The sequence below is a fragment of the Bradyrhizobium mercantei genome, assembly GCF_001982635.1.
GTDB classification, from domain to species: Bacteria; Pseudomonadota; Alphaproteobacteria; order Rhizobiales; family Xanthobacteraceae; genus Bradyrhizobium; species Bradyrhizobium mercantei.
In genome coordinates this window covers 1-113,557 of sequence record NZ_MKFI01000005.1, presented here as the reverse complement: position 1 = coordinate 113,557, position 113,557 = coordinate 1, and the positions used below count along the sequence as shown (strand labels likewise).

The window sequence follows — 113,557 nt, the reverse complement described above, 5'->3', positions numbered from 1 at the left end:
CAGCATCGTTGCCGTCAACATCTTCCATCGCGCGATCGCATCGCAGGCGCGGACGCGGCTGATCTGGATTGCGATCGCGGGCGCTGCGATCGGCTACGGGATCTGGGCAACGCATTTCATCGCCATGCTCGCCTACGAGCCGGGCGTGCCGACCGGCTACGGCATCGTCCTCACCGCGCTGTCGCTCGCCGTCGCGATGATGTTGACATCCGGCGGCCTCGGCCTTGCCGCCAGCGACTCCAGCCCCTGGCGCGCGCCGGTCGGCGGCGCCGTGATCGGCGCCGGCATCGCCAGCATGCATTATCTCGGAATGTGGGCGCTGGAAGTGCCGGGCCATGTGGCGTGGTCGCTCGACCTCGTGGCGGCCTCCATCGTGTTCGGCATGCTGTTCGGCTACGCCGCGCTCTCGGTCGCGGTCCGCCATCAGGATCGCTGGATGTCGCTGGTCGCGGCGCTGTTGCTGACGCTTGCGATCGTGTCGCATCATTTCACCGCGATGGGCGCGGTGGAGATCGTTCCGGATCCGTTACAGGCGCCGGCAGCGCTGTCGCTGTCTCCCGCCTTCCTTGCCATCGTAATCGCGGGGGTGGCGCTCTCGGTGCTCGGGATGAGCCTGGTCGGCGTGCTCGCGGACCGCCGGCTGGCGTTGCGCACCCGCCGCTTCGAGGAGATCATCAGCCAGCTTTCGCTGGCGCGGCAGCAGGTCGAGGCGTCGCAGAAGGAATTGGAGGAACAGAGGTTCCGGCTGGACACGGCGATCAACCACATGGGCGAGGGGCTCTGCATGTTCGATGCGGAGAAACGCCTCGTCGTCTGCAACGAGCGTTACGCCAAGATGTACCGGCTCCCGCCCGAATTGCTCCTGCCCGGCACCGCCCATCGCGAGATCATCACGCACCGGATCGCCAACGGCATTCTCAAGGGCGAGACCAGCGACAGCGCCGCGACGCAGGTGCTGGCGACATTGAACGCGCTGCCGGCCGACGAGATCAGCAGCCGGGTCGACGAGCTCGCCGACGGCCGCTTGATCTGCGTGACCCGGCAGCCGATGCCCGGCGGCGGCTGGGTGGCGACGCATCGCGACGTCACCGAGCAGCGGCGCTCCGAGGCCAAGATCACCTATATGGCGCAGCATGACGCGCTGACCGACCTGCCGAACCGCGTCCTGCTCAGGGAATGGATGGAGCAGGCGCTCTCCGGCGCGAGGTGCGGCGGACCGAGCCTTGCGGTGCTGATGCTCGATCTCGATCGCTTCAAGGAGGTCAACGACACGCTCGGACATCCGGCAGGCGACGCGCTCTTGAAGTCGGTGGCCGCGCGGTTGCGCCGCTGCGTCGGCGACACCACGCTGGTGGCGCGGCTCGGCGGCGATGAGTTCGCTGTCATCGACTACGTCACCGATCCGGTCACGGAAGCTGGTCTGCTCGCCGAGAAGATCAGAAAGGCGCTCAGCGAGCCGATCGATCTCGGCCATCACCGGGTGACCACCACCACCAGCATCGGCATTGCGATCGCGCCGCGTGACGGCACCGATTCGGACGAGGTGCTGCGCAGCGCCGATCTTGCGCTCTACTCGGCCAAGAGCGGCGGGCGCGGCTCGTTCCGCTTCTTCGAACCGGAGCTCGACCGGCTGCTGCAGGCCCGGCGCAGCCTCGAGCGCGACATGCGCAACGCGCTCGCCAATGGCGAGTTCGAGCTGCATTATCAGCCGTTCATCCATGTCGCGAGCGGGGAGACCTGCGGCTTCGAGGCGCTATTGCGGTGGCATCATCCGCAGCGCGGCATGGTGTCGCCGGCGCAGTTCATTCCGCTGGCGGAAGAGACCGGCCTGATCGTGCCGCTCGGGGAGTGGGTGCTGCGCACCGCCTGTGCGGAAGCCGCCAAATGGCCCGATGATCTCAAGATCGCGATCAACCTGTCGCCGGTGCAGTTCAGGAGCGCGGAGCTGGTCCCGGTGATCGTGCACGCGCTGGCGAGCGCGGGGATTGCTCCTGACCGGCTCGAGCTGGAAGTCACCGAAACGGCCATCATCCAGGACAGCGAAGCGGTGTTCGCGGCGCTCAGCCAGCTGCACGATCTCGGGGTGCGGATTGCGCTCGACGATTTCGGCACCGGCTATTCGTCGCTGAGCTTCCTGCAGAAGTTTCCGTTCGACAAGGTCAAGATCGACCGCAGCTTCGTGTCCGAGCTCTCGGGCGGATCGGACGAGTCGCGGCGGATCGCGCGTGCGGTCGTTCGCTTCGCCGTCAGCCTCGGCAAGACGACGACGGCCGAAGGCGTCGAGACCAGGGAGCAGCTCGACATCCTGCGCGCCGATGCCTGCGTGGAAGTTCAGGGCTTCCACTTCAGCCCGCCGGTCAATAGCGAGAAGGCCGCGCAAATGATCGGTGATCGGACCGCGGCCGTGGCCGAGCGCCCTGCGGCTCGTCTCGCGATGGCGGGTGCCGCGTCCTGACCGGCGGCCCGCGCTCAGCAGATCGAACGCATGAGGCGTAAGGCCGCAGCAGGAGGTCAAAACCAAATTGCGCGTGGAGCGCAAAGCGGTTTTCACCACCGTTAGAATCCCTCTAAAGCACGCCGCAGCCGCGCTTCCTTGACTTGGCAATCACCTCAGCATTGTTCACGCATGTGCCCTGCGCGAACGGCGTTGTGGGCATGATCGTCAACGGAGGGGATATGCGCGTGAGAATGATTTTGAGCGCTGCGCTTGCAGCGAGCGTAGCTGGATGCGTTGTTGGGCTGACCGGATCGGCGGCGCTCGCCGACGGCTACAAGAATTGCACCAAGCTCGACAAGGCGTCGTGGAAGCCGGCAACCGATGCCGAAGCCAAGGCCAAGGCCGCCGGCTACGAGGTGCGCCGGTCGAAGGTGGAGGGCTCCTGCTACGAAGTGTACGGCGTCAAGGAAGGCAAGCTCTACGAGCTGTTCTACAGCCCGGAAGACCTCAGCCTGAAGCACACGATCGCCAAGTGAATCACTAAGTGAACCACCAAGTGAATCGCGAAGTGAAGCAGGCGCGATGACGAAGGCGGCGCCCGGCGCCCGCGGCGCGACCAGCGTGCAGGTCTGGGACCTGCCGCTGCGGCTCTGGCACTGGGCGCTCGCCATCCTCGTCCTGGTCGCCTGGGTGACGCCCAACGTCCATGACCGGCTGCATCGGTTGGCCGGCTATGCGGTGATCGCCCTGCTGGCGTTCCGGCTGATCTGGGGCTTCGCCGGCACGCGCTACGCGCGTTTCGGCAGGCTCGGCGTCCGCCTGCGCGCCGCGCCGCGCTACCTCTGGAATCTCCGCCGCGGCATCACCGGGCGCTATATCGGGCTCAATCCCGCGGGCACCGTGATGCTGGTGGCGCTGCTGCTGCTGCTCGCAGTCTCGGCGATCACGGGTGCCATGGAGGTCACCGTGACCTTCTTCGGCGTCTGGTGGGTCGAGGACACCCACGTCTACGCGTCCAATGCGGTGCTCATCCTGGTCGCCCTGCACGTGCTCGGCGTCATCGTGGTAAGTTTGCTGCAGCGGCAAAACCTGGTGCGCGCGATGCTCACCGGCCGCAAGCAGCTTCGCAATCGTTGATATGAAAAGCTGAGAAGTCTATTGCACCGGCGGATCGCCGCTGGTGCGCTTCTTGGCGAGGTCCATCTCGGTGACCGCAATCAGGATCTCGGCGCGGGTCTTCAGGTCGGGCGCCTCGAGCATCGCCTGCTTCTCGGCCGGGCCGTAGGGCGACATCATCGCCAGCGCATTGACCAGCGCCTCGTTGGGCGCGGATTCGATGCCTTCCCAGTCGACCTTCAGATTGTTGGCTTCGAGGAAATCAGCCAGCACCTCGAGCAGCGCCTTGCGGTCGACCGCCTCCTCGCCTTTGCGCGCGGTGAAGTCGCCGGTGAAGGAGAAGAAGTCGACCTTGCACTGCCGGTACGGCGTCTGCACGGTCAATTCCTCGACCACCTTGAAGCGCGCGACGCCGGTCAGTTCGAGGATGTAGCGGCCGTCGCCGGATTCGGCGAGCTGGGTGATGCGGCCGACGCAGCCGATGCGGAACAGCACCGGCTTCGCCTCCTTGTGCGAATGCGCCACGTCGGGCTGGATCATGCCGATCAGGCGGTGACCGTCGCGCAGCGCGTCGTCGATCATCGCGAGATAGCGCGGCTCGAAGATGTTGAGCGGCATCTGGCCGCGCGGCAGCAATAGCGCACCCGGGAGCGGGAACACCGGGATGATCTCGGGGAGCTCGCCGGGCCCGCGATATTCGGCATTGATCGGCATCTGCGGTCCCGCTGCTGTGACGGGCGTAATTTACGAGAACAGGATGGTCGACAACCGCTTGCGCCCCTCGACGGTTGCCTCATCGGTGCCGCCCCACGCCTCGAAGAACTGCACCAGCTGCTTGCGCGCGCCGTCGTCGTTCCACTTGCGGTCACGCCTGACGATCGCGAGCAGCTGCTCGGTCGCCTCGAGGCGCTTGTTCATCGCATTGAGCGCGGTCGCGAGATCGAATCGCGCCTGATGATCGAGCGGGTTTGCGGCGACTTTCTGTTCCAGCTCCGCGATCGGACCGACCGACTGCGCCTGCTCGGCGAGATCGATCGCCGCCTGCACCGCCTTCACCGCGGCGTCGTTGCGTTTCGATTCCGGCACCATCGCCAGCGTCTGCTTGGCCTGCTCGACCGCACCCGACGTGACGTAGCATTTGGCGAGGCCGGCGAGCGCGGCGATGTTGGTGGCGTCGTGCGCCAGCACCTCGGCGTAAATCTGCGCGGCCTGGGCGGCGTCGCCCTCGGCCAGCACGGCGTCGGCCTCGGCCAGGATCTCTGCGAGATTGGGCTCGCCGGCAGCCGGCACGCCCTTGGTGATCTTCTCGATGAAGGCGTTGAGCTGGCTCTCCGGCACCGCGCCCATGAAGCCATCGGCCGGCTGGCCGTTGACGAAGGCGATCACGGCCGGGATCGACTGGATGCCCATCTGGCCCGGGATCTGCGGATGCTCGTCGATGTTCATCTTGACCAGCTTGACCCGGCCCTTGGCGTTATTGACCGCCTTCTCCAGCATCGGCGTGAGCTGGCGGCACGGGCCGCACCAGGGCGCCCAGAAGTCGATCAGCACCGGCTGACGGCGCGATTCCTCGATGACGTCCTTGACGAAGGTCTGGGTCGTCGTCTCCTTGATCAGATCGGGCGCTGCCTGGGGCGTGGGGCCGCCCTGCTCCATTATCGTCACGTTGTCCTCGCCTGCTTCTGAGGTCGGAAATCCGGTGGGCGTTCTAGCACGCTCCGCACGGCTCGTTCAGCCGTTCTGTGGCCTAAATGGCGGTCGCCCAAGCAAAATTCAATCGCTTGCCCGCCCATCCCGTTCCATCGGAGATCGGGTGGTCGCGTGCCGCGGAACGGCCGATCGTGGGCGATCCTTCATGGCAGCAGGGGATCCCCATGGCAAAGGCCTATTACAGCACCGTGTTCGAGCAACCGGCCGGTGAGGTCTGGAAAATCATCCGCGATTTCAACAATTACCCGGTCTGGGTCCATGGCGCGGGGACCAGCGAGATCGAGGACGGCAAGTCCGGCGACACCGTCGGTGCCGTGCGTAACGTGCTGTACCGGGAGCGCCGGATCCGGCAGCGGCTGCTTGCGCAGTCCGATGTGGATCGTTTCCAGACCTACGAATTCGCCGGCACCCCGACCCTGCCGGTGACGGATTTCAGCGCCACCCTGCGGGTGACCCCGGTGGTCGACGGCGACCGGGCCTTTATCGAATGGTCGGCGGTGTTCGATTGCGACGCCGCCTGCCGCGTCGAACTGGCGCAGACCCTGGCCGGCTGGTTCGAGACCTGGCTCGAATCGCTCCGGGACGAGATGGCTTTGAGGCCAGTTCCGGCGGAAAGCTAAAAAGAAATCGGCGGGAGGGTCGATTCCGGTCGATTCGAGGTCGATTTTTAAGGAAACCGCGCGATTTCGTGAGGCTCGCACCACGGTCTTGTGTTGCATTCACAGACAGCTTTTGGCATAGGTCTGCCGTTGCCGGCGAGCGATCGCCGCCATTTCGGATGCGGGTGTAGCTCAGTGGTAGAGCACGACCTTGCCAAGGTCGGGGTCGAGGGTTCGAGCCCCTTCGCCCGCTCCAGAATCTCTCGCTGACCGAATATCTCGCCGACAGAGCTGACAGTCTGATGAAGGCCCGCCCAATGGTGCGGGCTTTTTTGTTGTTCGGCTGGGCGGCGACCCCCGGGGGTCAAGATGCCGCGGCCGACGACGATGGTCTCCGGTTTTGTTGACCGTCGGACGGTGCATTCTCAAAACTGATAGAAATCTGTGGTTGTGTCGGGGCTGAAATGGCTGCCGCTCGCCTTTCGACGCGGCAAGCAAGTGAATGATGTCGATCAGCTGGAAGCCAGATCCCGGGTTGAACCGTCGCTTGGCGCGCACATGCGTTGCCGCGACGGTCGTGCTCGCCGGCGTCTGGACATGTTCGCCGGCGTCAGCGCAGCTCTTGCAGAGCGACTCGGCCTATGCCCCGGCGCCGAGTTTCTCTCCCATGCCCGGCTTCGAGGTGCCCGGCTTCGAGCCCGCGGAGCGGCCGCGAGCCCGGGTCTACATCACGACCCGTTCGCACTCCGGCGGCCGGCAGAACTACTGCGTCAGGACCTGTGACGGCCGCTTCTTCCCGCTGCCGCGCGTGAGCGAGGCGGCGGATATCAAGGCATGCGAGGCGGCCTGTCCCGCTGCCGAGGTGAAACTATATTCCGGCTCCGATATCGACAGCGCCAGAACCGAGGAGGGCGAGACCTACAAGACGCTCGCCAATGCCTTCCGCTTCCAGCGTGAGATGGTGCCGCAATGCTCGTGCAGCGCCGCCGCCTCCACCGGCCTGTCGCCGATTGCGATCGAGGACGACATGACGCTGCGGACCGGCGACATCATCGCCGCCGACGACGGCTTCAAGATCGCGGCGATCTCGAGCGGGCAGCGGCGCAGCGTGTTGTTCAGGCCGCTGTCGAAGGCCAAGGCGCAGGCGCTCGGTCTCGCGCGCCTCTCGTCGCGCTGACGCGCGATGGGATTCGGTCGAATCAAAAATGCACTTCAGCGTCTTGTTTGAGCATCTGCGCGCAAGCGCTTCGCGTTTGTCGCGAGCAAAAACCGCTTCGCACTTTTCCGGATCATGCTCCGGCGGCGATCGCGGGCGTTAGCTCCATTCGAATATCACGCTGCGATGCAGAATGCCTTGTTATCAGGCAGCTCATGCAGGAAAATTTCGTCTCAAATATCGTCTCAACTTGTTTTGACGCAGCGCACACCGCTGCACGCGCTTTTCAGCGTCGATGGATGTGCTACCATTTTGCCGTCTGGCCTACCTCACAGACCGCCACCATCATCTCTCAGGGCGTTCAAAATCAATAACAGGCAAGCTGCAACGGCTTGCATAGGGGAGTGACTCGATGAAATCAGCTTTCAATCGATCAATACTTGCGTTCGCGGCGATCGCGCTGCTGGCGGGGACCACCTTCGCCAATGCGCAGCAACAAACGGACAAGAACCGTGCGCTGAAGAAGTACGAATCCGGCACCAAGGAATTCTGGACCCATCCGCCGGATGACTGGTTCCTCGGCGACGAGACCGAAGCGCAGAAGGGCCTTGCCCCGCCGTCCGGTCCGCCGACCGGCGCGTCCGACGCCGAACTCGCCACCATGATGAAGAAGATCAAGCTGCCGCCGGGCTTCAAGATCGAGGTCTATGCCTCGAACGTGCTCGCGGCGCGGCAGATGGCCTGGGGCGACAAGGGCACGCTGTTCGTCGGCTCGTTCGGCCTCGGCAACGTCTACGCGATCAAGGACAACAACGGCAAGAAAGAGGTCAAGACCATCCTCAAGGGCCTCAATATGCCGACCGGCCTCGCCTTCAAGGACGGCGCGCTCTACGTCATCGCGGTCGACAAGCTGATCCGGTACGACAACGCCGAAGCCAATCTCGACAATCTCGGCCAAGGCAAGGTTGTGTATGACGACATGCCGTCCTACGCGGCGCATGGCTGGAAATACATCGCCGTCGACAAGGAGGGCTGGTTCTTCATTCCGTTCGGCCCGCCCTTCAACATCGGCATCCCGCCGACCTCGGTGTCGCAGATCCGCCGCGTCGATCCCAAGACCGGCAATGCGGAGATCTGGGCGCTCGGCGTGCGCAACTCGGTCGGCGGCGACGTCGATCCGCGCACCGGCAAGTATTGGTTCACCGAAAACGCCCGCGACTGGATCAGCGACGATCTGCCGAGCGACAAGCTCAACATGATCTCGAAGATCGGCGAGCATTTCGGCTATCCCTATTGCCACCAGGGCAACCTGCCGGACACCAAGTTCGCGATGGGTCACAAGTGCTCGGAGTTCACCCCGCCGGTGTACAATCTCGGTGCGCACGTGGCTCCGCTCGGCATGAAGTTCTACACCGGAAGCCAATTCCCGGCCGAGTACAAGAACGCGATCCTGATCGCCGAGCACGGCTCCTGGAACCGGCACAAGTACCAGGGCGGCCGCATCGTGAAGATCACCGCGAGCCCCGACGGCAAGAACGCCAAGCAGGAAATCTTCGCCGACGGCTGGATCCAGGGTGACCAGGGCTATCTCGGCCGTCCCGCCGACATCCTGCTCGACAAGGATGGCTCGATCCTCGTCGCCGACGACTGGGCCGGTGCGATCTATCGCATCAGCTACAGCAAGAAGTAACGGTTGAAGCATCGGGGGCTGCGGTGGCCGTGAGGCAGCCGCAGCCCCTGTTGCGATCAGGTAACGGAACCGCCTCGTCATGCCCGGACTTGCCGCCTACGCCAAGGCTTCGGCGTGCCCGAGACCACTAGCCGCGTCGAAGCCGTTGGCGTAGACGGGATCCGGGCATCCATCCAAACAAGAACCTTTTAGCAAGCACGATGGATCGCCGGGTCGAGCCCGGCGATGACAGCCGGAGAAAACTGACATGCGACTTGCGTCCCTTGGAGTTCTGGCGACGGCAATTCTTCTCGTTTCGTCCGCCCAGGCTGCGGATAACGCCGCAGTCAAGGAGAAGGCCGAGATGTGTGCCGGTTGCCACGGCGACAACGGCATCTCGCAGACCGAGAACATTCCCTCGCTCGCGGGTCAGCTCGACCAGTACATTCAATGGCAGCTGGTGTTCTTCCGCGCCGGCGCGCGCAAGAACGAACAGATGCAGCCGATCGTCGAGCAGCTCAGCAACGAGGACATCCGTAATCTCGGCGCCTATTTCGCCTCGCTGACGCCGTTCAAGGGCGGCAAGGACGACAATCCTGATTTGTCCGAGAAGGGCAAGCAGGCCGCCGCCGGCCGCCGCTGCGCCTCATGCCATGGCGATACCTTTGCCGGCACCAAGGCCGTCGCCCGCATCGCCGGCCAGCGCGAGGAATATCTCGTCAAGGCGCTGCACGACTACAAGTCCGGGCAGCGCTCGGGTGGCGCGCAGGCTGCGATGGCCGATGTGGCCTATCCGCTGAGCGACGAGGAGATCACCGCGCTCGCGCATTATCTGGCACATTTGTAGCCGCAAGGATGGTGTCGTCCCTGCGAAAGCAGGGACCCATACGCCGCGGCCTCTCGATTTGAGGCAGATGTGGTTGCTATCTCTTCAACACAATTGAGTCCGGTGGTGATGGGTCCCCTGCTTTCGCAGGGACGACACCAATTGTGTGTCAGGCGCTCCGCTGCTTCTCATATGCCTTGAGATGGGTGTACGCCGTACGCAGCTTCGGCACCGGGATCTTGGCCGCATCCGCGCGGACGATCAGGTCGCCGATCACGTGGTCGGCTTCGACCGGCAGCCCCGCCTTGATGTCGCGGAACATCGACGCGGTCATCGGCGAGCCCTCGGTGGTGAGCAGCCCGCGCGTGCGCTGGAAGAACGGGCCGCCCGGGGCATGACCGGCGTCGGCTGCGATGGCGCTGCATTCGTCGAGGATGCCGAGCAGGAAGTCCTTGCCGCCGGGCGCGGCCAGGATGTTGCCGACCGAGGTCCGCATCAGGCTGGTGGAGGCGGCGAGCGATGCCAGGAACACCCATTTCTCCCACATGTCCTGCATCACATGCTCGCTGGCGGCCGCACCATTGATCGCGGAGAAGGTCTCCGCGATCGCGCGCACCCGGTCGGATGTGCCGCCGGCGCGTTCGCCGAAGCCGAGCGACTGCATCGGCTGCAACTGCACCACCTCGCGCTTCTCGTTGAGCGTCGCCGCGATCGCGCAGAGACCGCCGAGCACGTGCTGGGCGCCGAACTTCTTGTCGAGCGCATCGAGATGCAGCATGCCGTTGAGCAGCGGGATGATCGCGGTGTTGTCGCCGACACCGGGCGCGAAGGACTTGATCGCGTCCTCGAGATCGAACGCCTTGCAGCTCAACAGCACGACGTCGAACTTGTCTGTGAGCTTGTCGGCCTGCACGGTCGGCGGATTGCTCAGCGTGACATCGCCGTTCGGGCTCTTGATCACGAGCCCGGCGGAAGCGAGCTCGGCGGCGCGGCGGGGCCGCACCAGGAAGGTGACGTCGCGGCCGGCCTGAAGCATCCGTCCGCCGAAATAACCGCCGATCGCACCGGCGCCGACCACGAGAACGCGCATGGGAATTTGTCCTTCTTTGTTATTGCCCCGGGGGGAGGGGCGAGCAATGAACCGGAGTAGCCAATAGATAGGGATGTCAGTGCGACATTCGCTACTCGAACTTCACCGCTGGCTCATCTCACTTTCCCGACACCATTTCCTCGACTTCGCGCAGCTGCTCCTTGCCGAAGAAGATCTCCTTGCCGACGAAGAAGGTCGGCGAGCCGAACGCGCCGCGCTCGACGGCCGACTGGGTGTATTCGATCAGCTTGCCCTTGACGTCGGCGTCCTGCGCGCGGGCGAACAGCTTTGCGGCATCGAGGCCGGAGGAGGCGATGGCTTTGCCGGCGACCTCGGGATCGTCCATCTTCTTCGGCTCGACCCACATGTGGTGGAAGGCGGCCTCGATATACTTCTCGAACACGCCCTCGAACTGGGCAGCGACCGCGGCGCGCATCAGGTGCAGCGTGTTGACGGGGAAGAATGGGTTCCAGGTATAGGGCCTGACGTTGAAGCGCTTGAGGAAGCGCTCGGTCTCGATCTTCTGGAACTCCGGCTTGTTCTTGACGCCAGCCAGCGTCTCGGCCGGCGACTTGTTGTTGGTGGCCTTGAAGATGCCGCCGAGCAGGATCGGGACATATTCGAATTTGACGCCGGTGCGTTGTTCGATCGCCGGGATCGCCTCGTGGCTGAGGAACGCGTTGGGGCTGCCGAAATCGAACAGGAATTGCGGATTTGGGCTCACGGCGGTCTCTCCCCTGGCACGTCTAGTTTGGGTTCGTAGCATGGGCCTGCTGTCGCAGGCGCCATCCGTAGAATATGATAATCATCATGTGAGCAGCAATGCGCGATGTCAAATCAGCCGCTCGATGGTCTGCTTGCGCCATACCAGGGCGTAATAGGCCATCTGCAACAGGAACATGGTTGCGAAGGTGACCGGGTAGGCGATCCAGATGCCGCTGATGCCGATGGCCCGGCTGAGCAGGGTCGCGACCGGCACCTCGACCAGCACGATCGCGAGGGTCGAGATGAACAGCGGCATCCACACCGTGCCGCCGGCGCGCATCGCGCCGGAAAACACCGTCGCCATGCCGAACAGCACCATGCTCCACAGTACGATGTACAGAAGCTGCTGCGCGAGCGCGAGCACCGCGGGGTCGACGATGAAGAAGCCCATCAGCGGGCGTGCAAAGAGATAACCGAGCACGACCAGCCCGCCGGTCAGCGCGAGATTCATCTCGATGCCGGTCCTGACGATGGCGCCGACCCGGCTGGAATCGCCGCGGCCGATCGCCTGCGCGCCGAAGATCGATACCGATATCGCGATCGAGATCGCCGGAAACTGCACATAGCTGATCACCTGGTTGACCGCGCCATAGGCGGCGGTGGCGTCCGAGCCGAACCCGTTGACGAGGCCGAGCAGCACCAGTTCGGCGAGCGAGACCACCACCATGCCGATCGCGGTCGGAATGCCGAGCCGCAGCACGATGCGCAGGAGGGCGCCATTCGGCCGCATCGCGCGCAGGAATGCTGTGTCGAAGGCGAGCGGATGCTTGTGTCTGAGCATGTGGACATGCAGCCAGAGCAGCGTCACCACGCCGGAGACCGCGGAGGCGACGGCGGCGCTGGCGACGCCCAGCATCGGCAGGCCGAGCCAGCCGCGGATCAACGCCGGCGTCACCACGAGGCCGGTGACGGTCGAGACCGTCAGCGCCACCAGCGGCGTCACGGTGTCGCCGACGCCGCGCATCATCGCCGCGAGCAGCAGGAATGCGAAGGTCACCGGCATCGTGATCATCATGATCCGCGCATAGGACACCGCGGCGTCGAGGACATCAGGCGGCGTGGCGAGCGCGATCAAAAGCGGCCGGGCGAACAGGCCGCCGAGGATTGCGATCGCCAGCGCGAGCAGCAGCGTCACGGTCATGGTCGTGCCGGCCACCGCCTTCACCCGGTCGGGCTCGCCGGCGCCCCAGGCCTGGCCGATCATGACCGAGGCGCCGGCGCTGAGCCCGATCACGAAGGAGATGAAGAAGAACATCACCGGAAAGAACACCGACGCCGCCGCGAGCGCGTCGACCCCGATCATCTGGCCGAGATAGACGCCGTTGATGGTGCCGAACAACGATTGCAGCACGTTGCTCAGCAGCATCGGCGCGAGGAAGAGCAGGAAAGATTTGCGGAGCGAGGGAGGCTTGGACACGTTGAGATTCCAGAGAATTGGGCGTTCAGGCGGTCGTGTGTCTCAGGTCAGGCAGCACACACCGCTGTCGTCCCTGCCTGGTGCGCAATCGCGCACGGGAGCAGGGACCCATACTCCGCGGCCTTTGCAAAGGGCACGCGGCAGGTTCGACGCGCTACAATGCGCTTCGGTGGTTATGGGTCCCTGCTTTCGCAGGGACGACAACCGAGGTTGCCCGTCCAGACTATTCAAAACGCATCAGTCCGCTTGATCGCCATAGGCAAGCTTGATCGCGTGGTCGCGGATGTCGTCCGGCCAGTCCGCGATCAGGGTCGCAAAGCGGCGCCGGTCGTGGGCGAACAGCGCTCGGATCGCATCCTCGTAATGCGGCCGGTTGCCGGCCATCACGGTCATGAAGCGATAGGCGGCATCCTGCGCGCTGCGCGTGCGGTCCTTGTCGCCGCTGGTACGCCGCGCCTCGTCGATCAGCTTGCGGATCGCAACCGATGCGCCGCCCTTCTGTTGCGCCAGCCAGTCCCAATGCCGCGGCAGCAGCGTGATCTCACGCGCGACGACGCCAAGTTTCGGACGCCCCGGGCCGCGCGGCGCAGCGGGCGCTGCCGGCTCTTCGTCGCGCGGGGGCGCAAGCTTCGGCAGCCGCGCCAGCACGTCCTCGACCGACCCGCGGAAGTCGATATCGACCAGCGCCGAGGTTTGGCCGTTGAACACCAGGATCGCGGCGTCCTTGCGCCGGTCGAGCAGCTGCTTGGCGGCGCGGGCAACCTCAGTGATCTCGCCGGCCGCGATGCGGTGCTCATTTTCGAAGGCGACATAGGCTGGGTTCATCGCTGATCTCTTCGGTTGCGCGGCATATTGCCCGGGTAATTCGGGGTAATCCAGCCGCGTGCATCTCGACTTTCTTGCGCCGGGCTGGCACCAAACGCCGCTCGACTGCGCTGACACCCGAGAGGACGCCCATGCTGACGGTTCACCATCTCAACAATTCCCGCTCGCAGCGCGTGCTGTGGCTGCTCGAGGAATTGGGCGTGCCCTACGAGATCGTGCGCTACCAGCGGCAGCCCGACATGCGGGCGCCGAAGGAGTTGCGCGCGATCCATCCGCTCGGCAAGTCGCCCGTCGTCATCGACAATGGCAACACCATCGCGGAATCCGGCGCGATCCTCGAATACATCATCGCCACCTACGGCAATGGCCGCCTGATCCCGCAGGCCGACACGCCGGAGCGGCTGCGCTACACCTATTGGCTGCACTATGCCGAGGGCTCGGCGATGACGCCGCTGCTGCTGAAGCTGCTGTTCTCGCTGATGCCGAAGCGCGCGCCGGCGCTGCTGCGGCCCTTGGTGCGCAAGGTGTCCAACACGGCGCTGTCGACGCTGGTCAATCCGCAGATCAAGCAGCACATGGCCTATTGGGAAGGCGAGCTCGGCAAGAGCGAATGGTTCGCAGGCCACGAATTTTCCGGCGCCGACATCCAGATGAGCTTTCCGCTGGAGGCGGCCGCCGCGCGCGGCGGGCTCGAGGACGGTCATCCCAGATGCGTTGCGTTCCTCGAGCGCATCCACGCGCGCCCGGCCTATGCGCGGGCGCTGGAGAAGGGCGGGCCGTACGAGGTCGGCCGGTAATTGCGGGCTCATCGCGGCAACTCGACCAGCGGCAGCAGGCGCGAGTCCGCCAGCGCCGCGGTGCGGTGTCCGACGCCGGCGAGGTAGGCCTCCGCCACCGCAAAGGCGAGAAACGCGCCGCGGCTCTTCTGCCGGATCAGCATCGCGCGATCCCAGCGCTCGCCCTCGGGCCCGATCAGGAACGGGCCGCCCTCGGCCATGAAAAGGATATCGCCGCCGCTCCTCCGAAGGTGCGGGAGCGTGTGCGCGACATAACGGTCGTAGGCCGCGGCCCCGGTGATGGGCTGCGGCGGGGCCAGCTCAGGGCTCTCCGAATAATCGGCGACCTCGCGGAAGCGCAGCAGATTGAGCATCACCAGCTCGCCCGCGATCTCGCGCTGGGCAAAGTCGCGCCCGGCATTCCAGGTCGGCTCCAGATAGCAGGCGGTGTCCATGTCGGTCGTCCCATCCGGGTTCAGATGGTCATTTTTACCCGGACGTAATTGCCTTGTCAATAATATCCGGGTATAAATACTCCGCCGGAACGACAGGATCCGCCATGAAGACCGAGGACCGCAAGCAGGCCATCGCCGACTACAAGAAGCGCCCGAGCGCAGCCGGCGTGTTCGCGATCCGCTGCAGCGCGACCGGTGAGGTCTGGGTCGGGCAGGCACTCGATCTCGACAAGATCCAGAACCGCATCTGGTTCACGCTCCGGATGGGCAGTCATCGCAGTGTCGAGCTGCAGCGCGCCTGGGCGGCGCATGGCGCGGAGCATCTGTCGCTCGAAACGCTGGAGCGGATCGAGGATGAGGAGCTCGCCTATGTGCGCGATGCGCTGCTGAAGGAGCGCGTGCACCACTGGCGCACGCGGCTGAATGCGTTCGCGATATAGCCTGAAGCAAGTCCGCGGCCGAACCGCTGCTATTCGATCGCATCGCGCTTAGCGCGCCGGCAGTGCCTGCACGGTGACGCCGGGCGGCGGCACGTCGTCGTCGGGCACGAAGAAATCCGACATCAGCGGCACCGAGCGATCGACGCGGTAGTGCTCGAAGTCGCGCACGCCGTTGGCATAGAGCACCTTGTCGTCGATGCAGAAATGCCCGGTGAATTCGCGCGACGGCCGCGTGATGATCGCATAGGCCGCATCGCCCATGATCTCCGGCGTGCGGCTCGCGCGCATCATGGCATCGCCGCCGAGCAGGTTGCCGACCGCGGCGGTCGCGATCGTGGTGCGCGGCCACAGCGCGTTGACCGCGATGCCGGCCGGCTTCAACTCGCCGGCCAGCCCGAGCACGCACATGCTCATGCCGAACTTCGCCATCGTGTAGGCGGTCGAGTGCTCGAACCATTTTGCCTTCATGTCGAGCGGCGGCGACAGCATCAGGATGTGCGGATTCGCAGCCTTCTTCAGATGCGGGATGCAGTATTTCGACACCATGAAGGTGCCGCGGGTGTTGATCCCCATCATCAGGTCGTAGCGCTTCATGTCGGTCGCCTGCGAATCGGTCAGGCTGATCGCGCTGGCATTGTTGACGCAGACGTCGATGCCGCCGAATTGGGCGACGGTCTGCTCGATCGCCGCCATCACCTGCGCTTCGTCCCTGATGTCGCAGATCACAGGCAGCGCCTTGCCGCCGGCGGCGCGGACCTCGTCGGCGGCGGTGTAGATCGTGCCCTTGAGCTTCGGATGCGGCTCGGCGGTCTTCGCCGCAATCGCGACATTGGCGCCATCACGCGCGGCGCGCAGCGCGATCGCGAGCCCAATGCCGCGGCTCGCACCCGAGATGAACAGCGTCTTGCCTTTGAGCGATGTCATCTGCTGCCTCCTCCTCAGTTAGGGACGCACGATGTTAGGGCTCCCTCCCCCCTTGCGGGGGAGGGTTGGGGAGAGGGGTAAGCCACATACACCGCCTTCGCGGCCACCCCTCTCCCTAGCCCTCCCCCGCAAGGGGGGAGGGAACGACGGTGCAAGCGTCGCGGCCGTCGCGCCACTGCGACCACACTACCCATCCGCATGCAGCACGCGCCCGCGCGTTTCCGGCAGCGCGTAGGCGGCGATGAAGAATACGCCATAGGCCGCCACCGCAAAGATCGCGATCGCGTTGGCGAGCGTGGTCGTGGTCGAGAGCGCGCCGACCAGGAACGGAAACAGCGCACCGATGCCGCGGCCGAAATTGTAGCAAAAGCCCTGGCCGGAGCCGCGCAGCCGGGTCGGATACAACTCGGTCAGGAACGCGCCCATGCCGGAGAAATAGCCCGAGGCGAAGAAGCCGAGCGGGAAGCCCAGCACCCACAGCACCTCGTTGGACAGCGGCAGCTGGGTATAGAGCAGCACGACCGCGATGGCGCCGATCGAGAAGATCAGGAACAGATTGCGCCGGCCGATCCGGTCGGCGAGCCAGGCGCCCACGAGATAGCCGATGAACGAGCCGATGATCAGCGTCGCGAGATAGCCGGTCGAGCCGACCACCGAGAGCTTGCGCTCGGTCGTGAGGAAGCGCGGCACCCAGAAGGTGATGGCGTAGTAGCCGCCCTGCATGCCGGTGCCGACCAGCGAAGCCAGCAGCGTGGTCTTCAGGATCGGTCCGTGGAAGATCTCCCACAATGCGGCAGGGCCGCTGCCGGAGGCCTGCGCCTGCGCCATGGTCGCCGCCGAAATCTCCGGCTCGGTGACGTAGCGGCGCAGGTAGAACACCAGCAATGCCGGCAGCGCGCCGATCACGAACATCCAGCGCCACGCATTCTCCGCGGGCAGGATCGAGAACAGGATCGCCTGCGCCAGCACCGCCAGGCCCCAGCCGATCGCCCAGCCCGACTGCACCGAGCCGACGGCGCGGCCGCGATATTGCGGCCGGATCGCCTCGCCGATCAGCACCGCGCCGGCGGCCCATTCGCCGCCGAAGCCGAGGCCCAGCAGTGCGCGGGCGATCAGGAGCTGGTCGAAATTCTGCACCACGGCGCAGACCAGCGAGAAGAACGAGAACCAGATGATGGTGAGCTGCAGCGTCTTCACCCGCCCGATCCGGTCGGAGAGATAGCCGCCGAGCCAGCCGCCGACGGCGGAGGCCAAAAGCGTCACGGTGCCCGCGAGCCCGGCGGTGCCGGGATCGACCTTCCACAGCGTGATGATGGTGCCGATCACGAGCGGATAGATCATGAAATCCATGCCGTCGAGCGTCCAGCCCGACGCGCAGGCCCAGAACGTGCGCCGCTCCTGCAGGTTCATGTCGCGATAGAAGGCGAGGAGGCTGGTGTCCTCGATCTCTGCAACTTCCATCGATTTGGATTCGGCCGTGCTCATGCGCGTTCCCCGGAGAATTGATTCACCGGCTCTTTGCGATCCGCGGCCGGAGTTGCGCGGACCGTCAATCTATCGCGATGTCGCAGGCGGGGCAAAGCCGCCTTTAGTACCCCGCGGCCTCCGAGCCACGCGTGCGCGGATCGGGTGCGCCGAGCAGACCGTTGGTCGTGACGAGGATCGAGTTCGCGGAGGAGTAGCCGAGCGGCTCGACCAGTTTGTGGCCCTTGGCCTTCAGCTCGGTCAGCACCTCGTCGGGAAGGCCGCGCTCGATCCGGACCTCGTCGGGCAGCCATTGATGGTGCATGCGGGGCGCGGCGACCGCGGCCGCGATGTCCATCCTGTAGTCGATGACATCGACGATGATCTGCGTCACCGCTGAGATGATGCGGCTGCCGCCGGGCGATCCGGTCACCAGCACCGGCTTGCCGTCCTTCAGCACGATGGTCGGCGACATCGATGACAGCGGGCGCTTGCCGGGTCCCGGCAGATTGGCCTCGAAGCCGACCAGGCCGAAGGCGTTGGAGGCGCCGGGCGCCGCCGTGAAATCGTCGAGCTCGTTGTTGAGCAGCACGCCGGTACCCTCCGCAACGAGGCCGACGCCGTAGGGGAAGTTCAGCGTGTAGGTGTTGCTGACGGCGTTACCCTCCGCATCGACCACCGAATAATGCGTGGTGTTGTCGCCCTCGTGCGGCTGCTTGGCGTTGCGCACATCGGTCCAGGGCGTGGCGCGGGCGAGATCGATGGTCGCGCGCTGCTTGGCGGCATAGTCCTTGTCGACCAGCAGCTGCGTCGGCGCATCGACAAAGGCCGGGTCGCCGAGGTAACGGGCGCGATCCGCATAGGCCCGTTTCATCGCCTCGATCATCACATGCAGCGAGGCGGCCGAGCCCTGCTTCATGTCCGACATCTGAAAGCCCTCGAGAATATTGAGGATCTCGATCAGCACGACGCCGCCGGAGGAGGGCTGCGGCATCGAGACGATGTCGTAGCCGCGATAGGTGCCGCGGATCGGGGTGCGGATCACCGGCTGGTAGGACTTCAGATCCTCTGGTGTGAAGATGCCACCGGCATTCTTGATTCCGCTGACCAGCTTTTCCGCGACCGCACCTTCGTAGAAGCCGCGCGGCCCCTGCTCGGCAATCGCGGTCAGGACGCCGGCGAGATCGCCCTGGATCAGGCGGTCGCCCTCATGCAGCGGCGTGCCGTCGGCGTGCGAGAAGGTTTTGGCCGAGTTCGGCCAGCGCGACATCCGGCGATACATGTCCGCCAGCGTGTCCGCTGTATCGTCGGTGACGACGAAGCCGTCGCGCGCCAGATCGATCGCGGGCTTGAGGATCTGCGCCAGCGTGAATTTGCCGGAGCCGTGTTTCTCCAGCGCCAGCGCGAGGCCCGCGACCGTGCCGGGCACGCCGATCGCAAGCGCGGAGTTGCGCGACTTGTCGGGATCGGGCTTGCCGTCGGCATTGAGGAACATGTCGCGGGTTGCGGTCTGCGGCGCGGTCTCGCGGTAGTCGATCGCGACATCTTCATTGCGTGCGGCAAGATGGATCACCATGAAACCGCCGCCGCCGATATTGCCGGCGCGCGGATAGGTCACCGCCATCGCAAAGCCGGTGGCGACCGCGGCATCGACCGCATTGCCGCCCTGCCGCAGGATGTCGGCGCCGACCTGCGCCGCGAGCTTCTCCTGCGCCACCACCATGCCGTGTTCGGCGCGGATGCTGCTGGTCGTAGCAGTGGATGACGGCTCGTAGGCGCGACGCTGGACCTGGCCGAGGGCCGGTGTCGCGATGCCAATCACAAGGAGAGCGGCAAACAGCCGTCGCGACATCGTTGCCGTCTGCGCCATCGAAATTTCCTGCCCTGTTCATCGCCGTATCAGCAGACCGGCTCATGCTATATGGGAGCGGATTGAGGTGGCAAAAGCCTGCCTGTGGTTCGATCCGGGGAATATGTTTCACGATGACGGCAACAATGCAGACCAGCGCCGGTGAAGCGCGGGCCACCACCAAGGCCTATCCCGGCCGCGCAGCCGTCGTCAGCTGGATCTTCTTCGACTGGGCCGCGCAGCCTTATTTCACGCTGATCACGACCTTCGTGTTCGCGCCCTATTTCGCGAGCTTCGTCGCATCGGATGCCGCGAGCGGGCAGGCGCTGTGGGGCTTTGCCACCGCAGCCGCCGGACTTGCGATCGCGCTGCTGTCGCCGGTGCTCGGTGCAATCGCCGATGCCAGCGGCCGGCGCAAGCCGTGGATCGCGGGCTTCGGCGCGCTGCTCGTGCTCGGCTCGAGCGCGATGTGGATCGGCAAGCCCGGCAATCCCGACATCATCCCGATGCTGTTGCTCGCCTATGCGATCGCCAGCGTCGGCGTCGAGTTCGCGACCGTGTTCAACAATGCGATGATGCCGACGCTGGTGCCGCCGGACCGGATCGGGCGGCTCTCCGGCACCGGCTGGGCCACCGGCTATGTCGGCGGCATCCTCAGTCTCGTGCTGGTGCTCGGCTTCCTCGCCGCCAATGCCGAAACCGGGAAGACGCTGTTCGGCTTCACGCCGCTGTTCGGCCTCGATCCGGCGATGCACGAAGGCGACCGCATCACCGGGCCGCTGACCGGGCTGTGGTTCATCATCTTCGTGACGCCGATGTTCCTGTTCACGCCGGACTATCCGGCGAAGCGGCCGATGCGCGCGGCGCTCGGCGAAGGCCTGCGCGAGCTCAGGGAGTCATTGCTGAGCCTGCCGAAGCAGAGATCGCTGGCGTGGTTCCTGCTGGCGAACATGATCTACACCGACGGGCTGGTCTCGCTGTTCGCATTCGGCGGCATCTACGCCGCCGGCACGTTCGGCTGGGACACGATCCGGATCGGTACCTTCGGCATCATCCTCGCGGTGGCCGGGACGTTCGGCGGCTGGATCGGCGGCAAGCTCGACGATGCGTTCGGGCCGAAGCGCGTGATCACCGGCAGCCTGTTCATCCTGCTGTTTGCGATCGTGGTGATTCTCACCGTGAACAAGGATTCGATCCTGTTCATCCCGGTCGCGCCGCCGGTGCCCGGCGGTCCATTGTTCGCGGGAGCCGCCGAGCGCGCCTACATCGTGCTCGGTTGCCTGATCGGCGCCACCGGCGCGCCGTTGCAGGCGGCCTCGCGCTCGCTGCTGATCCGCCTCGCGCCGCAGGATCGCATCGCGCAGTATTTCGGCTTGTTCGCACTCACGGGGAAGGTGACGTCGTTCATCGGCCCGCTGTTGATCGGCGCGATCACCGCGGCAACCGCAAGCCAGAAGGCCGGCATGGCCGTGCTGGTGGGGTTCTTCGTGGTGGGGCTGGCGCTGTTGGCGCGGGTGCGGCAACAATAACCACTGTCGTCCCGGCCAAGCGAAGCGCGAGCCGGGATCCATAACCACCGGCCGTGCTTGGTGAGGGACAACTAGCCCCAGCGCGCCTTCGATAGATCACGCGGTATGGGTCCCGGCCTTCGCCGGGACGACGCTTGGATAGGCTAGTGCCGGAAATGCCGCACGCCGGTGAACACCATGGCGATGCCGTGCTCGTCGGCGGCCTTGATCACCTCGTCGTCGCGCATCGAGCCGCCGGGCTGGATCACGGCGGTGGCGCCGGCCTCGATGCAGGCGAGCATGCCGTCGGCGAACGGGAAGAACGCATCCGATGCGACCACCGAGCCCTTGGTCAGGGGCTCGGCGAGCTTCAGCTCGGCTGCCGCATCGAGCGCCTTGCGCGCGGCGATGCGCGCCGAATCGACCCGGCTCATCTGGCCGGCGCCGATGCCGACGGTGGCGAGATCCTTGGCGTAGATGATGGTGTTCGACTTCACGTGCTTGGCGACGCGGAAGGCGAATTTGAGATCGCGCAGCTCGGCATCGGTCGGCGCGCGCTTGGTCGCGACCTTCAGGTTCATGTCCTCAATCACCGCATTGTCGCGGCTCTGCACCAGCAGGCCGCCGGCGACGGTCTTGGCGGTGAGGCCTGTCGCGCGCGCGTTCGGCAGGCCGCCGGCGAGCAAGAGGCGCAGATTGCGCCGGCCGGCGATGATCGCGATCGCTTCCTCAGTGGCATCGGGCGCGATGATCACCTCGGTGAAGATGCCGATGATGGCGCGGGCTGCGTCCGCATCGAGCGTGCGGTTGACCGCGATGATGCCGCCATAGGCCGAGGTGGAGTCGCAGGCCAGCGCGCGGGCGTAGGCGGTGGCGAGATCGGGACCCTCGGCGACGCCGCAGGGATTGGCGTGCTTGACGATGACGCAGGCCGCGGTGCGCTGCGGATCGAACTCGCCGACGCATTCATAGGCCGCGTCGGTGTCGTTGATGTTGTTGTAGGACAGCTCCTTGCCCTGCAACTGGCGCGCGGTGGCGACGCCCGGCCGCTTCTCCGGCGTGGCGTAGAACGCCGCGGTCTGGTGCGGGTTCTCGCCATAGCGCAGCGGCTGGACCAATTTGCCGCCGAAGGCGCGGAAGTCCGGCGCCTTGGTGTCGAGCTGCACGGCGAACCAGTTCGAGATCGCGGCGTCATAGGCCGCGGTGCGGGCATAGGCCTTGGCGGCGAGCCGCCGGCGCAGGCCGAGCGAGGTCGCGCCCTTGTGCGCGGCGAGCTCGTCGAGCACAGACTGATAGTCGTTCGCCTCGACCACCACGGCGACGTCGTCATGGTTCTTGGCCGCGGCGCGGATCATCGCGGGACCGCCGATGTCGATGTTCTCGATGCACTCCTCGAACCCGGCGCCTTTGTCGACGGTGGCCTCGAACGGATAGAGGTTGACGACCAGCAGGTCGATCGGCGCGATGCCGTGCGCGGCCATCGCGGAGGCATGTTCCTTGTTGTCGCGGATCGCGAGCAGGCCGCCATGCACCTTCGGATGCAGCGTCTTGACCCGGCCGTCCATCATCTCGGGGAAGCCGGTGATTTCGGAGACGTCCTTGACCTTGAGCCCGGCCGCGGCGATCGCCTTGGCGGTGCCGCCGGTCGAGACCAGCTCGACGCCCTGGTCGGCCAGCGCCCTGGCGAAATCGATCAGTCCGGTCTTGTCGGAAACGGACAACAGAGCGCGGGTCACGCGGCGAAGCTGCTCGGTCATATCGGAAAATCCCTGGCTGTTAAGGCAGCCGGGTAGCATGGTTTTGTGCGGTACGAAACCGGTACATGCGACGGATTTCGGGGAAAATGGCGGGTGATCCGCACACCATCCCCGTCATCCTGAGGTGCGAGCGCAGCGAGCCTCGAAGGATGCACGGCCCGACTGGTGGCCGATTCATCCTTCGAGGCTCGCCGAAGAGGCTCGCACCTCAGGATGACGGGGATGGTGCAGTCTGCGTTACAGACAGCGCGTTTCCGCCGCCGCTACAACGGCAGTTCCGGCTCGCGGCGGGCGTTGCGGCGCGCGTTGGTGGCGGTGGCCGAGGTCGAGGAGCGCACGAAACTCCAGCGGATGGTGCCGGCCTGCCGGGCGTCCTGCCGGATCACGATCTGGGAGGTGCGGCGCGGGCCGTCATTGCCGGCCAGGAACACACTGTCCTCGAGGTCGACCTTGTCGTCCATCGCCTCGAAGGTCCAGACGTCGCGGTTGGGCAGCACCAGCATCACGCCGCGGGCATCCGACAGCCGGCTCGCCTTCACCGAGGGGTGCAAATGGAAGCGCAGCGCGAAATCGGCCTCGCTGCCCTTGATGCGGCCGCCCGGCGCCGGCGTCAGCTGGTCCTCGCCCTCGAGCCGGGTGCCGTCCTGGGTGACCATCAGGACGCGGCGGTGGATCACGCCGAAGCGCGAGAGGTAGCCGTCATGCGAGGCGGTCAGCACGTCGCCGTCGGGAACGGCTTCGCGGTAGCTCTCGACATTGCTCGGGCCGCTGGTGATCGGCGCGCCGCGCAACAGCCGCTTCATCGCCGACAGCTCGACGAACTGGCACGACGAGGCCTCGCGATAGGTCAGCGTCGAATGCGCCGCCGTGGAGCGTGCGAACGGCCGCCAATTGTCGCGCCCGGTGTTCGGCATGCCGCAATTGACGACGATGCGGCTCACTCCGGAGGACAGCTCGAACGACAGGCAGCCGGCATGTGCGTCCTGGCTGACGCTTGCCGGCGGCGGTGCGCCGGTGTCGATGATCAGCGTCGTGCTGCCGGCATCGAGGCGCTGGAAGCCGGTATGCGGCATGCTCGCCATCGGCACGCCGCGGGTGTCGTCATAGGCGAGCAGCGTCGCAACCAGATCGGACGGTGCGTTGCTCATGCCGTTGAACAGCGCGAAGCTGCCGTCGCCGTGACGGAAGAAGCGCAGCATCGGCATCATGCGGTCGATCGCGTTGAGCAGCGCCGGCGGCGGCGCGATATTCCGTGCAGCAAAGGTCTGCCGCAGCGGCAACAGATCGCTGAGCAGCTCGACCAGCGCGCCGGGATTGCGCGAGATGTGGCCGCCGTCGGGCAGGATCTGGCGCTGCAATTCATCCGACAGCTTGCGCGTCGCCGATTTGATGTTGCGTGCCTGGTTGGCGAGGCAGAGCGAGGCGTAGCACAGCGCGATCAAGACCTGGAGCCGCGGCACGCCGTCATTGTCGAGCGTGGCGTGGCGCAGATAGCGGATCTCGCGCGCCAGCCCGCGCAGATATTTGCGGTAGAATTTTCCGTCGGTGTCGCCGAGCACCAACGGGGCCTGCGACAGCAGCGAGATCACGCGCCGTGCGCGCACATCGGCGCGGCGCTCCAGCGGCCGCCTGCGGGCCTGATTCGAAATCCAATCGTCGACCAGCGAGCGGGCGTTGGCGCGGGTCAGCGCGGTGTCGGCGGCGCGCAGATGACGCAGCCAGCCGAAGCCGAGCAGCGCGGCCTCCCAATCCTCCGACGGCGGTTCGAGATCGAAGATCGAGCGGCCATGGCAGGTGACGATCTTGCCGGCGAACACGAATCGCCCGGCATAGATCTCGGCGGCGCGGGTGGCGTCGGCGGTCCGCAGGTCGTGCGGGGCGATGATCAGCCGGTCGGTGCGGCCGGGCCACAGCCGCGACAGCGCAACGGTGCTGCCGCTGGCGCGCGCGACAATGCTGCGGGCAAAGCGGCCAGCAATCAGTGTCGAGATGCGTCTGCTCTGGGCGACCGACACGCCTAACCTTGTGGGGAGGGAATTTTCAACGAATCCTTATTTAATCCGGAAACGCGGCCAAGACACCATCTTGATAAACAAGACACCCTCTTGATACCGCACGAATCACTTCACGAAGCATCTGGAGCTTAGAAGACTGAAGTTTAAAATCAGGACTTAACCAGCCGGGCCGCGTAAAATCCGTCCAGCCCGCCGAGCCGCGGGTCGGCGTTGGGCAGATGGCAGGGCAGGGTGCGCAGATCGCCGTCGGCGGTAATGATGGCGTCGAGACCGGCGACTTCGCTTGTCTCGACCGGCGCACGGCGCAGGCCTGATTCGCCGGCCAGCAGCGCGGCAATCGCGTGCTCGCCTTCCTCCGGCTCCAGCGAGCAGGTGCAGTAGACCAGCGTGCCGCCGGGCTTCAGCAGATGGGTGGCCTTTTGCAGCAGCCGCTTCTGCAAGGCCGACAATGCGGCGATGTCGCCTTCCTGGCGCAGCCAGGCGACATCGGGATGGCGGCGGATGGTTCCCGTCGAGGTGCAGGGCGCATCGACCAGGATACCGTCAAAGCTTCCGGCCTCGGCCGGCCATTCGGCGGCGTCGGCGACGACGGTCTCGGCCTGCAAGGCGAGCCGGGTGAGGTTGTCGCGCAGCCGCGCGACCCGCGCCGGCGAACGGTCGACCGCGGTGACCTGCGCGCCGGCCAGCGCGAGCTGGGCGGTCTTGCCGCCGGGCGCGGCGCAGAGGTCCGCCACCGCCTTGTCCTTGATGTCGCCGAACAGGCGCACCGGAAGGGCGGCGGCGGCGTCCTGCACCCACCATTGGCCTTCGGCAAAGCCCGGCAGCATGGTGACGGAACCCTGCAGCAGCGTGCGCACGGTTCCGGTCGGCAGCGTCTCGCCATGCAGGCGGCTCGCCCATTGCGCCGCGTCCGACTTCACCGTGAGGTCGAGCGACGGCTCGTGGCCGAGCGCCAGCGCCATCTCGCGCGCGGTGGCTTCGCCGTAATGCGCGTTCCAGCGCGCCAGCATCCATGGCGGCAGGTCGAGCGTCTGCGTGCTGATCTCGTCGATCAGCCCCTGTCCCTCGCGTGCGCAACGGCGCAGCACGGCGTTGACGAGCCCGGCGTATTTCGCCGCGCGGCGGTCGGACTGCACGAGCCGCACCGAGAGATCGACCGCGGCATGGTCAGGGACATCCATCCAGAGGATCTGCGCGGCGCCGATCAGGAGCGCGCTCTGCGCCCGCGGCGCATCGGTCGGGATGCCGCGGTCGAGCAGCCGCGACAGCAGATGGCCGAGCGTGCCGAGCTTGCGCAGGATGGTCGAGACCAGCCGGCGCATCAGCGCGCGGTCGCGATCGGCCAGTGATTTCAGGCCGGGATGCGCGCCGGCGCCGTCGAGCTGATCATCGAGCGTGCGATGCTTGTGCAGCACGCCATCGAGGATATCGGCCGCGATACGGCGCGCTGCGAGACCGGGGACTTCGGCAGGAACTGCAAATCTTGAAGGAGGCATGGAGCGGAGATATCTCGAAGGTGCTGAGTTACATTCGGCTCATGCCCATCAACTCGAAAACACCTCTGGCATGCGAATATGCCAAATGTAAGAATCGCCTTGCTGGATTTCGTGATCGTGATGTCGTCACTGAGCCAACGCAGAGATACGAAATTCGCGGGCAGAAAGTTTTGCCAAGAAGGCCTGCCATGTCTGAGAACATCACTGAGAAATCGCCGTCGCCGCCGGAACCCGCGCCGCGCAAGCCGCTGACGCCGGCAGCCCAACGCGCGCTCGCCGAGGCCGCGGCGCGGCGCAAGGCCGCCGAGGAGCTGGCCGCACAGAACGCGGCCGCACGTCCGAAGGAATATCAGGGCCCGAAGGGGCCGGAACCGACGCGGTACGGCGATTGGGAGACCAAGGGCATCGCCTCGGATTTCTGAGGGTCTTTCGCCGCGTCTTGCCTGACGGAACGACTCAGGCCAGTCTGGGAATATGTCCCCATACGAGAGAATAAATCCTTATCGTGGGACGGGACGTCCGCCCTTCCGCCGCTCACCGTGGGGCCGCCGCGTCTCGGCGGCGTTGCCATGGGTGTTCGTTCTCGGCATCGCGGTCGGCAGCACATTGCCGATCCGGCAATGGGTGCATCTGCCGCCGTCCTGGCCGCTCGGCAGGTCGCGCGATACCGAGGTGATCTGGCAGCGGGCCGGCGCGCCGGATGCCCGCCATGCTGTCGATGTGATCAGGACGATTGACGGCGACACGTTCGAGGCGCGGGTGCATCTCGCGCCGGGCCCCGATCTCACCACGCGGGTGCGGCTGCGCGGCATCGACGCGCCGGAGCTGAAGGCGTCCTGCGCACGCGAGCTGCAAATGGCGCAGGCGGCGACCGTGGCGCTGCGCGATCTGCTCGGCCAGGGCGATGTCGCGATCTACAATGTCGGTCCCGACAAATATCAGGGCCGCGTCGTCGCCGACGTTGCGACGAAGAAGACCGACAACGTGTCGGCGGCGCTGCTCGCGGCCGGTCATGCGCGCGCCTACAATGGCGGCCACCGCTTCGGCTGGTGCGGATATTTTGCGCGCTAAACAAAAAGCCGCGCATCTGCGCGGCTTTTTCCGGAGTGAAGCTGCTTCCTGAGTGAAGCTGCGATCAGCGGGTGACGACGACCGTCGTGCCGACCTCGACGCGCGAATAGAGATCGGTGATGTCGGTGTTGAGCATGCGGATGCAGCCATAGGAGACGAAGCCGCCGACCGAGCCCGGCACGTTGGTGCCGTGGATCGCGTATTCGCCGCCGGACAGCGTCATCGCAGCCACGCCCATCGGGTTATGCGGCGAGCCGCCGGCGATCACGTTCGGGATGCTTGGCTTGTCGCGCTTGACCTCGGCGGGCGGCGACCAGGCCGGGTAGCGATATTTGCCGTCGATCCGGGTGGTGCCGGCCCATTGCTTGCCGGACTTGCCGACGCCGACCGGGTAACGCATCGCGTGGCCGGAATCGAGAATGAGATAGAGCCGCCGTTCGTTGGTCTTCACCACGATGGTGCCCGGCGAATAATTGTCAGCGTGAATTCCCACCATCTCCGGCCGCGCTTCGGCCGTCTGCGACATCACAACAACAGCACCAAGGGTGGCAGCCGCCGCCACCGCAAACTTCAACGACATCAACCTCTCCACTTCCCAACAGCTCCAGCAACGGAGCCAAAAACGAAGGTGCAGAGCCCTGAAAAAAACGGGCCCGCCGGTCTCGCGCACGCAACATTAACCGCGTGTCTTAACCGGGTGGTTTCACACCGGCCGCGAGACACGTCCTGATGGCGGGCAGAAAAGGAAAAGTTCGGATTAAAGTAAATGACTTGAAAACAACACTCGGCCACAAAGGCGCCGCAGTGCTGCCTTGCCTCTGACAATCCCGTGAACGCGCCAACATGGTGCGTCGGGCACAGCGTGCCGGGGCCTGGCGGGACAATCCAGCCGCCCGCACTGACGGATGGCCTACTTTATTCCGGTCAGGGTTGAGAGGGCCTTCGTTGCAGGCGCGCCGGGGTGGTTCGTGATGTACTCCGTGACCGTCTGCTTCACGAACGGATGCTGGCGCGAATTGGCCGTAATCGCCCATAGCGCTGTCGCGGCATAGATCAGCTGCATGGTGCCGGCATCGCCGTATTTTGCTTTCAGAGCTGCGATGGTGCCTTTGGGACCGCCCGTCATTTCAATGGTCGTCTTGGCAATTTCGATCGCAGCGAGCTCGGATGTGTTCGCGGCGGCGGCGAAATAGTCGATGATCGGTGTGACGTAACGGCTGTCGCCGGCGGCGAACGATGCGCCCCACAAAATATCCAGATGTGTAGGCCGCGTGATTCGCAGGTCTTCGAAGCGCGTCGGGATGCCTGCGAACTCGGCGTTGAGCGTTTGATCGAAACCAAGGCTGGCGAATTTGGCTCGCAGCAGTTCGGCCTTCGCCGGTTGGCCGGACAACCGCGCCGCGGTGATCACGGCATAGGAAGCTTTGACGTCGGTGACGATTGGGACGAGCCTGTCGATGTGCTCCGGGTGAGATTTGAAATCCGCGGCCAGCAAGCCTGTCAGCGGAGGGTAGACATTCCAACTTGTTGCCGCGCTTTGCACATGAGCAAAAATGTCGGTCAGGTGCTCCGGTGTCGGATCGCGGTAGAAGTAAGTGAAATTGTCCGGGGAAGGTGCCGGCGTCTGCGCCGGCGCCGACAAGCTGCTGAAGAGAACGATCGCGCAGGCCAGCGGGACTGCGCGACCGATCAAATGCCGGACCAAGACCACGTTTCGTAGCCCCTGCGCCTACGCGCCCTTCTTGTTCTGCCGGTTCTGCACGAGGTCGTCGACCACGGCCGGATCGGCCAGCGTCGAGGTGTCGCCGAGGCTCGACGGCTCGTCCTCGGCGATCTTGCGCAGGATGCGGCGCATGATCTTGCCGGAGCGCGTCTTCGGCAGGCCGGGTGCGAACTGGATCAGGTCCGGCGAGGCGATCGGGCCGATGTCCTTGCGGACCCAGGCGACCAGCTCCTTGCGCAAGGCCTCGGTCGGCTCGGTGCCCTTCATCAGCGTGACATAGGCGTAGATGCCCTGGCCCTTGATGTCGTGCGGATAGCCGACCACGGCGGCTTCCGACACCGCCTCATGCGCGACCAGCGAGCTCTCGACCTCGGCGGTGCCCATGCGGTGGCCGGAGACGTTGATGACATCGTCGACGCGCCCGGTAATCCAGTAATAGCCGTCGGCATCGCGCCGGCAGCCGTCGCCGGTGAAGTACTTGTTCTTGTAGGTCGAGAAGTAGGTCTGCTCGAACCGCGCATGGTCGCCATAGACCGTGCGCATCTGGCCCGGCCATGACTTGGTCAGGCAGAGATTGCCCGAGGTCTCGCCATCCAGCGTCTTGCCGTCGGCATCGACGATCTCGGGCACCACGCCGAAGAACGGCCGCGTCGCCGATCCCGGCTTCAGCTTGGTCGCGCCGGGCAGCGGCGTGATCAAAATGCCGCCGGTCTCGGTCTGCCACCAGGTGTCGACGATCGGGCAGCGGTCGTCGCCGACCACGCGGTAATACCACTCCCAGGCTTCCGGATTGATCGGCTCGCCGACCGAGCCGAGCAGGCGCAGCGACTTGCGCGAGGTCTTCTTCACCGGCTCGTCGCCGCCCTGCATCAGCGCGCGGATCGCGGTCGGCGCGGTGTAGAAGATGTTGACCTTGTGCTTGTCGACCACGTTCCAGAAGCGCGAATTGTCCGGGTAGTTCGGCACGCCCTCGAACATCAGCGTGGTCGCGCCGTTGGCGAGCGGCCCGTAGAGAATGTAGCTGTGGCCGGTGACCCAGCCGACGTCGGCGGTGCACCAGTAGATGTCGCCGTCGTGATAGTCGAACACGTATTGATGCGTCATCGACGCGAACACGAGATAGCCGGCCGAGGTGTGCAGCACGCCCTTCGGCGTGCCGGTCGAGCCCGAGGTATAGAGGATGAACAACGGGTCCTCGGCATGCATGTGCTCGGCCGGGCATTCCGTCGTCACCATGGCGGCGGCCTCGTGATACCAGAGGTCGCGGGTCGGGTTCATGTCGATGGCACCGCCGGTGCGCTTCACCACCACGACCCAATCGACGCCGCCGGTCTTGGCGATCGCGGCATCGACATTGGCCTTCAGCGGCACCTTCTTGCCGCCGCGCAGGCCCTCGTCGGCAGTGATGATCACCTTGGAATCGCAATCCTTGATGCGCTGGGCGAGGCTGTCCGGCGAGAAACCGCCGAACACCACCGAGTGGATCGCGCCGATCCGCGCGCAGGCCAGCATGGCGTAGGCGGCTTCCGGGATCATCGGCAGATAGATCGTGACGCGGTCACCCTTCTTGACGTTCCGCGTGCGCAGGATGTTGGCCATCTTGCAGACTTCGTCGTGCAGCTGGCGGTAGGTGATGTGCTTGGATTCGGAGGGGTCGTCACCCTCCCAGATGATCGCGGTCTGGTCGCCGCGCTTCTCGAGATGGCGGTCGATGCAGTTCCAGGCAACGTTAAGCACGCCGTCCTCGAACCATTTGATCGAGATGTTGCCGGGCGCGAAGGAGACGTTCTCGACCTTGGTGAAGGGCTTGATCCAGTCGATCCGCTTGCCGTGCTCGGCCCAGAAGCCGTTCGGGTCCTTGACCGAGTGCGCGTACATCTCGCGATATTTGGCGTCGTTGACATAAGCGCGCTTGGCCCAGTCGGCCGACACGTCATAGATCTTCTCGGACATCGCTTTCCTCCACTCATTGCCGATCGCAAACGTAGCGACGGCAAGCCGTCCTGATCATTGCCGCGATTATGCGTTGCCGCATTCCGGCCCGGCAAGGAAAAAGGACTGTCACTTTCGTCGCGTCGAAGCCGCCGGACACCAGCCGGCTTCCTCATATGATTGGGCGGTTTACCGCGCCTCGTTGACGAGCGAAACCTATGCGCCATCGTGTGCTCTAGGTCACTGGTCTCTTGGTCGTAGTGGCGTCGTTCGCGGCTCGGCTCGTTTGCGCCTCGTGCCGTCGTCGGAGCCGATCGGTATCGCGAAAGAGAATTAGCGATCACGATCGGTCCGGCCGGCGATTTGAAGAGCCTCGAGGCATCGTGCGTTGACGCCGGCCGGGACGTGGCGCTCCGATACCCATCGTGCCGGATCGCTCACTGCGCGCGTCGATGAATTGTCGAAGGGCAGTCGCGATCATCTGCACCGACGATTTCGCGCCGGACCGCCGGCGCCGCTCCCGTGGCGCATCCCTCCGGGGACCGGGCGGGAAACGGCACGGTCCCTGACCTGTCTCCCCCGTCGTCGCGGTCCTCCAAAGCCCGGTTCCCGGACCGCGCTCCCGCCGTTTTGACCGGTCCCGGACAGGCCAAAATCAAGGTTAGCGGGCGAATGGCACCCATGAAAGGTAATTAGGAACCATCAATAACCGATTCGCGACTCGCAATGTCAGCCTTGAGGCCCTAAATCGCCATTCCGAGGCCGGACGGCCCCACCGGAACGAAGCCCGAAGCAACGGCATTACCGGGAGAACAGCGGAACAAGGCGTCTGACGAGTAGCATGATGGATCAGCAGAACATCGCGGCTGTGCGGCCCATGTCCGCCGATCCCGCTGTCGCCCTGGCGAAGGCGCTGGGCCAATGGCCCAAGCGGCCGCAGGCAAAACTACCGACGTCCAAGCTCAAGCTCGACGCCCCGGCCGCCGCCGCCATCAAGACGTCAGTTGAAGATCTCGCCCGCGATCTAGGCCTGCGGCTCGGCGACCAGAACGAGCTGACCATCCGGCGCATCAAGCGCGGCAAGAATTACTCGTTCGTGCGTGCCAACGGCTCGCGCGTGCGGGACGCCCGGACCATTCGCCGGCTGCACGCGATGGCGATGCCGCCTGCCTATCGCCGGGTGCGCTACTCCACCGATCCGAACACGCATTTACAAGCCGTCGGCCTCGATGCGGCCGGCCGGCTGCAATATCGGTATCACGCCGACTGGGAGAAGGTCCGCGAGCAGCGCAAGGCGCATCGCCTGGGCAAGCTGGTGGCCGCGCTGCCGAAGATCCGGCGCAAGGTCTCGGCGTTTCTGTCCGGCGACGAGCCGACGCGCGAATTTGCGCTCTCAGCGGTGATCGAGCTGATCGCGCGTACCGCGATCCGGCCCGGCAACGAATCCTACGCCCGCCTCAACGGCACCCGCGGCGCCACCACGCTCCTGAAATCCAACGTCACGCTGGAAGACGACAGCCTGGTGCTGACCTTCAAGGCCAAGGGCGGCAAGGCCGTGCGCAAGGAATGCGACGCGGCCAAGCTGGTGCGCGCGGTCGGCATCCTGCGCGGTGTCCCGGGCAAGCGCATGTTCCAGTATTACGACCGCTCCGGTGTGGTGCGGGCCGCCTCGACCACGGCGGTGAACGCGTTCCTGCGCGAGCTTGCCGGCATCAAGATCTCGCTGAAGGATTTCCGCACCTTGATGGCGTCGGCCGTCGTCGTGGAATCGCTGTCGCGGATCACGCCGGCCGCCAGCCAGCGCGGCCGCAAGCGCCAGGTGCTGGACGCGATCCGCGCCGCCGCCGACCAGCTCTCCAACACGCCGGCGATCTGCCGCAAGAGCTATGTCCACGACACCATCGTCACCGCCTTCGAGGACGGTATCCTCGAACGCTTCGCCTCGACGATGGGCGGCTACCGCACCCAGAACAAGCGCGAGCAATTGCTGGCGCAGGTGGTGCTGGCGGCAGGGGCGTAGCCCGTCACCCTCCACTCGTCGTCCCCGCGAAGGCCGGGACCCATAACCCCAAATCTTGATTGTCGAGACAAGCTGGGGCCGCAGCGTGCCTCAACAACGCAGCCCTGTGGTTATGGGTCCCTGCTCCCGTGCGCAATTGCGCACTAGGCAGGGACGACGGTTGAGATTGGGACGCTTACAGCCCGCCCATCTTGCAGACGTACTTCCATTCCTCAGGGGTGACCGGCTGCACCGAGAGCCGCGAGTATTTCACCAGCGCCATCTCGGCGAGCTTCTTGTCGGCCTTGATTGCGGCCATCGTCACCGGCGTCTTCAGCGGCTTGTCGGCCTTGATGTCGACGCAGACGAACTTGCCGGTCTTGTCGGTCGGATCGGGATAGGCCTCCTTGACGATCTCGGCGATGCCGACGATCTCCTTGCCCTCGTTGGAATGATAGAAGAACGCCTTGTCGCCCTTCTTCATGTTGACGAGGTTCTGCCGCGCCGTGAAGTTGCGCACGCCGGTCCAGGCCTCGCCCTTCGCGCCCTTGGCGACCTGCTGGTCCCACGACCAGACCGACGGCTCGGATTTCACCAGCCAGTAATTCATCGCGACTTTACCCCGTTCTCGAACGCCGATTGCGCGGCAATCTACAGGCACGCGGATGCCCGCGACAAGCGCAGGTATCTGATCCAGCGCTTACTGCTTCAGATACCGATCGAAGAATTTGGCGATGTCGGTGAACGCCTCCCTGGTCTCGGGCGCGTCGACGTTCATCTCGTACTGGGCGTGCGACTGCCCTTCATAGACATTGAGATCGGCGATCACGCTGGCGCGGCGCAATTTGCGATGGGTGCGCACCGTGTTGCTGAGGAACAGGTCGCGCGTGCCCGTTGTCAGGATGGTCGGCGGAAAGCCCTTGAAGTCGCCGTAGATCGGCGAGATGTAGGGATTCTTCAGGCTGGCCCCGTTGGCATAAAGCCTGGCCGCGCGGCCGAGCCAGCCGTCCCACGTCACCAGCACGTTGTCGACCCACTCGTTGCTGGCGTAGCTGTCGCCGATCTTGTCGATGTCGGACCATGGCGTGCCCGGCGCGATCGCGGCCGGCAGCGGCAGCTTCTCGTCCTTTGCCCGCAACACCATCGCGAGCGTCATCGCGCCGCCTGTGGAGGTACCGAAGATCGCCAGCCGATGGCGCTCATGCGACTTCAGCACCTCCTTCCAGACCGCCATCGCGTCATCAAGCGCGGCCGGATAGGGGAAGTCCGGCGGCATCCGGTAGTCAACCGAGATCACCTTGTAGCCGCCGAAGCCGGCCATCATGATGGCTTCCGGCAACGCCGCTTCGCCGGGGCCGAACACGTAACCGCCGCCGTGGACATGGATCAGCAGGCGCCGCCGGTTCTCGAGCGCGATCTTGTTCGGCGTCACGATGTAGCAGTGCACGCCGGCCAGCCTGGTTTCCTCGACCTTGACGCCGAGCTTCGCCTTCATCGCGGGAATATTCGCGATGGCCTCCTTGGCGCGGCGATCGATCAGCTCCTTCCATTCGGCTGATGTCTTCGGATCGGCGTTGAAATGCGGCGGATAGGGTGCGCCGATGACAGCCTGCATCTCCGGTGAGACGTCGGCGGAGGGATTGCCGATCGATTTGGGTGGCGCGACCCGCTTGCCGCTGTCGGCATTGGCGGCCGCTTCGCGCTTGGCGAGTTCGTCGTAGGACGGTGTTGTTTGGGCGCGGGCTGCGGTGGAGGCGGCGAGGGCGGTTGCAAGGCTGATCGAAAGAAGGCTGATCGAAAGGATGGCGCGATGCGGTTGACGCATGATTTTACCCTTGGGATCCATTGCGCGATGGGTAGACCGGGATCCGACGGCGCCGCCACGCTATTACGGCGTGCGCGGATCGGAAAGCTCCGCCTCGCGCAGCCGTGAGGTGCGTTACTCCGCCTTGAACGGCCGCGTCAGCAGGCCTTCGATCGCGGCATCGATCGTCAGCCGGTTGCTCAGGATCGCGGCGACCGCGTTCGACACCGGCATATCGACCTTCTGCGCGGCGGCGAGCTCGCACAGCACCGGCGCGGTGAAGGCGCCCTCGGCGAGCTTGCCGACCGGCGCCGCTTCGCCGCGCCCGAGCGCGAGGCCGAGTGCGAAATTGCGCGATTGCGCGGTCGAGCAGCTGAGCAGCAGATCGCCCAATCCCGACAGGCCGGCAAGCGTTTCGGCGCGCGCGCCGCAGGCACGGCCCAATCGTGCGAGCTCGCTGAAGCCGCGCGTGGTCAGCGCCGCGAGCGCGGAGGCGCCGAGAGTCTTGCCGACCACGATGCCGGCTGCGATCGCCAGCACGTTCTTGGCCGCGCCGCCGATCTCGACGCCGCGCACGTCCGACGTGTGATAGGGCCGGAACGTTGCCGAGCCGAGTGCTTGTACGAGCGCACGCGCCAATGCTTCATCCTTGGCGGCCAGCGTCACCGCGGTCGGCAGTCCGCGCGCGACGTCGTCGGCAAAGCTCGGTCCCGACAGGATCGCGGGCACCGCGCGCGGTGCGGCCTCCGCGATCACCTCGGTCATGAATTTATGCGTGCCGTGCTCGATGCCCTTGGCGCAGGCGATGACAGGCGTGTCCGGTTTGAGGTGCGGCGCAAGGTGCCCGACCGCCGCGCGCAAATGCTGCGCCGGAGTGACGGCGAGGATGATGTCCGCATGCGCGGCGGCTGCGATATCCGACGTCACGATGATGCCGGGATGCAGCTGGACGCCGGCCAGCTTTGGATTGATCCGCGTTGCCTCAATCTGCGCGGCATGTTCGGCATTGCGCGCATACAGCGTCACCTTGCGCCCGGCGCGCGCCGCGACCTCGGCCAATGCCGTGCCCCAGGCGCCGGCCCCGATCACGCTGACTGACATATGCGCGGGCATCGGAACCCTTAGCTCAGCTGCGCTCCCTCGCCCCGCTCTTGCGGGGAGAGGGTTGGGGTGAGGGGCTCCATCCGCGAGTGCGCCGAATGTTGGGACCTGTACCCCCTCACCCGGATCGCATCGTTGATGCGATCCGACCTCTCCCCGCAAGCGGGGCGAGGTGAAGGAGAACTCGCTCTGCGCTTCATCTCCATGTCGAAGGACCTAATATCCGGCGCGGCTGTTGGCGTGGCCGGCCGGCGCCTTGGCGTTGGCATCGAGCAGCCAGCGCGCGCGGGGCGGCGCTTCCATCGTGTCGATCAGACCGAGCGCCATCCGCTCGGCGCCGGCCCAGGCGATCATCGCACCATTGTCGGTGCAGAGCGCCGGCGGCGGAATGATCAGCGTGGTCTGCGCTTTCGCTGCGACATCCTGCAGCGCGCTGCGGATCGCGTGGTTGGCGGCAACGCCGCCGGCCGCGACCAGCGCACGCGGCGTGCCGAACCGCTCCTCGAACAGCTTGAGGCCAACGGTCAAGCGGTCCGCGGTCGAGTCCAGCACCGCGGCCTGGAAGCTCGCGCAGAGATCGCTGATGTCCTGCGGCTCCAACGGCTCCAGCCGGCTCGCTTCATTGCGCACCGCCGTCTTCAATCCCGACAGCGAGAAATTCGCGTCCGCGCGGCCGAGCATCGGGCGCGGAAAGGCAAACCGCGTCGGGTCGCCGCCGGCCGCCGCGCGCTCGACCTCCGGTCCGCCGGGATAGGGCAGCGACAGCATCTTCGCCACCTTGTCGAACGCCTCGCCCATCGCGTCGTCGACCGTGGTGCCGAGCCGGACATATTCGCCGACGCCGACCACCGCGACGATCTGGGTGTGACCGCCGGAGGCCAGGAACAGGCAGTATGGAAACGCCAGCGCGCAGGTCAGCCGCGGCGTCAGTGCGTGCGCCTCGAGATGGTTCACCGCGATCAGCGGCGTGTCGTGCACCATCGCGATCGCCTTCGCGGTGGTGAGGCCGACGATCACGCCGCCGATCAGGCCGGGGCCTGCGGCGGCCGCCACCGCCGACAATTGTCCGTAGCCGACGCCGGCCTCCTTCATCGCGGAGGCGACGATACCGTCGAGCAGGTCGACATGGGCGCGCGCCGCGATCTCCGGCACCACGCCGCCGAAGCGGGCGTGCTCGTCGGTCTGCGAGCGCACGACATTGGAGAGGATCTTCGCCTGCCCGTCAGCCTGCCGCTCGACCACCGCGGCTGCGGTTTCATCGCAGGTGGTCTCGATCCCCAGCACCAGCATCGGTGGTTCGTGTCCCAATTTCGGCCCTTGTGCTACCAGCATGATCCGGACGGGCCGGAACCGGTTTCCGGCAGGATCATGTTCATCAAAAATGTCCCCTCCGGGGTAGCATTGCGAGGTCTTAAAGTGCAATCGGTCGCCGAGGTCCAATTGCAGAGGCTGGAGGCCTGAGGCGTGACCATCCTTGTCACCCGACCGCATCCGGACAATGACGCGACGCTCGCGACCTTGCGCCAGCGCGGCTTTGACGCCCTCGCGGCGCCGGTGCTGCGCTTCGAGCCGTTGCCGTTCCATGACGACGATGCGGATTATGACGCTGTCATCCTGACCAGCGCCAATGCGCTGCGCGCGCTCGATCTCGCCGGCAGCCGGCTGTTGCCGCTGCCGCTGTTCGCGGTCGGAACGCACACCGCCGACGCCGCGCGCGCCGCGGGCTTTGCCAAGGTGATCGTGGCCAAAGGCGATGCGATCTCGCTGCGCGATCTCGTGCTGGCGCGGGTCAAGGCCGGCGAGCTGGAGCCGTCGGCGACGCTGCTTTATCTGGCCGGCGCCGACCTCTCGCGCGATCTCGCCGGCGAACTCAGCGAGAGCGGCTTGAGCGTCATCACCCACACCACCTACCGGATGGCGCCGGTGGCCGCCTTTCCGAGGGAGGTCAGCGACGCCTTCATGGCAAACCGGATCACCGCGGTGCTGCATTATTCCCGGCGCAGCGCGCAGGCGTTCCTGGACGCAGTGCGGGCCGATGGAATCGAGATTTCGGCGCTCGCATTGCCGCAATGCTGCATCTCGGCCGCGGTCGCAGCCGTGCTTCATGACGCCGGTGCGACCAAGGTCGTGGTCGCGGCGCAACCGGACGAAACCGCCCTGCTGGAGGCACTAGGCCGCACGATGCGGTCCGCACCGGGTTAATTCTTTCGTCTGACCATGATGTTAGGCAATGCTCCGTTTTTCGGATCGTGCTCTAAGAACTGGCGCCGATTCTGGTACAATGTGCGGCCAATAGTTTTGAGGACCCTCTGCGATGGCTGAAGAAAGGCCCGACGACACAGGACCTTCGCCGGATTCCCGGCCCAAGCGCGCGCCGCCGACCATCGATCTTCAGGCGACCGAGGTCTCCAGCAGCGAGCCGCCAAAGGCCGAGGGGGCCGAAGAAGCGGCCAAGAAAGCGGCCAAGGAAGCGGCTAAGGAAGCGGCTAAGGATACCGGCAAGCCGTCCGTGGACCCGGCAGCCCTTGGGGTCGAGACCCAGGCCGACGCCGCGCCTCACGCCGAGCCGCAGCCCGAGGCCGCCTCCGTGGCGCGCGAGGCCGAGCCGTCGCGGCCCGAACCTTCGCGGCCGGTGTCGCCCTGGGTGGTGGCGCCGATATCGGGCGCGGTTGCGGCCGCGCTGGTGATCGGGGTCGGCTGGCTGCTCGGCTGGCCCGCGGTGCAGCCGGTGTCCGCGCCGCAGCCCAATGCCGCAACGGTCGACGAACTCGGCACGCGCCTGACCGCGCTTGAAGCAAAAGCCAACCGGCCGGCCGCTCCGGCCGCCGATCCCGCGACGGCGGCACGGCTGGAGGCGCTCGACAAATCGATCGCCGCGCTGCGCACCGAGCTCGCCGCAACCCGGGCGCAGTCCGACAAGCTTGCGGCCGCGGTCAATGACGCGAAAGCCGCGCCGCGCGATGGCGCGGCTGCGCCCGACCTCTCCGGCATCACGGCGCGCATCGACAAGGTCGAAGGTGCGGTGAAGGCGCAGGGTGCCGCGATCGCCAAGCAGGACAGCAAGATCGCCGACACCAAGGCCGAGGCGAAGGCAGACGATGTGCCGCTGCGCCGCGTGGTCGCGGCGTCGTTGCTCGACGTCGCGGTTCGCCACGGCGATCCCTTTGCCGGCGCGCTCGAGGCCGCGAAGGCGCTGTCTGACGATCCTGCAACGCTGAAGCCGCTCGAGACGTTCGCGACGACGGGCGTGCCGAGCCCGAATGCGCTGTGCCGCGAGCTGATCGAGATCGTGCCGCAGCTCGCACCGCCGGCGCCTGATGCTGCGACGGCCAGCGCCGGGCTGGTCGATCGTCTGAAGGCCGGCGCCTCCACGCTGATCCGCATCGAGCGGACCGACGGCACCGGCACCGATCGCGGCAGCATCGTCGCGCGGGTGACATCCGCCGCCGTGCATAATGACCTCGCATTGACCGAGCGTGAATTGAAGTCGCTGCCGCCGGCCGATCGGACCGCGGCGCAAGCCTGGCTCGCCAAGGTGGACGCGCGCCGCGCCGCGCTCGACGCGTCGCGAAAATTTGCCGACAACGCCATGGCGGCGCTCGCCACCGTCAATCAATAAACTCTTGCAGTAGGTTTTTGATGATCCGGATCATTCTGTTCCTGCTGCTGATCGCGCTCGCTGCAGCGGGTGCGGCCTGGATGGCCGATCAGCCCGGCGATCTCGTGCTGAATTGGGGCGGGCTGCATTTGACCTCCAAGCAGCCGATCTATTTGCTCGGTATCGTCATCATCGTCGCGATGATCGCCGGCATGATCCTGCGCGGACTGTGGAAGATCCCCGCGCACATCCGCCGCAGCCGGCGCGAGCGGCGTCACGCCCGCGGCCGTCATGCCATCACGCAGGGCCTGCTCGCGATCGGGCACGGCGATTCGTCGGCGGCGCGCGCGCATGCCGAGGTGGCACGGCGCCACGCCGCGGGCGATCCGCTGGCGCTGTTGCTGCACGCGCAATCGGCACAGCTCGACGGCGATCGCGACGGCGCGCAGCGCGCCTTCCGCGCCATGGCCGAGCGCGCGGACACGCGGCTGCTCGGCCTGCGCGGCCTGTTCATCGAGGCGCAGCGCGCCGACGATCCGGTGGCGGCGGTGATGATCGCCGAGGAAGCGCTGAAAATGTCGCCGTCGTCGTCATGGGCCTCGCATGCGGTGCTCGGCTTCTGCTGCGCCAAGGGCGATTGGGCCGGCGCGCTGTCGATCATCGACAACAACCAGTCGGCCGGACTGATCGACAAGGCGACCTATCGGCGGCAGCGCGGCGTGCTGCTCACGGCGCGCGCGCTGGAGCTCGAGACCGTCGATCGCGATTTGTCGCGCGCGAGCGCGATGGAGGCCCTGAAGCTCGCGCCGACCCTGATCCCGGCCGCCGCGCTCGCCGCCAAGTTCGAGAGCGAGGCGCATCAGGTGCGCCGCGCCATGCGCATCGTCGAGACCGCGTGGCTGGCGCAGCCGCATCCCGATCTCGCCGAGGCCTATTCGCATGTGCGGCTCGGCGATTCCGCGCGCCAGCGGCTGGTGCGCGTCGAGACGCTGGCGGCGAAAACGCCGGGCCATATCGAGGGCGCGCTGGCGATCGCGCGTGCCGCGATCGATGCATCCGAGTTTGCCAAGGCGCGTGCCGCGCTGGAGCCGTTCACGGCGGCGCCGACCCAGCGCGTCGCGCTGTTGATGGCGGAGATCGAGCGCACCGAGCATGGCGACAGCGGCCGGGCGCGGGCCTGGACCCTGCGCGCGGTGCGCGCGCTGCACGATCCGGTGTGGACTGCCGACGGCTATGTCTCCGACCGCTGGCGTCCGGTCTCGCCGGTCACCGGCCGGCTCGATGCCTTCCAGTGGCAGACGCCGGTCGCGGCGCTGCCGTCCGACAAGGGCCACGCGATCGAGCCGTCGCCGTTCGAGGAGGCGATGCTGGCGCCGCGCCGGGTCGAGCCGCCCAAAGAACCGCTCAAGGAAGTGGCCGGCGAGCCCGAGGCGGACAAACCGTTGGAGGCAGCCAGACCGCCGGAGGCAGTCAAGCCGGTTGAACCGGTCGAGGCGAAGCCCGTCGAGCCGGCGGCACCGCCCCCGACCGTGCAGGACAACGCCCCGTCGCCCGCGGCGATCGAGGCCGAGCCGGTCCCCGCTCCAGTGGAGGCCCTGGCACCGGAACCCGTTCCGTCCCCGGCCGCCGAATCGGCGCCCCCGGCGCCGGCCCCCCTGTTCCGTTCCCGGACCGACCTGCCCAAGGCGGCGCCGGCGCCAATTCCGGCCGTGATCCCGATCATCCGGGCCCCCGACGACCCCGGGGTCGACGAGGACGGCCCCGTGGACGAATTTGCGGAACAAATCGGCCCGCCCAAGGCCCAGGCGGGCGGTTGGCGCGGATTTCTGTCACGTTTGGGAAGCTAATTCGCGGTTAGATAACCGGTGTGCGGTTAAATAGCCGCGTCAAATCTTGCCAATCGGGGTCATGCCCGATATCAGGTGGCCGCGTGATCAGGCAGTTGCCGACCGGTTCGCCGCAATAGCTCAGTTGGTAGAGCACGTCATTCGTAATGACGGGGTCGGGGGTTCGAGTCCCTCTTGCGGCACCAGCGCTCAAATTGTCCGGCCCGGAGACATCGGCAACAGGTCGTACCTAAGACATGGGTGACAACCTCGTGCCGAACGGGTTGTCGAGGGTTTGCAGGATTTTCTTCGCAATTGGAGGTTCCAAGCCAATTGAATTGGCCTCCTCAAACTGAGTCGCTGTATCGTGCGACCTGGGACACCTCGTACCCAAGGCCGAAACCCGATCCAGGGATATCAAGAGCATCCGAAAATACTACACCGCCGAATGCTGGTTCGGGTCACGGAATCAGGCGGACCCAACATAGTCATGGGACGTCTAACCATCTGGGTCATGGCTCGGGGCGCACGAGCCTTCAGAAAAGCTACGATCTCGGGACTCACGTCCTCCACAGACCGATGCATCTTTCCGGCGTTCGAAAAGAGCCCGCCACCGTGGTGATCCAGCCGAAGCGCGCCGATGTCGACGATCTCCCCGGCGCGAACCTGGAATTTGGCATGAGGGCCACCATACCCAGCATTTACATTGTCGCACCTAATGCTCAGCAAAAGGTACTCGCCTGGAGGAAGTGAGGTAATCCCGCCAAACGCCGCCAGCTTTCCTCCTCCGATCATGCTGGCGCTTATTGTTTTCCTCGGCGCGTCCTTGTTGAGAGTTTGACCGAGGGTCACTTCAGGAAAGACACACCGCGTGAGATCCCCACTGATACTGGGCATCATGAGGATCGCGTCAACGATAACCACACCTCGATGTTCTTGCAGCTCTCGGGCGATGTGTTCGTCGACCTGCAAACCATCCGCCGGTCTCAGAACGTCCCCGCTTTGTGCCCGAGCAGCAGTAATTGAAACAACTACCGCGAGCCAGACGGCCAGAAGAATGGTGCGCTTCATCGCCATTGTGCCTCCCGCAACTGCTCTCAATCCTAGCAGGCGCAACTTACCGAATACAACCGTTGGGCCGAGCGCCGCGGCAGCGCGCATCGAACGCGCCTGGATGCGATTTGCTCAGAGCATCGAACCCTCGCACGCGCCCAGTAGACCAAGTGTTACAGGCGCCATTTCAAGGGGCTGTTAGATGCTTCCGAAAATCGCCCACGTGATCATCGTCGGGTTCTCTGATGCAGAACGCGGCAAGCTCGATGAAACCACCCGCAAGGCACTTCACTTCAGCGATCCTTCCTGGGAATACAGATCGTACGGCTGCCGCACCTTGCAGGAGGCCGCGGCAATCGCAAAAGACCTCGCGCGAGTCGATATCTTTTATGTTGCTGAGGGAGCCAAGTCCCAATCCATACCGTACGAAAAGTTCGGCCATGAACTGGACTACGAGATACTGGGGGAGCTGATGAGAAATCATCCCAGCAAGCCTGTGGTGAGCTATGCGGGGCTCGATCGGCCGAACAAGCTCGCAGCGGCGATCTTTGCGCTTTGGCGTGACCGCAGCAAGTCAACCTCAGCTTGACGGGATCGATGTCTTCTCAACCCGGCTCACGCTTGCCACCTGCCTGAAGGCTAGATCCGCGCCCCGCACAGCCCGCTCATGATCGCGATCGCAACGAGCCCGCCGGCGGCGAGGCCGGTGGCCCAGATCCGGTTGGCGATCGCGGCGGCCACGCCATGCGCGATCAGGACGCCGCGCAATCCCGACACGAGATGGGCGAGCACGAAGAACACGCCGAGTGCGTAGTGCGGCACCAGGCGAATGCTCCAGGCGTCGTGGATCAGGCCGGTCGGTGCGCCCGACGCCCAGTCCCAATTGGTGTCGATGTGGTGCACGGCGCGCGCCGAGACCAATGCGGAATTCAGATGGGTGACGATGAAGGCTGCGAGGTAGACGCCGGAGCCGATCTGGAACACGCGATACGCGTCCGCCGGCAGCGTGCTCCAGCGCCAGGCGAGCCGTACGCCGACGGCGACCTGGAACAGCATCAAGGCGACGAGGATCGGTTCGATCACCGATGAACGATAGACCGTGCGCCCCGCCTTCATCACGGCGGCATGCACCTCGGGTCCGAGCAGGCCCAGCAGATGATTGGTGAGATGGAACGCGACGTAGAGCAGAATGACCGCTGCGGCGATGCCATGGGTGACGCGCCATTTGGCAATGGACGGCGCGATCGCGGCTGACTTCGCTGGCCGCTCCTGCTCGCTGCTGAACAGCACATAGAGGGAAGCGGCGAGCCAAATCATGATCCAAACCGGCTTGTCGCTGACAGGAATGTGCAGCAGTCCAAGACCGACGCCGGTCAGCACGAACAAGGGCGGCGCAGCGATGCTGAGATAGGCGAGCCGCCGCGCGCGCAATTCGAAGGACGATGGCGCTGCCTTTGTGAGCCGCCAGGCGCAAGCCAGCCCCAGCAGCGGTGCGGCGGTCGCGGCGAGCAGACAGAGCGCCGCGATCACCAGCCGCGCAGCCGAGGTCTCGCCGCTCGCCGGAGAAACGGCGAGATGAAATGCATCCAGTAGGAACGGATAGGCCATCGCTGCGGCCGCCGGGATCAGCCAGAGGAGCTTTTCGGCCTTCGTATTCGCCAGGCCATTGTCGCCAGTCCGGATGCGACCTTGTTCAAATACGCTCACTGGGTTCTCCGGAGTTCGGCGTCATGCGCAAAGGAGAAGGCCAAACCGCGCGATCTATTCCCGAGCCTCCTCGGAGGCTCAGCACACAAGCCTGTGCGGGAGGCGCTGGTGTGCGCGGGCAGCCCGTGTTGCGCCGAGGCCCTGTCTCGAGGCGCAGCGTAAAGCAATGCGGGCCGACCTATAGGACCAAGGTCCGACAATCCGACTGGACCAACCAGCCGGAGATTGCCTGTCGATGGTGCAGGCAATCACGGGGAGCTGAAGACGGCACGCGCTTACTGCGTGAAACAGCTCACATAGCCGCCCGCGCGGCGTCGCTAGTCTCCCGGTCACCCACGGGAGAACAACAATGCGCAAACTCGTCCTGATCACGGCGATGGTTTTGGCTTCCGCGTCCGCGCAGGCCGGCGAACGAAGCCTGTCGTTGGGCGCGGGAACCTCGCTACCGGCAGCCGCATCGAATTCGGTCAATACGTCCGACAAGCTTGCCGATGCGCCGGTGGCGCCGGCCGTCGAGGCGCCATCGAAGCCGCCGCAGGCACCGAAATATGTCGAGCGGGCAGCGCCGGTCTCGGCAGCTGCGCCGGCTCCGCAGCCGCAAGCTCAACCGGCCGGGCAGCAGGCCCCCTTGCAACAGGCCAACGTCCAGCCGTCGGCGGCGCCGGACTCCGGCCCGGCACCGGCGCAACGGCGAACCGCGCAGCGGTCGAGCCACCACAGCCACCCGCGGCGCTGGACCGAGGGCCGCATCATCGGCGAGCTGCATCGCCACGGCATCTACTGGTAGCCGCCGGCGACATTACAAACGAAGGCGCCCCGGATCGGCCGCGGGCTCCTTTGCATGGGGTTGTTTTCGATATTTTGGTGGGGGCCGCCGCCGGGTGCGATGGCACCTCCCAGCCGAGGCCGGCCAGAAAACGAAAGCGCCCCCGGATCGGATCCGGGGGCGCTTTGCGTTGAGTGTGTGGAATGCGTCGGCTGGGTTACTCGGCGACCGTCTGCACGACATTGCCGATCGGCCGGCCCGATGCGACCGGCTTCTCGGTCTTCGCCATCATCGCGTCGTATTCGGGCAGCGTCTCGATCTGGGTCTTGGCCTTCATCCAGACCACCTTGTAGCCGCCCGCCTTCAGCTTGCGCAGCAAAGTCGGCAGCGCCTGCGCGGTGTGCTTCTGCAGATCGTGCATCAGGATGATGCCCTTGTGCTCCTTGTCGAGCTTGGTCATCACGTTGTTGATCACCTCGTCGGCGCTCTTGGACTTGAAGTCGTTGGAGTCGACGTCGACCGAGAACATCGCGATGTTGCGGGTGCCGAGATAGGCCGTGGTCGCTGGCGTGTGCGCCAGTGCCGGGAAGCGGAAGAACGGAGCGGGGCTGGCCCCCAGCGCCAGCTTCACCGCGCTGAAGCCCTTCTCGATCTCGTCCTTGGCCTGCTGCTCGGTGATCTTCTTGCCGGCCAGATGCGCGTGCGACCAGGTGTGGGCGCCGATGGTGTGGCCGGCGGCGGCGACCTGGCGCAGGATATCAGGGTGATAGGTGGTGTGCAGGCCGATCGGGAAGAACACCGCCTTGGTGCACTCGTCCGCCAGCGCCTTGAGCACGGCGGGCGTGGTCGGCCACGGACCGTCGTCGAAGGTCAGCACCACCTCATGGTCGGTCAGAAAGTCATATTGCTTGTACTGCAGGAAGCCGAAGCCCGGGCCGCCTGTCGTGTCGACCACGACGGTGCGGCTGATGCCGAGCCCATCGGGATTGGCGCATTTCGGCGTGGCCGCGACGGGGACCGGCATCGGCGCCGGTGCGGGGGCAGCGGCCGGGGCTGCCGCCTGGGTGGCATCGGCGCGCTTCGACAGCGCGGCGGTCGTGTCGACATCGTCCCTGGCGGCCTGCCTTGCAGCCGCCGCGGGAAGCGGATCGGCCTTGGCTGCGGCAGTCGTCTGCGGAGGAGCCGCGTCGGCACGCGGGGAGGAGGTCCAGAACCACACGCCGGCGATCACGATCGCCGCTACAACACTGGCCAGCATCAGGCCCAACGCACTACGCATCGCTACACACTCTCTCGGAACTTAAGGATACGCCACAGCCGTAACGAGCGATTAATGCCAACAAGGTCTTAACGCGATCCCAACACGGCGCCGGAACGACAAGAAAAAGCAGGTCTAATAGCCGCGTGATGACCGTCACAGTCAGGCAGCGCGCGGCCATCCAGGATCGGACCCATCGAACAACGGGCCCCGTCGTCGGGTGCCAATGGGAGCCGATCATGACCACCGTCTTGAAAAGCCAGCTTCACATTCGCAGGGCCGGGATTGCGCTGGCTGTTGCGGCCGCCGTGTCCGCGCTGTCGTCGACCGCGAGCTTCGCATTCAGCGCCGAGGCGCAGCAGATGTGCACGGGGGATGCGTTCCGCCTGTGCAGCGCGGAGATCCCGAACATCCCCAGGATCACCGCCTGCATGGTCAAGAACCGCTCCCAGCTGAGCAGCGGCTGCCGCGTCGTGCTGGATCGCGATCTCGCCGCGCAGCGCCGGGCCGCCGCGGAGTGAAGGGATGCGGCCTGCGGCGACGAGACGCAGACCGGTCTCCGGGGCGCCTGACGGACAGAACCGTCCGATTCGCCCGCCCTTTCAAGCTTCTTCGCGGCCCTGAAACGCTATAGAACCAGCGTTCTGTTCCTTAGAGGCTTTGAGAGATGACCCGATTTCTGTTCGCCGTCGTTCCACTGGTTCTGTTGACGTCGGTCGCCTCGGCACAGCAGCAGGGGCGTGATGCCTGCTCGCGCGATGCCTCGCGATTCTGCCGCGCCCATCTCAGCGAGGGCGATCAGGTCGTGCTGGCTTGCCTGAAGGAGCATCGCAGCCGTCTCAGCAAGGCCTGCCAGCAGACGCTCACCGCTAACGGGCAGTAACGACCGGCTAGATCTACGTACTGCTGCCCGCCGCGGTCGCGACCACCGGGATCACCTCCTTGGCGGCGCGGTCCGGGGTCTCGTCCTTCCAGCGCACCGATCCGAACGGCCGCTCCAGCATCCGGCGCACGCGAATCGGCTCGGCACCGATGTGGAAGTCGGCCGCCTTCTGATGCAGCTCGCGCTCGATCTGGGTGGCGCGGTTGCGCTGGCGCAGGAAATCGAGCCAGGTCGGGCAATGATAGCGCTCGGTCCACAATTCGGGATCCGCGATGTCGCGCGCGATCGACCAGCCATAGGCACCGTTGCGCTGGCGGCTGAGCTGGACGTCCTGCATCACGTTATGGAAGGCGCGCGCATTGTCCTGCGCCACCCGGTATTCGATCTCGACCACCAGCGGCCCGCTGCGCCCGGTCAGTTGCAGCCGCACCTCGGGATCGGCCAACGTATCGGTCGCGTCCTCGTTGCGCGCGCCGATCGGCGGCATCCTGAGCCAGATGCCGAGCACTGGCGACAGCAGCATCAAGCCGGCGGAGATCAAGAGCGCCATCTCGACGCCGCCTGCGTCCGTGATGCGGCCCCAGCACCAGCTTCCGATCGCGATGCCGCCGGCGATCGAGGCCTGAAACGCCGCAAGCGAACGGCCCGCGACCCAGCGCGGCGCCGAGAGCTGCACGCCGATATTGAACAGCGCGATCGCCAGCATCCACACTGCGCCGGCAACGACCAGCGCGGCCGCGGTGATGACCGGCTCCTTGCTGACGGCCACGGCTGCGATCGCCCCGCCCATCGTCAACGCACAGACGCGGATCGCGGCCTCGCCGCTGAGCCGGCTGCGGATCTCGCTGATGTTGAGCGCGCCGATCACGGCGCCCATGCCGAAGGCGCCGAGCATGATGCCGTAGGTCTGCGCGCCGCCATGCAGCAGATCGCGCGCCACCAGCGGCATCAGCGCCGAGACCGAGCCGCCGATGATGCCGGTCACCATGGTGCGGGTCAGCACGATCCTGATCGACGGCGAATTGGTGATGTAGCGCACGCCGGAGACGATGGCGCGGTTCAGCCGCTCGCGCGGCAGCCGCGACGGCTCGCTGACGCGCTTCCACAGGAACAGCACGACGAGCAGCGGCAGATACAGCACGGCATTCGCCGCGAAGGCCGCCACGGCGCCGGCGGAGGCGACCACGATGCCGCCGATCGCCGGACCAAAGCTGCGCGCGATGTTGTAGCTGATGCCGTTCAGCGCCACCGCGGCGGGCAGCGTCTCCGACGGCACCTGCTCGCTGACCGAGGATTGCCAGGCCGGGCCGAACAGCGCCATGCCGCTGCCGACGACGAAGCACAGCGCGAGCAGGATGTTCGGGGTCACCAGGTTGAGCCAGGCCAACACCGTCAGCGTGGTGGCGCCGGTGAGGGCGATCATAAGCGACACCAGCGCGACGATGCGGCGGTCGTGCATGTCGGCGATGGCGCCGGCCGGCATCGAGATCAGCATGACCGGCAGCATCAGCGCGGTCTGCACCAGCGCGACCTTGTCGGCCTCGGCGGTCATCTGGGTCATGGCCCAGGCGGCGCCGACGCCCTGGATCAGGATGCCGAGATTGGAGAGCAGGCTGGCGAGCCAGATTCGTCTGAAGATTGAATGCCGTAACGGTGCAGTGATACTGTCGGGACGCGTCCGCAGTTCGGTCATATCCGGTTCCGGTTGGCCTGCTATGGCGTGTTGAATGATTCCGGCTGCATCAACTGATGCCCGGCAAACGCGTGTCCTGTCCAGCGATTACGGTATCCGTGGCGGGGAAAGGACACAGCTAAAGCCCTGAAAGGCTTGGGGAAGGGGAGCAATGGCGCTGTCGCGGCGGAGATTCTTGCAAGGGACCGGCGCCCTCGCTTTGCTGGCCGGCCGGCTCGCCGCCCCGGCCTTCGCCCAGTCTGCGCCCTCAGGCGACATCCCGCCGATCCTGTTCGTGCACGGCAACGGCGATCACGCCGCGCTCTGGATGACGACGCTGTGGCGGATGGAGTCCAACGGCGTGCCGCGCGAGCGCATGGCCGCGATCAATTTCACCGATCCGCTGGCGCGCACCGACGACAAGGTCGAGCAGGCGGGCCGCTCCTCGACCGAGGACCAGCGCCGCGCGCTCGCCGAGGCGGTCGGGGAGCTGAAGCGGAGGAGCGGCGCCGCGCGGATCGCGCTGGTCGGCAATTCCCGCGCCGGCAATGCGATCCGCAACACCATCAAGAATGGGGGCCGCGGCGACGTCAGCCACGCGGTGCTGTGCGGCACGCCCAATCACGGTGTGTATGCGTCGGACGACGGCCTCGGCAACGAGTTCAACGGGCGCGGCCCGTTCCTGCGCGGACTGAACGACGGCGACAGCGAAGTGACCGCGGGCACCGCGTTCCTGACCCTGCGCAGCGACGGCCTCGACAAATATGCGCAAGCCGACGGCCGTTTCATCGGCAAGCCGGGCGCGCCGACCAACGTCACGGCCGAAGGCCCGGCGCTGAAAGGCGCAACCAATCTGGTGCTCGGTGCGGTCGATCATCGCGAGACCGCGTATCATCCGCGCGCCTTTCGCGAGATCTATAAATTCATCGCGGGCCGCGAGCCGTTGCGGATCGAGATCGTGCCGGAGACGGCGGTGCGGCTGAGCGGGCTCGTCACCGGCACACCGGGCGGCGTGCCGACCAACCGGCCGGTGCCGGGGGCCACGGTCGATATCTATCGTGTGTCGGCGGAGACCGGCGAGCGAATCGGCGGCCCGCTGCACAGTTCGCAGGCCGGGGCCGATGGCCGCTGGGGTCCGGCACAGGTCGATCCGTCCTGGCCGCTCGAATTCGTGCTGGCCTCGCCGGACGCGCTGACAACGCACATCTATCGCTCGCCGTTTCCGCGCTCCTCCGAGATCGTGCATCTGCGCGCGGCGCGGCCGCTGTTGCCGGCCGATGCCGGTGCAGGCGCCATCGTGCTGATGTCGCGGCCGCGCGGCTATTTCGGCCTGCCGCGCGATATCGTGCTGTTCGACAGCAAGGAGCCGGCCGACGTCAAATCCGGCGTGCCGACGGATGCGGTGACGACGTTGCGGCTCGCGGCGGCCGATGTCGGCCGTCCAATCGCCGCGATCTTCAACAGGGAACGTATCGTGATGCGGGCCTGGCCGGCGTCGGAGAATCGGATTGCGGTTGCCGAGCTGACTTATTAGGTCTGGTAAAGGGTCCGCGCGCCTTCATGGCGCCGGGATCGCAGGGCCGGATCGGCCGTTGCGTGAGGCAGGAAGCGAGGACCATGAGCATAGCCGAGGTCTACGATATCACGGTCACGCGGCGTCCCCTGGTCCCGCCGGCCCCGCCGCGCGCGCCCGCCGACATGGGCGCGTTCCAGCGCATGCGGGTGATGCGCAACTCGCCGATCGAGACCTGGGGCCAGCGCGCCTATGAGGACGACATCGTCCAGGGCCGTTTCCTCAACCATTCGAGCTTCATCCTCAACACGCCGGATGCGATCCGCCACGTGCTGGTCGACAATTACGAGAACTACACCCGCACGCCGGCCGGGCTGCGCGTGCTGCGTCCGATGCTGGGTGAGGGATTGCTGATCGCGGAGGGCCGCGCCTGGAAACATCAGCGCCGCACGCTGGCGCCGGCATTCACGCCGCGCGCCGTGACGACGCTCGTACCCTACATGATCGCGGCGGTCGACGAGACCATCGCCAAGCTGAAATCCGCAAGCGGCGGCCCGGTCGACCTGCGCGAGGTGATGCAGCGCATGACGCTGGAGATCGCCGGCCGCACCATGTTCTCGTTCGGCATGGATCGCCATGGCGCCGCGCTGCGCGACTTCGTGATGGAGTATGGCGACACGCTGGCGCGGCCGCATATGCTGGACCTGGTGCTGCCCTTGAACTGGCCGACCCCGCAGGATTTTCGGCGCGCCCGCTTCCGCAAGCGCTGGACCGCATTCGTCGGCATGCTGATGGCCGAGCGCCGCGCCGCCGGCAAGAATGACAACGCACCGGCGCGTGACCTGTTCGACCTGATGGGCGCCGCGCGCGATCCTGAAACCGGCCGGGCCTTCACCGATGCCCAGCTCGGCGACCAGGTCGCCACCATGATCCTGGCCGGCCACGAGACGACTGCGACCGCGCTGTTCTGGGCGCTCTATCTGCTGGCGCTGGATCCCGAGACCCAGGAGCAGTTGGCAGCAGAAGTCAGGAGCGTGGCCGCGAATGGCGCACTCGACATCGAGCGGCTGCAATTCACCCGTGCGGTGATCGACGAAACCATGCGGCTCTATCCGCCGGCGTTCTTGATTGCGCGAGCGGCAGCCGGCCCTGACACCATCGCGGGCCGTCCGGTCAGGAAGCATGACGTAATCCTGATCGCGCCGTGGCTGCTGCACCGGCATGAGAAGCTGTGGCGCGATCCGAACGCGTTCGTGCCCCAGCGTTTCCTGACGGGAACGCCGCTCGATCGCTTCGGCTATCTGCCGTTCGGGGTCGGCGCGCGGGTCTGCATCGGGGCGCATTTCGCGCTGGTCGAGGCGACGCTCGCGCTTGCGAAGATCGTCGGCGCGTTCCGCGTCGCGCTGGCGGACAAGGATCCGGTGCTCCCGATCGGTGTGGTGACGACGCAGCCGAACCGTTCCCCGGTGTTCACGATCAAGCCGCGCTGACCTTGCACGGCGGTGTCCTAATGCTCACTTGAGGGCTCACCATGAGCGATACGCAGGCCCATTTCGCAGTCCTTCGGCAGACGACCGATCCGGCCGTCGTCGATGCCATGCAGCAGCTGATCTCCGATGGTCACGATCGCGAGCTCAATCGCATCAACGCTCTCGATTTCGCGGGTCGTACCGGCCTCGACCAGGAGAAGGTGATCTCCGGCTTCCTGCATGCCTCGCGGCTCGGCCTGTTCGACATGAGCTGGAACGTGCTGTGTCCGGGCTGCGGCGGCGTGCTCGACGCTCACACCACGCTGAAGTCGTTGCGCCATGACGACTATAATTGCGCGCTGTGCGCGGCCGGCTATGAGGCTTCCGTCGACGAACTGGTCGAGGTCGCCTTCACCGTCAGCCCGCGCGTTCGGCGCATTGCCGCGCACGATCCCAACACGCTGCCGATCTGGGAATACTTCCGGCAGATGTTCTGGAGTTCGGGGATCGAGTTCGACGAGAGCGCGGTGTCGACCCTGATCAACGAGGTGACGCTCGAGGGGCTCGAGCTGCCGCCCGGCGAAAAGGCGATCCTGTCGCTCAACCTGCCCAACCAGTTCGTCATCGTGTTCGAGCCGGTGACGCATTCGGCGCACTTCTTTGCCGTCGAGGGCGAACCGACCGTCGATCGTCAGCAATTCTCGATCGCGTTCAACAAGTCGCATGCGCCGACCGGCACCTCGACGATGCGGCCGGGGCCGCTGCGGCTCTCGCTGGAGAACCTCTCCGACACTCGCGTGCTGCCTTCGGTGTGGATCGCGGGTGATCCGCTGCACAAGCTGCTCGGCAAGCGCAAGCCGATCCTCACCGCGAAGCGGATGTTGTCGAACCAGACCTTCCGCGACGTGTTCAAGGCCGACAACCTCACCGTCGACCAGCGGCTGAAGATCACCGCACTCACCTTCCTGTTCACCGATCTCAAGGGCTCGACCGCGCTTTACGAGCGGGTCGGCGATCTCGCGGCATTCGATCTGGTGCGCGCGCATTTCCACGCGCTGCTCGAGATCATCGCCTCCGAGCGCGGCGCCGTGGTGAAGACGATCGGCGACGCCGTGATGGCGACCTTCATCCGCCCCGAGCACGCATTGTCGGCGGGCCTGCGTATGCGGGCCGCGATGAAGCAGCTCAACACCGAGCGCGGCAAGGAGGATCTGATCGTCAAGATCGGCATCCACGAAGGGCCGTGCCTGGCGGTGACGCTGAACGAGCGGCAGGATTATTTCGGCCAGACCGTGAATATCGCAGCCAGGGTGCAGAGCCTGTCGACGTCGCAGGAAATCCATCTGACCCAGCCGGTGATGGAATCGGCTGAGGTCGCGGGCATCCTCGATCGCGCGGCGATCAAGCCGATCCAGAAGGAGGCCGCGTTGCGCGGCATTGCCGACAAGCTCGTGGTGTACGAGATACCGTAGTCATATTGCTGAAACGTAATGCTTGCCGAAACGTAATGCCGCAGCGGGAACCCGCGCGGATTGCGCCGGTTCTGTTTCCACGCCATATAGATTTCAACCGAGCATGACCCGGAAGAGTGCGTAGCGGTTTTCCGGACAAATCATGCTCAAAGGCTTCATTCCATAGAGAGAGCGATGCTCGACGGACTCCGCCAATTCATTGCCGATATCGTCTCCCCCGATGCAAAGGCCGACCGCGCTTTCGATGATGGCGACTATCGCCTGGCGGCGACGGCGCTGCTGGTGCACGTCGTGTCGCTGGACGGCGAGCCGACGCCTGCCGAGACACGCAAGCTGCACAGCCTGATCGAGAGCCGTTTCCAGCTCGATCCCGGCACCGCCGACAAGCTGATCGCCTCCGCCATGCGCGTCGAGGGCGAGGCCGTGGATCTCTATCACTTTACCAGCGTGATCATGCGCTCGGTGAATGAGGAGGGACGGCTGCGCATCGTCGAGATGATGTGGGAGCTGGTCTATGCCGACGGCCAGGTCAGCGAGTTCGAGGACAATGTGGTTTGGCGCGCTGCCGATCTGCTCGGCGTCTCCTCGCGCGACCGCATCGATCTCAAGCACCGCGTCGCCGAGAAGCAGGCGGCGCTGCCGAAGGGCCCCTGGGGCGCCGCGGACGCGGCAATCTGACACGGTCGGTTGCGCAAGCCGACGCTCCTTGCCCGCGTCGTGGATGACGAAACTTTAATGTCCGCCGCGATTGTGGGCGATCCGACTGAAAATCTGGCATTTCATTGCCGAATCAGCGGCCCGCCACTGTCCACAAGCCCATACGCGGCTTGCGTCCCACCACATGCCTATGCTCTCGTCGCCTTGTTGGGGACCTCACTAGAATTTGCAGTAAGAGTTTGAATCGTGACCGAGCGTGTGACGCTGATAACCGGGGCATCGGCGGGCATAGGCACCGAACTGGCGCGCGTGTTTGCATCGAAGGGTCATCGCGTGGCGCTGGTGGCGCGGCGCGCCGATCGGCTGAGGGCGCTCGCCGACGAGCTCGCCGCCAAGGGCGGCGCGGCGCCGATCGTGATTCCCTGCGACCTCCAGCAGACCGATGCCGGCGACAAGATCGCCGAGGCTCTGACCGAGGCTGGGGTCGAGGTCGAATATCTCGTCAATAACGCCGGCTTCGGCCTGTTCGGCCTCGCGGTCGAGCGCGATCGCGCCGAACAGCTCAACATCGTCAACGTCAACATCCGCGCGCTGACCGACCTGACGCTGCGCTTCGCCGATCAGGTGATCCGCAATCGAGGCGGCATCCTCAATCTCGGCTCGATCGCCGGATTCCTGCCGGGTCCCGGCATGGCGGTGTATTACGCCAGCAAGGCCTATGTGCTGTCATTCTCCGAGGCGCTGCGCTGTGAGCTGGCGCCGAAGGGCGTCCGGGTCACCGTGGTTTGCCCCGGCCCGGTGCCATCCGAGTTCCAGGACCGCGCCGGCTTTGCCCCCGGCTTCGACTCCGCCATCCTCAACGTTGTGCCGGCGGAGGTCGCCCGCCAGGCGTATCGCGGCCTGATGGCCAACAAGCGCGCCGTGCTGCCCGGCGCCTTCATCAAGGTCGTACCGTTCCTGCTGCGGCTGTTTCCGCGCTCCTTCATCCTGACGGCGGTCGGCGGCTTTCAACTCCGCAAGCGTTAGCACCCCATCACTGCCGTTAAGGCTGTCTCTGGCCCGCGATTTGCTTCGCCTGGGTGTGTGCGCAAACTCACACGATGTTAACGACCACTTAGCTATGATCTCGCCTTACATGCCGAAAGTTTAAGCAGAGGCCAAACCTTCAAGCAGAGGCAATGTCGTTCCGGTCTGACCAAAGCCGTGTTGTGGTGTCCTTCGCAAGCCGAAGGCCGGCCGCGGTCACGCCGAAGGTTCAGATTGCGGCCCAGACCTCGCTGCGGCCGGTGCTGATCGTGCTGCATCGGGAGACCTCGACTCCCGGCCGGATCGGCAACGCTCTGCGCGCGCTGGGCTACCCTCTCGATATCCGACGTCCACGCTTTGGCGACGCGCTGCCCGCAACGCTCGACGCACACGCCGGCGCGGTGATCTTCGGCGGTCCGATGAGTGCCAACGATCCCGATGACTACGTGCGGCGCGAGATCGACTGGATCGCAATTCCCCTGCGCGAGCAGCGCCCGTTCCTGGGCATCTGCCTCGGCGCGCAAATGCTGGCGCGGCAACTCGGCGCCAACGTCGCGCCGCATCCGCAGGGCCGTGTCGAAGTCGGTTACTACCCGGTCAGACCGACGGAGGCGGGCCGCGCGCTCTGCCCGGACTGGCCGGCGCGGGTCTATCACTGGCATGGCGAAGGATTTCAGTTGCCCGCCGGCGCCGACCTGCTCGCAGCGGGCGACGATTTCCCGGTGCAGGCGTTCCAGTTCGGCAATGCCTTCGGCCTGCAATTCCATCCCGATGTGACCTACGCGATGATGCATCGCTGGACCGCGCGCGGTTGCGTGCGGATGGAGCAGCCTGGCGCGCAGCCGCGCCATCAGCACTTCGCCGAGCGCGCCGTGCACGATGCCGCCGAGCGCGCGTGGCTGAAGCATTTCATCGATGGCTGGATCGCGCGCGTACCGCAGCCGGTGATGTTGCAGGCCGCCGAATAGCCGCCGCGCGGAATTTCGCGCCGCCTTTTCATTCTGACGGATGTGCTACTGTCGGGCTGCCACGCGCAGGCCGCATCGCCGCGCGGTTCAATAACAACAATGGCACAGGGAGATCGCCATGAGCTACGAGCACATCCTCTATGAGGTCAGCGAGCGGATCGCGACCATCACGCTCAACCGCCCCGACCGCATGAATGCGTGGACGGCGATCATGGAACGCGACGTGCGCCACGCGATGGAGGCCGCGGCCAACGACGACAATGTTCGCGTCATCATCCTGACCGGTGCGGGCCGCGGCTTCTGCGCCGGCGCCGACATGGAAGCGCTGAAGGGAATCGATCCCAACGAGGTCAGGCGCGGCGAGAGCATTCCGTTCGACATGAACCGCCGCGCCGACTGGCAGACGCGCTACGCCTATTACCCCGCGATCAAGAAGCCTGTCATCGCAATGCTCAACGGCGCCACCGCCGGCATCGGCCTGGTGCATGCGCTGTATTGCGATCTGCGCTTCGCCGCCGACAGCGCGGTGTTCACCACCGCCTTCGCGCGCCGCGGCCTGATCGCCGAGCACGGCATCAGCTGGATGCTGCCGCGCATCGTCGGCCATGCCAACGCGCTCGACCTGCTGATGTCGGCGCGGCGCGTGTCGGCCGCGGAGGCGCTGCGCATCGGCCTGGTCAACCGGCTCAGCACGCCCGAGAAGCTGCGCGAGGAGACCTATGCCTATGCCCGCGACCTCGCCGATTTCGTCTCGCCGAGCGCGATCGCGGTGATCAAGCGCCAGGTCTACGACGTGCCGTTCCAGACGCTGGCCGAAGCCACCATCGACGCCAATCGCGAGATGCAGATCGCGCTCAAGGGCAATGATTTCCGGGAAGGCGTCGCGAGCTTTGTGGAGAAGCGGCCGCCGAGGTTTACGGGGACGTAAGGGGGGATGAGGTGGGCCGGAATTTGCTGAACCGGTCCGTCTTCGCCCTTTGGGCTTCGCCGGACACCACGCTTCACCCTTCGGGCTCTGCGTGGCTGCGCCACGCGTAGGGTGAAGTGTTCGAGAAGAGAGGGGTTTGGGACCGGTCCGTCTTCGCCCTTTGGGCTTCGCCGGACACCACGCTTCACCCTTCAGGCTCTGCGTGGCTGCGCCACGCGTAGCCCGAAGGGCGAAGCGTGGTGGAGCCAGGCGGGATCGAACCGCCGACCTCGTCATTGCGAACGACGCGCTCTCCCAGCTGAGCTATGGCCCCATCGCGGTCGGGTGTTGCTGAGTGTCCCGGCCGTCAGTCGGGCGCCATTTACAGTCCCGCCCAAGGCCAAGTCAAGAACGCTGAAACAACGGTTTTCGGGCTGTCCCGCCGGGAACTTCCCTTGTTTGCGGGGGGGCGAACCGATATTTAGAGCATGATCCGGACCCGGCAGGCCGCGCGGGCGCGAAGCGCGTTGCGGTTTTCCGAGAAGATCCTGCTCAAACGCGACGCGCGACGGCGGTTCGATCCGGTCTCGTTGCGCTTCAACTGGTCGTCCCACCCGCGAGCCCCCATCATATGCGCGCTGTTCTCGACATCGTCATCATCGTCCTCGACCTCTATGTCTGGCTCCTGATCGCTTCCGCCATCCTGTCCTGGCTGGTCGCCTTCAATGTGGTCAATACGCGCAACCAGTTCGTCTCCGCGGTGGCCGAATTCCTCTACCGGATCACCGAGCCGGTGCTGCGGCCGATTCGCAATGTGATGCCGAATCTGGGCGGCCTCGACATCTCGCCGATCATCGTGATCCTGATCATCATGTTCATCCAGCGGGTGATCGCCTATTACATCTATCCCAACGTGATCTGATCCTCGCGATGGAGCCTTGATGGATCCTTTCGATGGAGCCCTGGCGCTATTCCACCGAGGGCATCAGCATCGCCTTGCGCGTGACGCCGCGCGGCGGCCGTGACGACATCGACGGGATCGAAACGCTGGCCAACGGCCGTTCCGTGGTGAAGGTGCGGGTCCGCGCCATCGCCGAAGGCGGCGAGGCCAATCGCGCGGTGACCGAGTTGCTGGCCAAGGCGCTCGGCGTGCCCAAGGCCAGGGTGAAGCTGTTGTCCGGGGCGACCTCACGGCTGAAGCAGGTGGCGGTCGCCGGTGACCCGAAGGGGCTTGGCGAAACGCTGCGGAAGTTGACGGCGGCCGGGCCGAACCAAGAGACGAAGGACTGACATGACTGCCCGCATCATCGACGGAAAAGCCATCGCCGCCGAGCTTCGCGCCCGCGTTGCCGACGAGGTCGCCCGCGTCAAGCGCGACCATGCGCTCACGCCGGGGCTCGCCGTCGTGCTGGTCGGCCATGATCCCGCGAGCGAGGTCTATGTCCGCAGCAAGCACACCCAGACCCAGGCCGCCGGCATGGCCTCGTTCGAGCACAAGCTGCCGGAGGATGTCTCGCAGGACGATCTCCTGGCGCTGATCGCGCGGCTGAACCGCGATCCCCTCGTGCACGGCATCCTGGTGCAGCTGCCGCTGCCGAAATCGCTGCACACCGAAACCATCATCAACGCGATCGACCCCGCCAAGGACGTCGACGGCCTGCATCCGAACAATGCCGGCCGGCTTGCCGGCGGCCTGGCTGCATTGTCGCCGTGCACGCCGCTCGGCTGCATCATCCTGAGCAAGAGCGTGCATGCCTCGCTCGAGGGCATGAACGCGATCGTGATCGGCCGCTCCAACCTGGTCGGCCGTCCGCTGGTGCAATTGCTGCTGAACGAGAACGCAACGGTGACGATCGCGCATTCGCGCTCGCGCGATTTGCCGAAGCTGTGCGCCCGGGCCGACCTGGTCTATGCCGCGGTCGGCCGTCCGGAGATGGTGCGCGGCGACTGGATCAAGCCGGGCGCGACCGTGATCGATGTCGGCATCAACCGCATTCCGGTGCCCGGCGGCAAGCCGAAGCTGGTCGGCGACGTCGCATTCCAGGAGGCGCTCGGTGTCGCCGGCGCGATCACGCCGGTGCCCGGCGGCGTCGGGCAGATGACGGTGGCGTGCCTCTTGGTCAACACGCTGCGCGCCGCCTGCGCGATTGCCGGCCTGCCCGCGCCGGCGGTGTAGTTCTTTCTTACCTCGCCCCGCTTGCGGGGAGAGGTCGATATTCAAGCGCAGCTTGAATATCGGGTGAGGGGGAGCCTCCGCAGATTCAACTCGGCGTTGGAGTTCGTGGAGAGAGGCCCCTCACCCCAACCCTCTCCCCGCAAGAGCGGGGCGAGGGAGTTACGACATCGCGCCCGTCACTTCTTCTTCGCGCGCTCGATGCCTTCGAGGATCAGCTTGCGGGCTTCGTCGGCGTCGCCCCAGCGCAGCACCTTCACCCACTTGCCCTTCTCGAGGTCCTTGTAGTGCTCGAAGAAGTGCTGGATCTGCTGCAGCGTGATGTCGGGCAGGTCGCTGTAGTTGTGCACCTTGTCGTAGCGCTGGGTCAGCTTCGATGACGGCACTGCGATGATCTTCTCGTCACCGCCGGCCTCGTCCTCCATCAAGAGCACGCCGACCACGCGCACGCTCATCACGGCGCCCGGCACAATCGCGCGGGTGTTGACGATCAGCACGTCGCAGGGATCGCCGTCACCCGACAGGGTGTGCGGGATGAAGCCGTAATTGCCGGGATAGCGCATCGGCGTGTAGAGGAAGCGGTCCACCACCAGCGTGCCGGCCTCCTTGTCCATTTCGTACTTGATGGGCTCGCCGCCGACGGCAACCTCGATGATGACGTTGACGTCGTGGGGCGGATTTTTTCCGATCGATATGGCGTCGATACGCATGGATTGCTCCGCGTGGCCTCTGGAAGTTGAGAACGATGTGATTTTTTGCTTGGCGCCGCAGGCCGCAAAACAGCATCAGGCCCGGCCTTGGGGGCCGGGCTGGCCGTCGCGCGCAGCGCTTGAGGCTGGTTTAGCCTTGCTGCAGCTGCGAGAGAAGCAGGATTTTCAGTTGGACCAGGCGAAAGCGACCTTGTCGAGCGACTTCGGCCCGAACCGCTCCGAGGAGCGCGCCACCATCCGGCCGCCCAGCGCGCGGTAGAACTCGGTCGCCGGCTCGTTGTCGGAGAGCGCCCAGATCACCATGCTCTTCAGGCCGCTCTGCAGCAGGTCGCGGCGGGCCGAGGCGAACAGGCGTCGGCCGAAGCCGAGGCCCTGGAATTCCGGGCGCAGATAGAGCTCGTAGATCTCGCCTTCGAAGTGCAGGCTGCGGGCGCGGTTGCGGCCGTAATTGGCGTAGCCCGCGATGCGGTCGCCGAACACCAGCACGCTGACGCGGCTGCCCTTGCGAATCGCGCTGTCCCACCACTGCGGGCCACGGCGATTGATCAGCTTTTCGAGTTCGGCGCCGGGGATGATTCCCTGATACGCCGAGCGCCAGGCTTCGTCATGGGTAGACGCCACCGCAGCCGCATCTGCAGCTTTGGCCGGCCGGACCTCGATTAGCGTTGTGCTCATGCATCTAATCAAAGCAAGTCGGAGGGCCGCCTTCAAGGTCCATCGTTAATTATCAGTTAACGTGTGGATTTTTTGCATCAGTGTCAGGAAAACTTGTACCGAAAGAGGACACTCGCCCGGCTCAAGCGGTTAATCGCCGATCCAGGCCTGTGCAAAGCGTGAATCGCGCGCGCAGTATGACACCGCCGTCGTATGGAAAAACTCATTCGGGCCTGATTCGCCGCCAGGATCCTGTGAGTGATCCAGATGCGATGTGGGGGTACTCCGAGTGCGCCGCCGCGGTGGATTTTCCCGCGCCCCCGGCCTATGGCAACGGGCGGTATCCGTGCGCCCCGAACCCGGCCCGATCACGAGCGGACTGCGATGACGCTCTACTTCCTGATCAAATATCTGCATGTGCTCGGCGCCATCGTGATCCTCGGCACCGGGACCGGCATCGCCTTCTTCATGCTGGCGGCGCACTGCACGCATGACGCGGCGTTCATCGCCCGCACGGCGGCGACCGTCGTGATCGCGGACATGATCTTCACGTTGAGCGCCGTGCTGCTGCAGCCGGTGAGCGGCGCACTGCTGATGATGCTGTCGGCCACGGGCCTGACCGAGCGCTGGCTTTTGGTTTCGCTTGCGCTCTATGCGCTGGCCGGCGTGTTCTGGGTTCCCGTGATCTTCATGCAGATCGAGATGCGCGACCTCGCACGGGCGGCCGCCGACAAGGGCCTTCCGCTGCCGCCGCGTTACTTCGCGCTGTTTCGCCGCTGGTTCCTGTGCGGTATTCCCGGCTTCGGCTCTGTCATGATCATCCTGTGGCTGATGATCGCGAAACCATTCTAGAGCATGATTCGATTCCATGAGTGACGATGCATCACACACTATCCTCGTGCTCGGCGCGTCCGGCCTGATCGGACGGTACGTGACCGACGATCTGAGGGCCCGCGGCTTTCACGTGATCGGGATCGCGCGGCACTTCACGCCGGCGCAAAAGATGAGCGCGGCCGACCTCGAACTGCCCGTGATGTCGATGGATGCCGCCGATCTGGCGCAACTGCTTCGCACGCACGAGGCCGATGTCGTCGTGAACTGCCTCGGTGTGCTGCAGGACGGTCCGGGCAGCGACACGCGCGCGGTGCATCGCGACTTCGTCGCGCGGCTGCTGGCGGCGATCGGCGACAGCCACCGCGCCATCCGTCTGGTCCACATCTCGATTCCCGGCGCGGCCAATGAGGACCGCACGGCCTTCAGCACCACCAAGCGGGAAGCCGAGCGGCTGATCGCTGAGTCCGGCATCGCGCATGCGATCTTGCGCCCGGGCTTTGTCATCGCACCCTCGGCCTATGGTGGCAGCGCCATGCTGCGCGCACTGGCGGCGCTGCCGGTCGACTTGCCGGCGGATGAGGCGGCGACGCCGTTCCAGCCGGTTGCGGTCGAAGACATCGCTGCCACCATCGCCTGGCTCGCGGCGCGCGATGTCGCCGACGAAGCGGTGCGATCGGTGACATGGGACCTGATGCAACCGCAACCGGTCTCGCTCGGCGGCGTCATCGCCCAGTTCCGCTGGTCGTTCGGCACGGCGAAGCATTTCCGCATCGCGTCGCCGTCGTTCCTGATCGATCTCGGCGCCCGGCTCGGCGATCTCACCAGCCGGCTCGGCTGGATGCCGCCGCTGCGCTCCAATGCGATCGCCGAGCTGCGCCGCGGCGTCACCGGCGATCCCTTTAGCTGGATGGCGGCGACCGGCATCGTGCCGAAGACGATCGCGCAAGCGGTCGGCGGACGCCCCGCGACCATTCAGGACAAATGGTTCGCGCGGCTGTTCCTGATCAAGGCGCTGATCTTCGCAAGCCTCGTGCTGTTCTGGGTCGCGTCCGGCTTCATCTCGCTGGTGATTTCCTATGACGCCGCCGCCGGCATGCTGAGCGCGCACCATTTCCCGCCCGCCCTGATCGGGCCGGTAACGGTGCTGACCAGCCTGATGGACATGAGCATCGGCGTGCTGATCGCGATCCGCGGCACCGCGGCGTTCGGTCTGATCGCAGGCATTGTCGCCTCGCTCGGTTACATGGTTGGATCGGCGATCCTGACGCCGGATCTCTGGATCGAGCCGCTCGGCGCGCTGGTGAAGACGGGACCTGCGATCGTGCTGATGCTGGTGGCGCTGTTGACATTGGACAATCGATGACGGTCTGGCCCGACGATCACGTGATCCTCTACGACGGCGTCTGCATCTTCTGCTCGCGCTGGGTTCGCTTCGTCATCGCCCGCGACCCTGACAGACGCTTCAGCTTCACGCCGATCCAGTCCGACTACGGCACGCGGCTGGCCAAAGCCTTCGGCATCGACCCCAATGATCCCGACACCAACGCCGTCACCCATGCCGGCACCATCCATATGAAGTCGGACGCAGCCATCACAGTGCTGACCCATCTCGCCGGCTGGGAATGGACCCGCTTTCTGTTCAAGGTGCCGAAACCGCTGCGCGACGCGGTCTACAGCCTGATCGCACGCAACCGCTACAGGATCTTCGGGAAGTACGAGACGTGCTTCGTGCCCGACGCCGACATGCGGGCGCGGGTGCTCGAATAGCTCCGCCGTCATTGCGAGAAGCGACGAAGCAATCCATGTCTCCGCAAGCGGCGAAATGGATTGCTTCGCTCCGCTCGCAATGACGGTGTGGCTACTTCCGCGATGCAGTCACCACTTCCTTCGCCGCCCTCTCGCCGCTGTCCCGCGCGCCATGCGCGGTCGAGAAAAAGCGCGGCGACGTCGCTTCGCCGGCGAAGAACAGCCGGCCGTCGACTGGCGCAGCCAGCACGGCGCGCTTGCCGGCTTGGCCGGGCAGCGCGTGCGAGTAGGAGCCGCGGGCGAACGGGTCGTGGGCCCAGCGGGATTCGCTGAGCGGCTTGAGCTTGCGGCGGAAATCGTTGCCGAGGAAGGAGACGATCTCGTCGATGCTGTGGGCGGCGATGGCGCCGTCGCCGGCGTCTTCGAGCTGTTGCGCAAAACGTCCGCCGAAGAAGCCCTCGATGCAGGGCTGGCCGAACGGGCGGATGTGGTAGGTGCCCATCTCGGTGCGCATGGTGGCGCCGCGCAGATTGCCTTCCTTCGGCAGTGCGTCGGGTTCGGCGAGTGCCAGCGTCACCTTGTCGGCGAGGCCGAGCGGCAGGCCGCGCGCGGCATCGAGCTTGTCCGGCAGCGCTGGCGAGAAGCGGATCGCCTCGTCAGCGATCAGATTGGTCGGCACGGTGACGATCACCTTGTCCGCCTCGAGCACGCCGCGCGAGGTCTCGATGCGGACGCGCGTGCCGGAATGATCGATCAGCCTGACCTCGCAGCTCAGCGCGACCGGCACCTGCGCGCCATAGGCTGCGATCAGCGCACCATAGCCGCGCCGCACCCGCCAATTGACCTCGGTGTCCTCATAGGCATCGACATCGAGGATCGAGACCTGATCGAGCTCGCAGCCGTTCACATAGGTCGAGATCGCATCGATCATCGGGTTCCAGCGGTTGCCGGGCTCGAGGTACAGGTTGGCCGGGTAGTCCTTGTCATGCTCCGCGGCCTTTTCGATGCGATCGTAGAATTCGTCGAGCGCAACCGTGAACTCGTCGCGGTCGGTCTGCGGGAACGCCTCGCCGTAGGCGCGCTCGCGCCACGGCGGCAGGTCCTTGTTGAGTTCGAAGCCAAGCTGCCGGGCGATGCCGACAAAGCTGTTCTGGTCGGCCGAATGCAGCCAGCCGCAGCCGACGTCGAACACCACGTCGGGCGCAGCCTGGATCGTGTGCGCGCGGCCGCCGAGGCGGTCGCGGGCTTCCAGCACAATGGTGGAAAGGCCGGAGCCCTTCAGCGCATGCGCGGCGCCGAGGCCTGCGGCGCCGGCGCCGATGATGGCAACATCGACCGTGGAGGGAAAGGAACTCATGTCCCGGCTCTAGCACGTCCGCCGCCGGGCCTGAAGCCGCCTCATGCATGACTGTCATCGCCCGCGAAAGCGGGCGATCCAGTATTCCAGAGACAGCTGTGATTGAGCCGATGGGCCGCGGCGTACTGGGTGCCCCGGTCCCGTCTACGCCAAGGCTTCGACGAGGCCTAGATGTCCGGGCGCGCCGAAGCTTTAGCGAAGGCGGCAAGCCGGGGCACGACAGATGAGGCTTACGCGACGGCTTCCTTGGCCTTTTCGGCGCGCTTGCGGTCGTTCGGGTCGAGATGCTTCTTGCGCAGCCGGATCGACTTCGGCGTCACCTCGACGAGCTCGTCGTCTTCGATATAGGCGAGTGCCTTTTCCAGCGTCATCCGGATCGGCGGCGTCAGGCGCACCGCTTCGTCCTTCGAGGTGGTGCGGATGTTGGTGAGCTGCTTGCCCTTCAGCACGTTGATCTCGAGGTCATTGTCGCGGGTGTGCTCGCCGACGATCATGCCCTTGTAGACCTTCCAGCCCGGCTCGATCATCATCGGGCCGCGGTCTTCCAGCTTGAACATCGCATAGGCCACCGCCTCGCCCTGGTCGTTGGAGATCAGGACGCCGTTGCGGCGGCCCTGGATCTCGCCCTTGTAGGCGGCATAGCCGTGGAAGATGCGGTTCATGATCGCGGTGCCGCGGGTGTCGGTCAGCAGTTCGCCCTGGTAGCCGATCAGGCCGCGGGTCGGCGCGTAGAACACCAGCCGCAGGCGGTTGCCGCCGGACGGCCGCATCTCGATCATCTCGGCCTTGCGCTCGCTCATCTTCTGCACGACGACGCCGGAATGCTCCTCGTCGACGTCGATCACGACCTCTTCGATCGGCTCCTGCCAGCCGCCGGTCGCCTCGTCCTTCTGCAACACGACGCGCGGGCGCGACACCGAGAGCTCAAAGCCCTCGCGGCGCATGGTCTCGATCAGGATCGCGAGCTGCAATTCGCCGCGGCCGGAGACTTCCATCGAGTCCTTGTCGGCGGCCTCGACGACGCGCAGCGCGACATTGCCCTCGGCCTCGCGCATCAGGCGGTCGCGGATCATGCGCGAGGTGACCTTGTCGCCTTCGGTGCCGGCGAGCGGCGAGTTGTTGACGATGAACGACATCGACACCGTCGGCGGATCGATCGGCTGCGCCGGCAGCGGCGTCTCGACCGAGGGATCGCAGAAGGTATCGGCGACGGTGCCCTTGGTGAGGCCCGCGATCGCGACGATGTCACCGGCCTCGGCCTCGTCGAGCGGGGTGCGCTCGAGGCCGCGGAAGGCGAGGATCTTGGTCAGTCGGCCGCTCTCGATCAGCTTGCCGTCGGCACCCAGCACCTTGACCTGCTGGTTCGGCTTGATCGAACCGGAGGAGATGCGGCCGGTGATGATGCGGCCGAGATAGGGGTTGGCCTCGAGAATGGTGCCGATCATCCGGAACGGACCTTGCTCGACCTTCGGCGGCTCGACATGGCGCACGATCAGGTCGAACAGCGGCTGCATGCCGAGGTCCTTGGGACCTTCCGGGCTCTCCGCCATCCAGCCCTGCTTGGCCGACCCGTACAGGATCGGGAAGTCGAGCTGCTCCTCGCTGGCGTCGAGCGCCGCGAACAGGTCGAACACCTCGTTGATGACTTCGGTCGGGCGCGCGTCGGGGCGGTCGACCTTGTTGATCACGACGATCGGCTTCAGACCGATCTTGAGCGCCTTCGACACCACGAACTTGGTCTGCGGCAGCGGACCCTCGGCGGCGTCGACCAGCACCAGAGCGCCGTCCACCATGTTGAGGATGCGCTCGACCTCACCGCCGAAATCGGCGTGGCCGGGGGTGTCGACGATGTTGACGCGGATGTCCTTCCACTGCACCGAGGCGGCCTTGGCCAGAATGGTGATGCCGCGCTCGCGCTCCAGATCGTTGGAGTCCATGGCGCGTTCGGTGACCTTCTGGTTCTCACGGAAGGTGCCGGATTGCTGCAGCAGGCGGTCGACGAGCGTGGTCTTGCCGTGGTCGACGTGGGCGATGATGGCGACGTTGCGAAGGTTCATGGCTCTTCTTCTGGTCGTGCAATGGTCAGATGCGCGATCTCGCCGGACCAGTTCGGCCGGCCGCTCGCTCGCGTGGCCCAATCGGGGCCCGGATCACGCTCATACCCAAGAAATTTGACGGGGACGCATCACCCCAAAAAGGAAGCCCGGTCAGAGGACCGGGCACCTCGCGCGTTGCGGCGCAATATAGTCAGAAAACGTCAAAAAACAACGGTTTATTGGCCGTTTAAGTGCCCGATTTTCGCCCCGGAAGCCGGTTTTGAGGGGCTTTTGCCGGTCGAATCCGGGGTCACTTCCGGGAAAGCGCCTGAACGATCAACGCCAACCCGCCGAAAGCCAGGCAGATCACGATGATGGTGATGGGATTGACGTTGGCGCCCGGTCCCATCGCGACGCTGACGATGACGCACAGGACGCCCGGGATCAGCAGGATCACCCCCACGCCAAGCATGAAGGCGGTCAGGCAGCCATTGCGCTGCCGCGGTTCCAGCGGCCTCAAAGGGGCCGGGTCGGTATTGCTCATGGGTGGACCTAGCTTCCCTTGATCGCGGCGCGGATCAGCATCACGCCGGCAAAGCAGACCGCGAGCCCGAGCAGGATCAGGAAGAGAATGGAGGGATCGGTTTTCGACTCGCTCAGGACGCCGAACCCGAACAGCAGGGCGCAGAGCCCGGGCAGCAGCAGGATCAGCCCGAACAGCACCATGAACGCGGTGGCGCAGCCGCCGCGCTGAGGCGGGAGCGGTGGAGGGACGTCGGGCGGCTGCGCTGGCGCGGGCGGCACCGGAGGGGGATTTGTCTCGCTCATGGCTGTCGGTTCACCAGTGGGCTCGCGATGCTGGCCTCCCTAGGACGCGGGCCTGCGGATGGCCCACCAGATCAGGGCCACGCCGAAGCACGCCACAAACAAGCAGCCGCCGACGAACTGAAGGTCGGCCGTGTTGCTGGTGTTGGCGATGCCGGCAAAAACGAAGAATAGCGAGCAAAGGCCGGGCAACAACAGGATGATGCCGGCGATGATCATCAGCGCCGTCACGCAGCCGCTGCGCTGCTCCGGAGGGCGGGGCGGAAGCGAAGGGGGCGCGCCGGTCTCGCTCATCGCGGCACATCCTCGCTCTGCCGTGCCTCCCGATAAGCCTGCCCGGCCAGCGCGGCGCGGATGCCGTCGATCAGCCCATTGCGGTAGAACAGATTGTAGGTGTCGAACGGGATGATCGCGCCGCTCTCGGTGACGAAGTGGATGCAGCTGCGCTTGACGTTGCCGACGCAGAAATTGAACCGATCGAGAAACTGCACGATGGTGACACGAAATATGTTCTCGTAGGTCAGACCCTCCGGCACCTCGAAGCTCGGCAGGCAGCACAGCAATTCGCAGACGCGCTCGCTTGTGTTCAGCGGCCCCGACGACAGCGAGAACAGATCGACGAACTTTTCCCGCAATACCGGATATTTCTCCGGGCTGATCGTGTTGGGCATCACGGCGACGAGCTGCTCCTGCGGGATCAGCGAAGTCAGCGGCAGCACTTTCTCGCCGTTGCGCAGGCCGTAGCCGATCGAGATGCTTTCGGGATTGCACGGCAGCGGGATCATGTCCTTGTCGCCGAACACCCCGGTCTCGATCACCCGCCTTCGGATCTCCGACAGCATGATGCGGTCGGTGTCCTTGTTGAAATCTTCGTTGCGGCCGGCGTCCTGCACCGGCTGCAGCGTGACGCCGCGCACGCACTTCCAGGTCAGCGCATGGCGGACGATGTCGCCGATCTCGGCGTCGTTGACGCCGCGCTTGATGGTCGCGACCAGCGTGGTCGAGACGCCCTCGCGCTCGAGATTCTCCAGCGCCTGCTGGCGGATCTTGCGCAGATCCGCGCCGCGCAGATTGACCAGCGCCTCGCGCTTCAGCGAATCGAACTGCAGGTAGACTTCCAGCCCACGCTTGTTCTCGGCGAGCTTCGCCACGAAGTCGGGCTCGCGCGCGATCCTGAGGCCGTTGGTGTTGATCATGACATGGCGGATCGGGCGGGCGCGCACCGCATCAAGGATGGCGAAGAAGTCCGGATGCAGCGTCGGCTCGCCGCCGGAGATCTGCACCAGATCGGGCTCGCCCTCGCTCGCCACCAGCGCGTCGAGCATCTTTTCGATCTTGGCCAGCGGCGTGAAACTGGTGCGCGCCGGCGAGGAGTCCGCAAAGCACACCGGGCAGGTCAGGTTGCAGTGCTCGGTGATCTCGATCAGCGCCAGGCAGGAGTGCTGCTCGTGATCCGGGCACAGCCCGCAATCATAGGGACAGCCGAATTCGGTGTGGCGCTGGAAGGCGAGCGGCCGGTCGCCGGGCTTGATGAAATCCTTGCACAGCCGCCAATAGGCCGAATCGGTCGAGACCAGCGTCGACTGCACGCCGTGCTGCTTGCAGCGCTTCTCGTACCAGACCTCGTTGCCTGATATCTGGATCTTGGTCGGCACCAGGGCGAGGCAGGTTTCGCAAAGCGACTGGGTCTGGCCCCAGAAGATGTAAGGGCGTGACTTACGCAGCGGCGCGTTCATGCTTCAAACTCACATTTGGCGCCGTCGCCAGCATGACGGCGGCATAGACCATGACAAACAGCGACAGCAGGTGAAACAGCGAGAACGGGCCGATCAGCGCGCCGTAGGGCTTGATGAACTCCCAGAGGAAGCGCTGCAGGCCGTAGTAGAACAGCACGAGGTAGAATCCATTGGTGATGATTGCGGCATTGCGGTTCAATACGGCCCGGACATAGAAGACGGCGAACCCCGCCATCGCCAGGCTTTCATAGAGCTGCACCGGGTGGCGCAGCACGCCGTCGCCGAAATCATGGCCCCAGGGCAGCGTGGTCGGCGTGCCATAGGTGAAATCCTCGAGGCCTGCGAAATAGCAGCCGAGCCGGCCGACCGCGACGCCGATCGCGAGCGGCAGCGCGAACCGCGCACCCGTTCGCAGCGAAATGCCATGCAGCCATTTGTAGAGCTCGATCGCGACGATGCCGCCGGCCAGCGCGCCCTCGACCGAGCGGGCGATGCCGGACATGCCGGAGAACCACAGGTTCAGCGTGCCGAAGATGTAGGCGCCGATGCCGGCCCCGAATACCAGCGCGGCGATGTAGGGCAGCTCGAAGGATTGCCGGGGGAATTGCAGCCCGCGCCGGCGCGACAGCCACCACATCGCGATTGCGGCCGCGCCCCATGCTGCGACGTCGAAGACGGCGTGAAGTTCTGCCCCACTCATGAGGCGAGTGTAGCGCGGATTTCGCGTGGCGCGATAGTCGCGATGCTCTTTCCGCTGGCACCGTCATGGCCGGGCTTGTCCCGGCCATCCACGTCTTCCTTCACCGCGAAACCAAGACGTGGATGCCCGGGACAAGCCCGGGCACGACGAGCTACAAAACGACGAAGCGAATTCGCGGCTTGAGCCGCGCCGCTCAGTTCGCCGGATTGTCCTCGCTCGGATACACCCCGCGCAGCACTTCCTCGAAATGATCCTTGACCGCGTCGTTGCACAGGCAGGAGCGCTGCTTGAGCTTGTCCGAATCGCGGATCACGATCGCGCCGCGACGCGTCTCCAGCACGCCCTCGGCCTTGAAGTTCTGGATCACCCGGCTGGTGTAGCTGCGGCCGACGCCGAGCAAGGTCGAGAGCTGCTCATGCGTGAGCGGCACCACGCCGTTGCCGTTGGTGCGCTCCATCGCCGAGATGATCCATTTCGCGGCGCGTTGCTCGATCGAGTGGATCGCGTTGCAGGCGGTCGACTGGAAGATCTGCGCCAGCATGCAGTCGGCATAGCGCGCGAAGATGTTGCGGACCGAGATCGATTTCAGCTTGGCGGCGTCGAGCCTGCTGATCGGCAGCCGCACGAACGGGCCGCTGAACTTGACGGTGATGCGCGTATACGCCGGCAGGAATCCCTGGCTGACGATGCCGCCGACCGCGCCTTCGCGGCCGACCAGGATGGTCTCGACGTCGCGCCCGTCCTCGTTGGGCACCATGTAGGACGCAAGGCTCGGTCCGCACGGGAAGTGCACGGTCTGGACGTCGTCGCCGGGGTTGTAGAGCAGATCGCCGGCGTCAGCCTCGACCAGCGCAAGGTGCGGCGCGATCAGCTCGTAATCGGCGGCATTCAGCCGGCGCAGGAGATTGTTGAATGGCCGGTCGCTCGTCCCGGCCAAATCGGTCCGATTGGCAATCATTGGAAAATCCTGAAAACCCAACGCGGACCATAATTAAAAAGTTCCAGCTTTTATGTTCACTAGTGAACAGACGCGGTAGCTCGCGATGTGATGGGTTTCATGTCGGGAACAGCCGGCGTGCTCTCAGGCGCCGGTCGCGGGCCATCCGGCCGGGCTGATCCGGTCTCTCATCCATCATCGAAGAAATGGACACCGAGCCATGGAATCCGCATCCAATGCCGGCATGCCCGGTGACGTCCTGGTCGTCGAGGACGATCCGATCATCTCGCTGTATTTCGAGGACACCATCCTCGGCTTTGGCGCGCGCACGGTGCGTACCGCGGCGAACGTCGCCCGCGCGCTCGAACTGATCGCAGAACGCGCACCTGACTTCGCGCTGCTCGATGTCGGCCTCGTCAGGGGCGAGAAGACGTTCGCGATCGCCGAGCGGCTCGATGCGCTGAAGGTGCGGTTTGCGTTCGTCACGGGTTATGGCGCCGATATCAGGCTGCCGGAATCGCTCGCCGGCAAGCCCCGGCTGACCAAGCCGTGCTCGAGCGAGGCGCTCGAAGCCGCGCTGCGAAACGAACACTGACGCCTCGCCGCCGGCGCGTTCGTCGTCTACCATCCGGTCCGTCGGATTCGGCGACGCATCGGGAAGCCGTCATGGCGATCAGGAATTCTGCCACTGCGGCAGCGCTATCTCTCGGGCTGCTGTCGCTGGCCCCGGGCGTCATCGGTTGTTTGGTGTCGCCAGCCATCGCCGAGCCAGCCGCGCTGACGCGCGAGCAATCGGCTGCGCTCAAGACCTACGACACTGCGCTGGAGAATCTCAAATCGATCCTGCGCCAGCGCCGCGCACAGATCGATGCCAATCAGCCGCTGCCCAACCTGCCGGGTCAGGCGCTCTACCTTGCCCGTGTCGAGATGATGAGCGCTTACAAGGATCTCACCGATGCGCTTCCGTCCAGGATTGGACGGCCCAACCGGCTCGGTATCCCTCCAGCCTATTTCGACGCCGCCAATGAGCCGCTGCTCGATGAGTACAGGGCGCTCTTCGACATCATGGAGGCGCCGCCCGCCAGCGCGCAAAGCTCCGACACGCCATTCAAGGACGTGGTCGATCTGGCGACCGCGATCGCGCGCGCCAAGGGGCTTGATGCCGCTGACGCCGCCCTCGCAGGCCGGATCAGCCTCGGCCTGTTCTTTGCCGAGACCAACGGCAAGCAGAATGCGGGAAACGCGCGGTCGAACACCTATAAGGGGAGCCTGCAGACCGGGCCGTCGGAGGATCGCAACGGTCGGAGCAAATGGGCCGCCATCAAGGGATCGATCGCGGCCGTCGATCCCGCACTGAACCGCCGCGACGACAGGGAAGAGGCACGGGCCGGCAACCTCGATCACAGGTACAATCACTGGACTGCGGTGCGAGACGCGCTGATGAATGCGCATGCGGAGATTTTCCCGCAGGTCCCGGCGATCGCAAAAGCCCTGCCCAATCCGATCGATCAGATGAAACTGTTCGAGCTGATCCAGATCATTCCAACGCCGACCAGGGCTGCGCTCCGGTCGGGCAATCTCACAGGTTATAGGATCTCCGATCCCCGGATCATGGGATATCTGCGAAACAACAGCGTCTTCGCTTTCGGTCGGGCCGACCGGGCTCGGACGTCTGCAACCTTCCGTGAGATTCTCGATGCCATGTGGCTGTTCAACGCCAAGTTCGAGCAGGCGCTCGCCAAGTTCGACGAGATCAAGGCGGGCAAGCCGGGCTGAGTCGGCAGAAACTGATCGCTCGGCCCTCAGGGCGGGCCGACCAGCGCCCAGCGCGGATCGCAGAACTCCTTCACGGCAGACGCGACGCCGCCGGCGATGATGTTGCGGCGCTCGGGCGAGTCCATTGCAAGTTCTTCGTCCCGGTTGATGATCGAGCCGGCCTCCAGCAGCACGGCGGGCATCGCGGTCTTGCGAAGCACGATCAGCTCGTCATAGCTGTAGACGCCGGTCTCCTTGTTCAGCAGCGGGTGCTGGTTGCTGCCCATGATGGGCTGGCTGTATTGCTCGGCATAGCGCAACCCCCCAGACTTCAATTCCTTCGCGACCAGCTCGGCGAACCGCAGGCTCGTCCTGAAGTCCGGATTCTCCCGGGAGACGAACACCGAGTAGCCGCTGAAGCGGTCGCTGAAGTGGCTTTTCTTGCCCTCGAATTCCCAGTCCTCGAGCATCTTGTTGGGCACGGAATCGTGGTGGATCGACAGCAAGAGATCCGCGTGCAGATTGTTGGCGTTGGCGACCCGCCTGAACAGGCTGGGTCGCGCCTTGCCTTCGGTCAGCAGCAGCCTGGTCTCGGCAAAGCCTTCGGCCTTCAGCCTCTCTTCGACCAGCCGCGCAAGGCGCAAATTGAAGGTGAATTCGGCGACGTTGCGCGCGCTGATCGCGCCTTCCGACTCGGCGGTGTGTCCGACATCCAGCACGATCCGGAATGTGGCGGGATCGCATGTCGCTGTGGCGGACTTGGGAGCGGAAGGTGGCAGGGCGATCGGGCCGAGCGCTGCAAGCCGCGTGGCACTGGGCTTTGCCGGCGCGCGGTGTCTTGCCGATTTCCTTGCCGATTTGGCCGGCCTTGTCGCCTGCCTTGCCGACTTCGCGCGTTTTGGCGATTTGGCTTGCTTGGATGAGGTCTTGAAGAGATCAGGTAGCCAGCCGGCATAGCTGATTTCGATCGGCAGCAGCGCGAACACGGCGATCGCGACAACAATCAAGCGGCGAGGTCGAAACCTCGCGACGATGCCACCGAGCACGCGAAAGAATTCGCAGCGCCTCATGCTCCGCCCCTCCGGGCCCCCAGCATAACGGCTCCGATATCGGTACCGGAAGAGGCAGGTCGCGTCTATCCCCCGTCATCCGCGGCGTCCCCGCTTTGGGCGAGGGCTGTCGAGGACAGGGCGTCTGGTTCCGCCGCCGTGGCGATTACACCGGCTTCGGATCGAGCGTGATCGCCCACAATTCGGCATCGACGCGGTCGCGCAGGCTCACCGTCATCTGGCCGCTCTTGCCGTCGATCTTGACGTGGCCGAAGAACTGCATGCCGGCCGACGGCGGCAGGTTCTGGCTGGCCTCGCCCGGCGCCTTGACGAACTTCACCTCGGGACCAAACGTGTTGTCGAGCTCGTTCGGACCGAACGTGCCGGCATGCAGCGGGCCGGAGACGAATTCCCAGAACGGATCGAACTCCTGGAACTGGGCCTTGTTCGGGTTGTAATAGTGCGCAGCCGCGTAGTGCACGTCGGCGGTCAGCCACACCGTGTTGGCGATCCCCGCGGTCTTGATGAAGCGCAGGATGTCGGCGATCTCGAGCTCGCGGCCGCGCGCCGGGCCGTCGCCCTGCGCAAACGCTTCCGAGCCCTTCTTGTTGGCCGCATCATCATAGACGATCAGCGACAGCGGCATGTCGGAGGCGATCACCTTCCAGGTGGCGCGCGAGTTGAGCAGCGCGCGCTTCAGCCAGGCCATCTGGTCCGGCCCGATGAAATAGGCGTCGGGGCCGTAGGTTTCCTGCAGGTTCGGCCCGTTCGGCCCGCGATAGCTGCGCTCGTCGAGCATGAACACGTCGAGATGCGGACCGTAGCTCAGCGTGCGATAGACCCGACCCGGCTCGACGATGCTCTCGCGCATCGGATACATCTCGTGGAAGGCTTTTGCCGCGCGCGCGGCGAGCACGTTGATGTCGCGCTCCTTGTAGGCCGCCGGCAGCTGCTTCGACAGCGACCAGTTGTTGGTCACCTCGTGGTCGTCCCACTGCACGAAGATCGGCACCTCGGCATTGAAGGCGCGCAGATTGCTGTCGAGGAAATTGTATTTGTGCGCGGCGCGGTATTCGTCGAGGGTCTCGGCGACCTTGGCCTTCTCGGGGATCGTGATGTTCTTCCAGATCTTGCCGTCGGGCTGCTTCTGCTCGGCGGTGATCACGCCGTCGGCATAGATGGTGTCGCCCGAATGCAGGAAGAAATCCGGGGCGTGCTTCTTCATCGCGGCGAAGGTGATCATGCCGCCGTCGTCGGGGTTGATGCCCCAGCCCTGGCCGGCGACGTCGCCGCCCCACACGAAGGAGACGTCGCGGCGGTCGCTCGGCGCGGTGCGGAAGCGGCCGACCACGGGCTCGCCGACGACGTCGATATGGGCGAGGTCGCGGAAGCGGACGCGATAGAAGATGTCCCGACCGGACGGCAGGTTCTCCAGCAGCATCTTGGCGGTGAAGTCGCTCTCCGGCAGCGCCGCGATCGGCGGCAGCGTATGGGCGTCCTTGAACGACTCCGTGGTCGCGACCTCGACCATCATCTGCGACGGCCGGTCCGCACGCGCCCACACCACGCCGCCGTCGACGCCGACATCGCCGGACTGCACGCCATGGGTGATGACAGGACGATCGGCCGCACGCGACAGATAAGGCATCGCGATCACGCCGGCGCCGGTTGCCGCTGCCGTGGAAAGGAAGCGTCGGCGGGTGAGATTTCGCGAGAACCGGATCGTCATGGGGAGCCTCCTCAGGTCACAGCGACAATGCGCCGCACGCCTGCCAAGACCTAAGAAAATTCCATGACGGAGAGATTACAGGGCGGCGTGAGGGCGCGGCGATGGTCAGCTTGCGCGAAGATCGCAATTGATCCGGGTTGCGTCCGTAAGGGGAGCGCGCACGTCAGGCTCCCTCCCCCCCTTGCGGGGGAGGGTGGGGAGAGGGGTAAGCCCCGGGCGAGATGATCGTGCAGAACAGTGCCTTCGCCGCTCAGTCATTCGTTGCCGAACTGCATTCTGAGAGACCACGTCGTGTGGTACCCCTCTCCCTAACCCTCCCCCGCAAGGGGGGAGGGAACCCTGCCGCCGGTGACTCCCTCACAGGTTTTCGGATGAGAAAACGGAGCAAGCCATTCGCAAGCGGGAGAGGCGAAGGGAGTCCGCGGATGGAGAGGGATTGACGGCTACGCCGTGCCCGCCGCCCTGAACTGGCTCGCGGTCCGCTGCAAATTCTGCGGCATGCTCAGCAGCAGCGCCTTGCGGTCGGCGACGGCGTTGTGGAACTGCTCGAGCGCGATGTTGAACGCGGTCAGCGTGCCTTCCTCGATGGCGCCGTGCTCGAAGCAGTCCAGCGTGTGGCGCAGGATGTCGTCGGCCTCCGCCTGCATCTGGTCGAGCTCTTCGGTCGAATCGCTCTGCCGCGCGGATTTCAGCATCTCCAGCAGCCGGTCGCGCTGTGAGGTGTTGGTGTTGCGCTCGTCCTGCTTGAGATAGCCGGCGAACCATGCACCGGCCGAGCCCATCGCCGAGAACGCCATCAGGCTCCACCAGATGTAGTCGCTGTAGCGGTCGAGGAAGGTCTTCTCTTCGCCATCGACGAAGGCGGCGGCGCCCGGATGCACCGGGATGGTGGCGTCCTTGTCGGTGTCGGGCGTCTCGATCTTGGCGGCGAGCGGGAAATCGTTCTTGAGCGATTGGCGGATCGCGAACAATTGCCGGGTGAAGGCCGCGACCGTCGAGTCCGACAGGCCCTTTCGTGCGACGATGTGATGGGAGAAGCTGATCGTCTTCACCTCATCGTCGGGCCGGTCGGCCGAGCCGAGCGAGCCGGCGGGGATTTCGGCGGCCTCATAGGCCGGATGGTTCTGCGCAATCGCTTCCGAAGCGTCGATCGCAAGGAAGGTGGGCTCGCCGCCGTCCTTGGTCGACGCCGTGATCGCATCGATCGTGATCTTGCTGTTGGCGGGACCAACGGCGAGATAGGCGTCGGCCTTGAGGTTCTTGATGGCCTCCGGCGCCTCATTGGCCGGGAACTGGACGATCTCGACCTTCATCGGGTCGACGCCGTATTGCGTCAGGATCAGCTTCAGCAAATTGACATTGGCGGGCGTGCGGCCGACGACGCCGATCTTGCGGCCGGCAAGCTGCGCGATCTTGGTGATCTTGGCGGACTTCCGCACCTTGCCCTTGGCGGGCGGAACCCACATCACCACGACATTCTTGCGCAGGGTCGCGACCGCCTGCGCATTCTTCGGCACTTCGAGGTCGCCGCGGATGATGGCGAGATCGGCCTTGCCGTCGGCCAAGGTCTGCGCGCTGGCGGTGGCGCCGTCGGTCTGCACCGGGCGGAGTTTGACCTGGGTATGCTGCTGGTTGTTGAAGGCCTGCGCCAGCGCCTGCACGACCTTGAGGTCGTCGCTGTTGGCGGGCCCGACTGCGATCCGCAGCGTCACCGGGCGCACCGCGAAATAGTAGCCGGCGGCCATCGCGCCGACGATGGCGAGCGCGCCCGCGATCAAAACGAACATCAGCCGCCGCTTTGCGGAGCGCAGTGGCTTGGGCGATACGTTGGCGGAACCGTCTGTCATCGATCTTGGATCATCGATCTCGCAAACAATCGTCTGGGCTCAATCTCGCAAAACTACCGACGCGCATACATTGCCTATTTGTAGCAAATTACTGAACGGACAGATGTTACATCTGCGTCATGGTTACCAGCGGCGATAGGACGCGGTTTCGGCCTTATTTTCGGCTTGGATCCCATCCTTGAGGCCGGCGGTTAGGCTAGAGTGGGCGCCAAAGTGGAGGGTTACCATGGTCGAAAGGCTGTCAGCGGAAGCAAGGAAGGCCGCGCTTTGGGAACTGGCCGGCTGGTCGGAGCTCGCCGGGCGCGAGGCGATTGCAAAGACCTTCGTGTTCAAGGACTTCAACGAGGCCTTCGGCTTCATGGCGCGCGCCGCTTTGGTTGCCGAAAAGAGCGACCATCACCCCGAGTGGAAGAACGTCTACAAGACGGTCGAGGTCGTGCTCGCGACCCACGATGTCGGCGGGGTGACCAAGCGCGATATCGACCTCGCCAAGGCCATGAACACGATCGCAAGGCAGCTTGGGGTCAATTGAGCCGGCTGTCCGCAGCCTTGCGCCGGTTGGCCGACATCCCCAGATTCGCTTTGTCCGCCGCCGAACTGTCGCGGCGTCGAGGAACCCTGTGATGGCATCGAGCGACACCGGTGTGGGATTTGGGCCTGCCGACCGGCTGGCGCAGGACCCGGAAAGCGTGCGCCGCCGCTTCTGGATCAAGTTCAAGAAGGTGGTCGGGCGCCTGCCGGTCGCCGAGGACCTGCTGGCCGCCTTTTACTGCGCCTTCGACCGGCAGACGCCGCGCCATGTGCAGGCGGCGCTGCTCGGCGCCATCGCCTATTTCATCCTGCCGTTCGACTTCATCCCGGACATGCTGCCGGTGCTCGGCTTCACCGATGACGCGGCGGTGCTCGCCACCGCGATCCGCATGGTGGCAAGCCACATCACCCCTGAGCATCGCGAAGCCGCACGCGCCGCGCTGAAGCGCGGGGTGCCTGCGGAGGCGTGAGCGCGGTGCGCTTGCCGACATTGTGACCCGACGCGTTGCGCGAGCTACCGCTTGTCGCCGCCGCGCATTTGCGCGCGGGCTTTCTCGGCTTCCCACACCTTGAATTGCTTGAATAGCGTCTCCTTGTCGGCATCGGTTTGGAGCTTGGCGGCGGCCGGTGCCTGCTTGAGGAATTCGTCGAAGCGGCTGCGGGTGACGGCTTCAACGCCGTGGCGGTCCAGCCATTGCTGGGCCACCGGCAGGCGCTGCCAACCCTGCAGCGGCGCCGACAGCGAGACCTCCCGCCACTTCGGATGGAACGGAGGATTCTGGAATGTCGGAAACTTCGTGAAGAATGCATCCACGAACGTGGCGAGCTTCTGGTAGCGCTCGGTGTTGGCCCCCCAATTGTAGGCCGCGAGCACGGCAGGAACGGCGATGGTGTCGACGCGCTCTTCGCCCGAAATCAGGTTCGGGTAGTCCTTGGCCGACAGGCTCGCGGGCAGATAGTCGCCCTGCAAAGGCTTGTCGTAGTCGACGGTCACCAGGTGAAACCGATCGTCCTTGAAGCCGCTCACGGACTTGTAGGGTTTGCCGCCGCATACGATCACGGCATCGATCTCACCGGCCTTCAGCTTCTCCAGCGCGATGCGCTGCTCGATATAGACGACCTTCGGCTTCATCCCGAGCCGCTCGAACACGGTCAATGCGGTCACGAAGGTGCCGCCGTTGGGAAGGTCGACACTGACGGTCTTGCCTTCGAGCTCCCTGAGATTGTGGATCGATTTCGACGCGATCACATGCATCTCTTCGTTGTAGAGCTTGGTCACATAGGTGAACTGCTTCTTGATGTCCTTCGCAAAGCCCTTCCGCTCGAGATAGTCCAGCGTATCGGATCGAACGATGCCGAGATCGACGCCCTGCAGAAACAGGATGTCGGCGACGCTCTGTACCGATCCTCGCCCGACAATCGGCAGGATGCGCAGCTTGTTGCCGTCGTCGAGCACGGAGGCGAGGTCGGCGCCGAACTGAACATAAGTGCCGCCGATCGTGCCCGAGATCAGCGTGACCGTATTGGCGTTCAGGCTCTGCTTGGTCTTTGCGGAGCCGAACTGGAAGATCGCCTTCAGGCTGTCGCTGACCTTGGCGGGGTCTAGTTCGGTCTGCTCAGCTCGTGCCGCGGGGCTGCAAATCATCATCGTAGTGAATAAGAACAATCCAAACAAACGTCGCATGTGCCCCTCTGAATGAGCTTAATTCTGGATCTGCGCGAGACGCTGCTGCGCGGGCTGCGAGCCGAGGCCGGCAGCCTTGCGATACCAGTGGCGTGCCATCTCCGGATCAGGCGTGATGCTGCGCTTGTCCAATGCCCCGAGTACGTCGGGATCGTAGGTGCGCGCCAGCAGCAGCGCTGCATCCGCATCCTGCGCGTCCGCGGCCCGCTCGAGCAGTAGCCGCGCCGATAAGATGTCGCCGATCGCAAGCAGGCCGTTGGCCCGCTTGAGAAGCGCCGCAACGTCATCCGGATCGAGGCGTCGCGCGGGCGGTGCCGGCGGCGGCGGTGGCTCGATCGGCGCAACCGCCGGCGCTTCTCGCGCCACGACCTGGCCCTTGATCGCTTCCTGATAGGCTGCTGCGATCCGCTCGCGCGACGGCGGGCTTGCGATGGCGCTCGATTCCTCGGTCGGATCCGCGACCTCCGTCACCTCCGCAACCTTCGTGGTCACGCGGCGAACCGCCTCCGTGATCTCTGCGCGGGCCTCGACCGGCGAAACGGCGATCAGTGCGGCCTTGGCGCTCAGGATCGCTTCGCGCGCGCTGCCGACGAACAACAGCGCGACGACCGCCGCGAGCGCGGTCGCCGCACCAAGGCTGATGCCGATCCGCGCAGCTCTCGAAATCCCGACCGGCCGGTCCGGTTGGGCTTCGAAGTCGGTTTGGTTCGCCGGATTAGCCTCGTTTGCCGGATTTGACAGGAACAGCGGAACGGGCTCGTCCGCGCCAATGTCCGGATCGCGATGACGCGATCGCCTGTAGCGATAAACGGAAAATCCGGGATCGTTGATGTCTGCGCTGACCGCGCTGCTCGGCGGCTCGCCAGATTGCGGCCGCGTTGATTTGTCCACCATTTGATGCTTCCCCGCTACTCAATGCAACGATGGGCATCTCTGGTGTCTGGTTGTTATTGATTATTGGGGTCCCCGAGCGCCCGGACCGAAGATCGCATGGCGATTGGGCCCAAAAAACGGCCCAGAGCGGCGCGAATTTGGATTTGTTGTGCTTGGATTGCGGCAGAAGTGCCTAATTCAACGAAATATGGTCGCACGGTAAACGCGAACTTTCTCCACGTTGAAACCGGCGTCGGCGTTGGCAGCGTAGCGTCGTAGCCCGGATGGAGCGCAGCGCAATCCGGGGCAGTCTCGCGCGATTGATGGATCGTCCCGGATTTCGCTGCGCTCCATCCGGGCTACAGGCCTCCCTTCTTTCCCCTGAAAGGGAGAAGGTCGGGATGGGGTCAGCCGCGGACGATGCTCTATGCGGAGAGACCAGACCCCACCCGCTTCGCTCTGGCGAGCAAAGCGACCTCCCCTTTTCAAGGGGAGGTTAAGGAAAGTGAGCGTCGCGGTAGCTCAGCTGCCCGGATGCAGGATCACCTTGCCCATCGCCTTGCGGCCGGCGAGCACCTTGAGGGCTTCCGCGGTCTGCGACAGCGGGAAGGTGCGGTCGACATGCGAGGAGATCTTGCCTTCCGCGGTCCACTGCACGAGCTTCTCGAGGTTCTTGCGGTTCTTGTCCGGATTCTGCCGCGCCCACGCACCCCAGAACACACCTCTGATATCGCAGCCCTTCAGCAGCGCGAGGTTGAGCGGAATTTTCGGAATGTCGCCGGCGGCAAAGCCGATCACCAGGAAGCGGCCTTCCCATGCGGTCGAGCGCAGCGCGGCCTCGGCGTAGGAGCCGCCGACCGGATCGAACACGATGTCGGCGCCCTTGCCGTCCGTCAGCCTGCGCAGCCCTTCCTTGAGATCTTCCTTGGCATAATTCAGCGTCAGCTCGGCGCCGTGCTGCTTGGCGAAAGCGAGCTTCTCGTCCGACGACGCGCAGGCGATCACCTTCAGCCCCATCAGCTTACCGAGTTCGCACGCGGCAAGGCCGGTGCCGCCGGCAGCGCCGAGCACCGCGAGCGTCTCGCCCGGCTTCGGGCTCGCGCGATCTTCCAGTGCATGCAGCGCGGTGCCGTAGATGATGATGATGCCGGCGGCGCGGTCGTAATCGAGATTGTCGGGAATCTTCACGATCGAATTCGCAGGGAGCGCGATCTTGTCGCGCGCGCCGTTGTGGCCGCATGACGCGACGACGCGATCGCCGACCTTCAGATCGGTGACGCCGGCGCCGACGCTTTCGATCACACCGGCGACTTCTGCGGCCGGCGAGAACGGGAACGGCGGCTTGATCTGGTATTTGCCCTGGATCATCAGGATGTCGAAGAAATTCAGCGCCGCCGCCTTGATCGCGATCACGGCTTCGCCGGGACCCGCCACCGGATCGGGCACGTCAGCCAGCACGAGATCGTCGGGTTGACAGTATTGCGAGCAGAGGATGGCTTTCATGGACACACCTGAGTTTCGGACGCAGAAAGAGCTGCAAGATCTTGGACTACAAGCTTCATGCCGGATTTGCGGCGGAGCGACAATACAAAGCGGAGGGATCAAACTATGTTTGAAAAAGGCCTGCTAGCGAAAAAACGCATCCTGATCACCGGCGGTGGCTCCGGTCTTGGCGCGGCGATGGGCCGCCGCTTCGCCGAACTCGGCGCCGAACTGATCATCTGCGGGCGACGCGAGGGCCTGCTGGAGGAAACCGCCGCGAAATTCCGCAGCGAGCTCGGCGCCAAGGTCTCCACCGCGCGCTGCGATATCCGCGACGGCGCGGCGGTCGAGGCGATGATGGATCAGGTCTGGCAGGACGCGCCGATCGACGTACTCGTCAACAATGCTGCCGCAACCTTTATTGCGCAGAGCGAACATTTGTCATTCCGTGCGGCGGACGCGATCCTCGCGCCGACACTGCATGGCACGATGTACTGCACGCTCGCCGCCGGCCGCCGCTGGATCGAAGGCAAGCACAAGGGCGTGGTGCTCTCGATCCTGTCGACCTCGACCATCACCGGCCGCGCCTTCACCGTGCCGTCCTCGATGGCCAAGACCGCGGTGCTGGCGATGACCAAGAGCCTTGCCGTGGAATGGGGACCGAAGGGCATCCGCACTGTCGCGATCGCGCCCGGCGCGTTCCCGACCGCAGGCGCGACCGGACAGTTGCGTCCCGAAGGGCGCGGCGAGACCTGGTCGCATCGCAATCCGCTCGGCCGCGCCGGCGAACATTCCGAACTCGCTGATCTCGCGACCTTCCTGATCTCCGATCAGGCCGGCTACATCAACGGCGAGATGGTGGTGCAGGATGGCGGCTCGCACTTGCGCAGTTCCGGTGCCGAGGACCTGCTGCAATGGACCGATGCGCAGTGGGAGAGCCAGCGTGCCGCGCGTGCCAAAGCCTAGCAAGCGATCATCGAGTCATGATGCGTGATGCGGCCATGATTGGTGTTCGTCTTTCGGCCTAACTGCCTTCCCAAAAAGGCGTTTCCCGGTTATCCATCCGGGCCGGCGGAGGGGGAATCGCCGGGCCATCTTGCAGTCACAATGATGGGGGAACCAGTTGGCCGTGCAGCAGATTCTGACATCACTGGCGGCTTGTGTCCTGTGCGGGATCATCTCCCTTGCACCGACGCAGGCTGCGCCCAAAAAGGAAGCGGCCAAGCCGGCGCCTTCGGCCGCCGCGGCTGCGGCCGGCGGCGCGGAGCCGACGCTGATCGGCCAATTCGGCACCTGGGGCGCGTACACGGCATCGCCCAACGGCAAGAAGGTGTGCTTTGCGCTCGCCAAGCCGGCGTCGTCGAAGACCAATCCGGCCAATCGGCCGCGTGATCCGGCTTATGCCTTCATCTCCACCCGTCCGGCGGAGAAGGTCGTCAACGAAGTCTCGATCATGATCGGCTATACCGTGAAGCCGGGCTCGGAATCGACGCTCCAGGTCGGCGGCGGTACCTATGCGATGTACACCCAGGGCGACGGCCTCTGGATCAAGAATGCTGCCGAGGAGGAGCGGATGGTGGAAGCCATGCGCAAATCGGCCGAGCTGACGGTAAAGGCCGTCTCGGCGAAAGGCACCGAGACGACGGATACTTTCTCGCTAAAGGGCCTGGCGCAGGCGCTCGACCGGCTGGGCCAGGACTGCCGGCGCTAGAACGTCAAGATCGCCTGAGTGACGTAAATTCGAGGTATTTGGTGGCTTTCCAGCACCGGCTGGAAGGCCTATTTGAGGTTTCATGACCGACACCCAGACCACCCATGCCGCGACCGGCGCCAATACGCTGGTCGAAAAGGTTCCGCTCGAGACCTATGTGCCGCCGGCCAAGCCGTCGCTGATCGGGCTGTCGCGCGCCGAGATATCAGATCGCCTGGGCGAAATCGGGGTGCAGGCCGGCCAGCGCAAGATGCGCACCCAGCAGCTCTGGAACTGGATGTATTTCCGCGGCGCCAAGAGCTTTGCCGAGATGACCAACGTCTCGAAGGACATGCGCGCCGAGCTCGAGAAGCATTTTACCGTCGACCGTCCCGAAGTGGTCGCCGAGCAGATCTCCAATGACGGCACCCGCAAATGGCTGCTGCGGCTGCCGAGCGGCGACAAGGTCGAGCGGGCGCACGAGGTCGAGTGCGTCTACATCCCGGAGACCGATCGCGGCACGCTGTGTGTCTCCTCGCAGGTCGGCTGCACGCTGAACTGCTCATTCTGCCACACCGGTACGCAGCGGCTGGTGCGCAACCTCACCGCCGGCGAGATCGTCGGCCAGGTGATGGTGGCGCGCGACCGGCTCAACGACTGGGCCGATCGCGAGGACGGCACGCGGCGCGTCACCAACATCGTGATGATGGGGATGGGCGAGCCGTTGTACAATTTCGACGCGGTGCGCGACGCGCTGTTGATCGTCGGCGACAATGAGGGCATCGGCATTTCCCGCCGCCGCATCACGCTGTCGACCTCGGGCGTGGTGCCGAACATCCAGCGCACCGGCGACGAGATCGGCGTGATGCTCGCGATCTCGCTGCATGCGGTGCGCGACGAATTGCGCAACGAGCTGGTGCCGCTGAACCGCAAATATCCGATCAAGGAGCTGCTGCAGGCCTGCCGCGATTATCCCGGCGCCTCCAATGCGCGGCGCATCACCTTCGAGTATGTGATGCTCAAGGGCGTCAACGATTCGCTCGAGGACGCCAAGCTCTTGGTGAAGCTGCTCAAGGGCATTCCGGCGAAGATCAACCTGATCCCGTTCAATCCGTGGCCGGGCACGGCCTACGAGTGCTCGGACTGGGAGCAGATCGAAAAGTTCTCCGAATACATCTTCAACGCCGGCTATTCCTCGCCGGTGCGCACGCCGCGCGGCCGCGACATCCTCGCCGCCTGCGGCCAGCTCAAGTCGGAGACCGAAAAGCTCTCGGCCCGCGAGCGCCAGGCGCTGCGCGCGATGGCGATGACGGATTGAGAAGTGCCACTCTCCATGCAATCCGTCATTGCGAGGAGCGAAGCGACGAAGCAATCCATGCCTCCGCAAGCTGAGAGATGGATTGCTTCGCTCCGCTCGCAATGACGGGGAGCCCGTAGCATGGCCCTGATCGGCCGCCTGTTCGTTATCGCATTCGGCTTCCTGATGGCCTGCTTCGTTGCGGGCATCATCGTGGTCGTCGCGGTGCTGTATCCCGAGATCTCTGATTTCGGCGGGCAGATCGACCAGAGCGCGGTCAACATCGTGCTCGGCTTCGGCTTCATCTTCATATCAGGCTTTGCGCTGCTGCCGGCGCTGATCGTGGTGCTGATCACCGAGGCCTTTTTCATCAGGAGCGTGCTGGCCTATGCGGTCGGCGGCGCGATCGTCGGCGCTGTCTGCTATCTCGGCCTGATCCCGTTCGACCCCAATACGATGCAGTTCCACGGCATCGTGCGCCGGCACATGGAGATCATGACCGGCGCCGGCATCGTCGCCGGGCTGGTCTACTGGCTGATCGCCGGCCGCAGCGCCGGCGCCTGGCGCGAGCCGCCGCGCCCCTTGCCGCCGCCCCCGCCATTGCCGTCGCAATCGCCGCGGCCGTGATCGGCAATCTCATCCTCCCCTGGAGGGGGAGGATCGGTTCGCATGAAGCGAAGCGCAATACGAACCGAGGTGGGGTGACAGTCTGCCCGCGCAAACGCTGCCCGTGTGGAGAGATCACCCCACCCCGGCTCACATTTCGCTCCGCTCAACGCGAGCCGACCCTCCCCCTCCAGGGGAGGGTAAGCGACGTCCTCGCACTTTTCATGCCCTCCCGCCTCGGCTAAACCGCGCGCCATGAACCGGACCGGACTTTTCATCGCGCTGGCGCTGGCGCTCATCGTCGGCATCCTGTTCGGGCTCTATCCCGAGCTCGACCTGAAGCTGGCAGCTTTGTTCTACGACGCCGCGGAAAAGTCCTTTCCCGTGAAGCTCGACGCGGTGGCGCAGTTCGCGCGCGATGCGGCGATGTGGATCGCCTGGGCGCTGGTGCTGCCGGCGATCGTGACCATCGTCTGGAAATTCATCCGGCCGGATCGGCCGATGCTGATGTCCGGCCGCGCCGCGGTGTTCCTGCTCACCACGATGCTGCTGTCGGCCGGCGTGCTGACCAACTTCACCTTCAAGAACTATTGGGGCAGGCCGCGGCCGGTGTTCGTGACGCAGTTCGGCGGCGACCTGCAATTCATGCCGTGGTGGGACCCGCGCGGCGGCTGCCCGCGCAACTGCTCGTTCTTCTCGGGCGAGGGCGCCACCGCGTTCTGGACCTATGCGCCGGCGGCGCTGACGCCGCCCGCGTGGCGGCCGCTGGCCTTTGCCGGGGCGACCGTGTTCGGCATTGTCACCAGCGGGCTTCGAATGGCCTTTGGCGGCCACTTCTTTACCGACGTCGCGATCGCCGGCCTGGTGTCGTTCTTCACGGTCTGGCTGTTTTACGCCCTGATCTACCGCTGGGCGGCGACCCGGCTGACCGACGCCCAGGTCGATGCCGCGCTGACGCGGCTTGCGATGCCCGGCTACCGGTGGGTGCAGCGCTGGCGCCGGGGTGGACGGGCGCAGTCCAGCCAGCCCGAGGCTTGATATGGGGCCCGATTAAAGGGGTGCCCCGCCTTCGGAAATTTGATATTCGGCCTCGTCAAACCTCATCCATTGCGACCGATTGGACCGTCCCATGAGTACGATTCTGAAAAGCCTGCCCACTGGCGAAAAAGTCGGCATCGCGTTCTCGGGCGGGCTCGATACGTCAGCGGCGCTGCTCTGGATGAAGCTGAAGGGCGCCAAGGTCTTTGCCTATACCGCCAATCTCGGCCAGCCCGACGAGGCCGACTACGACGCGATCCCGCGCAAGGCGATGGATTTCGGCGCCGAGAAGGCCCGCCTGGTCGATTGCCGCACCCAGCTGGTCCATGAGGGCATCGCCGCGATCCAGTCCGGCGCGTTCCACATCTCGACCGGCGGCATCACCTATTTCAACACCACGCCGCTCGGCCGCGCGGTCACCGGCACCATGCTGGTCGCGGCGATGCAGGAGGACGGCGTCAACATCTGGGGCGACGGCTCGACCTTCAAGGGCAACGACATCGAGCGCTTCTACCGCTATGGCCTGCTGACCAATCCGTCGCTGCGGATCTACAAGCCGTGGCTCGACCAGCAGTTCATCGACGAGCTCGGCGGCCGCGCCGAGATGTCGGCATTCATGACCGCGCAGGGCTTCGCCTACAAGATGAGCGCGGAGAAGGCCTATTCGACCGACAGCAATTTGCTCGGTGCGACGCATGAGGCCAAGGATCTCGAGAGCCTTGCGAGCGGCATCACCATCGTCAACCCGATCATGGGCGTGCCGTTCTGGCGCGCCGACTGCGATGTCAAGGCCGAGAAGGTCGTGGTGCGGTTCGAGGAAGGCCAGCCGGTTGCGCTGAACGGCAAGACGTTCGCCGATCCGGTCGCGCTGTTCCTGGAGGCCAATGCGATCGGCGGGCGCCACGGCCTCGGCATGAGCGATCAGATCGAGAACCGCATCATCGAAGCCAAGAGCCGCGGCATCTACGAGGCGCCGGGCATGGCGCTCTTGCACATCGCCTATGAGCGACTGGTCACCGGCATCCACAATGAGGATACGATCGAGCAGTACCGCATCAGCGGCATGCGGCTCGGCCGCCTGCTGTATCAGGGCCGCTGGTTCGATTCGCAGGCGCTGATGCTGCGCGAGACCGCGCAGCGCTGGGTGGCGCGTGCCGTCTCCGGCGAGGTGACGCTCGAGCTGCGCCGCGGCAATGACTACTCGATCCTGAACACCGAGAGCCCGAACCTGACCTATGCGCCGGAGCGGCTCAGCATGGAGAAGGTCGAGGACGCCGCCTTCACGCCGGCCGACCGCATCGGCCAGCTGACCATGCGCAACCTCGATATCGCCGACACCCGCGCCAAGCTCGGCCTCTACAACAAGACCGGCCTCATCTCGAGCGGCGAAGGCTCGCAGATCTTCCAGCTCGAGAACGACAAGGACTGAGGCGGGCGCGAAGCGCGCCGCAAACTCGCTGTCGTCGCGGGCAAGCGCAGCAGTCCATCCCCGTCATCCTGAGGTGCGAGCGCTTGCGAGCCTCGAAGGATGCGCGGCCCGGCTAGTGGCCGTCGACCCTTCGAGACGCGCGCAGGCGCGCTCCTCAGGGTGACGGGCATAGGGCAAGCTTAGCTTGCCAAAACAACTTCACTTCACCCTCAGCGCATCCAAGAGCGAGCGGAACGCGCGCGCATAATCGGTGCCGGTCTTGCCGATGTCGGGTCCCGCTGACACCGCGACCGCGGCCTCCGTCACCGCGCCGAGCAGCAGCCGCGCCAGGGGCTCGATCGGCTGCTGCGCGATCACGCCGGCGTCCATCGCAGCCGCCAGCGCGCGCGGGAATTTGCCACCGAAATGCTTGGCGTCGATCTCGCGCCAGCGCTCCCAGCCGAGCACGGCCGGGCCATCGCGCAGGATGATCTGGCCGGTCGGGCCCTTCGAGCACGCCGCGAAATAGCCCTGCGTGCCCGCCGCCATCGCGGCGAGCGGATCGTTCTCGGCGCGCGAGATGCGGTCGAGATCGGCGACGAGGTCGATCGACACCTGCTCGAACACCGCCGCGAACACCGCCTCCTTGGTCGCGAAGTGATGATAGACCGCGCCCTTGGCGACGCGCGCTCCGGTGGCGATGTCGTCCATCGTCGTCGCCGCAAAGCCGCGCTCGCCAAAGATGCGCCGCGCCGCCTTGACGATCGCAGCTCTGGTTTTCTCGCGCCGTTCGGCCTGGGTTGCCATCCCGCATCTCTAGCCCAGGTTCCGCAGCGGCGCCAGTTGACTTACCGACTGCCAGTCGATAAATATCGACCATTAGTCGGTAAATGGAGAGTGCCCATGCCCTCGCTCAAGACGCTGCAAGCCTTCGCTGACACGGTCGAATCCAACAATCATGTTGGCGCGATCAGGAACTTTTACTCGACCGATGCCCGCACTCAGGAGAACGACGGCGAATGGCGCGTCGGCCGCGAGGCGCTGGCGGCGCGTGAGGCGGCGGTGCTGGCCGCGGTCTCCGGCGTCAAAACCACGCGGCTCGGGCCGCTGCTGCTCGACGGCGATCATTCGGCGATCTGCTGGCGGTTCGAGTTCACCGGCAAGGACGGCAAGGTCCGCAGCATGGAGGAGGTCGCCTGGCAGACCTGGCGCGGCGAGGAACTGGTCGAGGAGCGCTTCTTCTACGATCCGCAGCAGATGGCGCGCTGACGCCCTTGCGGCAATACGTCCCGGCGCCGCCTCATTGCGGCGTCATCCGTCGCCACTAGCCTCCGCCCCCTGCGCATCGTGCGCGAGGGGCGGAGCATCGATCATGATCAAGCAAGTAACCGGCGTGGCCGTCACCCTGCTGTTGTCGGCGGTGCCGGCACTCGCGCAGACCATCTATCCGATCGATCGCGCCGATATCCTCGCGGGGTCGAAATTCGACTTCAAGGTCGAGCTTCCCGGCGTGGTCGATCAGGCCAAGCTCAAAGTCACGCTGAACGGCATGGATCATGCCGCGGTGTTCGGCCAGTCCGGCATCTTCACCGCGCGCGAGGCCGGCCGGGACCAGTCGGCATTGCTGTTGCGCGATGTCTCGCTCGCCAAACCCGGCCCTGTAACCGTCGAGGTCAGCGACGGCGCGCAGAGCCGCGCGGTGACCTGGACCGTCTACGACACCGGGCCGCGCAAGGCGAAGAACGTGATCCTGTTCATCGGCGACGGGATGTCGCCGGCGCACCGCGTCGCCGCCCGAATCCTCTCGAAGGGAATCGCTGAAGGTAAGAGCCGCGGCAAGCTCGCGATCGACGACATGCCGCAGATGGCGCTGGTGGCGACCGCAGGCTCGGATTCGATCATCACCGATTCGGCGAATGCCGCGAGCGCCTACGCCACCGGCCACAAGGCCGCGGTCAATGCGCTCGGCGTCTATGCCGATCGAACGCCCGATCCGCTCGACGATCCCAGGGTCGAGACCATTGCGAGCCTCGCGAAGCGGGCGGGCCTCGCCGTCGGCATCGTCACCAACACCGAGGTCGAGGACGCGACGCCGGCGGCGATGGTTGCGCACACCCGCCGCCGCGCCGCCTATGATGCGATCGTCGCGCAATATTTCGATGCCAGGCCCGACGTGCTGATGGGCGGCGGCTCCGCGAACTTCCTGCCGCAGTCCGCGGCGGGATCGAAACGCAGGGACGATGTCGATTATCTCGCGCGCTTCCGCGACGCCGGCTATCCGGTCGCGACCACCGCGAGCGAGCTGAACGCGCTGGCCGCGAAGCCGGAGACCCGGCAATTGCTCGGCCTGTTCGCGCCCGGCAACATGGACGGCGCGCTCGACCGCAAATTCCTCAAGGGTGGTGGCGTCAAGAAATTCCCCGAGCAGCCCGATTTGACCGAGCAGGTCCAGGCTGCGCTCACGGTGCTGTCGAAGCACGAGCCCGGCTTCTTCCTGATGGTCGAGTCCGGCCTGATCGACAAATACGCCCATCTGCTCGACATGGAGCGCGCGGTCTACGATACCATCATGCTCGACAATGCGGTGCGGCTGGCAAAGGACTGGGCGAAAGCGCGCAACGATGACACGTTGTTTCTGGTCGTGGCCGATCACAACCATCCGAACAGCCTGGTCGGCACCATCAATGACGACATGACTGCGTCGCCCAACGTGCCGCTGCGCGAGCGCGTCGGCGTCTATGAGAAGGCCGGCTTCCCGAATTACCCGGCGGCGGATGCGGAGGGCTATCCGTCACGCGTCGATGTCTCCAGGCGGCTTGCGATCTTCTCGGCCAGCCTGCCGGACCACTACGAGACGTTCCGCCCGAAGCTCGACGATCCGAACGAGCCGACCGTGAAGGGCGACCAGCCCGACACCTTCAAGGCCAACGACAAGTACAAGGACGTGCCCGGCGTCGTGCTGCGCTTCGGCAATCTGCCGGCGATGATCGGCGCCAGCGTGCATTCCGGCGAGGACGTCATCCTCACCGCGACCGGGCCGGGCAGCGAGCGCGTTCACGGCTCGATGGACAACACCGAGGTGTTTCGCGTGATGGTCGAGGCGCTGGGATTGGGTGCGGGGAAATGACGAGCGAGGGTTGCTGTTGGAGGTTTGGTGTCAGCGACGACGCTTGTCCAACATCCCCTTGAAAAGGGGAGGTCGCTTTGCTCGCCAGAGCAAAGCGGGTGGGGATCTGCTCTCTCCGCAGACACCGTCTCTGCGGCTGGACCCCCATCCCGACCTTCCCCCTTCCAGGGGGAAGGAGAAGAAACAAAAATGGCCGGGATCGCTCCCGGCCATTTCGTCTTCCGATGTCTCGCCGGCTCAGCGCGGCGGAGCGGCGGAGGCGGTGCCGCCGTTGAGCAGCGGGGTGATGCGGCGGACGGTGACGCGCCGGTTGATGCGGCTCGGTCCGTCGGTCTGCTCCTTCAGATATTGCGAGCCGTAGCCCTGCGAGGTCAGGTTTTCCGCCGGCACGCCGAACTGCTGCGTCAGCAACTCGGCGGCAGACTGCGCGCGGCGGTCGGACAGCGACAGATTGTCGGTGTCGTTGCCGGTCGCATCCGTATGGCCTTCGATCAGGAACACCTCGCGCGGATTGCGCTGGATGGCCCGGTTGAGGCCGTCGGCGATCACCTGCAGCCTCGCCGCCTGGTCCGGCGGAATGGTCCACGATCCCGAGTCGAAGTTGATCGTGTTGACGTCGATGCTCGGCATCTGCATGCGGACATTGGGGCTGTAGCGGATCTCTTCGAGCGAGTAGCGCCGATCGATCCGCTGCACCGGCGGTGCCTCCATGGTCTCGTAGATCACGTCCGGTGACGCCTCCTGCGCGTCGACGATGTAGCGATCATAGGGAATGTTGACCACCGGCGGCGGCACGTCGACATAGAAGCCGCCGACCGCACGCGGATCGCGATAGCTGTTGTCGATGATGACGAGCTCGCGCCCGCCGGGATCCCTGCGGATACGGCGCAGCATCTGGCCGTCCGACCCGACCACCGTGATGATCTCGCTGCCGTCGGGGCGCACCACGACGGTGCGGGTCTCGCCGCCGATCGTCTCGGTGCGGATGTCGCGTGCGCCATAGCGGAAGCGATAGACGTCGTCGCCCCGCACATAGGCCTGCCCGCCCGGATCGCGGATGATGACGCGGTCCGGCTCGGTGTAGATGGTGCGGCCGCCTTCGACGACCTCCTGCCGCTGGTTGTGCAGCTCGGCGATCGAGCCGCCGATGATGGCGCCGGCGACCACGCCGGCCCCGACCGCGGCGCCGATCGCGAGCGGCTTGATGTTGTCATGCCGCGGCGGCGGCGGCAGCGGCGCTGCGACGGCAGGCGCGGCCCGGAACGCCGGCGCGACCGTCGGCGGCGTGTATTGCGCGCGGCCGGGCGGCGGCGTTGCGGCTGCCGAGCCGGGAACGACCGACGGTGCCGGCGCGCCCATGGCGGCGCCCTGGGCCGGCGTTAGGCCCGGCGCAGCGCCCGGGCGTGCCTGCTGGGCCGGAGCCGGTGCCGCGCCGGGCGCGCCCATCGCTGCTCCAGGTGCCGCAGGCGTTCCAGGTGTCGTGGCCGGACGTCCCTGCTGACCCGGGGCCGGAGTTGCGGCGCCCGGCGTTGCGGGGGCGGCCGGCGTTGGCGTTGCGGCCGCAGGCGGCGTGACGGGGCGTGCCGCGGGAGCGGCACCCGGTGCTGTCGGTGCCGTGCTCGGTGTTGCCGGCGATGTCGCGGCGGGCGGTGTGCCCGGCGGTTGCTTGGCACCGCCAGGACGTTCACCACGTTCACCACCCGGACGATCGCCAGGCCGGCGTTCGGCCGGCGCCGTCGTCGGAGCTCCCGGCGCCGGCGTTGCGGCCGGTGCAGGCGTTGCGGCCGCGGGCGGGGTGCCGGGGCGTGCTGCGGGGGCGGCACCCGGTGCTGCCGGCGCGGCGGCGCCCGGCGCGGGAGCCGGCGGTGTGCGCGCGGCCCCTGGCGCTGGCGTCGGCGGCGTGCCCGGCCGTTGCGGTGCAGCCGCAGGCGGCGGCGGGGTCGGCGTGGGATGAGCGGGGGCCGCCGCCGGCGGCGGTGGCGTCGCAGGTTTCGCGGGTGCTGCTGCGGGTGGCGGCGGCGTCGCAGGCTTGGCGGGCGCAGCCGCGGGCGGCGGCGGCGTTGCCGGGCGCGCGGCAGGCGGTTCAGGCCGTGCGGGCGCCGGATGCGGTGCGGCTGCCGGAGGCGGCGTCGGCTTTGCGGGTGCAGCGGCCGGCGGCTCGGGCCGTGCAGGTGCTGCGGGTGGCGTCGGGCGCGCGGGCGCTGCGGCCGGCGGCGGGGCCGGATGCGGCGCGGCTGCAGGAGGCGGTGCCTGCGGATGAGGCGCTGCGGCCGGCGGTGCCGGATGTGCGGGCGCGCCTGGTGCCGGCCGCGGCTTCGGCTTTCCGTCCGGTCCGAGTTCTTCCTTCTGCTGTGCCTGTGCGACGATCAGCGGCGAGGATTGGGCGTGCGACGCTGAGGTGGCGAACTGCATCACCGTCAGCGCAGTCGTGGCAAGCAGCACGAGACGAAGCTTTGTCATGTCTTGGAGTCCCCGGCGGAAAGTCTGGGCAGGAAGGAAAGAACGTGAAAGCCGAACAATTCGGCAGGACGATGAATTGCCAGCCGTTAGGCCGGATTGTGGCGAGCGCCGAATCTTCGACGAAGTTTATTTCGACATTATAACGGGTTGCATGTGTCTTTGTTCACTGGACATTCAGAAGAAACGCTTCGACACATTCGCAATCGATCTGGAACTGAGGCGCGAGGGTGATTTATCGCCCGCGCGGGCGATCTGTCGCAGGCGGCGGGCCCGACGGTCCGCGCGCCGGTGATTCGCCGAATGTCCTGCCCGCGCCTGGCAGAGCCTGGCGTTTCCGCCTCAGCCAGGCGTGTGGCAGACCGCCTCGATGTTGTGGCCGTCGGGGTCGAGCACGAACGCGCCGTAATAGTTCGGGTGATAATGCGCGCGAATGCCGGGCGCGCCGTTGTCGCGACCGCCGGCTGCCATCGCGGCCTTGTAGAAGGCGTCGACGGTAGCGCGGTCCTTGGCGGTGATCGCGATATGCACCGGCTTGTTCATCGCGCCTTCGCCGCCGATCCAGAAGTCCGGCTTGCCGTTGGCGCCGAAGCCCGCCGCAGGCGCATGCCCCGTCACCTCGGCGGGCACTTCCATGATCAGACCGTAATCGAGTGGCGCCAGCGCCGCCTGGTAGAATGCCTTCGCGCGATCGTAGTCAGAGACCGAAAAGCCGATATGGTCGATCATCGCGCGCCTCCCTCGTCGTGATGAATTTGCATCCGCGTTCTCGCTTCACCTTCCCATGGAAAGGGGAGGTCGCTTTGCTCAGTCCCGTACCAGCAGCGTGTTGCTGCGCGTCCGGCCCTGATCGACGTAACCACGCGTGTGCATGTCCGCAATGCAGTCGTCGGTCCATTCGTCCTTTGACAGATGCTCGATCACGACCGCGCGCGGCCACAGCTGCTCCGGCGCGTCGCGGAAGAAGCCGGTGAGTACGCGATCCTCGAATCCCTCGACGTCGATCTTCAGCGCGTCGACCTTTTCGGCGCCGGCCTCATCGAGAATGCGTTGCAGCCGCAGCGACGGCACCTTGAACGCCTTGCCGGTGGGTGTGCCGGTGACGATGTGGCTGGCGCCCAGATTGTCGCCGTCGGTCTCGATCATCAGCTCGCCGTCGACGGGGCCGGCCGCCGCCGCAACCAGGCGCACCTGCTTATAGCCGGAGGCCTGCGTGTTGAACTTGAGCCGGGCATGCGTCACCGGATGCGGCTCGATCGCAATCACCTTGCCATTGGGCCCGACATCGCGCGCCAGCGCCAGCGCATAGGTGCCGACATTGGCGCCGAGATCGACGAAGGTGCCGCCAGCGCCGACATGCGCCCGCAGGAAGGCGAGCTCTTCAAGATTGTAATCGGGATTGAACAGCGCGCCGCGCTCGGTCGCGCTCGCCTGATGATAGAAGCGGAACGACGCGCCTTGATAGGTGACGTCCAGCGGCCCCGCGCCGAACAGATTGACCAGCCGCGACAGCCAGGGCCGGAACGCGCCGCGCTTCAATCCCGAGCCATGCGCAAGCCGGATGATCGTGGCCTGCGCCGCATTGGGCGCGAAGGCGCCGAACGGCGCCGGCGAAATGTCGTTGCTGGGTATCACGCATGGCCTCATCGAAAGCGCGGCATGCATAGCCGGTTTTGCCGGGAGCGCCAACGTCCGTTATGCGGCCTTGCCGGTCTGCCGCTGCCGCAGGAAGCTCCCGAGCAATCGTCGCCTGCCCTTGCGCGGGATCAGATCGACATCGCTGACCAGCCTGGCGCCGCCCTTGCGTCGCTCCAGCACGATCTTGCGGCTATGAAAGGCCTCCAGCTCGACGCGATGCGCGACGCTGACAATGGTCGCCTTCGGCAATTCCGCCGTCACCATCTGCATCATCTTGTCCTGGCTCTTCTCGTCGAGCGCCGAGGTCGCCTCGTCGAGCACCACGATGTCGGGACTGTGCAGCAGCAGGCGGGCAAAGGCGAGCCGCTGCTTCTCGCCGCCGGACAGCGTCTGGTCCCACGGCGCGTCCTCCTCGATCTTCTCCTTGAGATGGTCGAGGCCGACCTTGTGCAAGGCATCGCCGATCTCCTCGACGCTCCAGTCCTCCGCCGCGCCGGGATAGGCCACGGCGCGCCGCGGCGTGCCCGACGGCACGTAAGGCTTTTGCGGCAGCATGAACAGGCGGCGGTCCGCGTGCAGGCTGACGCTGCCGCCGCCCCATGGCCACAACCCGGCGATGGCGCGCACCAGCGTGCTTTTGCCGGTGCCGGATTCGCCGGCGACCAGCAGCCGCTCGCCCGGCTCGATCACGACCTCGGTTTCCCCGACCACGGCGGTGCCGTCGTCGAGCGTGACGGAGAGGTCGTTGAGGCTCAGCATGGCCTCGCCCGCGGTCTCGCCGCGCTTGATGCGGCCGAAGCCGTCGCCGGTCTCGGCGCGTTCGAGTCCGTCGAGCGACATCATCAGCGACGCGATGCGGCGGGCGCAGGCGTTCCAGTCGGCGAGGCGCGGATAATTGTCGACCAGCCAGCCGAACGCGGCCTGCACGATGGTGAAGGCGGAGGCCGCCTGCATCACCTGGCCGAGCGTCATGCTGCCGTCGAGGAATTTCGGCGCGCACAGCAGCAACGGTACCACCGGCGCAATCAGACTCGACCCCTGCGACACCAGCGTCGTGCGCATGTGCTGACCGGCGAGCCGCGCCCATTGCCGCAGCACATTCGAGAACGTCCTGTCGATGCCGTCGCGCTCCTCGGTCTCGCCGCCGAGCAGCGCGATGCTTTCTCCGTTCTCGCGCACCCTGGTCAGGACGTAGCGGAATTCGGCCTCCGCCTGGTTCTTGTCCTCGGAAATCTGCGCGAAGCGGCGCCCGATCGCCATGATCGAGCCGGACGCGATCGCGGCATAGACGATCGCGGCGACGACAAGAAAGCCCGGGACGGTCACGGACGTGCCGCCGAGCGTCAGCGTCAGCGCGCCGCCGATCGTCCACAGCACGATGATGAAGGTGACGGCGGAGAGCAGCGCCGACGTTACGCCGGCGATGAAGTCGACCGGTGAATCGGTTGCGATCCGCAGATCCTCCGCGATCCGGTATTCCGGATTCTTGTGATCGCCGTCGACGAGGTTGAGCTGGTAGTAGCGGCCATTCGCCAGCCAGCGCGTGACGACGGTGTTGGTCAGCGAGGCGCGCCAGCGCCGCTGAATGGCCATGCGGCCGAATACCTGGGCAACGCCCAGCAGCACGCTGCCGATCGCAAGCGGAAGAAGATCGCGGTGAGGTGAAAGACAGTGGCGGCGTCGCGCTTCTCGATCGCATCGAAGATCGCGCGATTCCAGACATTGATGCCGTACTGGACGGCAACATTGGCGACGATCAGCAGCAGCAAGCCGATCGTGAACAGCCACGCCAGCCGGTCGCCATTGCGGCCCCAGTAGCCGCGCGCGGTGATCCAGAACCGCGTCAGCAAATAGTCCTTGCGCGCCTCCTCGGCTTCTTCAGGCGATAATTCGGGATCGGGTTCGAGGACTTCCGGCGGCGGCGGTTCGACATGATCGCCGTTTTCTGCGACGACCTCGACAAGTTCCGACTTGTCGTCCGCTTCGGTCTTCGCGTGGTCCTTGCTTCCAGAATCGCTTCGCTTTGCGCTTGCCTTCCGACGCGGTGCGGCCTTGCTCGAGGATTGCTTGCACGCAGATCCGGATTTTGCCGCGGCTTTACCCATGCCACGTCAACGCCAGGGAAATCAGCCGGTTCCATCCCGTTTCCGGCGGCCGGCCGCGAGCATCTTCACTGACGGCGAATTGGCGGCACGCGCACGCGATTCATTCACTCCGCCGGCGCCTGATCCCGCCGCAGCCTCCGCGAGCGCGCGGCCTTGTGCAGCACGCGCGCGAGCTGTTCGGCGGAATAGGGCTTCTGCAGCAGCTCGAAGCCGCCGCTGCCTTGCTGCGACAGCACCTGGCTGTAGCCGGAGGCGAGCACGATCGGCAGGTCGAGGCCCTGCCGGCGGATCTCCTCGGCGAGCTCGATGCCGCTCATGCCGGGCATCACGACATCGGTGAACACCAGGTCGAACCTGCTGGGGTCGACTGCGAGCTCCTCCAGCGCGTGGGTGGCGTTCTCGACCAGCACGCAGGTGCAGCCGAGCTGCGTCAACGTGTCGGCGGCGAACTTGCCGACCTCGGCATTGTCCTCGACGATCAGGACCGATGCGCTGGTCCGGTCGACCGACGGTGCATCCTCGGTGAGCCGTGGTTGCGCGCCGTGCCCGCCGGTGACGCGCGGCAAATACAGCGTGAATGTCGCACCCTTGCCGACTTCACTGGTGACGGTGACCTCGCCGCCGGACTGCTTGGCGAAGCCGAACACCTGCGACAGGCCGAGGCCGGTGCCGTGACCGACCTCCTTGGTGGTGTAGAACGGCTCGAAGATGCGGCCGAACAGCTCCTGCGGAATCCCGACGCCGGTGTCGGCCACCGACACCGCGACGTGGCCCTGCCGGCTCGGCGGCATGCTGGTCGCGGACGGCAGCTTGTCGACGGCGCGAACCGCGATCGTGAGCCGGCCGACGCCGTCCATGGCGTCGCGCGCGTTGACCGCCATGTTGATGATGGCGGTCTCGAACTGGCCGGCGTCGGCGTTGACGAGGCAGCTCTCGTCCGGCACCTGCGCCGTGATCTCGATCCGCGAGCCGATCAGGGTTGCGATCATCTCGCTCAGGGTGCGGACGTTCTGGGAGGCATCGAACACCTCGGGTTTGAGGGCTTGCCGCCTCGCGAACGCGAGCAGCTGATTGGTCAGCTTGGCGGCGCGATTGACGGTGTTGGAGATCGCGTCGATGTAGCGCTGTCGCCGCGGCTCCGGCAGGTCCGGCCGCCGCAACATGTCGACCGAAGCGCGGATCACGGTGAGGAGATTGTTGAAGTCGTGCGCGACGCCGCCGGTGAGTTGGCCGAGCGCCTCGAGCCGCTGGCCATGCCGCAACGCCTCCTCGGCTTCGATGCGCCGGTTGGCCTCCTCCTGCAGGCGCTGGGTTCGCCGGAAGGCGAGCGCGAGCAGGCCGAACAGCAGCGCGGTGGCCGGGATACCGAAGATCAGGTGCTGGGCTATGGTCGAGACCCAGCGCGAGCGGATGGCCTCGGTTTCGAGGCCGGCGCTGACATAGATCGGGTATCCGGCCAGCCGCTGATAGCGCATGCGCCGCTCGATGCCGTCCGCCGGAGACTGGATGGTCATGGTGCCGGCTTCGGGATGGGCGACGAGCTGTTGTCCGAGCGGGCCGCCGGGCTCGAACCGGACCTCGTGGCCGAGGACGGGGTAGTGCGCCAGCACCGTGCCGTCGGCCCGGATCAGCGCCAGGAAGCTGCCGGGCTCGCGGCCGATCCGGGCATAGAAATTCTCGAAATATTCCGGAAGCACCGAGGCCTGGATCACGCCGGCAAAGCTGCCGTCCTCATTGTTGCGGCGCCGGCCGACGCCGAAGAATCGTGATCCCTGATAGGGCGGCCGCGGCTTCAGCACTTCGCCGATATAGGTGCCGTAGTCGCCCTGGACATGGATTCGGAAGTAGTCCCGATCCGAGAAATCGATGTCGGGGGTTGGATACATCAGGCTGTTGACCAGCGCGCGGCCATTGGAATCGAACACCCAGACCGATTTCACCTGGGGCAGCGCCTCGGCGACCTGGCGCAGCCGCTGGTGCAGGTCCTTGTTGTGCACGACGATGTCGTCGTCACGCATGCCGCGGATGACCTCGGTGACCTCGGCCAGGCTGCGGTCGATGGTCTCGAACACCTTGAGCGCGTGCTCATGGGTGACGTCGAGCGTCCGCTGGATCTCCTGGTCGGCGGCCTCGCTGGTCGAGATCCAGGACATCACGGAAGCAAATATGAACAGCGCCAGCGGAAGGGCCAGCGACGCGGCCATCATCCATTGCAGCAGTCTCAGCGAATTGCGGTGTGCGGTCTGCACGGGCGCTCCGGCTCCTTGCGGACCTTAACGCAAACCGTTGCGCCGGAGAAAGCGAATCCCCGCTCTGGCGTGCGGCGCAGGCGCCATCCCGCCGCCGGTCAAGGTTACCGGAGGCCAACCCGGATCGATCAATTGGGAGCCGGCTCACCTCCGGAGCGGCACGGGGTGGATGTTGCGCGGTGCCATCACGGCCTCGTTAGCACGCAGCCGGCAGTCAAGCGGAAAATCGACCCGGATCGCGCTTCCGGGCGCTGTTTTTAGGAGTTCTAAAACCTCTCACGGGCAAATGCTTGACCCTGTGACTACCTGCTGAAAAACAGGCCGCATGACAGGCGATCCAAACTCCACCCAGGATAATTTACAGGACATCCGGCTCGGGCGTGCGGATCGCGGTTTTGTCGGAAAGATCATCAGGCTCGATGCGCTCGTGACGGGCTCATCGCTGTCTCCGCAGGAGCTCGAGCAGCGCCTGGTCGAGATGGGATTTGTCGAGGGCGCGCGCGTGGAAATCCTGCATGAGGGCACGATCCGGAGGGACCCGATCGCGGTGCGCGTCGACAACATCACGATCGCGCTGCGCCGGAGCGAAGCCATGTCTGTAATCGTAGAACGGCTGTAATCGTAGAATGGCTGTGATCGTCGAATGACCGCTGCATCCCTGCGTCTGGCGCTGGTCGGTGCCCCGAACACCGGCAAGACGTCGCTGTTCAACCGGCTGACCGGCAGCACCCAGAAGGTCGCCAATTATCCGGGCGTCACGGTCGAGCGCAAATCCGGCGGGTTCGTCACGCCGGAGGGCCGCAGCGTGACGGTGCTCGACCTGCCCGGCACCTATTCGCTGCGCGGCCGCAGCCCGGACGAGGAGATCACCCGCGACATCGTGCTCGGCCGGTTCGACGGCGAGGCGGTGCCCGATCTCGTGCTCTGCGTCGCCGACGCCACCAATCTGCGGCTGACCTTGCGGCTGGTGCTCGAGCTGAAGCGCGTCGGCCGGCCGATGATGCTCGTGCTCAACATGATCGATATCGCGAAGCGCCGCGGCGTCACGATCGATCTGGATCGGATGTCGCAGGAGCTGGGGCTACCGATCGTGACCGCGGTCGCGGTCCGCAAGGGCGGTGTCGACGAGCTGTTGAAGCGGACCGACGAATTCCTGGCGAGGTCGCATGAGGCCGCGGCCAGCGAATGGACGACGCCGACGATCGCCGACCTCAAGGCGGCGCAGCGCGAGGCGGACCGCATCATCGCCGCGGCGGTCACGCTGCCGGCCAAGCCCGACACGCTGACCAGCCGGATAGATTCGGTCGTGCTGCATCCGGTCTGGGGCCTTCTCGTTCTCGCCGTGATCCTGTTCGTGATGTTCCAGGCCGTGTTCAGCTGGGCGCAGCCGGCGATGGAGTTGCTGTCGGACAGTTTCTCGGCGCTCGGGCAATTAATTCATGGCGTGCTGCCGGAGAGCTGGAGCCTGTTGCAGAGCTTCCTGCAAAACGGCGTGATCTCCGGCGTCGGCAGCGTCATCGTGTTCCTGCCGCAGATCATCATCATCTTCCTGTTCATCCTGCTGCTGGAGGATTTCGGCTACATGGCGCGCGCTGCGTTCCTGATGGACCGCATCATGGGCGGCGCCGGGCTGCATGGCCGCGCCTTCATTCCGTTGCTGTCGAGCTTCGCCTGCGCGATTCCCGGCATCATGGCGACGCGGGTGATCGACAATCCGCGCGACCGCCTGACCACGATTTTGATCGCGCCGCTGATGACCTGCTCGGCGCGCATCCCGGTCTACACGCTGATCATCTCGGCCTTTGTCCCGGCGACCACGGTGTGGGGCTTCGTCAATCTGCAGGGGCTCGTGATGTTCGGCCTCTATGCCGCCGGCATCACCAGCGCGCTGACGGTGTCGGCGATCGCGAAATTCTTCCTGTGGCGCGACCATGCGCCGGCGCCGTTCATGCTGGAATTGCCCGACTACAAGGTGCCGCGGCTGCGCAGCATCGCGCTCGGCGTGTTCACCCGCGCCAAGATGTTCCTGTATCGCGCCGGCACCACGATCCTGTCGATGATGGTGCTGATCTGGTTCCTGGCCTCGTTCCCGCAGGCGCCGGCCGGCGCCGATGGGCCCGCGATCAATTACAGCTTTGCGGCGATGATCGGTCATGCGCTCGAGCCGCTGCTGCGGCCGATCGGCTTCAACTGGCAGATCGCGGTGGCGCTGATCCCGGGCATGGCGGCGCGCGAGGTCGCGGTCGCCGCACTCGGCACCGTCTATTCGATCGAGGGCGGCAAGGAGGCGGCGGATGCGATCGGCCAGGTGCTGGCGCAGAAATGGACGCTGGCGACCGCGCTCTCGCTGCTGGTCTGGTACATCTTCGCCCCGCAATGCGCCTCGACGCTCGCGGTGATCCGCCGCGAGACCGGCGGCGCGAAGTGGATGGTGGTGACGTTCGTCTACATGCTCGCACTGGCCTATGTCGCGAGCTTCCTGACCTTCAATTTGGCGCAGGCGCTCGGCCTGCATTGATTGGACTCTCGCTGCGCGATGGGTGCAATGGACCGAACGACGAAGTAGAGTTCATGCGCGGACGCCTCGCGCGTCCGCGTGTTCCCTGCGAGACCACGCAATGTCGACGTTCGGCCTGGAGCGGGTATTTTCGCCTCGAAGCATCGCGGTGATCGGTGGCAGCCCGCGGCCGTCGTCGCTCGGCGCGGCGGTGCTCCGAAACATCAAGGCGAGCGGCTTCACTGGCAAGCTCGGCGTCGTCAATCGGCACTATGCCGAGGTCGATGGCGCGCCGACCGTTCCGGACCTGAAGTCGCTGCCATTCGTTCCGGACCTCGTCGTGATCAGCGCACCGGCGGCTGCGGTTCCAGAGATCGTGGCGGAGGCGGGTGCCGCCGGTGTTGCCGGCGCGGCGATCCTGTCGGCCGGTCTCGGCCACGGCGCGGGTTCACTGGCAGAGATCGCGGGGCAGACGGCGCGGCGCTATGGCATGCGCCTGATCGGACCGAATTGCCTCGGCGTCATGGTGCCGCGCGCCAAGCTCAATGCGAGCTTCGCCTCGCATCAGCCCTCCGATGGACACGTCGCTCTGATCTCGCAGTCGGGTGCGGTCGCCTCGGCGATGATCGAGTGGGCGGCCGAGCGCCGGCTCGGCTTCTCCGGCATCGCCTCGATCGGCGACCAGCTCGATGTCGACGTCGCCGACCTGCTGGATTATTTCGCGCTCGACGATCACACCAGCGCGATCCTGATCTACCTCGAGGCGGTCATGGACGCGCGCAAGTTCATGTCGGCGGCGCGCGCCGCCGCGCGGATGAAGCCGGTCATCATCGTCAAGTCGGGACGGATGGCGCCGGGCGCAAAGGCCGCCGCGACCCATACCGGCGCGCTGGCCGGCTCCGATGCGGTCTATGACGCCGCGTTCCGCCGCGCCGGCATGCTGCGCGTCTACGACCTGCGCCAGCTGTTCGATTGCGCCGAGCTGCTCGGCCGCGGCTTCGTGCCGCGCGGCAACCGGCTGGCGATCCTGACCAATGGCGGCGGGCTCGGCATTCTCGCGACCGACCGGTTGGCCGAGCTCGGCGGCGTGCCCGCGACATTGACCGACGGGACGATCGCGCGGCTCGACCAGATGCTGCCGGCGGGTTGGTCATGCGCCAATCCCGTCGACATCGCGGGCGATGCGGATGCCGCCCGCTACGTGGTGGCGCTCAACGCGTTGCTCGATGACGCCAACAGCGACGCCGTTCTGGTCGCGAATGTCGAGACGGCGGTGGCGCCGGCCGTGGGGATTGCCGAAGCGGTGGCGCAATGCGTGCGCGACCGCAGGACCAAACGAAGTGCGGTGGCCGCACTGGTGCTGGCAGCGTGGGTCGGCGCCGACGAGCGCACCGGCGCGATCTTCGAGGCGGCGCGAATCCCGCATTTCCCGACCGAGGACGATGCGGTGCGCGCCTTCATGTATCTGGTGCGCTACCGCGAGGCCTCCACAGCGCTCGCCGCGACCCCGCCCGGCGTCGCCTCGGTGTTCACGCCGGAGACAGCGGCGGCGCGGCATGTGGTCATGACCGCATTGTCGGAGGGACGCGGCTGGCTCGATCCGGCCGAGATCGTCGCGCTGTTCGAGGCCTATCGCATTCCGATCGTGACGACTGTTGTCGCCGACAGCGCGGAGGACGCCGCCGCGAAGGCCGCGCCGTTCCTGGCCGCGGGACATGCGATCGTGGTCAGGGTGTTCTCGCGCGACATCCGCCACGCGTCCGATGTCGGCGGGGTGATCCTCGACCTGCGCACCAAAGATAGCGTCATTGAAGCCGCCCGGACCGTCATGGCGCGGGCGCGGAGCGCGCGGCCCGATGCCATCCTGCAGGGCGTGACGATCCAGCCGATGATCGTGCGGCGCGCGGCACGCGAACTGATCCTCGGCATCGCCGACGATCCGACCTTCGGTCCGGTGATCGTGTTCGGCCGCGGTGGTCCCGCCGTCGAGGTGATCAACGACAAGGCGCTGGCGCTGCCGCCGGTCGACATGAATCTCGCGCGCGAGCTGGTCGGACGTACCCGCGTCTCGCGACTGCTCGGCGGCTATGGCGATGTGCCCGCCGTCCCGCCCGACATGGTGCCGCTCACCCTGGTCAAGCTGGCGCAGATGGCCGCCGATATCCCTGAAGTTGCCGAGCTCGACATCAACCCGATGCTGGCGGACGAGAGCGGCGTGCTCGCGCTCGATGCGCGGGTGGCGATCCGCAAGCCGACGCGGCTGTTTGCCGGCCAGACCCGGCTCGCGGTCCGGCCCTATCCGTCGCAATGGGAGGGCGAGCTTGCGCTCCGCGACGGCTCGCGCGTCACGGTGCGGCCGATGCGGCCGGAGGACGAGCCGATGGTCGAGGCCTTCTTCCGGCGCGTCACCGCCGAAGACCTCCGGCTGCGCTTCTTCCATGCGATGAAGGAATTCTCGCACGCCTTCATCGCGCGCCTGACCCAGCTCGATTATGCGCGCGCGATGGCCTTCGTGGCGCTCGATCCGAACTCAGGCGAGATGATGGGCGCGGTCCGGCTGCATTCGGACTCGCTGTACGAGAACGCCGAATACGCGATCCTGCTGCAGTCCGATCTCAAGGGCAAAGGGCTTGGCTGGGCGCTGATGCAGCTCCTGATCCACTATGCGCGGTCGGAGGGATTGCAGCGCCTGTCCGGCCAGGTGCTGACCGAGAACACCACGATGATCGGGATGTGCCGCGATCTCGGCTTCACGATGACGATGGATCCGGATGATCACAGCATCGTCGACGTCGTGCTCGACCTCCGCAAGCCGGGGGTCGATGCGGTCGGCGCCGACATCCTGATCCGGTCTGCGGCGGCTGGCCGCTGAGAACAGGCCAGCCGCGGTCGCGTCGGATCAGATCTGGCGTTCGACCAGCTTGAACTTGAGCTCGGCGATCGCTTCCGAGGGATTGAGGCCCTTCGGGCACGCCTTGGCGCAGTTCATGATGGTGTGGCAGCGATAGAGGCGGAACGGGTCCTCGAGATTGTCGAGCCGCTCGCCGGTCGCTTCATCGCGGGAGTCGGTGACCCAGCGCGTCGCTTGCAGCAGTGCGGCGGGGCCGAGGAAGCGTTCGCTGTTCCACCAGTAGCTCGGGCAGGAGGTCGAGCAGCAGGCGCACAGGATGCATTCGTAGAGCCCGTCGAGCTTCTCGCGGTCTTCGTGGCTCTGCCTCCACTCCTTCTGCGGCGTCGGCGTCGTGGTCTTCAGCCACGGCTCGATCGAGGCATACTGGGCGTAGAAATTGGTCAGGTCGGGGACCAGGTCCTTGACCACCGGCTGGTGCGGTAGCGGATTGACCTTCACCGCGCCGCCCGCGCCGACGTCATGCATCGACTTGGTGCAGGCCAGCGTGTTCTGGCCGTCGATGTTCATCGCGCAGGAGCCGCAGACGCCTTCGCGGCAGGAGCGGCGGAAGGTCAGCGTCGGGTCGATGTGGTTCTTGATCCAGATCAGCCCGTCGAGCACCATCGGACCGCAATCATGGGTGTCGACATAATAGGTGTCGACACTCGGATTCTTGCCGTCGTCCGGGTTCCAGCGATACACCCGGAATTCGCGCGTCTCGGTGGCGCCGGCCGGCTTCGGCCAGGTCTTGCCGCCGGAAATCTTCGAATTCTTCGGAAGTGCGAATTCAGCCATGTTTGCGCGCCTTCGTTCTCAGTAGACCCGCGCCTTCGGCGGGATGTACTGCACGTCATTGGTCATCGTGTAGCTGTGCACTGGACGGTACTCGATCGCGGTCTTGCCGGCCGGATCGATCCAGGTCAGCGTGTGCTTCATCCAGTCCTTGTCGTTGCGGTCCGGGAAGTCCTCGCGCGCATGCGCGCCGCGGCTCTCGGTGCGGTTCGCGGCCGAATCCATCGTCACGACCGCCTGCACGATCAGATTGTCGAATTCCAGCGTCTCGATCAGGTCGGAATTCCACACCAGCGAGCGGTCCGAGACCGAGATGTCGCCGACGCCGCCATAGACCTTGTGGATCAGGTTCTGGCCTTCGTTCAGCACCTCGCCGGTGCGGAACACCGCGCAATTGTTCTGCATCACATGCTGCATGCTGTCGCGCAGCTTCGCGGTCGGCGTGCCGCCGGAGGCGTGGCGGAAGTGGTCGAGCCGGCCGAGCGCGAGGTCGGCGGAATCCCTCGGCAACTCCGGCTGCTTGGCGTTCGCCGTCAGCTTGTCGGCAAGGCGCAGCGCCGCAGCGCGTCCGAACACCACGAGGTCGATCAGCGAGTTGGAGCCGAGGCGGTTGGCGCCATGCACCGAGACGCAGGCGGCTTCGCCGATCGCCATCAGGCCCGGCACCACCGAATTGTCGTCGCCATTGCGCTTGGTCAGCACCTCGGCGTGATAATTCGTTGCGATGCCGCCCATGTTGTAGTGCACGGTCGGCACGATCGGGATCGGCTCGCGGGTGACGTCGACATTGGCGAAGATCTTCGCCGATTCCGAGATGCCCGGCAGCCGCTCGTGCAGCACCTTCGGATCGAGGTGATCGAGGTGCAGGAAGATGTGATCCTTCTTCTTGCCGACGCCGCGGCCTTCGCGGATCTCGATCGTCATCGCGCGCGAGACGACGTCGCGCGAGGCGAGGTCCTTGGCCGACGGCGCGTAGCGCTCCATGAAGCGCTCGCCTTCGGAATTGACGAGATAGCCGCCTTCGCCGCGGGCGCCTTCGGTGACGAGGCAGCCCGAGCCGTAGATGCCGGTCGGATGGAACTGGACGAACTCCATGTCCTGCAGCGGCAAGCCGGCACGCAGCACCATGCCGCCGCCGTCGCCGGTGCAGGTGTGAGCCGAGGTGCAGGAGGCATAGGCGCGGCCATAGCCGCCGGTCGCGAGAATCGTGGTCTGGGCGCGGAAGCGATGCAGCGTGCCGTCGTCGAGCTTGAGCGCGATCACGCCGCGGCAGACGCCCTGATCGTCCATGATCAGGTCGATGGCGAAGAATTCGATGAAGAACTCCGCCGAATGGCGCAGCGACTGGCCGTACATTGTGTGCAGCATGGCGTGACCAGTGCGGTCGGCGGCGGCGCAGGTGCGCTGCGCCTGGCTCTTGCCGAAGTCGATGGTCATGCCGCCGAACGGGCGCTGATAGATCTTGCCGTCCTCGGTGCGCGAGAACGGCACGCCCCAATGCTCGAGTTCGTAGACCGCGTCGGGCGCGTTGCGCACCATGTATTCGATCGCGTCCTGGTCGCCGAGCCAGTCCGACCCCTTCACGGTGTCGTACATGTGCCAGCGCCAGTCGTCCTGGTGCATGTTGCCGAGCGAGGCCGAGATGCCGCCCTGCGCCGCAACGGTGTGCGAGCGGGTCGGGAATACCTTGGTGATGCAGGCCGTGCGCAGGCCCGCTTCCGAGCAGCCGACCACGGCGCGCAGGCCCGCGCCGCCGGCGCCGACCACGACGACGTCGTAGGTGTGGTCCTGGATCGGGTAGGCCTTGCCGTTCGTGGCCGGGCCACCGTTGGTGGCCTTGCCGTTTCCTTCACCGGCCATGGGTCAAACTCCCGACGACAATTTGAGGATTGCGTAGATCGAGGCCAATGCGACCGCGATGCAGAAGAAGTTGTTCGCCATCACGCTGGCGATCTTCAGCTTCTCATTATGGATGTAATCTTCGATCACGACCTGCATGCCGATCTTCATGTGCCAGGTGCTGGCGACGATGAAGAGCAGCAGGATGATGGCGATCGGGATCGAGCCGAGGATCTGCGCCGCGCCGGCATGATTGCGGCCGATCAGCATGATCACCACGACGATCACGGGGACGATCAAGAGCGTCATCGCAACCGCGGTGAGGCGCTGGCGCCAGAAGTCGCCGGTGCCGGTGTGGGCGGAGCCGAGGCCGCGGACGCGCTCCAGCGGCGTGCGCATCGAGGGGCCGCTCATCGTCCACCTCCGACGGCGTAGGCAATGATCCAGATCAGCACGGTCAGCGCGATGCCTGCGACCAGCGCGCCCCAGGTCAGGGCTTCGCGCTCATTGGCCTTGAAGCCGTAGCCGAGGTCCCAGACGAAATGCCGGATGCCGCTGCACAGATGATGCATCAGCGCCCATGTGTAGCCGAACACGATCAGCTTGCCGATCGCGCTGCCGGTGAAGGCCTGGACATTGGCGTAGGCCGAGGGGCCGGAGGCTGCTGCGATCAGCCACCAGGCGAGCAGCAGGGTGCCGAAATAGAGGGCCAGACCCGTGGCGCGGTGGACGATGGACAGCGCCATCGTCAGCGTCCACCGGTAGGTCTGCAAATGGGGTGAAAGCGGTCGTTCGATCCTGGCGGTCATCGGCGGGCTTTATGGTGTGAGGGACCGCGGCCGGCCCATCGGGGAACGCGGTAGAGGAGTTCTATTTACGGACTAGGATCAGCCCGCGCAACGGCCAAATAGCCTTCGGTCGAACCGAAGTTCATTGTTAGACTTGCCGAATTCTGGTTGATCCGCAGCGTGGTATACCAGATGCAAGATCTAGTGAACTAAGAAATGAATCAACGTCCGCAGAATGCTCGAGTGCGCTCAGGCGCGCGAATGTGGGCTCCGGAAGGCGTCGATTTTGTCCCACTGTTCCACCAGATAATCGACAAATGCCCTGATCTTAGGCGACGCGAGGCGCGACGGCTGAAGCATCAGATGCAGCGGTGTCGGGGCTGGCTCGTGCTTGATCAACAGGCGCCGGAGCCGGCCGCTCGCGACATCGGACTGCACCTGCCAGGACGGCACGCGGACGATGCCGGCGCCGTCCCGCGCCGCACCAACGAGCGCGTCGAGGCTATTCATCCAGAGCCGACCGGATATGCGGAATTTGCGGCCCGTCTTCGTGCCGTCGGCAAAGCGCCACTCGGCGCTACCAGGCGAATCGGAAAACACCAGGCAATCATGCGCCGAAAGCTCGGCCGGTGTCTGCGGCTCGCCGCGTCGATCCAGATAATCCGGCGATGCGCAGACGATCATCTGAAGGTCGGTGAGCTTGCGCGCGACGAGCTGCGAATCGCGCAAGCGGCCGATCCGTATAGCCAGATGGATGTCCTCCTCGACCATGTCGACGGCGCGATCGATCAGCAGCAGATCGACGGAAAGCGCCGGATAGCAGCGCAGAAATTCGACCAGCAACGGCGCGACGACGAGCCGCCCGATCAGGCTCGGAGAGCTGACGCGAATCCGCCCCGATGGCTGGTGCGGATCGCGTGACAGCGCGGCCTCGATCTCTCTGACCTCGCCGAGGATCGCTTTCGCTCGCTCGTAGAGAATGCGTCCGTCATCGGTCAGCGCGAGCTGGCGGGTGGTGCGCAGCAGCAGGCGGGTGCCGAAATGCTCTTCCAGCGCGCTGATCTGCCGGCTCACCGCGGTCAGCGAGCTCGGCAGCGCGCGCGCCGCCGCCGACAGGCTGCCGCTATCGACCGCGCGGACGAACGCCGCCATCGCCGCAAGCTGGTCCAAGCCCAATCCTTCCGCTTTTCGCAAGAGAGCCTGCTCAAACGCATAGATACTCCCGCTCAACAGAAGGGTCTAGCTTGTCGGCCCGAGATGTGAGGAGCCTGACATGACCTCGATTTCCAGCCGATCCGATTCCGTCGAACGCGGCAGGGCGCACCGCCGGGCCGACGCCGACGATCCGGCCGACCTGCTTGTGTTCTCGTGCGTCGGGTTGCTAATCGATGTCCTGGCGCTGCTGTTGTCGGGCGCGGCGCATGCGACCCCACTCCGTCTTGCCATGATCGCGGGCGCTGCGCCGGTGGCAGCCCTGGTCGCATTGTGGCTGGCCGATCGCGCCCGCAGAGACGGCTCCTGAGTGGCGGGAATGATGATGGCTGGACTTGATGTCGCCGAGCTTGTCGAACTTGCACTGCTGCTGATCGCGGTCGGCGCGCTGTCGGGCTTTCTCGCCGGCCTGTTCGGCATCGGTGGTGGCGCGATCCTGGTGCCGGTGTTCTACGAATGCTTCCGTCTCGCCGGCGTGCCGCTCGAAGTGCGGATGCCGCTCTGCATCGGTACCTCGCTCGCGATCATCATCCCGACCTCGCTGAGCTCGTTCCGTGCGCACTATCGCCGCGGCGCCGTCGACATGACGATCCTGAAGCGCTGGTGGCTGCCGATCCTGATCGGCGTCGCCGCCGGCAGCGTCACCGCGCGCTTCGCGCCGGAGCGCTTGTTCAAGATCGTGTTCGTGATGGTGGCGTGGTCGGCGGCGGCGCGGCTGCTCTTGGCGCGCGACACCTGGAAGCTCGGCGACGACGTGCCGAAAGGCTTTCTGATGCGCGTCTACGGCTTCTTCGTCGGGCTGCTGTCGACGCTGATGGGCATCGGCGGCGGCCTGTTCGCCAATCTGCTGATGACCTTCTACGGCCGGCCGATCCATCAGGCGGTCGCGACCTCGTCCGCACTCGCGGTGCTGATCTCGATCCCGGGCGCGCTCGGTTACGTCTATGCCGGCTGGCCCGCAGCCGCGCGCTTTCCTGATGTCGCCGCCCTGCAACTGCCGTTCGCGCTCGGCTACGTCTCGCTGATCGGCGCGCTCCTGGTGATGCCGACCACGCTCGTCACCGCGCCGCTCGGCGTCAAGGTCGCGCACGCGCTGTCGAAGCGCGCGCTGGAGGTGGCGTTCGGGGCCTACCTCTTCATCGTCGGCGGACGGTTCGTGATCAGCCTCGTCGGTGGGCATTAGCCGGGAAGGCTACGACACCTGGCCCACAAGCGAGGCCTTCAATCGGATCATGCTATTGCCCCAGTACCGCAGGTCGCCCTGGCACTCGAAGTGGCCCACACTTGCCAATTCCTGAATCCGGGCCGCGATCGTCTCACTGGTGATCGCCAACCCAATGTCGTCACAGGCCACGAGTGCCTGACCCACAATCATCAACATCTTCCGCCATTTTGGCTCCATGACAGAGAAGATGATCTGGTCGAGTTTGGTGACCGATATGGACAGGCTCGGCGAAACCTCATCCCAGGTGAGCGTGCTGCTGATCCGTGGAGGTTTGGGGCGCGGCGCCAGCTCTGGATACTGGGCATAGATGTCGAACAGTTTCTTGTAGACGACTTCGCAGGCCTTGGTCAGATGCTCCAACAAGGCGGCGCCGTCGATCTTGTCGATTCCCTTCGTGGCGATGACTGTACGATCGAGTGCCCGGCCCACTTTCAGTAGATGTTTCTTCAGTTCGACCGCCCGCTCTCGATCCATGCCAAAGGCCTCGTGACTACACCTTGCAAATATCCTTTATAGGTATCGCGTAGCCCGGATTGAGCGAAGCGCAATCCGGAACTCTTGCAGACGATAGACCGCTCCCGGATTTCGCTTCGCTTCATCCGGGTTACGAAGTTGGGCTACTTCGCGTAGATATCCTTATACGTGTCCCGCAGAATGTTCTTCTGCACCTTGCCCATCGCGTTGCGCGGCAATTCGTCGACCACGAAGACGCGCTTGGGCATCTTGAATTTGGCGAGCCGCCCGTCGAGCGCCTTCAGCACCGAGGCTTCGCTGACGTCGGCGCCCTTGCTGCAGACCAGCACGGCAGTGACGCCCTCGCCGAAATCGGCATGCGGCACGCCGATCACGGCGGACTCGACCACGCCGGGCATGGCGTCGATCTCGCTCTCGATCTCCTTCGGGTAGACGTTGAAGCCGCCGGAGATCACGAGGTCCTTGCCGCGGCCGAGGATGTGGACATAGCCCTTGTCGTCGATCTTGCCGAGGTCGCCGGTGATGAAGAAGCCGTCGTCGCGGAATTCGGCCTTGGTCTTCTCCGGCATGCGCCAGTAGCCCTGGAACACGTTCGGGCCCTTGACCTCGATCATGCCGATGGTCTCGCGCGCGAGCTCCTTGCCGCTTTCGGGATCGGTGACCCGCACCGTCACGCCGGGCAGCGCGAAGCCGACCGCGCCGGGCACGCGGTCGCCGTCATAGGGGTTGCTTGTGTTCATGTTGGTCTCGGTCATGCCGTAGCGCTCGAGCACGGCGTGGCCGGTACGATCAGACCATTCGCGATGGGTGTCGGCGAGCAGCGGCGCCGAGCCCGAGATGAACAGCCGCATGTGTTTTGTCGCGTCCTTGTTCAGGCCGGGATTCTGCAGCAGGCGGGTGTAGAAGGTCGGTACGCCCATCATCACGGTGGCGCGCGCCATCAGCTTGATGATCACGTCCGGATCGAACTTCGGCAGGAAGATCATCGAGGCGCGCGCAAACAGCGTCACGTTGCTCGCCACGAACAGGCCGTGGGTGTGATAGATCGGCAGCGCGTGGATCAAGACGTCCTTGTCGGTGAAGCGCCAGTAGTCGACCAGCGAATACGAATTCGAGGCCAGATTGTCGTGCGACAGCATCGCGCCCTTGGAACGGCCGGTGGTGCCCGAGGTGTAGAGGATCGCGGCGAGATCGTTGTTCGCACGCGGCACGGTCGCGAACTCCTTCGGCGCCTTGTCCGCGGCCTCGGTCAGCGAGCCCTTGCCGGTCGGATCGAGCGTCTCGACCCTGGCGCCCACCCTGGCCGCGATCGCTGTGATGCCCTCGAGCTTGGAGGGATCGCAGACCACCAGCGAAGGTTCGGCATCTGATATGAAGTATTCGAGCTCGTTCAGCGTATAGGCGGTGTTGAGCGGCAGATAGACGCCCCCGGCGCGCACGGTGGCGAGGTAGAGCACCAGTGCGGAAACCGATTTCTCGGTCTGCGCCGCGACGCGGTCGCCCGGCTTGACGCCACGCTCAACCAGCACATTCGCCATCTGGCCGGCGCGCGCGATCAAATCTCCGTAGGAGATGCGGCTGCCGTCGAGCTGCTCGATCGCGAGCCGGTTGGGGTCGTCGAGGCCGTCGAACAGGCGGGAAAACAGGTTGGCGTTGGTGGTCGTGTTCATGCAACATCCCCTGAGGGGCGAAAGCGCCGGAAAGGTCTGGGTGCATTAGCAAAAACGCCCTTCGGAAAGCAACGGAGACAGTTTGCATGACAAATAATGGGAAACGCGTGGCCTGGGTCACCGGCGGCGGAACGGGAATCGGTGAATCCGGGGCGGAATTCCTGGCTGCGGACGGCTGGACGGTGGTGGTTTCCGGGCGCCGCAAGGAAGAGCTCGACCGCGTGGTGGCCAACATCACGAAAAAGGGCGGCAAGGCCGAGGCGATCCCGCTCGACGTCAGCAGCAAGGCCGACGTCAACAAGGCGGCCGAGGCGATCGTCGCCAAGCACGGCCGCATCGACCTCCTGGTCAACAGCGCCGGCATCAATGTGCCGAAGCGCAGCTGGGCCGACATGGAACTGGAGGGCTGGGACAAGCTGGTCGAGGTCAACCTCAACGGCGTGCTCTACTGCATGCGCGCGGTGCTGCCGACCATGCGCAAGCAGAAGGACGGCTGCATCATCAACGTCGCCTCCTGGGCCGGCCGTCATGTCTCCAAGATGCCGGGCCCGGCCTACACCACCACCAAGCACGCGGTGCTGGCGCTGACCCATTCCTTCAACATGGACGAATGCGTCAACGGCCTGCGCGCCTGCTGCCTGTCGCCGGGCGAGGTCGCAACTCCGATCCTGAAGCAGCGGCCGGTGGTGCCGAGCGAAGCCGAGCAGGCCAAGATGCTGCAACCCGAGGATTGCGGCCGCACCATCGCCTTCGTCGCCAGCATGCCGGCGCGGGTCTGCATGAACGAGATCCTGATCAGCCCGACGCACAACCGCGGGTTCATCCAGACGCCGGCGAACAGGGATTAGGCCCAGATCTCTCAACGGGTCGTCCCTGCGAAAGCAGGGACCCATAACCACCGGCGTTGGTTGTTAGCAAAGGCTGCAGCCGCAGCCTTAGCAAAACCAGCGTTGGTGGATATGGGTCCCTGTGTCTTGGAAGTCTGTCATGATGAAGGTGGGCGGGAAGCCGTTGGGTCCTTGGCGCTTGACGCCGTGATCCGGCCCGGTCTCCCGCCCGTTCCATCTACAACCTGAACAGTTGCACGAGGCTGCGCCAACAGACCTCGCATCACAGGGACAGGCACCATGATCATACCCCTTCGTTACGTCGGAATCGACGTCTCCAAACATCACCTCGATATTTTCGATGAGGCCAT

The 113,557-nt window shown here is 65.6% G+C and carries 104 protein-coding genes, 3 tRNA genes and 1 pseudogene (1 of these 108 cut by a window edge); 53 read left to right on the top strand and 55 right to left on the bottom strand.

The features are described 5' to 3' along the window. The 3 genes from BI327_RS23220 to BI327_RS23210 all read left to right on the top strand — a co-directional run. On the top strand, nt 1-2,455 hold the 3' portion of the coding sequence (locus BI327_RS23220; protein WP_076864245.1) for a bifunctional diguanylate cyclase/phosphodiesterase. The gene continues 80 nt to the left of window position 1, outside the view; 2,455 of the gene's 2,535 nt are visible here — the last part of the coding sequence; its start codon lies beyond the left edge, outside the window; it ends in the stop codon at nt 2,453-2,455. Between the two features lie 233 nt (nt 2,456-2,688). Continuing rightward, on the top strand, nt 2,689-2,973 hold the full coding sequence (locus BI327_RS23215) for a PepSY domain-containing protein (RefSeq protein ID WP_394329885.1): 285 nt from the start codon (nt 2,689-2,691) through the stop codon (nt 2,971-2,973). Nucleotides 2,974-3,019: 46 nt separating this feature from the next. Next, nucleotides 3,020-3,574: a cytochrome b/b6 domain-containing protein gene (locus BI327_RS23210; protein ID WP_076863359.1), complete on the top strand. Its 555-nt coding sequence runs from the start codon at nt 3,020-3,022 to the stop codon at nt 3,572-3,574. An 18-nt stretch (nt 3,575-3,592) separates the two neighbouring features. On the opposite strand, the gene BI327_RS23205 is transcribed toward BI327_RS23210, so the two are convergent. Together BI327_RS23205 and trxA are read right to left on the bottom strand one after the other, a co-directional pair. Continuing rightward, nucleotides 3,593-4,267, bottom strand: coding sequence for an LON peptidase substrate-binding domain-containing protein (locus BI327_RS23205; protein ID WP_076863357.1), 675 nt, complete (start codon nt 4,265-4,267; stop codon nt 3,593-3,595). A 30-nt stretch (nt 4,268-4,297) separates the two neighbouring features. Then, complete coding sequence (gene trxA / locus BI327_RS23200) at nt 4,298-5,218, bottom strand: thioredoxin (protein WP_076863355.1); 921 nt, start codon at nt 5,216-5,218, stop codon at nt 4,298-4,300. 209 nt (nt 5,219-5,427) lie between these two features. Here trxA and BI327_RS23195 point away from each other — a divergent pair, with 209 nt between their 5' ends. The 5 genes from BI327_RS23195 to BI327_RS23175 all read left to right on the top strand — a co-directional run bounded on the left by BI327_RS23195 (nt 5,428) and on the right by BI327_RS23175 (nt 9,534). After that, nucleotides 5,428-5,883: an SRPBCC family protein gene (locus BI327_RS23195; protein WP_076863354.1), complete on the top strand. Its 456-nt coding sequence runs from the start codon at nt 5,428-5,430 to the stop codon at nt 5,881-5,883. A gap of 160 nt (nt 5,884-6,043) precedes the next feature. Then, a tRNA-Gly gene (locus tag BI327_RS23190) sits at nt 6,044-6,118 on the top strand. A 291-nt stretch (nt 6,119-6,409) separates the two neighbouring features. Further along, the gene (locus BI327_RS23185) at nt 6,410-7,039 is read left to right on the top strand and encodes a DUF2865 domain-containing protein (RefSeq protein WP_245334914.1); all 630 of its coding nucleotides are present in this window, start codon (nt 6,410-6,412) and stop codon (nt 7,037-7,039) included. A gap of 391 nt (nt 7,040-7,430) precedes the next feature. Beyond that, entirely contained in the window at nt 7,431-8,708 is a 1,278-nt protein-coding gene (locus BI327_RS23180; protein WP_076863353.1) for a PQQ-dependent sugar dehydrogenase, read from the top strand. A gap of 247 nt (nt 8,709-8,955) precedes the next feature. After that, nucleotides 8,956-9,534 carry a c-type cytochrome gene (locus BI327_RS23175; RefSeq protein ID WP_076863352.1) on the top strand — a complete coding sequence of 193 codons (579 nt, stop codon included), beginning with the start codon at nt 8,956-8,958 and terminating at the stop codon, nt 9,532-9,534. A 148-nt stretch (nt 9,535-9,682) separates the two neighbouring features. Here BI327_RS23175 and panE read toward each other — a convergent pair whose 3' ends face one another. From panE to BI327_RS23155, 4 genes are all read right to left on the bottom strand, one after another. Further along, nucleotides 9,683-10,603 (bottom strand): 2-dehydropantoate 2-reductase, encoded by a 921-nt coding sequence (panE, locus tag BI327_RS23170; protein ID WP_076863351.1) that lies wholly within the window; start codon nt 10,601-10,603, stop codon nt 9,683-9,685. Nucleotides 10,604-10,721: 118 nt separating this feature from the next. After that, nucleotides 10,722-11,369 carry a 2-hydroxychromene-2-carboxylate isomerase gene (locus BI327_RS23165; protein WP_076863350.1) on the bottom strand — a complete coding sequence of 216 codons (648 nt, stop codon included), beginning with the start codon at nt 11,367-11,369 and terminating at the stop codon, nt 10,722-10,724. A gap of 66 nt (nt 11,370-11,435) precedes the next feature. After that, on the bottom strand, nt 11,436-12,734 hold the full coding sequence (locus BI327_RS23160; protein ID WP_076864242.1) for an MATE family efflux transporter: 1,299 nt from the start codon (nt 12,732-12,734) through the stop codon (nt 11,436-11,438). Nucleotides 12,735-13,022: 288 nt separating this feature from the next. Further along, nucleotides 13,023-13,610 carry a DUF2239 family protein gene (locus BI327_RS23155; RefSeq protein ID WP_076863349.1) on the bottom strand — a complete coding sequence of 196 codons (588 nt, stop codon included), beginning with the start codon at nt 13,608-13,610 and terminating at the stop codon, nt 13,023-13,025. A 131-nt stretch (nt 13,611-13,741) separates the two neighbouring features. On the opposite strand from BI327_RS23155, the gene BI327_RS23150 reads away from it, so the two are divergent. After that, entirely contained in the window at nt 13,742-14,407 is a 666-nt protein-coding gene (locus BI327_RS23150) for a glutathione S-transferase family protein (protein WP_076864241.1), read from the top strand. A gap of 8 nt (nt 14,408-14,415) precedes the next feature. Here BI327_RS23150 and BI327_RS23145 read toward each other — a convergent pair whose 3' ends face one another. Next, nucleotides 14,416-14,841 (bottom strand): DUF1330 domain-containing protein, encoded by a 426-nt coding sequence (locus BI327_RS23145; RefSeq protein WP_076863348.1) that lies wholly within the window; start codon nt 14,839-14,841, stop codon nt 14,416-14,418. A gap of 104 nt (nt 14,842-14,945) precedes the next feature. Here BI327_RS23145 and BI327_RS23140 point away from each other — a divergent pair, with 104 nt between their 5' ends. After that, nucleotides 14,946-15,281: a GIY-YIG nuclease family protein gene (locus tag BI327_RS23140; RefSeq protein ID WP_076863347.1), complete on the top strand. Its 336-nt coding sequence runs from the start codon at nt 14,946-14,948 to the stop codon at nt 15,279-15,281. A gap of 48 nt (nt 15,282-15,329) precedes the next feature. Here BI327_RS23140 and BI327_RS23135 read toward each other — a convergent pair whose 3' ends face one another. The 3 genes from BI327_RS23135 to ggt form a co-directional block, all read right to left on the bottom strand. After that, the gene (locus tag BI327_RS23135) at nt 15,330-16,205 is read right to left on the bottom strand and encodes an SDR family oxidoreductase (protein ID WP_076863346.1); all 876 of its coding nucleotides are present in this window, start codon (nt 16,203-16,205) and stop codon (nt 15,330-15,332) included. A gap of 186 nt (nt 16,206-16,391) precedes the next feature. After that, nucleotides 16,392-17,690, bottom strand: a complete 1,299-nt coding sequence (locus BI327_RS23130; protein ID WP_076863345.1) for an MFS transporter — start codon at nt 17,688-17,690, stop codon at nt 16,392-16,394. A 103-nt stretch (nt 17,691-17,793) separates the two neighbouring features. Then, nucleotides 17,794-19,521 (bottom strand): gamma-glutamyltransferase, encoded by a 1,728-nt coding sequence (gene ggt, locus BI327_RS23125; RefSeq protein WP_394329884.1) that lies wholly within the window; start codon nt 19,519-19,521, stop codon nt 17,794-17,796. A gap of 143 nt (nt 19,522-19,664) precedes the next feature. Between ggt and BI327_RS23120 the strand changes: the two genes are divergently transcribed. Continuing rightward, complete coding sequence (locus BI327_RS23120) at nt 19,665-21,047, top strand: MFS transporter (protein WP_076863343.1); 1,383 nt, start codon at nt 19,665-19,667, stop codon at nt 21,045-21,047. A gap of 143 nt (nt 21,048-21,190) precedes the next feature. Here BI327_RS23120 and purH read toward each other — a convergent pair whose 3' ends face one another. From purH to BI327_RS23105, 3 genes are all read right to left on the bottom strand, one after another. Beyond that, entirely contained in the window at nt 21,191-22,783 is a 1,593-nt protein-coding gene (gene purH / locus BI327_RS23115) for a bifunctional phosphoribosylaminoimidazolecarboxamide formyltransferase/IMP cyclohydrolase (protein WP_076863342.1), read from the bottom strand. A gap of 263 nt (nt 22,784-23,046) precedes the next feature. Continuing rightward, nucleotides 23,047-24,798 carry a heparinase II/III family protein gene (locus BI327_RS23110; protein ID WP_076863341.1) on the bottom strand — a complete coding sequence of 584 codons (1,752 nt, stop codon included), beginning with the start codon at nt 24,796-24,798 and terminating at the stop codon, nt 23,047-23,049. 149 nt (nt 24,799-24,947) lie between these two features. After that, entirely contained in the window at nt 24,948-26,294 is a 1,347-nt protein-coding gene (locus BI327_RS23105; RefSeq protein WP_076863340.1) for an RsmB/NOP family class I SAM-dependent RNA methyltransferase, read from the bottom strand. A gap of 188 nt (nt 26,295-26,482) precedes the next feature. Here BI327_RS23105 and BI327_RS23100 point away from each other — a divergent pair, with 188 nt between their 5' ends. Together BI327_RS23100 and BI327_RS23095 are read left to right on the top strand one after the other, a co-directional pair. Continuing rightward, a complete protein-coding gene (locus tag BI327_RS23100) occupies nt 26,483-26,716 on the top strand; it encodes a DUF1674 domain-containing protein (protein WP_076863339.1) in 234 nt (77 codons plus the stop codon). A 52-nt stretch (nt 26,717-26,768) separates the two neighbouring features. Continuing rightward, nucleotides 26,769-27,365 (top strand): thermonuclease family protein, encoded by a 597-nt coding sequence (locus tag BI327_RS23095; RefSeq protein WP_174683058.1) that lies wholly within the window; start codon nt 26,769-26,771, stop codon nt 27,363-27,365. A gap of 64 nt (nt 27,366-27,429) precedes the next feature. On the opposite strand, the gene BI327_RS23090 is transcribed toward BI327_RS23095, so the two are convergent. From BI327_RS23090 to acs, 3 genes are all read right to left on the bottom strand, one after another. Then, on the bottom strand, nt 27,430-27,945 hold the full coding sequence (locus tag BI327_RS23090; protein WP_076863337.1) for a L,D-transpeptidase: 516 nt from the start codon (nt 27,943-27,945) through the stop codon (nt 27,430-27,432). 330 nt (nt 27,946-28,275) lie between these two features. After that, nucleotides 28,276-29,070: a hypothetical protein gene (locus BI327_RS23085; RefSeq protein WP_083742205.1), complete on the bottom strand. Its 795-nt coding sequence runs from the start codon at nt 29,068-29,070 to the stop codon at nt 28,276-28,278. A gap of 24 nt (nt 29,071-29,094) precedes the next feature. After that, nucleotides 29,095-31,041, bottom strand: a complete 1,947-nt coding sequence (acs, locus tag BI327_RS23080; RefSeq protein ID WP_076863336.1) for an acetate--CoA ligase — start codon at nt 31,039-31,041, stop codon at nt 29,095-29,097. 820 nt (nt 31,042-31,861) lie between these two features. Between acs and BI327_RS23075 the strand changes: the two genes are divergently transcribed. After that, complete coding sequence (locus tag BI327_RS23075; protein ID WP_076863335.1) at nt 31,862-33,040, top strand: DNA topoisomerase IB; 1,179 nt, start codon at nt 31,862-31,864, stop codon at nt 33,038-33,040. A 175-nt stretch (nt 33,041-33,215) separates the two neighbouring features. On the opposite strand, the gene BI327_RS23070 is transcribed toward BI327_RS23075, so the two are convergent. From BI327_RS23070 to tsaD, 4 genes are all read right to left on the bottom strand, one after another. After that, a complete protein-coding gene (locus tag BI327_RS23070; RefSeq protein WP_076863334.1) occupies nt 33,216-33,629 on the bottom strand; it encodes an EVE domain-containing protein in 414 nt (137 codons plus the stop codon). A 90-nt stretch (nt 33,630-33,719) separates the two neighbouring features. Then, nucleotides 33,720-34,844: an alpha/beta hydrolase gene (locus BI327_RS23065; protein WP_076864239.1), complete on the bottom strand. Its 1,125-nt coding sequence runs from the start codon at nt 34,842-34,844 to the stop codon at nt 33,720-33,722. A 114-nt stretch (nt 34,845-34,958) separates the two neighbouring features. After that, a complete protein-coding gene (locus BI327_RS23060) occupies nt 34,959-35,936 on the bottom strand; it encodes an NAD(P)H-dependent glycerol-3-phosphate dehydrogenase (RefSeq protein WP_076863333.1) in 978 nt (325 codons plus the stop codon). A 204-nt stretch (nt 35,937-36,140) separates the two neighbouring features. After that, nucleotides 36,141-37,214 (bottom strand): tRNA (adenosine(37)-N6)-threonylcarbamoyltransferase complex transferase subunit TsaD, encoded by a 1,074-nt coding sequence (gene tsaD / locus BI327_RS23055; protein WP_076863332.1) that lies wholly within the window; start codon nt 37,212-37,214, stop codon nt 36,141-36,143. Nucleotides 37,215-37,388: 174 nt separating this feature from the next. Between tsaD and BI327_RS23050 the strand changes: the two genes are divergently transcribed. The 4 genes from BI327_RS23050 to BI327_RS23035 all read left to right on the top strand — a co-directional run bounded on the left by BI327_RS23050 (nt 37,389) and on the right by BI327_RS23035 (nt 41,554). Further along, nucleotides 37,389-38,126 carry a uroporphyrinogen-III synthase gene (locus tag BI327_RS23050; protein ID WP_076863331.1) on the top strand — a complete coding sequence of 246 codons (738 nt, stop codon included), beginning with the start codon at nt 37,389-37,391 and terminating at the stop codon, nt 38,124-38,126. Nucleotides 38,127-38,238: 112 nt separating this feature from the next. Next, nucleotides 38,239-39,543, top strand: a complete 1,305-nt coding sequence (locus tag BI327_RS23045; RefSeq protein WP_076863330.1) for a hypothetical protein — start codon at nt 38,239-38,241, stop codon at nt 39,541-39,543. A 20-nt stretch (nt 39,544-39,563) separates the two neighbouring features. Then, nucleotides 39,564-41,369, top strand: a complete 1,806-nt coding sequence (locus tag BI327_RS23040) for a heme biosynthesis protein HemY (RefSeq protein ID WP_076863329.1) — start codon at nt 39,564-39,566, stop codon at nt 41,367-41,369. A 109-nt stretch (nt 41,370-41,478) separates the two neighbouring features. After that, a tRNA-Thr gene (locus tag BI327_RS23035) sits at nt 41,479-41,554 on the top strand. A 211-nt stretch (nt 41,555-41,765) separates the two neighbouring features. Here BI327_RS23035 and BI327_RS23030 read toward each other — a convergent pair. Further along, a complete protein-coding gene (locus BI327_RS23030) occupies nt 41,766-42,425 on the bottom strand; it encodes a hypothetical protein (protein WP_076863328.1) in 660 nt (219 codons plus the stop codon). A gap of 178 nt (nt 42,426-42,603) precedes the next feature. Between BI327_RS23030 and BI327_RS23025 the strand changes: the two genes are divergently transcribed. Continuing rightward, a complete protein-coding gene (locus BI327_RS23025) occupies nt 42,604-42,990 on the top strand; it encodes a hypothetical protein (RefSeq protein WP_076863327.1) in 387 nt (128 codons plus the stop codon). A gap of 50 nt (nt 42,991-43,040) precedes the next feature. On the opposite strand, the gene BI327_RS23020 is transcribed toward BI327_RS23025, so the two are convergent. Then, a complete protein-coding gene (locus tag BI327_RS23020; RefSeq protein WP_245334913.1) occupies nt 43,041-44,108 on the bottom strand; it encodes a hypothetical protein in 1,068 nt (355 codons plus the stop codon). Nucleotides 44,109-44,457: 349 nt separating this feature from the next. Between BI327_RS23020 and BI327_RS23015 the strand changes: the two genes are divergently transcribed. Beyond that, nucleotides 44,458-44,895, top strand: a complete 438-nt coding sequence (locus BI327_RS23015) for a hypothetical protein (RefSeq protein ID WP_076863326.1) — start codon at nt 44,458-44,460, stop codon at nt 44,893-44,895. Nucleotides 44,896-45,091: 196 nt separating this feature from the next. Here BI327_RS23015 and BI327_RS23010 read toward each other — a convergent pair whose 3' ends face one another. Continuing rightward, nucleotides 45,092-46,153 (bottom strand): polysaccharide deacetylase family protein, encoded by a 1,062-nt coding sequence (locus BI327_RS23010; protein ID WP_076863325.1) that lies wholly within the window; start codon nt 46,151-46,153, stop codon nt 45,092-45,094. A 218-nt stretch (nt 46,154-46,371) separates the two neighbouring features. Between BI327_RS23010 and BI327_RS23005 the strand changes: the two genes are divergently transcribed. Further along, nucleotides 46,372-46,653: a hypothetical protein gene (locus BI327_RS23005; protein ID WP_076863324.1), complete on the top strand. Its 282-nt coding sequence runs from the start codon at nt 46,372-46,374 to the stop codon at nt 46,651-46,653. Between the two features lie 146 nt (nt 46,654-46,799). Next, the gene (locus BI327_RS23000; protein ID WP_076863323.1) at nt 46,800-47,015 is read left to right on the top strand and encodes a cysteine rich repeat-containing protein; all 216 of its coding nucleotides are present in this window, start codon (nt 46,800-46,802) and stop codon (nt 47,013-47,015) included. Nucleotides 47,016-47,028: 13 nt separating this feature from the next. Here BI327_RS23000 and BI327_RS22995 read toward each other — a convergent pair whose 3' ends face one another. Continuing rightward, nucleotides 47,029-48,708, bottom strand: coding sequence for an MFS transporter (locus tag BI327_RS22995; RefSeq protein WP_076863322.1), 1,680 nt, complete (start codon nt 48,706-48,708; stop codon nt 47,029-47,031). A 151-nt stretch (nt 48,709-48,859) separates the two neighbouring features. On the opposite strand from BI327_RS22995, the gene BI327_RS22990 reads away from it, so the two are divergent. The 7 genes from BI327_RS22990 (at nt 48,860) to BI327_RS22960 (ending at nt 56,720) form a co-directional block, all read left to right on the top strand. After that, complete coding sequence (locus BI327_RS22990; protein WP_076863321.1) at nt 48,860-50,221, top strand: hydrolase; 1,362 nt, start codon at nt 48,860-48,862, stop codon at nt 50,219-50,221. 83 nt (nt 50,222-50,304) lie between these two features. Then, on the top strand, nt 50,305-51,690 hold the full coding sequence (locus tag BI327_RS22985) for a cytochrome P450 (protein ID WP_076863320.1): 1,386 nt from the start codon (nt 50,305-50,307) through the stop codon (nt 51,688-51,690). A gap of 41 nt (nt 51,691-51,731) precedes the next feature. Further along, nucleotides 51,732-53,141, top strand: coding sequence for an adenylate/guanylate cyclase domain-containing protein (locus BI327_RS22980; RefSeq protein ID WP_076863319.1), 1,410 nt, complete (start codon nt 51,732-51,734; stop codon nt 53,139-53,141). Nucleotides 53,142-53,315: 174 nt separating this feature from the next. Continuing rightward, nucleotides 53,316-53,819, top strand: coding sequence for a tellurite resistance TerB family protein (locus tag BI327_RS22975; RefSeq protein WP_076863318.1), 504 nt, complete (start codon nt 53,316-53,318; stop codon nt 53,817-53,819). A 225-nt stretch (nt 53,820-54,044) separates the two neighbouring features. Beyond that, nucleotides 54,045-54,824, top strand: coding sequence for an SDR family NAD(P)-dependent oxidoreductase (locus BI327_RS22970; RefSeq protein WP_076863317.1), 780 nt, complete (start codon nt 54,045-54,047; stop codon nt 54,822-54,824). Between the two features lie 152 nt (nt 54,825-54,976). Beyond that, entirely contained in the window at nt 54,977-55,792 is an 816-nt protein-coding gene (locus tag BI327_RS22965; protein WP_076863316.1) for a glutamine amidotransferase, read from the top strand. Between the two features lie 118 nt (nt 55,793-55,910). Beyond that, nucleotides 55,911-56,720: an enoyl-CoA hydratase gene (locus tag BI327_RS22960; RefSeq protein ID WP_076863315.1), complete on the top strand. Its 810-nt coding sequence runs from the start codon at nt 55,911-55,913 to the stop codon at nt 56,718-56,720. A 237-nt stretch (nt 56,721-56,957) separates the two neighbouring features. Here the strand turns inward: BI327_RS22960 and BI327_RS22955 are convergent. Beyond that, nucleotides 56,958-57,033 (bottom strand) — tRNA-Ala (locus tag BI327_RS22955). 297 nt (nt 57,034-57,330) lie between these two features. On the opposite strand from BI327_RS22955, the gene BI327_RS22950 reads away from it, so the two are divergent. Genes BI327_RS22950 through BI327_RS22940 form a run of 3 tightly spaced genes read left to right on the top strand, consistent with a single transcriptional unit; the run spans nt 57,331 to nt 58,875 of the window. Beyond that, nucleotides 57,331-57,621, top strand: coding sequence for a YggT family protein (locus tag BI327_RS22950; RefSeq protein ID WP_021078230.1), 291 nt, complete (start codon nt 57,331-57,333; stop codon nt 57,619-57,621). A gap of 32 nt (nt 57,622-57,653) precedes the next feature. After that, nucleotides 57,654-57,989: a DUF167 domain-containing protein gene (locus BI327_RS22945; protein ID WP_076863314.1), complete on the top strand. Its 336-nt coding sequence runs from the start codon at nt 57,654-57,656 to the stop codon at nt 57,987-57,989. A gap of 1 nt (nt 57,990) precedes the next feature. Further along, nucleotides 57,991-58,875, top strand: a complete 885-nt coding sequence (locus BI327_RS22940; RefSeq protein ID WP_076863312.1) for a bifunctional methylenetetrahydrofolate dehydrogenase/methenyltetrahydrofolate cyclohydrolase — start codon at nt 57,991-57,993, stop codon at nt 58,873-58,875. A 176-nt stretch (nt 58,876-59,051) separates the two neighbouring features. Here the strand turns inward: BI327_RS22940 and ppa are convergent, their stop codons facing one another. Together ppa and BI327_RS22930 are read right to left on the bottom strand one after the other, a co-directional pair. After that, nucleotides 59,052-59,582: an inorganic diphosphatase gene (ppa, locus tag BI327_RS22935; RefSeq protein ID WP_021078233.1), complete on the bottom strand. Its 531-nt coding sequence runs from the start codon at nt 59,580-59,582 to the stop codon at nt 59,052-59,054. Between the two features lie 165 nt (nt 59,583-59,747). After that, entirely contained in the window at nt 59,748-60,257 is a 510-nt protein-coding gene (locus BI327_RS22930) for a GNAT family N-acetyltransferase (protein WP_076863310.1), read from the bottom strand. A gap of 363 nt (nt 60,258-60,620) precedes the next feature. Between BI327_RS22930 and BI327_RS22925 the strand changes: the two genes are divergently transcribed. The 3 genes from BI327_RS22925 to BI327_RS22915 are packed head-to-tail and all read left to right on the top strand — an operon-like array spanning nt 60,621 to nt 62,837. Next, nucleotides 60,621-61,088, top strand: a complete 468-nt coding sequence (locus tag BI327_RS22925; RefSeq protein ID WP_076863308.1) for a DUF2269 family protein — start codon at nt 60,621-60,623, stop codon at nt 61,086-61,088. 16 nt (nt 61,089-61,104) lie between these two features. Continuing rightward, the gene (locus BI327_RS22920; RefSeq protein WP_076863306.1) at nt 61,105-62,433 is read left to right on the top strand and encodes an SDR family oxidoreductase; all 1,329 of its coding nucleotides are present in this window, start codon (nt 61,105-61,107) and stop codon (nt 62,431-62,433) included. Further along, the gene (locus BI327_RS22915; protein WP_076863305.1) at nt 62,430-62,837 is read left to right on the top strand and encodes a thiol-disulfide oxidoreductase DCC family protein; all 408 of its coding nucleotides are present in this window, start codon (nt 62,430-62,432) and stop codon (nt 62,835-62,837) included. The genes BI327_RS22920 and BI327_RS22915 overlap by 4 nt, the downstream gene beginning before the upstream one ends. Before the next feature lie 91 nt (nt 62,838-62,928). Here BI327_RS22915 and BI327_RS22910 read toward each other — a convergent pair whose 3' ends face one another. The 8 genes from BI327_RS22910 to BI327_RS22875 form a co-directional block, all read right to left on the bottom strand. Beyond that, complete coding sequence (locus tag BI327_RS22910; protein WP_076863303.1) at nt 62,929-64,173, bottom strand: flavin monoamine oxidase family protein; 1,245 nt, start codon at nt 64,171-64,173, stop codon at nt 62,929-62,931. 230 nt (nt 64,174-64,403) lie between these two features. Then, entirely contained in the window at nt 64,404-66,230 is a 1,827-nt protein-coding gene (gene typA, locus BI327_RS22905; RefSeq protein WP_076863302.1) for a translational GTPase TypA, read from the bottom strand. A 289-nt stretch (nt 66,231-66,519) separates the two neighbouring features. Next, nucleotides 66,520-66,753: a hypothetical protein gene (locus BI327_RS22900; protein ID WP_076863300.1), complete on the bottom strand. Its 234-nt coding sequence runs from the start codon at nt 66,751-66,753 to the stop codon at nt 66,520-66,522. Between the two features lie 8 nt (nt 66,754-66,761). Then, a complete protein-coding gene (locus tag BI327_RS22895) occupies nt 66,762-67,037 on the bottom strand; it encodes a hypothetical protein (RefSeq protein ID WP_076863298.1) in 276 nt (91 codons plus the stop codon). 39 nt (nt 67,038-67,076) lie between these two features. Further along, nucleotides 67,077-67,328, bottom strand: coding sequence for a hypothetical protein (locus BI327_RS22890; protein ID WP_076863295.1), 252 nt, complete (start codon nt 67,326-67,328; stop codon nt 67,077-67,079). Then, nucleotides 67,325-68,770, bottom strand: a complete 1,446-nt coding sequence (locus BI327_RS22885) for a radical SAM protein (protein WP_076863293.1) — start codon at nt 68,768-68,770, stop codon at nt 67,325-67,327. The genes BI327_RS22890 and BI327_RS22885 overlap by 4 nt, the downstream gene beginning before the upstream one ends. After that, on the bottom strand, nt 68,751-69,470 hold the full coding sequence (locus BI327_RS22880) for a prolipoprotein diacylglyceryl transferase (protein ID WP_076863291.1): 720 nt from the start codon (nt 69,468-69,470) through the stop codon (nt 68,751-68,753). The genes BI327_RS22885 and BI327_RS22880 overlap by 20 nt, the downstream gene beginning before the upstream one ends. A gap of 193 nt (nt 69,471-69,663) precedes the next feature. Next, nucleotides 69,664-70,428, bottom strand: coding sequence for a Crp/Fnr family transcriptional regulator (locus BI327_RS22875; RefSeq protein WP_076863288.1), 765 nt, complete (start codon nt 70,426-70,428; stop codon nt 69,664-69,666). Between the two features lie 199 nt (nt 70,429-70,627). Between BI327_RS22875 and BI327_RS22870 the strand changes: the two genes are divergently transcribed. Beyond that, nucleotides 70,628-71,002 carry a response regulator gene (locus BI327_RS22870; protein ID WP_076863286.1) on the top strand — a complete coding sequence of 125 codons (375 nt, stop codon included), beginning with the start codon at nt 70,628-70,630 and terminating at the stop codon, nt 71,000-71,002. A gap of 71 nt (nt 71,003-71,073) precedes the next feature. Then, the gene (locus BI327_RS22865) at nt 71,074-72,183 is read left to right on the top strand and encodes a hypothetical protein (RefSeq protein WP_076863284.1); all 1,110 of its coding nucleotides are present in this window, start codon (nt 71,074-71,076) and stop codon (nt 72,181-72,183) included. 26 nt (nt 72,184-72,209) lie between these two features. Here BI327_RS22865 and BI327_RS22860 read toward each other — a convergent pair whose 3' ends face one another. From BI327_RS22860 to BI327_RS22850, 3 genes are all read right to left on the bottom strand, one after another. After that, a complete protein-coding gene (locus BI327_RS22860) occupies nt 72,210-73,232 on the bottom strand; it encodes an N-acetylmuramoyl-L-alanine amidase family protein (protein WP_347337679.1) in 1,023 nt (340 codons plus the stop codon). 145 nt (nt 73,233-73,377) lie between these two features. Next, complete coding sequence (locus BI327_RS22855; RefSeq protein WP_076863282.1) at nt 73,378-74,940, bottom strand: alkaline phosphatase D family protein; 1,563 nt, start codon at nt 74,938-74,940, stop codon at nt 73,378-73,380. 443 nt (nt 74,941-75,383) lie between these two features. Continuing rightward, on the bottom strand, nt 75,384-76,787 hold the full coding sequence (locus BI327_RS22850; protein WP_245334912.1) for a TAXI family TRAP transporter solute-binding subunit: 1,404 nt from the start codon (nt 76,785-76,787) through the stop codon (nt 75,384-75,386). A gap of 226 nt (nt 76,788-77,013) precedes the next feature. Here BI327_RS22850 and BI327_RS22845 point away from each other — a divergent pair, with 226 nt between their 5' ends. Both BI327_RS22845 and BI327_RS22840 read left to right on the top strand, forming a co-directional pair. Continuing rightward, nucleotides 77,014-77,319, top strand: coding sequence for a 4a-hydroxytetrahydrobiopterin dehydratase (locus BI327_RS22845; RefSeq protein ID WP_076863279.1), 306 nt, complete (start codon nt 77,014-77,016; stop codon nt 77,317-77,319). A gap of 91 nt (nt 77,320-77,410) precedes the next feature. Beyond that, nucleotides 77,411-77,788, top strand: coding sequence for a YkvA family protein (locus BI327_RS22840; RefSeq protein WP_076863277.1), 378 nt, complete (start codon nt 77,411-77,413; stop codon nt 77,786-77,788). Nucleotides 77,789-77,832: 44 nt separating this feature from the next. On the opposite strand, the gene BI327_RS22835 is transcribed toward BI327_RS22840, so the two are convergent. The 3 genes from BI327_RS22835 to BI327_RS22825 all read right to left on the bottom strand — a co-directional run bounded on the left by BI327_RS22835 (nt 77,833) and on the right by BI327_RS22825 (nt 81,378). Continuing rightward, nucleotides 77,833-79,002 (bottom strand): TAXI family TRAP transporter solute-binding subunit, encoded by a 1,170-nt coding sequence (locus BI327_RS22835; RefSeq protein WP_076863275.1) that lies wholly within the window; start codon nt 79,000-79,002, stop codon nt 77,833-77,835. 18 nt (nt 79,003-79,020) lie between these two features. Further along, nucleotides 79,021-79,896 (bottom strand): hypothetical protein, encoded by an 876-nt coding sequence (locus BI327_RS22830; protein ID WP_076863274.1) that lies wholly within the window; start codon nt 79,894-79,896, stop codon nt 79,021-79,023. A gap of 501 nt (nt 79,897-80,397) precedes the next feature. Beyond that, nucleotides 80,398-81,378: an NADPH:quinone oxidoreductase family protein gene (locus BI327_RS22825; RefSeq protein WP_076863272.1), complete on the bottom strand. Its 981-nt coding sequence runs from the start codon at nt 81,376-81,378 to the stop codon at nt 80,398-80,400. Between the two features lie 105 nt (nt 81,379-81,483). Between BI327_RS22825 and BI327_RS22820 the strand changes: the two genes are divergently transcribed. From BI327_RS22820 to argG, 6 genes are all read left to right on the top strand, one after another. Next, entirely contained in the window at nt 81,484-82,323 is an 840-nt protein-coding gene (locus BI327_RS22820) for an SDR family oxidoreductase (protein ID WP_076863270.1), read from the top strand. Between the two features lie 157 nt (nt 82,324-82,480). Further along, nucleotides 82,481-83,068 (top strand): invasion associated locus B family protein, encoded by a 588-nt coding sequence (locus BI327_RS22815; protein ID WP_076863268.1) that lies wholly within the window; start codon nt 82,481-82,483, stop codon nt 83,066-83,068. Between the two features lie 82 nt (nt 83,069-83,150). Then, the gene (gene rlmN, locus BI327_RS22810; protein ID WP_076863266.1) at nt 83,151-84,365 is read left to right on the top strand and encodes a 23S rRNA (adenine(2503)-C(2))-methyltransferase RlmN; all 1,215 of its coding nucleotides are present in this window, start codon (nt 83,151-83,153) and stop codon (nt 84,363-84,365) included. A gap of 120 nt (nt 84,366-84,485) precedes the next feature. After that, nucleotides 84,486-84,971: a hypothetical protein gene (locus BI327_RS22805; protein WP_076863264.1), complete on the top strand. Its 486-nt coding sequence runs from the start codon at nt 84,486-84,488 to the stop codon at nt 84,969-84,971. Between the two features lie 234 nt (nt 84,972-85,205). Next, complete coding sequence (locus BI327_RS22800; RefSeq protein ID WP_076863262.1) at nt 85,206-85,988, top strand: phosphatase PAP2 family protein; 783 nt, start codon at nt 85,206-85,208, stop codon at nt 85,986-85,988. A 91-nt stretch (nt 85,989-86,079) separates the two neighbouring features. Next, complete coding sequence (argG, locus tag BI327_RS22795; RefSeq protein ID WP_076863260.1) at nt 86,080-87,417, top strand: argininosuccinate synthase; 1,338 nt, start codon at nt 86,080-86,082, stop codon at nt 87,415-87,417. Between the two features lie 198 nt (nt 87,418-87,615). On the opposite strand, the gene BI327_RS22790 is transcribed toward argG, so the two are convergent. Further along, complete coding sequence (locus BI327_RS22790) at nt 87,616-88,203, bottom strand: TetR/AcrR family transcriptional regulator (RefSeq protein ID WP_076863258.1); 588 nt, start codon at nt 88,201-88,203, stop codon at nt 87,616-87,618. A 96-nt stretch (nt 88,204-88,299) separates the two neighbouring features. Between BI327_RS22790 and BI327_RS22785 the strand changes: the two genes are divergently transcribed. Continuing rightward, the gene (locus BI327_RS22785; protein ID WP_076863256.1) at nt 88,300-88,665 is read left to right on the top strand and encodes a polyketide cyclase; all 366 of its coding nucleotides are present in this window, start codon (nt 88,300-88,302) and stop codon (nt 88,663-88,665) included. A 103-nt stretch (nt 88,666-88,768) separates the two neighbouring features. Further along, nucleotides 88,769-90,523, top strand: a complete 1,755-nt coding sequence (locus tag BI327_RS22780; RefSeq protein ID WP_076863254.1) for an alkaline phosphatase — start codon at nt 88,769-88,771, stop codon at nt 90,521-90,523. A 237-nt stretch (nt 90,524-90,760) separates the two neighbouring features. On the opposite strand, the gene BI327_RS22775 is transcribed toward BI327_RS22780, so the two are convergent. The 5 genes and pseudogenes from BI327_RS22775 to BI327_RS22755 form a co-directional block, all read right to left on the bottom strand. After that, a complete protein-coding gene (locus BI327_RS22775) occupies nt 90,761-92,983 on the bottom strand; it encodes an OmpA family protein (protein WP_076863252.1) in 2,223 nt (740 codons plus the stop codon). A 339-nt stretch (nt 92,984-93,322) separates the two neighbouring features. Beyond that, on the bottom strand, nt 93,323-93,709 hold the full coding sequence (locus tag BI327_RS22770) for a VOC family protein (protein ID WP_076863250.1): 387 nt from the start codon (nt 93,707-93,709) through the stop codon (nt 93,323-93,325). Between the two features lie 78 nt (nt 93,710-93,787). Then, a complete protein-coding gene (locus BI327_RS22765; protein WP_167386904.1) occupies nt 93,788-94,645 on the bottom strand; it encodes an FkbM family methyltransferase in 858 nt (285 codons plus the stop codon). Between the two features lie 30 nt (nt 94,646-94,675). Beyond that, nucleotides 94,676-96,723 (bottom strand): annotated as a pseudogene (locus BI327_RS22760) (ABC transporter ATP-binding protein/permease). A 104-nt stretch (nt 96,724-96,827) separates the two neighbouring features. Further along, entirely contained in the window at nt 96,828-98,972 is a 2,145-nt protein-coding gene (locus BI327_RS22755; protein ID WP_076863248.1) for a hybrid sensor histidine kinase/response regulator, read from the bottom strand. 325 nt (nt 98,973-99,297) lie between these two features. Between BI327_RS22755 and BI327_RS22750 the strand changes: the two genes are divergently transcribed. From BI327_RS22750 to BI327_RS22740, 3 genes are all read left to right on the top strand, one after another. Continuing rightward, complete coding sequence (locus BI327_RS22750) at nt 99,298-99,591, top strand: FeoA family protein (protein ID WP_076863246.1); 294 nt, start codon at nt 99,298-99,300, stop codon at nt 99,589-99,591. Between the two features lie 24 nt (nt 99,592-99,615). Beyond that, entirely contained in the window at nt 99,616-101,490 is a 1,875-nt protein-coding gene (feoB, locus tag BI327_RS22745) for a ferrous iron transporter B (RefSeq protein ID WP_076863244.1), read from the top strand. A 100-nt stretch (nt 101,491-101,590) separates the two neighbouring features. Beyond that, a complete protein-coding gene (locus BI327_RS22740; RefSeq protein ID WP_076863243.1) occupies nt 101,591-104,341 on the top strand; it encodes a bifunctional acetate--CoA ligase family protein/GNAT family N-acetyltransferase in 2,751 nt (916 codons plus the stop codon). 27 nt (nt 104,342-104,368) lie between these two features. On the opposite strand, the gene BI327_RS22735 is transcribed toward BI327_RS22740, so the two are convergent. The 5 genes from BI327_RS22735 to BI327_RS22715 all read right to left on the bottom strand — a co-directional run bounded on the left by BI327_RS22735 (nt 104,369) and on the right by BI327_RS22715 (nt 108,930). After that, on the bottom strand, nt 104,369-105,154 hold the full coding sequence (locus BI327_RS22735; protein WP_076863240.1) for a succinate dehydrogenase iron-sulfur subunit: 786 nt from the start codon (nt 105,152-105,154) through the stop codon (nt 104,369-104,371). 18 nt (nt 105,155-105,172) lie between these two features. Continuing rightward, the gene (gene sdhA / locus BI327_RS22730) at nt 105,173-107,011 is read right to left on the bottom strand and encodes a succinate dehydrogenase flavoprotein subunit (protein WP_076863238.1); all 1,839 of its coding nucleotides are present in this window, start codon (nt 107,009-107,011) and stop codon (nt 105,173-105,175) included. A gap of 3 nt (nt 107,012-107,014) precedes the next feature. After that, nucleotides 107,015-107,389, bottom strand: coding sequence for a succinate dehydrogenase, hydrophobic membrane anchor protein (gene sdhD, locus BI327_RS22725; RefSeq protein ID WP_089025584.1), 375 nt, complete (start codon nt 107,387-107,389; stop codon nt 107,015-107,017). Between the two features lie 11 nt (nt 107,390-107,400). Then, nucleotides 107,401-107,799, bottom strand: a complete 399-nt coding sequence (sdhC, locus tag BI327_RS22720) for a succinate dehydrogenase, cytochrome b556 subunit (protein ID WP_028340868.1) — start codon at nt 107,797-107,799, stop codon at nt 107,401-107,403. 228 nt (nt 107,800-108,027) lie between these two features. After that, nucleotides 108,028-108,930, bottom strand: a complete 903-nt coding sequence (locus BI327_RS22715) for a LysR family transcriptional regulator (protein WP_245334942.1) — start codon at nt 108,928-108,930, stop codon at nt 108,028-108,030. Nucleotides 108,931-109,051: 121 nt separating this feature from the next. Here BI327_RS22715 and BI327_RS22710 point away from each other — a divergent pair, with 121 nt between their 5' ends. Both BI327_RS22710 and BI327_RS22705 read left to right on the top strand, forming a co-directional pair. Then, nucleotides 109,052-109,300: a hypothetical protein gene (locus BI327_RS22710; protein ID WP_076863233.1), complete on the top strand. Its 249-nt coding sequence runs from the start codon at nt 109,052-109,054 to the stop codon at nt 109,298-109,300. A 12-nt stretch (nt 109,301-109,312) separates the two neighbouring features. Further along, complete coding sequence (locus BI327_RS22705) at nt 109,313-110,173, top strand: sulfite exporter TauE/SafE family protein (protein ID WP_076864234.1); 861 nt, start codon at nt 109,313-109,315, stop codon at nt 110,171-110,173. Nucleotides 110,174-110,182: 9 nt separating this feature from the next. On the opposite strand, the gene BI327_RS22700 is transcribed toward BI327_RS22705, so the two are convergent. Both BI327_RS22700 and BI327_RS22695 read right to left on the bottom strand, forming a co-directional pair. Continuing rightward, nucleotides 110,183-110,689 (bottom strand): DUF3658 domain-containing protein, encoded by a 507-nt coding sequence (locus BI327_RS22700; protein WP_076863231.1) that lies wholly within the window; start codon nt 110,687-110,689, stop codon nt 110,183-110,185. A gap of 143 nt (nt 110,690-110,832) precedes the next feature. Further along, a complete protein-coding gene (locus BI327_RS22695) occupies nt 110,833-112,359 on the bottom strand; it encodes a malonate--CoA ligase (protein ID WP_076863229.1) in 1,527 nt (508 codons plus the stop codon). 86 nt (nt 112,360-112,445) lie between these two features. On the opposite strand from BI327_RS22695, the gene BI327_RS22690 reads away from it, so the two are divergent. Then, the gene (locus BI327_RS22690; RefSeq protein WP_076863228.1) at nt 112,446-113,207 is read left to right on the top strand and encodes an SDR family oxidoreductase; all 762 of its coding nucleotides are present in this window, start codon (nt 112,446-112,448) and stop codon (nt 113,205-113,207) included. An 87-nt stretch (nt 113,208-113,294) separates the two neighbouring features. Here the strand turns inward: BI327_RS22690 and BI327_RS42960 are convergent. Then, nucleotides 113,295-113,557, bottom strand: a 263-nt coding sequence (locus BI327_RS42960; RefSeq protein ID WP_210191225.1) for a hypothetical protein, incomplete at its 5' end; no start/stop codon positions are given.

Coding starts and splice junctions, on each gene's coding strand:
- sdhC (WP_028340868.1), bottom strand. CDS start 107,799: ATGACCGCCAGGATCGAACGACCGCTTTCACCCCATTTGCAGACCTAC.
- BI327_RS22920 (WP_076863306.1), top strand. CDS start 61,105: ATGAGTGACGATGCATCACACACTATCCTCGTGCTCGGCGCGTCCGGC.
- BI327_RS22715 (WP_245334942.1), bottom strand. CDS start 108,930: ATGGCGGCGTTCGTCCGCGCGGTCGATAGCGGCAGCCTGTCGGCGGCG.
- BI327_RS22860 (WP_347337679.1), bottom strand. CDS start 73,232: ATGAGGCGCTGCGAATTCTTTCGCGTGCTCGGTGGCATCGTCGCGAGG.
- BI327_RS22740 (WP_076863243.1), top strand. CDS start 101,591: ATGTCGACGTTCGGCCTGGAGCGGGTATTTTCGCCTCGAAGCATCGCG.
- BI327_RS22985 (WP_076863320.1), top strand. CDS start 50,305: ATGAGCATAGCCGAGGTCTACGATATCACGGTCACGCGGCGTCCCCTG.
- BI327_RS23155 (WP_076863349.1), bottom strand. CDS start 13,610: ATGAACCCAGCCTATGTCGCCTTCGAAAATGAGCACCGCATCGCGGCC.
- BI327_RS22855 (WP_076863282.1), bottom strand. CDS start 74,940: ATGACGATCCGGTTCTCGCGAAATCTCACCCGCCGACGCTTCCTTTCC.
- BI327_RS23135 (WP_076863346.1), bottom strand. CDS start 16,205: ATGACATCGCTCAAAGGCAAGACGCTGTTCATCTCGGGTGCGAGCCGC.
- BI327_RS22960 (WP_076863315.1), top strand. CDS start 55,911: ATGAGCTACGAGCACATCCTCTATGAGGTCAGCGAGCGGATCGCGACC.
- BI327_RS22805 (WP_076863264.1), top strand. CDS start 84,486: ATGGCCCTGATCGGCCGCCTGTTCGTTATCGCATTCGGCTTCCTGATG.
- BI327_RS22705 (WP_076864234.1), top strand. CDS start 109,313: ATGATGGCTGGACTTGATGTCGCCGAGCTTGTCGAACTTGCACTGCTG.
- BI327_RS22820 (WP_076863270.1), top strand. CDS start 81,484: ATGTTTGAAAAAGGCCTGCTAGCGAAAAAACGCATCCTGATCACCGGC.
- BI327_RS23030 (WP_076863328.1), bottom strand. CDS start 42,425: ATGGCGATGAAGCGCACCATTCTTCTGGCCGTCTGGCTCGCGGTAGTT.
- BI327_RS22925 (WP_076863308.1), top strand. CDS start 60,621: ATGACGCTCTACTTCCTGATCAAATATCTGCATGTGCTCGGCGCCATC.
- BI327_RS23100 (WP_076863339.1), top strand. CDS start 26,483: ATGTCTGAGAACATCACTGAGAAATCGCCGTCGCCGCCGGAACCCGCG.
- BI327_RS23175 (WP_076863352.1), top strand. CDS start 8,956: ATGCGACTTGCGTCCCTTGGAGTTCTGGCGACGGCAATTCTTCTCGTT.
- BI327_RS22915 (WP_076863305.1), top strand. CDS start 62,430: ATGACGGTCTGGCCCGACGATCACGTGATCCTCTACGACGGCGTCTGC.
- purH (WP_076863342.1), bottom strand. CDS start 22,783: ATGACCGAGCAGCTTCGCCGCGTGACCCGCGCTCTGTTGTCCGTTTCC.
- BI327_RS22995 (WP_076863322.1), bottom strand. CDS start 48,708: ATGACCGAACTGCGGACGCGTCCCGACAGTATCACTGCACCGTTACGG.
- BI327_RS23010 (WP_076863325.1), bottom strand. CDS start 46,153: ATGCGTAGTGCGTTGGGCCTGATGCTGGCCAGTGTTGTAGCGGCGATC.
- sdhA (WP_076863238.1), bottom strand. CDS start 107,011: ATGGCCGGTGAAGGAAACGGCAAGGCCACCAACGGTGGCCCGGCCACG.
- BI327_RS22875 (WP_076863288.1), bottom strand. CDS start 70,428: ATGATTGCCAATCGGACCGATTTGGCCGGGACGAGCGACCGGCCATTC.
- BI327_RS22980 (WP_076863319.1), top strand. CDS start 51,732: ATGAGCGATACGCAGGCCCATTTCGCAGTCCTTCGGCAGACGACCGAT.
- BI327_RS23070 (WP_076863334.1), bottom strand. CDS start 33,629: ATGAATTACTGGCTGGTGAAATCCGAGCCGTCGGTCTGGTCGTGGGAC.
- BI327_RS23040 (WP_076863329.1), top strand. CDS start 39,564: ATGATCCGGATCATTCTGTTCCTGCTGCTGATCGCGCTCGCTGCAGCG.
- BI327_RS22890 (WP_076863295.1), bottom strand. CDS start 67,328: ATGAGCGAGACCGGCGCGCCCCCTTCGCTTCCGCCCCGCCCTCCGGAG.
- BI327_RS22710 (WP_076863233.1), top strand. CDS start 109,052: ATGACCTCGATTTCCAGCCGATCCGATTCCGTCGAACGCGGCAGGGCG.
- BI327_RS23160 (WP_076864242.1), bottom strand. CDS start 12,734: ATGCTGCTGAGCAACGTGCTGCAATCGTTGTTCGGCACCATCAACGGC.
- BI327_RS23210 (WP_076863359.1), top strand. CDS start 3,020: ATGACGAAGGCGGCGCCCGGCGCCCGCGGCGCGACCAGCGTGCAGGTC.
- BI327_RS22850 (WP_245334912.1), bottom strand. CDS start 76,787: ATGACAGACGGTTCCGCCAACGTATCGCCCAAGCCACTGCGCTCCGCA.
- BI327_RS22885 (WP_076863293.1), bottom strand. CDS start 68,770: ATGAACGCGCCGCTGCGTAAGTCACGCCCTTACATCTTCTGGGGCCAG.
- acs (WP_076863336.1), bottom strand. CDS start 31,041: ATGTCCGAGAAGATCTATGACGTGTCGGCCGACTGGGCCAAGCGCGCT.
- BI327_RS22930 (WP_076863310.1), bottom strand. CDS start 60,257: ATGAGCACAACGCTAATCGAGGTCCGGCCGGCCAAAGCTGCAGATGCG.
- BI327_RS22840 (WP_076863277.1), top strand. CDS start 77,411: ATGGCATCGAGCGACACCGGTGTGGGATTTGGGCCTGCCGACCGGCTG.
- BI327_RS22825 (WP_076863272.1), bottom strand. CDS start 81,378: ATGAAAGCCATCCTCTGCTCGCAATACTGTCAACCCGACGATCTCGTG.
- tsaD (WP_076863332.1), bottom strand. CDS start 37,214: ATGCTGGTGCTGGGGATCGAGACCACCTGCGATGAAACCGCAGCCGCG.
- BI327_RS23005 (WP_076863324.1), top strand. CDS start 46,372: ATGACCACCGTCTTGAAAAGCCAGCTTCACATTCGCAGGGCCGGGATT.
- BI327_RS22950 (WP_021078230.1), top strand. CDS start 57,331: ATGCGCGCTGTTCTCGACATCGTCATCATCGTCCTCGACCTCTATGTC.
- BI327_RS23205 (WP_076863357.1), bottom strand. CDS start 4,267: ATGCCGATCAATGCCGAATATCGCGGGCCCGGCGAGCTCCCCGAGATC.
- BI327_RS22895 (WP_076863298.1), bottom strand. CDS start 67,037: ATGAGCGAGACAAATCCCCCTCCGGTGCCGCCCGCGCCAGCGCAGCCG.
- BI327_RS22775 (WP_076863252.1), bottom strand. CDS start 92,983: ATGACAAAGCTTCGTCTCGTGCTGCTTGCCACGACTGCGCTGACGGTG.
- BI327_RS23095 (WP_174683058.1), top strand. CDS start 26,769: ATGTCCCCATACGAGAGAATAAATCCTTATCGTGGGACGGGACGTCCG.
- BI327_RS22880 (WP_076863291.1), bottom strand. CDS start 69,470: ATGAGTGGGGCAGAACTTCACGCCGTCTTCGACGTCGCAGCATGGGGC.
- ppa (WP_021078233.1), bottom strand. CDS start 59,582: ATGCGTATCGACGCCATATCGATCGGAAAAAATCCGCCCCACGACGTC.
- BI327_RS22785 (WP_076863256.1), top strand. CDS start 88,300: ATGCCCTCGCTCAAGACGCTGCAAGCCTTCGCTGACACGGTCGAATCC.
- BI327_RS22830 (WP_076863274.1), bottom strand. CDS start 79,896: ATGGTGGACAAATCAACGCGGCCGCAATCTGGCGAGCCGCCGAGCAGC.
- BI327_RS22975 (WP_076863318.1), top strand. CDS start 53,316: ATGCTCGACGGACTCCGCCAATTCATTGCCGATATCGTCTCCCCCGAT.
- sdhD (WP_089025584.1), bottom strand. CDS start 107,389: ATGCGCACGCCGCTGGAGCGCGTCCGCGGCCTCGGCTCCGCCCACACC.
- BI327_RS22800 (WP_076863262.1), top strand. CDS start 85,206: ATGAACCGGACCGGACTTTTCATCGCGCTGGCGCTGGCGCTCATCGTC.
- BI327_RS22790 (WP_076863258.1), bottom strand. CDS start 88,203: ATGGCAACCCAGGCCGAACGGCGCGAGAAAACCAGAGCTGCGATCGTC.
- BI327_RS22945 (WP_076863314.1), top strand. CDS start 57,654: ATGGAGCCCTGGCGCTATTCCACCGAGGGCATCAGCATCGCCTTGCGC.
- BI327_RS22695 (WP_076863229.1), bottom strand. CDS start 112,359: ATGAACACGACCACCAACGCCAACCTGTTTTCCCGCCTGTTCGACGGC.
- BI327_RS22965 (WP_076863316.1), top strand. CDS start 54,977: ATGTCGTTCCGGTCTGACCAAAGCCGTGTTGTGGTGTCCTTCGCAAGC.
- BI327_RS23215 (WP_394329885.1), top strand. CDS start 2,689: ATGATTTTGAGCGCTGCGCTTGCAGCGAGCGTAGCTGGATGCGTTGTT.
- BI327_RS22865 (WP_076863284.1), top strand. CDS start 71,074: ATGGCGATCAGGAATTCTGCCACTGCGGCAGCGCTATCTCTCGGGCTG.
- BI327_RS22940 (WP_076863312.1), top strand. CDS start 57,991: ATGACTGCCCGCATCATCGACGGAAAAGCCATCGCCGCCGAGCTTCGC.
- argG (WP_076863260.1), top strand. CDS start 86,080: ATGAGTACGATTCTGAAAAGCCTGCCCACTGGCGAAAAAGTCGGCATC.
- typA (WP_076863302.1), bottom strand. CDS start 66,230: ATGAACCTTCGCAACGTCGCCATCATCGCCCACGTCGACCACGGCAAG.
- BI327_RS23025 (WP_076863327.1), top strand. CDS start 42,604: ATGCTTCCGAAAATCGCCCACGTGATCATCGTCGGGTTCTCTGATGCA.
- ggt (WP_394329884.1), bottom strand. CDS start 19,521: ATGTCGCGACGGCTGTTTGCCGCTCTCCTTGTGATTGGCATCGCGACA.
- rlmN (WP_076863266.1), top strand. CDS start 83,151: ATGACCGACACCCAGACCACCCATGCCGCGACCGGCGCCAATACGCTG.
- BI327_RS22990 (WP_076863321.1), top strand. CDS start 48,860: ATGGCGCTGTCGCGGCGGAGATTCTTGCAAGGGACCGGCGCCCTCGCT.
- BI327_RS22845 (WP_076863279.1), top strand. CDS start 77,014: ATGGTCGAAAGGCTGTCAGCGGAAGCAAGGAAGGCCGCGCTTTGGGAA.
- BI327_RS23130 (WP_076863345.1), bottom strand. CDS start 17,690: ATGAGCACGGCCGAATCCAAATCGATGGAAGTTGCAGAGATCGAGGAC.
- BI327_RS23140 (WP_076863347.1), top strand. CDS start 14,946: ATGAAGACCGAGGACCGCAAGCAGGCCATCGCCGACTACAAGAAGCGC.
- BI327_RS22750 (WP_076863246.1), top strand. CDS start 99,298: ATGACAGGCGATCCAAACTCCACCCAGGATAATTTACAGGACATCCGG.
- BI327_RS22780 (WP_076863254.1), top strand. CDS start 88,769: ATGATCAAGCAAGTAACCGGCGTGGCCGTCACCCTGCTGTTGTCGGCG.
- BI327_RS23180 (WP_076863353.1), top strand. CDS start 7,431: ATGAAATCAGCTTTCAATCGATCAATACTTGCGTTCGCGGCGATCGCG.
- BI327_RS22835 (WP_076863275.1), bottom strand. CDS start 79,002: ATGCGACGTTTGTTTGGATTGTTCTTATTCACTACGATGATGATTTGC.
- BI327_RS23000 (WP_076863323.1), top strand. CDS start 46,800: ATGACCCGATTTCTGTTCGCCGTCGTTCCACTGGTTCTGTTGACGTCG.
- BI327_RS22700 (WP_076863231.1), bottom strand. CDS start 110,689: ATGGATCGAGAGCGGGCGGTCGAACTGAAGAAACATCTACTGAAAGTG.
- BI327_RS23065 (WP_076864239.1), bottom strand. CDS start 34,844: ATGCGTCAACCGCATCGCGCCATCCTTTCGATCAGCCTTCTTTCGATC.
- BI327_RS23045 (WP_076863330.1), top strand. CDS start 38,239: ATGGCTGAAGAAAGGCCCGACGACACAGGACCTTCGCCGGATTCCCGG.
- BI327_RS22870 (WP_076863286.1), top strand. CDS start 70,628: ATGGAATCCGCATCCAATGCCGGCATGCCCGGTGACGTCCTGGTCGTC.
- feoB (WP_076863244.1), top strand. CDS start 99,616: ATGACCGCTGCATCCCTGCGTCTGGCGCTGGTCGGTGCCCCGAACACC.
- BI327_RS22770 (WP_076863250.1), bottom strand. CDS start 93,709: ATGATCGACCATATCGGCTTTTCGGTCTCTGACTACGATCGCGCGAAG.
- BI327_RS22735 (WP_076863240.1), bottom strand. CDS start 105,154: ATGGCTGAATTCGCACTTCCGAAGAATTCGAAGATTTCCGGCGGCAAG.
- BI327_RS23105 (WP_076863340.1), bottom strand. CDS start 26,294: ATGCCTCCTTCAAGATTTGCAGTTCCTGCCGAAGTCCCCGGTCTCGCA.
- BI327_RS22690 (WP_076863228.1), top strand. CDS start 112,446: ATGACAAATAATGGGAAACGCGTGGCCTGGGTCACCGGCGGCGGAACG.
- BI327_RS23075 (WP_076863335.1), top strand. CDS start 31,862: ATGATGGATCAGCAGAACATCGCGGCTGTGCGGCCCATGTCCGCCGAT.
- BI327_RS23120 (WP_076863343.1), top strand. CDS start 19,665: ATGCAGACCAGCGCCGGTGAAGCGCGGGCCACCACCAAGGCCTATCCC.
- BI327_RS23145 (WP_076863348.1), bottom strand. CDS start 14,841: ATGGACACCGCCTGCTATCTGGAGCCGACCTGGAATGCCGGGCGCGAC.
- BI327_RS23165 (WP_076863350.1), bottom strand. CDS start 11,369: ATGCTACGAACCCAAACTAGACGTGCCAGGGGAGAGACCGCCGTGAGC.
- BI327_RS23150 (WP_076864241.1), top strand. CDS start 13,742: ATGCTGACGGTTCACCATCTCAACAATTCCCGCTCGCAGCGCGTGCTG.
- BI327_RS22900 (WP_076863300.1), bottom strand. CDS start 66,753: ATGAGCAATACCGACCCGGCCCCTTTGAGGCCGCTGGAACCGCGGCAG.
- BI327_RS22765 (WP_167386904.1), bottom strand. CDS start 94,645: ATGCATGCCGCGCTTTCGATGAGGCCATGCGTGATACCCAGCAACGAC.
- BI327_RS23015 (WP_076863326.1), top strand. CDS start 44,458: ATGCGCAAACTCGTCCTGATCACGGCGATGGTTTTGGCTTCCGCGTCC.
- BI327_RS23060 (WP_076863333.1), bottom strand. CDS start 35,936: ATGCCCGCGCATATGTCAGTCAGCGTGATCGGGGCCGGCGCCTGGGGC.
- BI327_RS23195 (WP_076863354.1), top strand. CDS start 5,428: ATGGCAAAGGCCTATTACAGCACCGTGTTCGAGCAACCGGCCGGTGAG.
- BI327_RS23090 (WP_076863337.1), bottom strand. CDS start 27,945: ATGTCGTTGAAGTTTGCGGTGGCGGCGGCTGCCACCCTTGGTGCTGTT.
- panE (WP_076863351.1), bottom strand. CDS start 10,603: ATGCGCGTTCTCGTGGTCGGCGCCGGTGCGATCGGCGGTTATTTCGGC.
- BI327_RS22910 (WP_076863303.1), bottom strand. CDS start 64,173: ATGAGTTCCTTTCCCTCCACGGTCGATGTTGCCATCATCGGCGCCGGC.